Annotated in this window: 105 protein-coding genes and 2 tRNA genes (1 of these 107 cut by a window edge); 57 read left to right on the forward strand and 50 right to left on the reverse strand. The window is 68.4% G+C overall.

What is annotated here, in order from left to right; translation table 11 throughout:
* On the reverse strand, window positions 1–72 hold the start of the coding sequence (gene gatC, locus M9979_RS06475; RefSeq protein ID WP_254288516.1) for an Asp-tRNA(Asn)/Glu-tRNA(Gln) amidotransferase subunit GatC. 231 nt of this gene lie to the left of the window's left edge; only the first 72 of its 303 coding nucleotides appear in the window; it begins with the start codon at window positions 70–72; its stop codon lies off the left edge, out of view.
* A 106-nt stretch (window positions 73–178) separates the two neighbouring features.
* On the opposite strand from gatC, the gene M9979_RS06480 reads away from it, so the two are divergent.
* The 6 genes from M9979_RS06480 (at window position 179) to M9979_RS06505 (ending at window position 5,530) form a co-directional block, all read left to right on the forward strand.
* Window positions 179–1,279, forward strand: coding sequence for a DUF3089 domain-containing protein (locus M9979_RS06480; protein ID WP_254288517.1), 1,101 nt, complete (start codon window positions 179–181; stop codon window positions 1,277–1,279).
* Window positions 1,276–1,737, forward strand: a complete 462-nt coding sequence (gene ruvX / locus M9979_RS06485) for a Holliday junction resolvase RuvX (RefSeq protein ID WP_254288518.1) — start codon at window positions 1,276–1,278, stop codon at window positions 1,735–1,737. Before M9979_RS06480 ends, ruvX begins: the two co-directional genes overlap by 4 nt.
* An 87-nt stretch (window positions 1,738–1,824) precedes the next feature.
* On the forward strand, window positions 1,825–2,766 hold the full coding sequence (locus M9979_RS06490) for a hypothetical protein (RefSeq protein ID WP_254288519.1): 942 nt from the start codon (window positions 1,825–1,827) through the stop codon (window positions 2,764–2,766).
* Window positions 2,763–2,903, forward strand: a complete 141-nt coding sequence (locus M9979_RS06495; RefSeq protein WP_340689052.1) for a hypothetical protein — start codon at window positions 2,763–2,765, stop codon at window positions 2,901–2,903. Before M9979_RS06490 ends, M9979_RS06495 begins: the two co-directional genes overlap by 4 nt.
* Window positions 2,904–3,332: 429 nt before the next feature.
* Window positions 3,333–4,316: an aspartate carbamoyltransferase catalytic subunit gene (locus M9979_RS06500; RefSeq protein ID WP_254288520.1), complete on the forward strand. Its 984-nt coding sequence runs from the start codon at window positions 3,333–3,335 to the stop codon at window positions 4,314–4,316.
* Complete coding sequence (locus M9979_RS06505) at window positions 4,313–5,530, forward strand: amidohydrolase family protein (protein WP_254288521.1); 1,218 nt, start codon at window positions 4,313–4,315, stop codon at window positions 5,528–5,530. The genes M9979_RS06500 and M9979_RS06505 overlap by 4 nt, the downstream gene beginning before the upstream one ends.
* Window positions 5,531–5,718: 188 nt before the next feature.
* Here M9979_RS06505 and M9979_RS06510 read toward each other — a convergent pair whose 3' ends face one another.
* From M9979_RS06510 to M9979_RS06520, 3 genes are read right to left on the reverse strand one after another with little or no spacing between them, the layout of a single operon-like run.
* Entirely contained in the window at window positions 5,719–7,062 is a 1,344-nt protein-coding gene (locus M9979_RS06510; RefSeq protein ID WP_254288522.1) for a tetratricopeptide repeat protein, read from the reverse strand.
* A gap of 16 nt (window positions 7,063–7,078) precedes the next feature.
* Window positions 7,079–7,603, reverse strand: coding sequence for a hypothetical protein (locus M9979_RS06515; protein WP_254288523.1), 525 nt, complete (start codon window positions 7,601–7,603; stop codon window positions 7,079–7,081).
* 3 nt (window positions 7,604–7,606) lie between these two features.
* Window positions 7,607–8,329, reverse strand: coding sequence for a ParA family protein (locus M9979_RS06520; RefSeq protein ID WP_254288524.1), 723 nt, complete (start codon window positions 8,327–8,329; stop codon window positions 7,607–7,609).
* A 157-nt stretch (window positions 8,330–8,486) separates the two neighbouring features.
* Between M9979_RS06520 and M9979_RS06525 the strand changes: the two genes are divergently transcribed.
* A complete protein-coding gene (locus tag M9979_RS06525) occupies window positions 8,487–9,533 on the forward strand; it encodes an SPOR domain-containing protein (RefSeq protein ID WP_254288525.1) in 1,047 nt (348 codons plus the stop codon).
* A 208-nt stretch (window positions 9,534–9,741) separates the two neighbouring features.
* Here M9979_RS06525 and serB read toward each other — a convergent pair whose 3' ends face one another.
* Window positions 9,742–10,620, reverse strand: a complete 879-nt coding sequence (gene serB, locus M9979_RS06530) for a phosphoserine phosphatase SerB (RefSeq protein ID WP_254288526.1) — start codon at window positions 10,618–10,620, stop codon at window positions 9,742–9,744.
* On the opposite strand from serB, the gene miaA reads away from it, so the two are divergent.
* The 5 genes from miaA to M9979_RS06555 all read left to right on the forward strand — a co-directional run bounded on the left by miaA (window position 10,619) and on the right by M9979_RS06555 (window position 15,986).
* A complete protein-coding gene (gene miaA / locus M9979_RS06535; RefSeq protein ID WP_254288622.1) occupies window positions 10,619–11,551 on the forward strand; it encodes a tRNA (adenosine(37)-N6)-dimethylallyltransferase MiaA in 933 nt (310 codons plus the stop codon). The genes serB and miaA overlap by 2 nt on opposite strands.
* A gap of 64 nt (window positions 11,552–11,615) precedes the next feature.
* The gene (gene ilvB, locus M9979_RS06540) at window positions 11,616–13,373 is read left to right on the forward strand and encodes a biosynthetic-type acetolactate synthase large subunit (protein WP_254288527.1); all 1,758 of its coding nucleotides are present in this window, start codon (window positions 11,616–11,618) and stop codon (window positions 13,371–13,373) included.
* A 111-nt stretch (window positions 13,374–13,484) separates the two neighbouring features.
* Window positions 13,485–14,000, forward strand: a complete 516-nt coding sequence (gene ilvN / locus M9979_RS06545) for an acetolactate synthase small subunit (RefSeq protein ID WP_254288528.1) — start codon at window positions 13,485–13,487, stop codon at window positions 13,998–14,000.
* A gap of 114 nt (window positions 14,001–14,114) precedes the next feature.
* Window positions 14,115–15,176, forward strand: coding sequence for a ketol-acid reductoisomerase (gene ilvC / locus M9979_RS06550; protein WP_340689054.1), 1,062 nt, complete (start codon window positions 14,115–14,117; stop codon window positions 15,174–15,176).
* 192 nt (window positions 15,177–15,368) lie between these two features.
* Complete coding sequence (locus M9979_RS06555) at window positions 15,369–15,986, forward strand: YceI family protein (RefSeq protein ID WP_254288530.1); 618 nt, start codon at window positions 15,369–15,371, stop codon at window positions 15,984–15,986.
* A gap of 30 nt (window positions 15,987–16,016) precedes the next feature.
* Here the strand turns inward: M9979_RS06555 and M9979_RS06560 are convergent, their stop codons facing one another.
* Window positions 16,017–16,409, reverse strand: coding sequence for a BLUF domain-containing protein (locus tag M9979_RS06560; RefSeq protein ID WP_254288531.1), 393 nt, complete (start codon window positions 16,407–16,409; stop codon window positions 16,017–16,019).
* Window positions 16,410–16,694: 285 nt separating this feature from the next.
* On the opposite strand from M9979_RS06560, the gene leuA reads away from it, so the two are divergent.
* Window positions 16,695–18,350 (forward strand): 2-isopropylmalate synthase, encoded by a 1,656-nt coding sequence (gene leuA, locus M9979_RS06565; RefSeq protein WP_254288532.1) that lies wholly within the window; start codon window positions 16,695–16,697, stop codon window positions 18,348–18,350.
* A 93-nt stretch (window positions 18,351–18,443) separates the two neighbouring features.
* Window positions 18,444–18,956, forward strand: a complete 513-nt coding sequence (locus M9979_RS06570; protein ID WP_254288533.1) for a hypothetical protein — start codon at window positions 18,444–18,446, stop codon at window positions 18,954–18,956.
* Here M9979_RS06570 and M9979_RS06575 read toward each other — a convergent pair.
* The 3 genes from M9979_RS06575 to folE are packed head-to-tail and all read right to left on the reverse strand — an operon-like array spanning window position 18,934 to window position 20,679.
* Entirely contained in the window at window positions 18,934–19,314 is a 381-nt protein-coding gene (locus M9979_RS06575; protein ID WP_254288534.1) for a dihydroneopterin aldolase, read from the reverse strand. The genes M9979_RS06570 and M9979_RS06575 overlap by 23 nt on opposite strands.
* Window positions 19,307–20,053, reverse strand: coding sequence for an SDR family oxidoreductase (locus tag M9979_RS06580; protein WP_254288535.1), 747 nt, complete (start codon window positions 20,051–20,053; stop codon window positions 19,307–19,309). Before M9979_RS06580 ends, M9979_RS06575 begins: the two co-directional genes overlap by 8 nt.
* Entirely contained in the window at window positions 20,053–20,679 is a 627-nt protein-coding gene (folE, locus tag M9979_RS06585; protein ID WP_254288536.1) for a GTP cyclohydrolase I FolE, read from the reverse strand. Before folE ends, M9979_RS06580 begins: the two co-directional genes overlap by 1 nt.
* A gap of 220 nt (window positions 20,680–20,899) precedes the next feature.
* Here folE and M9979_RS06590 point away from each other — a divergent pair, with 220 nt between their 5' ends.
* The 3 genes from M9979_RS06590 (at window position 20,900) to M9979_RS06600 (ending at window position 24,455) form a co-directional block, all read left to right on the forward strand.
* Window positions 20,900–23,860 carry a TonB-dependent receptor gene (locus tag M9979_RS06590; RefSeq protein WP_254288537.1) on the forward strand — a complete coding sequence of 987 codons (2,961 nt, stop codon included), beginning with the start codon at window positions 20,900–20,902 and terminating at the stop codon, window positions 23,858–23,860.
* Window positions 23,861–23,943: 83 nt separating this feature from the next.
* Window positions 23,944–24,147, forward strand: coding sequence for a hypervirulence associated TUDOR domain-containing protein (locus tag M9979_RS06595; RefSeq protein WP_254288538.1), 204 nt, complete (start codon window positions 23,944–23,946; stop codon window positions 24,145–24,147).
* Between the two features lie 47 nt (window positions 24,148–24,194).
* On the forward strand, window positions 24,195–24,455 hold the full coding sequence (locus M9979_RS06600) for an SWIB/MDM2 domain-containing protein (RefSeq protein ID WP_254288539.1): 261 nt from the start codon (window positions 24,195–24,197) through the stop codon (window positions 24,453–24,455).
* A 661-nt stretch (window positions 24,456–25,116) separates the two neighbouring features.
* On the opposite strand, the gene M9979_RS06605 is transcribed toward M9979_RS06600, so the two are convergent.
* The 5 genes from M9979_RS06605 to M9979_RS06625 form a co-directional block, all read right to left on the reverse strand.
* Window positions 25,117–25,193: transfer RNA gene (locus tag M9979_RS06605), tRNA-Arg, on the reverse strand.
* A gap of 63 nt (window positions 25,194–25,256) precedes the next feature.
* Complete coding sequence (locus M9979_RS06610; protein ID WP_254288540.1) at window positions 25,257–25,688, reverse strand: DUF1178 family protein; 432 nt, start codon at window positions 25,686–25,688, stop codon at window positions 25,257–25,259.
* A complete protein-coding gene (locus tag M9979_RS06615; RefSeq protein WP_254288541.1) occupies window positions 25,685–26,506 on the reverse strand; it encodes a carbon-nitrogen hydrolase family protein in 822 nt (273 codons plus the stop codon). Before M9979_RS06615 ends, M9979_RS06610 begins: the two co-directional genes overlap by 4 nt.
* A 9-nt stretch (window positions 26,507–26,515) precedes the next feature.
* The gene (gene grxC / locus M9979_RS06620) at window positions 26,516–26,773 is read right to left on the reverse strand and encodes a glutaredoxin 3 (RefSeq protein ID WP_254288542.1); all 258 of its coding nucleotides are present in this window, start codon (window positions 26,771–26,773) and stop codon (window positions 26,516–26,518) included.
* Between the two features lie 31 nt (window positions 26,774–26,804).
* Complete coding sequence (locus tag M9979_RS06625) at window positions 26,805–27,560, reverse strand: ComF family protein (RefSeq protein WP_254288543.1); 756 nt, start codon at window positions 27,558–27,560, stop codon at window positions 26,805–26,807.
* Window positions 27,561–27,602: 42 nt separating this feature from the next.
* Between M9979_RS06625 and M9979_RS06630 the strand changes: the two genes are divergently transcribed.
* Window positions 27,603–28,445, forward strand: a complete 843-nt coding sequence (locus tag M9979_RS06630; RefSeq protein ID WP_254288544.1) for a methyltransferase domain-containing protein — start codon at window positions 27,603–27,605, stop codon at window positions 28,443–28,445.
* A gap of 298 nt (window positions 28,446–28,743) precedes the next feature.
* Here the strand turns inward: M9979_RS06630 and M9979_RS06635 are convergent, their stop codons facing one another.
* The 10 genes from M9979_RS06635 to M9979_RS06680 all read right to left on the reverse strand — a co-directional run bounded on the left by M9979_RS06635 (window position 28,744) and on the right by M9979_RS06680 (window position 44,340).
* The gene (locus M9979_RS06635; protein WP_254288545.1) at window positions 28,744–29,133 is read right to left on the reverse strand and encodes a response regulator; all 390 of its coding nucleotides are present in this window, start codon (window positions 29,131–29,133) and stop codon (window positions 28,744–28,746) included.
* Between the two features lie 55 nt (window positions 29,134–29,188).
* On the reverse strand, window positions 29,189–31,621 hold the full coding sequence (locus M9979_RS06640; RefSeq protein WP_254288546.1) for an ATP-binding protein: 2,433 nt from the start codon (window positions 31,619–31,621) through the stop codon (window positions 29,189–29,191).
* A 3-nt stretch (window positions 31,622–31,624) separates the two neighbouring features.
* Complete coding sequence (locus M9979_RS06645) at window positions 31,625–32,938, reverse strand: EAL domain-containing protein (protein WP_254288547.1); 1,314 nt, start codon at window positions 32,936–32,938, stop codon at window positions 31,625–31,627.
* 310 nt (window positions 32,939–33,248) lie between these two features.
* Window positions 33,249–34,724: a flavin-containing monooxygenase gene (locus M9979_RS06650; protein ID WP_254288548.1), complete on the reverse strand. Its 1,476-nt coding sequence runs from the start codon at window positions 34,722–34,724 to the stop codon at window positions 33,249–33,251.
* 58 nt (window positions 34,725–34,782) lie between these two features.
* Complete coding sequence (locus M9979_RS06655) at window positions 34,783–39,021, reverse strand: translocation/assembly module TamB domain-containing protein (RefSeq protein ID WP_254288549.1); 4,239 nt, start codon at window positions 39,019–39,021, stop codon at window positions 34,783–34,785.
* Entirely contained in the window at window positions 39,021–41,201 is a 2,181-nt protein-coding gene (locus tag M9979_RS06660) for an autotransporter assembly complex protein TamA (RefSeq protein WP_254288550.1), read from the reverse strand. The genes M9979_RS06655 and M9979_RS06660 overlap by 1 nt, the downstream gene beginning before the upstream one ends.
* A gap of 299 nt (window positions 41,202–41,500) precedes the next feature.
* Window positions 41,501–42,916 (reverse strand): coniferyl aldehyde dehydrogenase, encoded by a 1,416-nt coding sequence (locus M9979_RS06665; protein WP_254288551.1) that lies wholly within the window; start codon window positions 42,914–42,916, stop codon window positions 41,501–41,503.
* Window positions 42,913–43,326, reverse strand: coding sequence for a hypothetical protein (locus M9979_RS06670; RefSeq protein WP_254288552.1), 414 nt, complete (start codon window positions 43,324–43,326; stop codon window positions 42,913–42,915). The genes M9979_RS06665 and M9979_RS06670 overlap by 4 nt, the downstream gene beginning before the upstream one ends.
* A complete protein-coding gene (locus M9979_RS06675) occupies window positions 43,323–44,078 on the reverse strand; it encodes a prepilin peptidase (RefSeq protein ID WP_254288553.1) in 756 nt (251 codons plus the stop codon). Before M9979_RS06675 ends, M9979_RS06670 begins: the two co-directional genes overlap by 4 nt.
* A 1-nt stretch (window position 44,079) precedes the next feature.
* Window positions 44,080–44,340 carry a hypothetical protein gene (locus tag M9979_RS06680; protein ID WP_254288554.1) on the reverse strand — a complete coding sequence of 87 codons (261 nt, stop codon included), beginning with the start codon at window positions 44,338–44,340 and terminating at the stop codon, window positions 44,080–44,082.
* 135 nt (window positions 44,341–44,475) lie between these two features.
* On the opposite strand from M9979_RS06680, the gene M9979_RS06685 reads away from it, so the two are divergent.
* The gene (locus tag M9979_RS06685; RefSeq protein ID WP_254288555.1) at window positions 44,476–45,663 is read left to right on the forward strand and encodes an acetyl-CoA C-acyltransferase; all 1,188 of its coding nucleotides are present in this window, start codon (window positions 44,476–44,478) and stop codon (window positions 45,661–45,663) included.
* A gap of 303 nt (window positions 45,664–45,966) precedes the next feature.
* On the opposite strand, the gene M9979_RS06690 is transcribed toward M9979_RS06685, so the two are convergent.
* Together M9979_RS06690 and M9979_RS06695 are read right to left on the reverse strand one after the other, a co-directional pair.
* A complete protein-coding gene (locus M9979_RS06690) occupies window positions 45,967–46,422 on the reverse strand; it encodes a hypothetical protein (RefSeq protein ID WP_254288556.1) in 456 nt (151 codons plus the stop codon).
* 56 nt (window positions 46,423–46,478) lie between these two features.
* Window positions 46,479–46,967, reverse strand: coding sequence for an SH3 domain-containing protein (locus M9979_RS06695; RefSeq protein ID WP_254288557.1), 489 nt, complete (start codon window positions 46,965–46,967; stop codon window positions 46,479–46,481).
* A 114-nt stretch (window positions 46,968–47,081) separates the two neighbouring features.
* On the opposite strand from M9979_RS06695, the gene M9979_RS06700 reads away from it, so the two are divergent.
* Window positions 47,082–48,074 carry a 2-hydroxyacid dehydrogenase gene (locus M9979_RS06700; protein ID WP_254288558.1) on the forward strand — a complete coding sequence of 331 codons (993 nt, stop codon included), beginning with the start codon at window positions 47,082–47,084 and terminating at the stop codon, window positions 48,072–48,074.
* Between the two features lie 92 nt (window positions 48,075–48,166).
* Window positions 48,167–48,376 carry a hypothetical protein gene (locus tag M9979_RS06705; protein WP_254288559.1) on the forward strand — a complete coding sequence of 70 codons (210 nt, stop codon included), beginning with the start codon at window positions 48,167–48,169 and terminating at the stop codon, window positions 48,374–48,376.
* Window positions 48,377–48,399: 23 nt separating this feature from the next.
* Here the strand turns inward: M9979_RS06705 and M9979_RS06710 are convergent, their stop codons facing one another.
* A complete protein-coding gene (locus tag M9979_RS06710) occupies window positions 48,400–48,915 on the reverse strand; it encodes a hypothetical protein (protein ID WP_254288560.1) in 516 nt (171 codons plus the stop codon).
* Window positions 48,916–49,106: 191 nt separating this feature from the next.
* Window positions 49,107–50,510 carry an NAD(P)H-dependent flavin oxidoreductase gene (locus tag M9979_RS06715; protein ID WP_254288561.1) on the reverse strand — a complete coding sequence of 468 codons (1,404 nt, stop codon included), beginning with the start codon at window positions 50,508–50,510 and terminating at the stop codon, window positions 49,107–49,109.
* A gap of 244 nt (window positions 50,511–50,754) precedes the next feature.
* Between M9979_RS06715 and M9979_RS06720 the strand changes: the two genes are divergently transcribed.
* Window positions 50,755–51,144 (forward strand): hypothetical protein, encoded by a 390-nt coding sequence (locus M9979_RS06720; RefSeq protein WP_254288562.1) that lies wholly within the window; start codon window positions 50,755–50,757, stop codon window positions 51,142–51,144.
* Between the two features lie 205 nt (window positions 51,145–51,349).
* Here M9979_RS06720 and M9979_RS06725 read toward each other — a convergent pair whose 3' ends face one another.
* The 3 genes from M9979_RS06725 to M9979_RS06735 form a co-directional block, all read right to left on the reverse strand.
* On the reverse strand, window positions 51,350–52,483 hold the full coding sequence (locus M9979_RS06725) for a glycosyltransferase family 4 protein (protein WP_254288563.1): 1,134 nt from the start codon (window positions 52,481–52,483) through the stop codon (window positions 51,350–51,352).
* 202 nt (window positions 52,484–52,685) lie between these two features.
* Window positions 52,686–53,903: a DUF418 domain-containing protein gene (locus tag M9979_RS06730; RefSeq protein WP_254288564.1), complete on the reverse strand. Its 1,218-nt coding sequence runs from the start codon at window positions 53,901–53,903 to the stop codon at window positions 52,686–52,688.
* Window positions 53,900–54,757 carry an alpha/beta fold hydrolase gene (locus tag M9979_RS06735; protein ID WP_254288565.1) on the reverse strand — a complete coding sequence of 286 codons (858 nt, stop codon included), beginning with the start codon at window positions 54,755–54,757 and terminating at the stop codon, window positions 53,900–53,902. Before M9979_RS06735 ends, M9979_RS06730 begins: the two co-directional genes overlap by 4 nt.
* Before the next feature lie 55 nt (window positions 54,758–54,812).
* On the opposite strand from M9979_RS06735, the gene M9979_RS06740 reads away from it, so the two are divergent.
* The 12 genes from M9979_RS06740 (at window position 54,813) to M9979_RS06795 (ending at window position 67,221) form a co-directional block, all read left to right on the forward strand.
* The gene (locus tag M9979_RS06740; protein WP_254288566.1) at window positions 54,813–56,171 is read left to right on the forward strand and encodes a protein adenylyltransferase SelO family protein; all 1,359 of its coding nucleotides are present in this window, start codon (window positions 54,813–54,815) and stop codon (window positions 56,169–56,171) included.
* A gap of 64 nt (window positions 56,172–56,235) precedes the next feature.
* A complete protein-coding gene (gene astD / locus M9979_RS06745; RefSeq protein ID WP_254288567.1) occupies window positions 56,236–57,648 on the forward strand; it encodes a succinylglutamate-semialdehyde dehydrogenase in 1,413 nt (470 codons plus the stop codon).
* 4 nt (window positions 57,649–57,652) lie between these two features.
* Window positions 57,653–58,198: a hypothetical protein gene (locus M9979_RS06750; protein WP_254288568.1), complete on the forward strand. Its 546-nt coding sequence runs from the start codon at window positions 57,653–57,655 to the stop codon at window positions 58,196–58,198.
* A gap of 7 nt (window positions 58,199–58,205) precedes the next feature.
* Entirely contained in the window at window positions 58,206–58,397 is a 192-nt protein-coding gene (locus tag M9979_RS06755) for a hypothetical protein (RefSeq protein WP_254288569.1), read from the forward strand.
* Between the two features lie 91 nt (window positions 58,398–58,488).
* Window positions 58,489–59,319 (forward strand): uroporphyrinogen-III C-methyltransferase, encoded by an 831-nt coding sequence (cobA, locus tag M9979_RS06760; RefSeq protein ID WP_254288570.1) that lies wholly within the window; start codon window positions 58,489–58,491, stop codon window positions 59,317–59,319.
* Complete coding sequence (locus M9979_RS06765; protein WP_254288571.1) at window positions 59,316–59,612, forward strand: DUF2849 domain-containing protein; 297 nt, start codon at window positions 59,316–59,318, stop codon at window positions 59,610–59,612. The genes cobA and M9979_RS06765 overlap by 4 nt, the downstream gene beginning before the upstream one ends.
* Window positions 59,613–60,149: 537 nt before the next feature.
* Window positions 60,150–61,781: a nitrite/sulfite reductase gene (locus M9979_RS06770; RefSeq protein WP_254288572.1), complete on the forward strand. Its 1,632-nt coding sequence runs from the start codon at window positions 60,150–60,152 to the stop codon at window positions 61,779–61,781.
* A complete protein-coding gene (locus M9979_RS06775; RefSeq protein WP_254288573.1) occupies window positions 61,774–62,205 on the forward strand; it encodes a DUF934 domain-containing protein in 432 nt (143 codons plus the stop codon). Before M9979_RS06770 ends, M9979_RS06775 begins: the two co-directional genes overlap by 8 nt.
* A complete protein-coding gene (locus M9979_RS06780; protein ID WP_254288574.1) occupies window positions 62,198–62,956 on the forward strand; it encodes a phosphoadenylyl-sulfate reductase in 759 nt (252 codons plus the stop codon). Before M9979_RS06775 ends, M9979_RS06780 begins: the two co-directional genes overlap by 8 nt.
* A gap of 158 nt (window positions 62,957–63,114) precedes the next feature.
* Window positions 63,115–64,692 carry an alkaline phosphatase D family protein gene (locus M9979_RS06785; protein ID WP_254288575.1) on the forward strand — a complete coding sequence of 526 codons (1,578 nt, stop codon included), beginning with the start codon at window positions 63,115–63,117 and terminating at the stop codon, window positions 64,690–64,692.
* Between the two features lie 106 nt (window positions 64,693–64,798).
* Entirely contained in the window at window positions 64,799–66,130 is a 1,332-nt protein-coding gene (locus M9979_RS06790; protein WP_254288576.1) for a TonB-dependent receptor, read from the forward strand.
* Window positions 66,127–67,221 carry a TonB-dependent receptor gene (locus M9979_RS06795; RefSeq protein WP_277998450.1) on the forward strand — a complete coding sequence of 365 codons (1,095 nt, stop codon included), beginning with the start codon at window positions 66,127–66,129 and terminating at the stop codon, window positions 67,219–67,221. The genes M9979_RS06790 and M9979_RS06795 overlap by 4 nt, the downstream gene beginning before the upstream one ends.
* 135 nt (window positions 67,222–67,356) lie before the next feature.
* Here M9979_RS06795 and M9979_RS06800 read toward each other — a convergent pair whose 3' ends face one another.
* From M9979_RS06800 to M9979_RS06815, 5 genes are all read right to left on the reverse strand, one after another.
* A complete protein-coding gene (locus tag M9979_RS06800; protein ID WP_254288578.1) occupies window positions 67,357–67,557 on the reverse strand; it encodes a hypothetical protein in 201 nt (66 codons plus the stop codon).
* 52 nt (window positions 67,558–67,609) lie between these two features.
* Entirely contained in the window at window positions 67,610–68,809 is a 1,200-nt protein-coding gene (locus M9979_RS06805; RefSeq protein WP_340689055.1) for a M20/M25/M40 family metallo-hydrolase, read from the reverse strand.
* Window positions 68,810–68,992, reverse strand: coding sequence for a hypothetical protein (locus M9979_RS17330; RefSeq protein ID WP_340689053.1), 183 nt, complete (start codon window positions 68,990–68,992; stop codon window positions 68,810–68,812).
* A 72-nt stretch (window positions 68,993–69,064) separates the two neighbouring features.
* Window positions 69,065–69,373: a DUF3253 domain-containing protein gene (locus M9979_RS06810; RefSeq protein WP_254288579.1), complete on the reverse strand. Its 309-nt coding sequence runs from the start codon at window positions 69,371–69,373 to the stop codon at window positions 69,065–69,067.
* A gap of 7 nt (window positions 69,374–69,380) precedes the next feature.
* Window positions 69,381–69,470, reverse strand: a tRNA-Ser gene (locus M9979_RS06815).
* A gap of 128 nt (window positions 69,471–69,598) precedes the next feature.
* Between M9979_RS06815 and hspQ the strand changes: the two genes are divergently transcribed.
* Window positions 69,599–69,979: a heat shock protein HspQ gene (gene hspQ, locus M9979_RS06820; protein WP_254288580.1), complete on the forward strand. Its 381-nt coding sequence runs from the start codon at window positions 69,599–69,601 to the stop codon at window positions 69,977–69,979.
* Window positions 69,980–70,015: 36 nt separating this feature from the next.
* On the opposite strand, the gene M9979_RS06825 is transcribed toward hspQ, so the two are convergent.
* Window positions 70,016–72,796, reverse strand: a complete 2,781-nt coding sequence (locus M9979_RS06825) for a TonB-dependent receptor plug domain-containing protein (RefSeq protein WP_254288581.1) — start codon at window positions 72,794–72,796, stop codon at window positions 70,016–70,018.
* A 268-nt stretch (window positions 72,797–73,064) separates the two neighbouring features.
* Between M9979_RS06825 and rplU the strand changes: the two genes are divergently transcribed.
* The 3 genes from rplU (at window position 73,065) to M9979_RS06840 (ending at window position 74,382) form a co-directional block, all read left to right on the forward strand.
* Complete coding sequence (rplU, locus tag M9979_RS06830; protein ID WP_254288582.1) at window positions 73,065–73,361, forward strand: 50S ribosomal protein L21; 297 nt, start codon at window positions 73,065–73,067, stop codon at window positions 73,359–73,361.
* 28 nt (window positions 73,362–73,389) lie between these two features.
* Complete coding sequence (gene rpmA, locus M9979_RS06835) at window positions 73,390–73,659, forward strand: 50S ribosomal protein L27 (protein WP_037534549.1); 270 nt, start codon at window positions 73,390–73,392, stop codon at window positions 73,657–73,659.
* A 174-nt stretch (window positions 73,660–73,833) separates the two neighbouring features.
* Window positions 73,834–74,382, forward strand: a complete 549-nt coding sequence (locus M9979_RS06840; RefSeq protein WP_254288583.1) for a GNAT family N-acetyltransferase — start codon at window positions 73,834–73,836, stop codon at window positions 74,380–74,382.
* A gap of 10 nt (window positions 74,383–74,392) precedes the next feature.
* Here M9979_RS06840 and M9979_RS06845 read toward each other — a convergent pair whose 3' ends face one another.
* Both M9979_RS06845 and M9979_RS17210 read right to left on the reverse strand, forming a co-directional pair.
* The gene (locus M9979_RS06845; protein WP_254288584.1) at window positions 74,393–75,049 is read right to left on the reverse strand and encodes a YoaK family protein; all 657 of its coding nucleotides are present in this window, start codon (window positions 75,047–75,049) and stop codon (window positions 74,393–74,395) included.
* A 334-nt stretch (window positions 75,050–75,383) separates the two neighbouring features.
* Window positions 75,384–75,512, reverse strand: a complete 129-nt coding sequence (locus M9979_RS17210; protein ID WP_277998429.1) for a hypothetical protein — start codon at window positions 75,510–75,512, stop codon at window positions 75,384–75,386.
* A 326-nt stretch (window positions 75,513–75,838) separates the two neighbouring features.
* Here M9979_RS17210 and M9979_RS06850 point away from each other — a divergent pair, with 326 nt between their 5' ends.
* On the forward strand, window positions 75,839–76,432 hold the full coding sequence (locus tag M9979_RS06850; protein ID WP_254288623.1) for a TetR/AcrR family transcriptional regulator: 594 nt from the start codon (window positions 75,839–75,841) through the stop codon (window positions 76,430–76,432).
* Between the two features lie 208 nt (window positions 76,433–76,640).
* On the opposite strand, the gene M9979_RS06855 is transcribed toward M9979_RS06850, so the two are convergent.
* On the reverse strand, window positions 76,641–77,651 hold the full coding sequence (locus M9979_RS06855; RefSeq protein ID WP_254288585.1) for a helix-turn-helix domain-containing protein: 1,011 nt from the start codon (window positions 77,649–77,651) through the stop codon (window positions 76,641–76,643).
* 116 nt (window positions 77,652–77,767) lie between these two features.
* Between M9979_RS06855 and obgE the strand changes: the two genes are divergently transcribed.
* From obgE to lptG, 9 genes are all read left to right on the forward strand, one after another.
* On the forward strand, window positions 77,768–78,817 hold the full coding sequence (gene obgE, locus M9979_RS06860; protein ID WP_254288586.1) for a GTPase ObgE: 1,050 nt from the start codon (window positions 77,768–77,770) through the stop codon (window positions 78,815–78,817).
* Between the two features lie 32 nt (window positions 78,818–78,849).
* Entirely contained in the window at window positions 78,850–79,407 is a 558-nt protein-coding gene (locus tag M9979_RS06865; RefSeq protein ID WP_254288587.1) for a Uma2 family endonuclease, read from the forward strand.
* Between the two features lie 33 nt (window positions 79,408–79,440).
* On the forward strand, window positions 79,441–80,544 hold the full coding sequence (gene proB, locus M9979_RS06870; protein ID WP_254288588.1) for a glutamate 5-kinase: 1,104 nt from the start codon (window positions 79,441–79,443) through the stop codon (window positions 80,542–80,544).
* A gap of 145 nt (window positions 80,545–80,689) precedes the next feature.
* Window positions 80,690–81,592, forward strand: coding sequence for an NAD-dependent epimerase/dehydratase family protein (locus M9979_RS06875; protein WP_254288589.1), 903 nt, complete (start codon window positions 80,690–80,692; stop codon window positions 81,590–81,592).
* Window positions 81,593–81,635: 43 nt separating this feature from the next.
* Window positions 81,636–81,884, forward strand: a complete 249-nt coding sequence (locus tag M9979_RS06880; RefSeq protein ID WP_254288590.1) for an acyl carrier protein — start codon at window positions 81,636–81,638, stop codon at window positions 81,882–81,884.
* The gene (gene spt, locus M9979_RS06885; protein ID WP_254288591.1) at window positions 81,881–83,143 is read left to right on the forward strand and encodes a serine palmitoyltransferase; all 1,263 of its coding nucleotides are present in this window, start codon (window positions 81,881–81,883) and stop codon (window positions 83,141–83,143) included. The genes M9979_RS06880 and spt overlap by 4 nt, the downstream gene beginning before the upstream one ends.
* Window positions 83,144–83,431: 288 nt before the next feature.
* The gene (locus M9979_RS06890) at window positions 83,432–85,393 is read left to right on the forward strand and encodes an ATP-binding protein (RefSeq protein ID WP_422921691.1); all 1,962 of its coding nucleotides are present in this window, start codon (window positions 83,432–83,434) and stop codon (window positions 85,391–85,393) included.
* A gap of 79 nt (window positions 85,394–85,472) precedes the next feature.
* Window positions 85,473–86,666 (forward strand): LPS export ABC transporter permease LptF, encoded by a 1,194-nt coding sequence (gene lptF / locus M9979_RS06895; protein WP_254288593.1) that lies wholly within the window; start codon window positions 85,473–85,475, stop codon window positions 86,664–86,666.
* Window positions 86,663–87,754 carry an LPS export ABC transporter permease LptG gene (gene lptG / locus M9979_RS06900; RefSeq protein WP_254288594.1) on the forward strand — a complete coding sequence of 364 codons (1,092 nt, stop codon included), beginning with the start codon at window positions 86,663–86,665 and terminating at the stop codon, window positions 87,752–87,754. The genes lptF and lptG overlap by 4 nt, the downstream gene beginning before the upstream one ends.
* Before the next feature lie 294 nt (window positions 87,755–88,048).
* On the opposite strand, the gene M9979_RS06905 is transcribed toward lptG, so the two are convergent.
* The gene (locus tag M9979_RS06905; RefSeq protein ID WP_254288595.1) at window positions 88,049–89,143 is read right to left on the reverse strand and encodes a fatty acid desaturase family protein; all 1,095 of its coding nucleotides are present in this window, start codon (window positions 89,141–89,143) and stop codon (window positions 88,049–88,051) included.
* 304 nt (window positions 89,144–89,447) lie between these two features.
* Here M9979_RS06905 and M9979_RS06910 point away from each other — a divergent pair, with 304 nt between their 5' ends.
* Complete coding sequence (locus M9979_RS06910) at window positions 89,448–90,599, forward strand: N-acetyltransferase (RefSeq protein WP_254288596.1); 1,152 nt, start codon at window positions 89,448–89,450, stop codon at window positions 90,597–90,599.
* A gap of 160 nt (window positions 90,600–90,759) precedes the next feature.
* Here the strand turns inward: M9979_RS06910 and M9979_RS06915 are convergent, their stop codons facing one another.
* The 8 genes from M9979_RS06915 to M9979_RS06950 form a co-directional block, all read right to left on the reverse strand.
* Window positions 90,760–91,113, reverse strand: a complete 354-nt coding sequence (locus tag M9979_RS06915) for a HesB/IscA family protein (RefSeq protein WP_254288597.1) — start codon at window positions 91,111–91,113, stop codon at window positions 90,760–90,762.
* On the reverse strand, window positions 91,113–91,571 hold the full coding sequence (locus M9979_RS06920) for an SUF system Fe-S cluster assembly protein (protein ID WP_254288598.1): 459 nt from the start codon (window positions 91,569–91,571) through the stop codon (window positions 91,113–91,115). Before M9979_RS06920 ends, M9979_RS06915 begins: the two co-directional genes overlap by 1 nt.
* Complete coding sequence (locus M9979_RS06925) at window positions 91,568–92,776, reverse strand: aminotransferase class V-fold PLP-dependent enzyme (RefSeq protein ID WP_254288599.1); 1,209 nt, start codon at window positions 92,774–92,776, stop codon at window positions 91,568–91,570. Before M9979_RS06925 ends, M9979_RS06920 begins: the two co-directional genes overlap by 4 nt.
* Window positions 92,777–92,924: 148 nt before the next feature.
* On the reverse strand, window positions 92,925–93,998 hold the full coding sequence (locus M9979_RS06930; RefSeq protein ID WP_254288600.1) for a SufB/SufD family protein: 1,074 nt from the start codon (window positions 93,996–93,998) through the stop codon (window positions 92,925–92,927).
* A 310-nt stretch (window positions 93,999–94,308) separates the two neighbouring features.
* The gene (gene sufC, locus M9979_RS06935) at window positions 94,309–95,052 is read right to left on the reverse strand and encodes a Fe-S cluster assembly ATPase SufC (RefSeq protein ID WP_254288624.1); all 744 of its coding nucleotides are present in this window, start codon (window positions 95,050–95,052) and stop codon (window positions 94,309–94,311) included.
* A gap of 6 nt (window positions 95,053–95,058) precedes the next feature.
* Window positions 95,059–95,229, reverse strand: coding sequence for a YodC family protein (locus M9979_RS06940; protein WP_254288601.1), 171 nt, complete (start codon window positions 95,227–95,229; stop codon window positions 95,059–95,061).
* 132 nt (window positions 95,230–95,361) lie between these two features.
* Window positions 95,362–96,846: a Fe-S cluster assembly protein SufB gene (gene sufB / locus M9979_RS06945; RefSeq protein WP_254288602.1), complete on the reverse strand. Its 1,485-nt coding sequence runs from the start codon at window positions 96,844–96,846 to the stop codon at window positions 95,362–95,364.
* A 2-nt stretch (window positions 96,847–96,848) separates the two neighbouring features.
* On the reverse strand, window positions 96,849–97,304 hold the full coding sequence (locus M9979_RS06950; protein WP_254288603.1) for an SUF system Fe-S cluster assembly regulator: 456 nt from the start codon (window positions 97,302–97,304) through the stop codon (window positions 96,849–96,851).
* A gap of 290 nt (window positions 97,305–97,594) precedes the next feature.
* Here M9979_RS06950 and M9979_RS06955 point away from each other — a divergent pair, with 290 nt between their 5' ends.
* From M9979_RS06955 to M9979_RS06965, 3 genes are read left to right on the forward strand one after another with little or no spacing between them, the layout of a single operon-like run.
* A complete protein-coding gene (locus M9979_RS06955) occupies window positions 97,595–98,623 on the forward strand; it encodes a quinone-dependent dihydroorotate dehydrogenase (protein ID WP_254288604.1) in 1,029 nt (342 codons plus the stop codon).
* A gap of 39 nt (window positions 98,624–98,662) precedes the next feature.
* Entirely contained in the window at window positions 98,663–100,405 is a 1,743-nt protein-coding gene (gene ggt / locus M9979_RS06960; RefSeq protein WP_422921681.1) for a gamma-glutamyltransferase, read from the forward strand.
* 47 nt (window positions 100,406–100,452) lie between these two features.
* A complete protein-coding gene (locus tag M9979_RS06965; RefSeq protein ID WP_254288605.1) occupies window positions 100,453–102,240 on the forward strand; it encodes an AMP-dependent synthetase/ligase in 1,788 nt (595 codons plus the stop codon).
* Window positions 102,241–102,548: 308 nt separating this feature from the next.
* Here the strand turns inward: M9979_RS06965 and M9979_RS06970 are convergent, their stop codons facing one another.
* On the reverse strand, window positions 102,549–105,464 hold the full coding sequence (locus tag M9979_RS06970) for a M16 family metallopeptidase (protein WP_254288606.1): 2,916 nt from the start codon (window positions 105,462–105,464) through the stop codon (window positions 102,549–102,551).
* 116 nt (window positions 105,465–105,580) lie between these two features.
* Between M9979_RS06970 and M9979_RS06975 the strand changes: the two genes are divergently transcribed.
* From M9979_RS06975 to M9979_RS06995, 5 genes are all read left to right on the forward strand, one after another.
* Complete coding sequence (locus tag M9979_RS06975) at window positions 105,581–106,441, forward strand: aspartyl/asparaginyl beta-hydroxylase domain-containing protein (protein ID WP_254288607.1); 861 nt, start codon at window positions 105,581–105,583, stop codon at window positions 106,439–106,441.
* 322 nt (window positions 106,442–106,763) lie between these two features.
* Window positions 106,764–107,339, forward strand: coding sequence for a NifU family protein (locus tag M9979_RS06980; protein ID WP_254288608.1), 576 nt, complete (start codon window positions 106,764–106,766; stop codon window positions 107,337–107,339).
* Complete coding sequence (locus M9979_RS06985) at window positions 107,339–107,932, forward strand: malonic semialdehyde reductase (protein ID WP_254288609.1); 594 nt, start codon at window positions 107,339–107,341, stop codon at window positions 107,930–107,932. Before M9979_RS06980 ends, M9979_RS06985 begins: the two co-directional genes overlap by 1 nt.
* A 254-nt stretch (window positions 107,933–108,186) precedes the next feature.
* Entirely contained in the window at window positions 108,187–108,828 is a 642-nt protein-coding gene (gene tsaB, locus M9979_RS06990; protein WP_254288610.1) for a tRNA (adenosine(37)-N6)-threonylcarbamoyltransferase complex dimerization subunit type 1 TsaB, read from the forward strand.
* Window positions 108,828–109,295 (forward strand): GNAT family N-acetyltransferase, encoded by a 468-nt coding sequence (locus tag M9979_RS06995; RefSeq protein ID WP_254288611.1) that lies wholly within the window; start codon window positions 108,828–108,830, stop codon window positions 109,293–109,295. Before tsaB ends, M9979_RS06995 begins: the two co-directional genes overlap by 1 nt.
* Window positions 109,296–109,442: the final 147 nt, after the last annotated feature.

Consider the following 109,442-nt stretch of genomic DNA (forward strand, 5'->3'; position numbering starts at 1 on the left):
GGCGTCCTCGTCGGTGATCGCGATGCGCGCGAGCGCGGCGACCTTCTTCACGGTGGCGGTGTCTACGGACATGCTCTTGCGCCTATCAGAGGCGGCTTGCCGAGCGCAACCGCGTGTTGCCAGTTCCGGCGCCCTCGTCCATCAGGCGCCATCCCTGACCTGCCCGGAACCCGATCCCTTGGCCCGCAAATTCCTCTACGTCTTCGCGGTCCTGATCGCGCTCGTCATCGCCGGTGCCTTCGCCTACCGGCTGTACGGCGTCGAGATCCTGCGCATGGCGCTGGTGCCGTCGGAACGCTTCACCGCGCAGGCGGGCGTCGATCCGAAGGTGTACGCCGACCGGCGGCTATGGATCGCGCGACCCGACATTCCGGGCAATCCCGCGCTGTGGAGCCCCGCCGGCTACACGCCGGAGGCCAGCCCCAAGGCGGCGGTCTTCTTCATCCACCCGACCTCGTACATCGGCCGCGACCATTGGAACGCGCGGCTCGACGATGCCGAGACCAACGCCCGCGCCGCGATCTTCCTGCGCGGTCAGGCGAGCGCGTTCAACGCCGCAGGCGACATCTGGTCGCCGCGCTACCGTCAGGCGACGTTCGGCGCGTTCCTGACCAGCGAGGCCGACGCCAACCGCGCGCTGGACCTCGCCTACGGCGACGTCGCCGCGGCGTTCGCCGCCTTCGTCCGCCAGGTCGATCCCAAACGCCCGATCATCCTCGCCGGCCACAGCCAGGGCGCGCTGCACCTGACCCGCCTGCTCCGCGAACAGGTCGCGGGCAAACCGATCGCCAGGCGCATCGTCGCCGCCTACGTCGTCGGCTGGCCGGTGTCGAAGGCGACCGACCTCGCCGCGCTCGGCCTGCCCGAATGCGCCCGCCCCGATCAGGCACGCTGCCTGCTGTCGTGGGAGAGTTTCGCCGAACCCGCCGATCCGTCGCTCATCACCGACCTGTACGACAAGACCATTGGCTTCGACGGCCGCCCGCGCAAGGACACGCCGCTGGTCTGCACCAACCCGCTGACCGGCACTGTCGACGCCGCCGCGCCCGCCACCGCCAATCAGGGCACGCTCTTCCCCTCCGCCGATCTCGCCACCGCGACGATCCAGCCCGGCAAGGTGCCCGCGCGCTGTGGCCCGCGCGGCTTCCTGCTGATCGGCGAGCCGCCCGAGGTCGGAGGCTATGTGCTGCCCGGCAACAATTATCACGTCTACGACTACAGCCTGTTCTGGGCGAACGTGCGCGCCGATGCGCTGCGCCGGCTGGCGGCGTTCAAGTGATAACGGCCGACCGCGCGGACTTTCGCGAGGCGCTGCCGCAGGGAGGGCGGCTGCTCGGCCTCGACCTCGGCAGCAAGACGATCGGCACCGCGCTGTGCGACGCCGGCTGGAGCTTCGCCAGCCCCGCCGAGCTGATCCGCCGCAGCAAGTTCACCAAGGACAAGGCCGCGCTCGTCGCGCTCGCCACCGCGCAGCAGGTGAAGGGGATGGTCCTCGGCCTCCCCCTCAACCTCGACGGGACGGAGAGCCCGCGCAGCCAGTCGACCCGCGCCTTCGCCAGGAACTGCGACGACCTCGGCCTGCCGATCCTCTTGTGGGACGAACGCTGGTCGACCGTCGCGGTCGAACGCACGATGATCGAACAGGACATGAGCCGCGCCAAGCGCGCCGAACGGATCGACAACCTCGCCGCCGCGCACATCCTGCAGGCGGCGATCGACGCGCTGGTGATGGCCTGACGAGAATGGCTGCATCTTGATGAGTCTCGCTGGGCAACCTCAGGTTCGCTATTTCCATTCGGCCCGAGTAATGAAATACGAAGATTCATGACCCTGTTCATTGCCGCCCATCTTATTCTCGCACTTGTTCTTTTCTTTTCTGTCAATTGGATCGGCAAACACGCCGTCGATTTTGGCTATCAAAGTACCACGCTTTTCGAAGAGCCAGATGAGAACGTCGCGCTCAATTTTTTCTTGCGAGCGATGGCACCCACGGTTTTCATCGTGGCTGTATCCGCAGCGCTGGTTGCCACAGGTCATCCTAGCTGGCGAATGGGAATAGCTTGGGTCTCCGTCTATTATTATGGCATTCGCTGCATGGCGATCGTGCTTCTGAATCGGCAGGGACTAATTAGTTGGCCAAGGTTCATCGGCCACGCCACCGCCGGCATTGCGGCCGCATTCATTGCACAGCGCTATCTAATCATCCCGAATAGGTCTCTGCTTCCAAATCTGGATTCGGCCGGAAACGAGCTATGGCTTGCGATCATAGCTTTCTTTTATGCGGTCGCGAACAAGGTGCCGCTTGCTGGAGGCCCTGGCGCGCGCAGGCGGAATCGGTTCGTCGCACGTCACTATCGTATTATTCGGCGCCGCTTTGATGCGCTTATCGCAACGGAAACCAAAGACTCCCAGCTACAACTAATTATATACGCCGTCATGATATACGAGGATTACGCCCGACCGCCGCTGATCCGAAGCATCGAAAGGCTTATGTTCTGGAAGAAGGATAGGACAACCGGGATCATGCAGGTACGAGCCGATCACTCATTGAGCGATCATGAAAGCGTCCAGCGAGGTATCCACCTTCTCGCTGATTCATGGGCTCAAAACGCGCCCAACGAATCAAATTGGGAGCGCACGCGGGATACGGTTTCCACATACAACAGAGACGACGACTACATCTCCAGAGTGTTTGACGTTATGGAAATTCTTGCGAAGAGAGTCGATCCTAGCCTCGAGCCGGTCTACGACTCCCTCTTGAATTGATTGTGACGTTCGGCGAGATCAAGGAAACGCAGGAGATGCTTGACTTCTCCAACGCGCACGGCCTGACCAGCGACATCGAGATGATCCGTATGGACCAGATCGACGAAGCCTACGACCGGATGGCCAAGGGTACGTGAAATACCGATTTGCCATCGACACGGAGACGCTGAAGGCGGCGTGATGCCCATGAGGCACGCGCAGCGAATGTCCCGCCGCATGCCTGACCTACCCCGTCACCCACGACTTGTTCCGGGATCAACTCTGCGGCGATGAAAGTGGGTGGAGGCCGAAAACGGTACGCCTGCGGACCCGTGGACCCCGGAACAAGTCCGGGGTGACGGAGGAGGTTAGGTACGGCATCGTTCGCCACAGCTGTCCTACACACCCTCGCCCTGCTATATCGGCCCCATGCACGCCCTTTCCCACGGCCGGCCCCGCTCTTCCCGGGGAACCAGCCGGAGGCGTTTTCGAACACGACGTACCGTCCACTTCGTCCACTTCCAGCCCACCCGACTCGGCCGCGCCCGCTTGCCCCGACCCCACCGCCGCGCTACCCGGCGCGCTTGATGCAGCCCTCCGATCACCGCCCCGCCGCCCAGATCCCGGGCGGCGCCGTCTTCCCGCACCGGCACCTGACCGGCATCGACGGCCTCCAGCCGCACGAGATCGCCTTCCTGCTCGACGAGGCGGAGACGTGGGTGGATGCGAACCGCAGCCATGCCGCACCCGACAAACGGCTCGACGGGCTTACTCAGATCAACGCCTTCTTCGAGAACAGCACGCGCACGCTGCTGAGCTTCGAGATCGCCGGCAAGCGCCTGGGCGCCGACGTCGTCAACATGCACGCCGCGCAATCGAGCGTGAAGAAGGGCGAGACGCTGATCGACACCGCGCAGACGCTGAACGCGATGCGCGCCGACGTGATCGTCATCCGCCATATGGCGAGCGGAGCGGTGCGGCTGATCGCCGACCGGGTCGACTGCCCGGTGCTCAACGCCGGCGACGGGCGGCACGAACATCCGACGCAGGCGCTGCTCGATGCGCTGACCATCCGCCGCCGCAAGGGGTCGATCGCGGGTCAGCGCGTGGTGATCTGCGGCGACGTGCTGCACAGCCGCGTCGCGCGCTCGAATATCCTCGCGCTCACCGCGCTCGCCGCCGAGGTGCGGGTATGTGCGCCGTCGACGCTGATGCCCGCCGCGATCGAGCGGATGGGGCTGACGCCGTTCACCGACTTCGACGCGGCGCTGGTCGGCGCCGACGTGGTGATGATGCTGCGCGTCCAGAACGAGCGGATGGCGGGTGGTTATATCCCGTCGAGCCGCGAATACCGGCTGCGCTATGGCCTGACGCCGGAGCGGCTGGCGAAATTGCCGGACGCGCTGGTGATGCACCCGGGACCGATGAACCGCGGAGTCGAGATCGATTCGAGCGTCGCCGACGGCCCGCAATCGGCGATCACCGAACAGGTCGAGATGGGGGTGGCGGTACGGATGGCGTGCCTCGACGTGCTGACCCGGCGCGCGCGCGGCGTGGAGGGCTGGGCATGACCACGATCGCCTTCGTCAACGCGCAGATCGCCTGCCCGGTCGCCGGCGTGAAGCCCGGCGGGCTGCTGGTCCGCGACGGCGTCATCGCCGCGGCGGGAACGTTCGAGGTGCCGGGCGACGCCGCCACCATCGACTGCGGCGGCAAAACGCTCGCGCCGGGGATCGTCGATCTCGGCGTGTTCGGGATCGACCGCGCGGCGTTCCGCGCCGGCGGGATCGTCCGCGTCGCGCTGATGCCCGACGGCAATCCGGTGCTCGACGACCCCGGCATCGTCCAGCGCGCCGCGCTGATCGGCAAGCCCGACCTGTGGATCCATCCGATCGCCGCGGCGACGCGCGGGCTCGCCGGCGAGGATATGGCGGAAATGGCGATCTGCGCGTCCGCGGGCGCCAAGGCGGTCGGCACCGGGCGGCACTGGATCGCCGATTCGGGGGTGATGCGCCGCGTGCTCGCCTATGCCCGTGACCTCGACATCGCGGTCGTCGCGCATGCCGAGGACGGCGGGCTGACCGGCGGTGCGGTGGCGACCGACGGCGAGACCGCGACGCGCCTCGGCCTGCCCTCCGCCCCCGCCGCCGCCGAAGCGCTGGCGGTGGCGCGCGACCTGATGCTCGCCGAGGATACCGGCGCGCGGCTGCACATCCGCCAGGCGACGACCGCCGCCGCCTTCGACCTCATCCGCGCCGCCAAGCGCCGCGGCGTGCGCGTGACCTGCGGGATCACGCCGGCGCACCTCCATCTATCCGATATCGCGATGAGCGATTTCCGCACCTACGCCCACCTCTCGCCGCCGCTGCGCAGCGAAAGCGACCGGCAGGCGGCGCGCGGCGCGGTGGCGGACGGGACGATCGACGTGCTGGCGTCCGGCCACGATCCGCACGGGCCGGAGAAGAAGCGCCTGCCCTTCACCGATTCGGCCGCGGGCATGGCGGGGGCGGAAACGCTGCTGCCGCTGGGGCTGATGCTGGTCCGCGACGGCGTGCTGCCGCTCGCACGGCTGCTCGCGATGCTCGCGGCGAACCCCGCTAGGGTGCTGGGGCTGGAGACGGGGACGCTGGAGGCCGGCAAGCCCGCCGACCTGATGCTGTTCGATGCCGACACGCCGTGGCAGATCGACGGCAGCGCGTTCGCCTCGGAGGGCAACACCCCGTTCGATGGCCTGCCGGTACAGGGCCGCGTGCTAAGGGTATGGAAAGCCGGCCGAGAGGTGTGATCGCTTAAAGCCCTTTCCCCTCAGGGGCGCATCGGGCCGATCATGCCCCCGGCATGATCTGAACAGCACGGGGTGCTGTTCACCCGATGCGGGTTGGGAGAGGGGCGGTGTCTCACTGAAACCGCCCCCTCTGCGAGGCCCCTGCCCCTCACCCCGGCCCTCTCCGCGGAGGGGAGAGGGAGTTAGGGTTACCGCGACGCCAGTTGCACGGGGCTGCGCAGCCATTGCGCCATGCGGTCGCCCGCCTCGCGGCGGACGAAGCAGGTGCCGCCCTTGGCGCGGTAGCTGCGGCACATCTGGTCCGCGGACTGGCGCGAGAAGCCGCCGACCGACAGGCGGTAGAGCGAGCCCTGACGCGCGGCGAAATTGGTCCCCGTCGGCTGATGCCCCGACAATGCGGCGAAGCGGCGGGTAGCGCTGGTCCAGCCCGACTTGGCGACCGCGGCGTTGCTGAACGCGCCGAGCTGGACGTACCAGTCGCCGCCGGCAGGCTGCGGACGGACGAACGGCGTCGCCGCCGGCACCGCCTGGACGACGCGCTTCGATCCATTGCCGCGCAGGGCGAGCTTGGCCGGCGCCGCATCGGCGCGGATCAGCATCGTCGGCAATGGCTGCACCACCTCGCGCCGTGCCGCGAAGCTGACCTTGGCGAATGGCGACGCAGCGGCGGGCGATGGCACGGCCGCCGGCGTGGCGGCCACCACCGGCGCTGCGATCACGACCGGGGTTTCGACCGCGGCGGTCTGCACCGGCGTATCCTGCACCGGCGTCACCGGCACCGCGGCGTTGAGCGCCAGCGCGATCGGGCGGCCGGTATCGGCGACCGGCGTCACGCCGAGCAGGCTCGCGACCTGCTGCGACGCATGTGCCGGCTTGGCGAAGGTCGCCCATTGTTCGATCCGCGCATCGACGTCGGCGGCGGACATGTCGGCGGCGGCGGCGACGCGCGCCATGCTCCAGTTGCCCGCCAGCGCATAGCTGAGCGCCAAATTCTGCCGCACCTTCGCATCCGCCCCCGGCGCACGCGCCGCGGCGTTGAGGATCTGCACCGCGCCATCGGGATTGCCGGCGAGCGCGGTGGCGAGGCCGAGGTCGCCGACCGGGATGATCGCGGCATGCGTATCAAGGGTCGTCCGCGCCGCCGACCAGTCGCCGGTGGCGATCTGCGCCAGCGCGAGGTTGAGCGCCGCCTTGCCGTTGTCCGGCGTCAGCTGCAGCACGTCGGCGAAGCTGTCGCGCGCCGAGGCGAACCGTCCCGCCTGCAGATACCCCTGCCCCAGCAGCATGCGATAGCCCGCGTCGCGCGGCGCCAGCGCCACCGCGCTCTCGGCGAGCGGAACGGCGGTCGCGGCATCGCGCCTGGCCAGCGCACGCGCGGCCTTGTCGGCGTCGCGCGCGGCGGTCCTGGCGGCGAGCGCGGCGCTGCGGTCGCTCGCGGAGGCGATGCGGCCGGCGGTGCCGGTGCAGCCGACCATCGTCCCCCCGAGGACGAGGGCGGACATGCCGAGCGACAGGATCAGGCGTGGTGTCATCGGATTACCCCCCAGGTTACCGCGTGGTCTTCGCCCGCGGCAGCTGCGCGACGAGCGCCTCCACCTCGGGAACGGCACCGAGCAGCGCGTCGAGCGCCTCGGTGACGAGGTCCTGTGCGGACCGGTTGGTGATCGCCGACGCGAGGCGCAGCCGCAGGTGACGGTCGGCATCGACGCGCAGCGTGAAGGCGGCCTTGCCGCCATGCTGCGTCTCGCGCCGGATGCGCGTCGCGGTGGCGACGGATACGGACTTCACCGCGCTCGGCGATCCGATCTCGGATGCCAGCAGCTCGCGCTGGACCAACACCGTCGGCACGACGTCGGTCGCGGCCACGACCGGTTCGACCACCGCGGGCACCGGCTCCGGTGCGGACGGCGGCGGCACGTTGGTCCCCATGTCGTTCCAGCCGAGGTCATCGGCGTTATGGCCGACGCCGGCGAAACCGCCGAACCCCTGGCTGCGCATCGCCGGCCGCGCCTGTCCCTTGCGGGCGAGCAGGCCGGACGACAGCGAGGCGATCGGCTTGGTCGATCCGAACATTGCTTACCCCCCCACCACGCGGCGGCCGAAGCCGCTGGCGGCAGGACGCTGGCCGAAGCCGGGCCCGCCGCTCGCGGTCGGCACGCTGAACACGGTGCGGCGGAAATTCTTCTCGAGCCGGTCGGCGACATAGGTCCACAATTGCGCGACCTCGGTAGCGGACTTGCCCTTGGGATCGACCTCCATCACCGTCCGCCCGTCGATCATCGACGCGGCGAAATCGGTGCGCTGGTGGATGGTGATCGGCGCGACCGTGCCGTGCTGCGACAGCGCGACCGCGGCATCGCTGGTGATCCGCGCCTTGGGCGTCGCGGCGTTGACGACGAAGATCAGCGGCTTGCCGGCGCGATCGCACAGGTCGACGGTGGCACCGACCGCGCGCAGGTCGTGCGGGGACGGCCGGGTCGGCACGACGACCAGCTCGGCGACGTTGATGACGCTCTGGATCGCCATGGTGATCGCCGGCGGCGTGTCGATCATGGCGAGCTTGAAGCCCTGCTGGCGCAGCACCTCGAGATCGGCCTGCAGTCGCGCAACGGTGGTCTGCGCGAAGGCGGGATATTCCGCCGTCCGCTCGTTCCACCAGTCGGCGAGGCTCCCCTGCGGATCGATGTCGATCAGCACGACCGGGCCATAGCCCGCCATCTGGGCCTGCACGGCCAGATGCCCGGACAAGGTCGTCTTGCCCGATCCACCCTTTTGCGATGCCATCGCGAGAACGCGCATAGGCCCCCTTCAAGAAAAATTGCCGCTATTCCACGCCGACACCTGCCAGAGCGCGCCTAAGAACCGGTTAATGGTCGCGAGGGCCGTGCGATGACGCTTTGCCTCGGGCGCCAAGCCGGGGCATGATGCGCCGATACGGTTCAAGAGGGTGAACGAGATGCGGAAGACGGGTTGGATCGCAGGCGCCCTGCTGGCGGCAAGCCTTGCAGGCGGCGCACCGGCAGGCGCGCAGAACGTCAAGGCGGGCGTCGATGCCTGGGGCCGCGGCGATTTCGACGGCGCGGTGACGCAGTGGCGCGGGCCGGCGGTGGCGGGCGATGCCGATGCGCAGTTCAACCTGGGCCAGGCGTACAAGCTCGGCCGCGGCGTGCCGCTCGACCCGGCGCTCGCCGAAAGCTGGTTCCGCAAGGCGGCGCTGCAGGGTCACCATCAGGCGGAGGACAATTACGGCCTCGCGCTGTTCCAGGCCGGCCGCAAGGCGGAGGCTGCGCCGTGGCTCGAAAAGTCGGTCGCGCGCGGCGAACCGCGCGGGCAGCTGGTGCTCGGCACGATGCTGTTCAACGGCGACGGCGTACCGCGCGATTACCCGCGCGCCTATGCGCTGATGACGCTGGCGTCGCAGTCGGGCCTCAAGTCCGCGTCGGAGACGCTGGCGCAGATGGACCAATATATCAGCCCCGCCGACCGCGAGCGCGGCACCGCGCTGGCGCAGCGCTACGCCGCGGACGTGCGCAACGCCCCCATCGACGGCGGCCGCGGCGGCAAGATGGCGATCGACGCCACGCCCCCGCGCCGCGGCGGGATCGCGACCGCCGACGTGCCGCCATCGCGCCCGCCCGCCGATCAGCCGCGCCCGCAGAAGCTGCCGCCGCGCGGCGGGCCGGAACGCGTGCCCGCGCCCTCGCCGGATCGCCCGGTCAACGACCGCATCGCCCACCACGACTCGCGCCCGGCTCCGGCCCGTCCGGCACCGGCTCCTGCCGCGACCGGCGGCGGGTGGAAGATCCAGCTCGGCGCGTTCAGCACGCAGGCGAACGCGCAGACGCAATGGTCGCGCGTCCGCGGCAAGCTCGGCGGCGCGCAGCCGGTCTATGCCAAGGCGGGCAACGTCATCCGCCTGCAGGCGAGCGGCTTCGCATCGAAGGCGGCGGCGCAGAAGGCCTGTTCGGCATCGGGCGTGTCGTGCGTGGTGGTGGCGCCGTAATCGGCGGCTGAGCCCCCGTCGCTCGCCCCACTTCCTTCGTCACCCCGGACTTGTTCCGGGGTCCACCGGGCCGCGAGCGTATCGCTCGAACTCAAGCCGTTCGCCTCGCCGCGGAGTGGACCCCGGAACAAGTCCGGGGTGACGGGGGTGGTCAGGCGAAGGTCGGACCAATACTGCGGGCAAGGGCACGCCAGACGACACGCCCGGCCTACGCCTCCACCCATTCCTTCCGCGCGTACCCCTGCGCGTACAGCAGCACCGACAGATCGCCATGATCCACGCGCGCCCCCGCCGCGGCGGCGACGATCGGCTTGGCATGATAGGCCACCCCCAGCCCCGCCCGGCGGATCATCGCCAGATCGTTTGCACCATCGCCGGCCGCGAGGCTCAGCGCCGGATCGATCCCCCGCGCAGCGATCGCGGCGAGCAACGTCTCCTCCTTGGTCGCCGACCCGACGATCGGCTTGGCTACCTTGCCGGTCAGCCGGCCGTCCTCGATCAGCAGTACGTTGGCGATGGCGGACCCGAAACCGATCTCCGCCGCGACCGGCTCGGCGAAGCGGGTGAAGCCGCCCGACACCAGCACCGCCTCCGCCCCGTTCGCGCGCATCGTGCGGACCAGCGCCTTGGCACCCGGCATGATCCGCACCCGCTCGGCGAGACATTGCGCGATCACGCCCTCGTCGAGCCCCGCGAGCAACGCCACCCGCGCATCGAGCGCGCCTTCGAAATCGAGTTCGCCGCGCATCGCCGCCTCGGTCACCGCCGCGACCTCCGCCTTGATCCCGGCATAATCGGCCAGTTCGTCGATGCATTCGACGGTAATCATCGTCGAATCCATGTCGGCGACGATCAGCGCCTTGCGCCGCGACGCGGTCGGCTGGACGACCACGTCGCTGCCTGCGAACGCGCCTTCCAGCGCCTCGCGCGCCGCCGCGAGATCGGCGGCGAAGGCGATATCCGCCGCCCGACCTTCCTCCAGCCATATCGCATCCCCGGGCGCGCAGCCCGCCGCAGCGAGCCGATCCGCCGCCACCGACAGGTCGCCTCGTGCCAGCGCCTCGCCTATAAGCGTCGCCGTGAACATCGCCGTCTCCCCGAAACCAAGGGTCGCGCTCATCGCAGGGCCGACCGCCAGCGGCAAGTCCGCCGCGGCGATCCGCCTCGCCGAGGCCCATGACGGCGTCGTCATCAACGCCGACGCGAGTCAGGTCTACGCCGACCTCAGCATCCTCACCGCCCGCCCGAGCGCCGACGAGGAAGCCCAGGTGCCGCACCGCCTGTTCGGCCATGTCGACGCCGCCGACGCCGGCTATTCCGCCGCGCGCTGGGCGGCGGAGGCGCGCGTCGCGATCGCGGACGTTCATGCGGCGGGCAAGCTGCCGATCCTCGTCGGCGGCACCGGCCTGTACCTGCGCACCCTGGTCGACGGCATCGCCCCCGTCCCCGCCATCGACCCGGCCGTCCGCACCGCGGTGCGTGCGCTGCCCGTCGCCGAGGCGCACCGCCTGCTCGCCGCCGAGGACCCGGCCGCCGCCGCCCGCCTCGCCCCCGCCGACACCACGCGCGTCGCGCGCGCGCTCGAGGTGATACGCGCGACCGGACGACCGCTCGCCGCATGGCAGGCGGAGCGGGTCGGCGGCATCGGCAATGCCATCACCCTCGCCGCCGCGATCCTGCTGCCCGATCGCGATGCGCTGATCGCGCGGATCGACGCACGTTGCGAAACGATGTTCGCGGCGGGCGCGATCGATGAGGTCGCGGCCCTGCTCGCCCGCGACGACGTGCCTGCCGACGCGCCGATCCGCCGCGCGATCGGCGTGTCGCCGCTCGCCGCCTATCTCCACGGGCCGATCGATCGCGCCGCGGCGCTGGCGCAGGTGCAACTCGACACCCGCCGCTACGCCAAGCGACAATATACGTGGTTCCGTAACCAACCGCCCGAGAGATGGGCTCGCACGACAGATTCGAACCAATTGAATGCCGCTATAGCAAGTTTATTGCTTGAAAAGGGTTGACCCTCGCAATTCCGCTCGCTACCCGCACCGCAGCATTTTCCTGTTGTCGAGTTGGAGACGAGCCGTGGGCGAAAAGAGCGGAGCAGACATCCTGGTCGAGGCGCTGTGCGATCTCGGCGTGGAGGTCGTGTTCGGCTACCCCGGTGGGGCGGTCTTGCCGATCTACGACGCGATGTTCCGCGCCAATGCGAACGGCGCGCGGATCAAGCACATCCTCGTCCGCCACGAACAGGCGGCGACGCACGCGGCGGAAGGCTATGCCCGCTCGACCGGCAAGCCCGGCGTCGTCCTCGTCACCTCCGGCCCCGGCGCGACCAATGCGGTCACCGGCATCACCGACGCGCTGCTCGATTCGATCCCGATGGTCGTCATCACCGGTCAGGTGCCCACCACGCTGATCGGCACCGACGCCTTTCAGGAGGCGGATACGGTCGGCATCACCCGCCACTGTACCAAGCACAATTATCTGGTGAAGGACCCGGCGAAGCTGGGCCCGACGATCCACGAGGCGTTCCACATCGCCACGTCGGGCCGCCCCGGCCCGGTTGTCGTCGATATCCCCAAGGACGTCCAGGTCGCCACCGCGCGCTACGCCAAGCCCGGCCCGACCCAGCACAAGACCTATCGCCCGCAGGTGAAGGCGCCGCAGAGCCAGATAGAGCAGGTCGTCGACATGCTCGCCGCGGCCGAACGCCCGATCCTCTACACCGGCGGCGGCATCATCAATTCGGGTCCGGCGGCATCGCAACTGCTCGCCGAGCTGGCGCGAATCACCGGTGCGCCGGTGACCTCGACGCTGATGGGCCTCGGCTGTTTCCCCGCCTCGTCCGACCAGTTCCTCGGCATGCTCGGCATGCACGGGACGTACGAAGCCAACATGGCGATGAACCAGGCGGACCTGATCGTCGCGATCGGCAGCCGCTTCGACGACCGCGTCACCGGGCGATTGGACGCGTTCAGCCCGAACAGCCGTAAGGTCCATATCGACATCGACCGGTCGAGCGTGAACAAGAACGTGCGCGTCGATCTCGCCATCATCGCCGACGCCGGCCACGCGATGGAGGATATGGTGCGCATCTGGAAGGCGCGCCAGCATCCCAAGCCCGACACGCGCGAATGGTGGAGCCGCATCGCGGGCTGGCGCGACCGGCAGAGCCTGAGCTTTCCCGAGACGGGCGAGGCGATCATGCCGCAGCGTGCCGTGCGTGCCCTGTGGGAGGCGACGCACGCCCGCGATCCGATCATCACGACCGAGGTCGGCCAGCACCAGATGTGGGCAGCGCAGCATTTCGGCTTCGAGAAACCCAACAAATGGCTGACCAGCGGTGGCCTCGGCACGATGGGCTACGGCCTGCCCGCCGCGATCGGCGCGCAGCTCGGCAATCCGAAGGCGCTGGTCATCGACATCGCCGGCGAGGCCAGCATTCAGATGAACATCCAGGAGCTCGCGACGGCAACGCAATACCGGCTGCCGGTCAAGATCTTCATCCTCAACAACGAATATATGGGGATGGTCCGCCAGTGGCAGGAGCTGACCTACGAGAGCCGCTATGCCGAAAGCTATTCGGACAGCCTGCCCGATTTCGTGAAGCTGGGCGAAGCCTATGGCTGGAAGGGCATCCGCATCGAGACGCTCGGCGAGCTGGACGACGGCATCGCCGCGATGCTCGACCATGACGGCCCGGTGATCGTCGACTGCCGCGTCGCCAAACTGGCGAACTGCTTCCCGATGATTCCGTCGGGCGCGGCGCATACCGACATGATCCTGCAGGCCAACGAAGTGTCCGGCACGATGGACGACGAGGCCAAGGCGCTGGTGTAACTCCCCTCCCGCTTGCGGGAGGGGCTGGGGGTGGGCCTGTCCACCAGCCGGCCCGCCCGTGGCTTTCCCACCCCCTACCCCTCCCGCAAGCGGGAGGGGGGAAGAGGTTCAATGCACATCAAGACCGAAGCCACCGAACGCCACACGCTGGCGGTCATCGTCGACAACGAACCGGGCATTCTCGCCCGGATCGCCGGCCTGTTCACCGCGCGCGGCTATAATATCGAGAGCCTGACGGTGTCGGAGATCACCGCCGACAAGTCGGTCAGCCGCATCACCATCGTCACCAGCGCCAGCCCGGCGACGATGGAACAGATCATCGCCCAGCTCGACCGGCTGGTGCCCGTCCACAAGGTCACCGACCTCACCGCGCAGGGTGCGCATGTCGAACGCGAGCTGGCACTCATCAAGGTGCGTGGCACCGGCGACCACCGTATCGAGGCGCTCCGCCTCGCCGACGTCTACCGCGCCCGCGTCGTCGATGCGACGACGACCAGCTTCGTGTTCGAGGTGACCGGCGGCATCGACAAGATCGACAAGTTCGTCGAGCTGATGGGTGAAGTCGGCCTGATCGAGGTCGCCCGCACCGGCATCGTCGCCATCGCCCGCGGCAAAGAGGCGGCCTGAAATTTCCCTCTCCCACCGGGAGAGGGAGGGAGCGCCAAAGGCGCGCAAGGGTGAGGGCGACCGGCTCATCACCCTCAACAACTTCGACTAGGCAGCCCGCTGCCAAGTCTCCGTATCCTCTCCCAACGGGAGAGGGAGAGTAGCAAAGGGAATATCATGAAGGTCTATTACGATCGCGACGCCGATCTGAACCTCATCACCGACAAGAAGATCGCCATCGTCGGCTACGGCAGCCAGGGGCACGCCCACGCGCAGAACCTGCGCGACAGCGGGGTCAAGGACGTCGCGATCGCGCTGCGCGAAGGCTCGGCGACCGCGAAGAAGGCGATCGACGCCGGCTTCAAGGTGCTGTCGAACAAGGAAGCGGCCGCCTGGGCCGACATCGTCATGATCCTCGCCCCCGACGAGCATCAGGCGGCGATCTGGGACACCGATCTGAAGGGCAACATGAAGCCCGGCGCGGCGCTCGCCTTCGCGCACGGCCTCAACGTGCATTTCGGCCTGATCGAGCCGCCCGCGGACATCGACGTCATCATGATCGCGCCAAAGGGCCCCGGCCACACCGTGCGTTCGGAATACGTCCGCGGCGGCGGCGTCCCCTGCTTGATCGCGATCCACCAGGACGCGAGCGGCAACGCGCACGACGTCGCGCTCGCTTATGCGAGCGGCGTCGGCGGCGGTCGCTCGGGGATCATCGAGACGAACTTCCGCGAGGAATGCGAGACCGACCTGTTCGGCGAGCAGGCGGTGCTGTGCGGCGGCATCACCCACCTGATCCAGGCCGGGTTCGAGACGCTGACCGAGGCGGGCTATGCGCCCGAGATGGCCTATTTCGAATGCCTCCACGAAACCAAGCTGATCGTCGACCTGCTGTACGAGGGCGGCATCGCCAACATGCGCTATTCGATCAGCAACACCGCCGAATACGGCGACATCGTGACGGGCCCGCGGATCATCACCGACGAGACCAAGGCCGAGATGAAGCGCGTCCTCGCCGACATCCAGTCGGGCCGCTTCGTCAAGAACTTCGTCCTCGACAACCGCGCCGGCCAGCCCGAGCTGAAGGCCAGCCGCAAGCAGGCCGCCGCGCATCCGATCGAGAAGGTCGGCACCGAACTGCGCGCGATGATGCCGTGGATCGGCGCCAACAAGCTGGTCGACAAGGACAAGAACTAAGCGGTTCGCGCTCACCCTCACCCTTCCGGCGCTTCGCGCCTCCTTCCCTCTCCCACCGGGAGAGGGAAGAGACGCCGAAGGCGGCGATAGGGTGAGGGTGACGCTTCCACAAAACCCTCCGTTTCGGAAACCGGCACTTTTCGTGCCGCAGGCGTTATGGTCAAACCCGCTATCATTTCAGGGAGACCATCCATGCGCCTCATCCTCGCCGCCGTGCTCGCCACGGCCGCCGTTCCCGCGATCGCCCAGATCGTGCCCACCGTCCCCGGCCAGCCCGGCCAGCCGACCGCCAAGGTCCCGGCCGGCACCTATCCGGTCGATCCCAACCACACGCAGGTGTCGTGGGAGGTCAACCACATGGGCTTCTCGATGCTGCAGGGGATGTTCGGCGCCTCGACCGGATCGATCACGATCGATCCCGCCAAACCCGCCGCCGCGAAGGTCGACGTGACCTTCCGGATCGCCGATGTCGCCGTCACCGCAGCGCCCTTCGCCAAGCACCTCCAGTCGCCCGATTTCTTCGACGCGGCGAAATATCCGACCGCGCGCTTCGTCTCGACCGCGATCACCCCGCGCGCCGGCAACAAGGCGACGATCACCGGCAATCTGACGATCAAGGACCAGACCAGGCCGGTGACGATCGACGCGACCTTCATCGGTGCCGGCGCCAACCCGATGAGCAAGAAGCTCAACTTCGGCTTCAACGGCACCGCGACGATCCTGCGCAGCGACTTCGGCGTCGGTGCCTATGCCCCGGTCGTGTCGGACACGGTCAAGCTCCACATCCACGCCGCGTTCGCCGCGCAATAGGCCTGTCCGGGCGGCGGGAGCGGCTTGCCGCTACGCCGCCGCCCGCACCTGCGCGAAGCCGGCGAAGGTTCCGCGCACCGCCGGATCGGCTCCCATCGACAGCCGCATCACCTGCTCCAGCGCATCGCCCGCCTCGCCCGGCGTGGCATAGGCCATCGCCCATTCGCCGAACTCGCGCACCGCGATCGTGCGATCCGACAGCACGACCAGCGCATGATGCCGGTCGTCCGCCTGGATTCGCGCAAAGGCCGCATCGACCGCGGCCTCTTCGCCCTCCAGCGCCTGGAGGAAGCGCTTGCCGTCGAAGAACAACAGCCCGGTGATTCGCGCCCGCGCATTGTTGCGCCGCGACTGGCCGAGGATCGCGGCGGGATCGATCGCCGCCTGCCGGCGCATGCTGCTGATATAGACGATCTGGCGCATCGGCCCCCGCTCCCGCTCTTATGGTTTCGGCGAAGGCCTTACGATCCAAGGGGTTATCGATCGGTCAACGCCGCCGCGCCGCAGCGGGCCGGAACGGGTGGACAAGCGCGCATCACTCCGTCATTACCCGACGCAGCATGGACCGCGCCCGCACCCTTCTTCGACTTATCCGCCCTTAGGGCGGCGGTTGCTCGTGCACGCTCCCCTAAGGGCCGGATAACGCTTCAGCGCCACCTTCGCCGCGCGTGACCGATAGGGTCCGCGGCGCCAAGACGGGACCGACACATGCTCCGCGATCCATCGACCAAATACCGCGCCTTCCCGACCATCGACCTGCCCGACCGGCAGTGGCCTTCGCGCGTCATCACGCAGGCACCGCGCTGGCTGTCCACCGACCTGCGCGACGGCAACCAGGCACTCATCGACCCGATGGACGCCGAAAAGAAGACGCGCCTGTTCGACCTGCTCGTCAAGGTCGGCCTCAAGGAAATCGAGGTGGGCTTCCCCTCGGCCGGCGCGACCGAATTCGACTTCATCAGCGGATTGGTGAAGACCGGCCGCATCCCCGACGACGTGTTCGTGCAGGTGCTGACGCAATCGCGCCGCGACCTGATCGAGACGAGCTTCGCGTCGCTGGACGGCGCGAAGCAGGCGATCGTCCACCTCTACAACGCGGTTTCGCCGGCATGGCGCAAGATCGTGTTCGGCATGACCCGCGACGAGGTGAAGCGGATCGCGGTCGAGGGCGCGCAGATCCTCCGCGACGAAGCGGCCAAGCGCCCCAGCACCGACTGGCGCTTCGAATACAGCCCGGAAACCTTCTCGACCGCCGAGCTCGATTTCTCGCTCGAGGTCTGCGCGGCGGTCATGGACGTGCTGCGCCCGACGCCGGACAAGCCGATCATCTTCAACCTGCCCGCGACGGTCGAGTGCGCGACGCCCAACGTCTATGCCGACCAGATCGAATGGTTCGGCCGCAACATCCCCAATCGCGACAGCGTCGTGATCTCGCTGCACACGCACAACGACCGCGGCACCGGCGTCGCCGCGGCGGAGCTGGGGCTGATGGCGGGCGCCGATCGCGTCGAAGGCTGCCTGCTCGGCAATGGCGAACGCACCGGCAATTGCGACCTCGTGACCGTCGCGCTCAACATGTACACGCAGGGGGTGTCGCCCGGGCTCGACCTTTCCGACATCGACGGAATCGTCAACACGATCAACTATTGCACCAACATCCCCGTGCATCCGCGCACGCCCTATGCCGGCGATCTGGTGTTCACCGCCTTCTCGGGCAGCCATCAGGACGCGATCAAGAAGGGCTTCGCGGCGCAAAGCGCGCGCAACGACGAACTGTGGGAAGTCCCCTACCTCCCGATCGATCCCGCCGATCTGGGGCGCAGCTACGAAGCGGTGATCCGCGTCAATTCGCAGTCGGGCAAGGGCGGCGTCGCCTGGGTGATCGAACAGGACAAGGGCCTGAAACTCCCCAAGCGCCTGCAGGCCGATTTCAGCCGCCACGTCCAGGCACTCGCGGACGAGACCAGCCGCGAACTCGGCGCCGCCGACATCTGGGGCCGGTTCGAAGCGACCTACCTCCCCCGCCCGACCGACCGCTTCGCGTTGCGCGATTATGAGGAAAGCGGCAGCGCCGGCGACCGCCTGTTCGTCGGCCGCGTCTCCGTGGACGGCGAGGAACGCTCGATCTCCGGCCGCGGCAACGGCCTGATCTCGGGCGTCATCGCCGCGCTCGGCGAGACCGGCCCCGACCTCGACGTCGTCGACTACAGCGAGCACGCGATCGGCCACGGCGCCGACGCGCAGGCCGCCGCCTATGTCGAATGCCGCACCGCCGATGGACGGACAGTCTTCGGCGTCGGCATGGACACCGACATCGCGACAGCGAGCGTGCGCGCCGTGCTCAGCGCGGCAAACCGGGCATAACCTCCGGAGTTCACGCCCCCGCCCTCACCCTTCGCCGCTTCCGGCGTCTTTCCCTCTCCCGCCGGGAGAGGGAGGGAGCGGCGAAGGGATCCCATGAAAGTGCTACTTTCATGGGGCCCGCAGCCGCGGAAGGGTGAGGGCGAGCGCTTCGCGAACTTGGGTGTCGTCTTCTTACACCCGCTTGTGGATATTCATCGGCTGGTTAAGATAAGTCCCGTGAACGCAAGCAAGACCGTTGGAATCATCGTCGTCGCCGCCGTCTTCTGCGCGTGGACATACATTACACTGACCGGCGAGCCGCGTTTGCAGACTAGCATCGCAAACGGATCATATTCGAACGACTGCTGTGGCACGATCATCCTGAAAAACGGGACCATGACCGTTGCAAATCAACGAGTTAGCTACGTTGTCGAACAGGATAAGGAAGGCCCTTACGTGCTGCCCAAGTCATACGTAGGAGCTTCGGGTCAAGAGTTCGTGACTAGGTCAGATGCCCACGCGTTGAAACTGCGTCTCGACGACCCAACCCGACCGCGCAAAGTCCAATTGCTCGATGATACCGCTGGTGGTCGGGCTTATGTGTTTAGCCGGATGAACGGCGGCTAACGATCAATCGCCGCCCCCGCACCACCTCACACCCCACCGCAGCATCCGGGTACACGTCCAGCTTCATCGACCGCACCCGCACCTCCCGCACCCGCGCGTCCGCCAGACACAGCGCCGCCACCGCCTCGACCAGCGTCTCCTGCAGCGCAAACCCCGGCCCGTCGGCCATCGCGCGGATGCCGTCGCGGAGGAAGTCGTAGTCGAGCACCTCGTCGATCCGGTCGGCGTTCGGCGGCGTCGGGTAATCGACCGTCATCCAGACTGACAGGCGCACGCGTTGCGGCGCGGCTTCGTGGGGATGGATGCCGAGGCGCATCGCGACCTCCAGCCCGTCGAGGATCGTGGTATATTCAGCCATCCGCTCCTCCGAACATCACGTCGCGGTCGCTCCTCACGAAGCGCTGGCCGGCGTCGACGTACAGCGTCTGCCCGGTAACGCTGCGCGCGCCGAGCAGATAGACGACCGCCTCGGCGACGTTCGCCGCGCCGACCGGGCGGCGGAGGAGATTGTCGGAGGCGACGGCCGCGAACTCGGCCTCGCTCTGGCCGCCGCTCGGCAAGGTTATGCCGGGGGCGACGGCGTTGACCCGCACTCGTGGCGACAGCGCCTGCGCCAGCAACTCGGTCGCGCCGGCGAGCGCATATTTCGACAGCGAATAGCTGAAGAAATCGGGGTTGGGATTGGCCAGCTTCTGGTCGAGCAGATTGACCACCGCCCCCTCCTCCACATCCTCCTGCGCGGCGAGCGCCGCGGCGAGTATCGCCGGCGTCACCGCATTGATCGCATGGAGCCGCGCCGCGAGTCCCGCGTCGATCGCCTCCGGCCGGTCGAACTCGAATGCCGAGGCGCTGTTGACCAACGCCGCGATCGGCCCGCCCGCCGCGTCGCGCGCGCGAGCGAACAGCGCCGCCGCACCCGCGCTGTCGGCCAGATCGCCATCGACGCACACCCCGCCCAACTCGGCCGCCAGCGCCCGCGCTTCGGCGGCGGATCGCCCGTAGTGGATCACCACCCGCCAGCCCGCCTGCGCACAGGCACGCGCGATCGCCGCGCCGAGCCGCTTCGCGCCGCCGGTGACGAGCACGGCGCGGCTCATCAGCTGCGCAGGCCCATCAGCGCGAGCACCTCCTTGCGGCTGCGCTCGTCGTCGCGGAACACGCCCATCATCCGGCTGGTCACCATCGATACGCCGGGCGTGCGCACGCCGCGCGCGGTCATGCAGGCGTGGCTCGCCTCGATCACCACCGCGACGCCCTGCGGCTTCAGATTGTCCCAGATGCAGTCGGCGACCTCCGCGGTCAGCCGCTCCTGCACCTGCAGCCGCCGCGCGAAGCCGTGCAGCACGCGGGCCAGCTTGCTGATCCCGACGACATGGTCGCGCGGCAGATAGGCGATGTGCGCCTTGCCGATGATCGGCGCCATGTGGTGCTCGCAATGCGACTGGAACGGAATGTCCTTCAGCAGCACGATCTCGTCATAGCCGCCGACCTCCTCGAACACGCGCTCGAGGTGCCTGGCCGGATCGTCGCCATAGCCGGCGCAATATTCGCGCCACGCCTTGGCGACGCGGCGCGGCGTGTCGACCAGCCCCTCGCGCGTCGGATCGTCGCCCGCCCAGCGGATCAGCGTGGCGATCGCCGCGGTGACCTCCGCCGGGATCGCCATGGCATCGGTCGCTTCGACCAGGTCGCCATCCGTCGGCGAGGCTTGCCGATCCGTCATCCCGTCACCCTTTCATCCGTCGTTACGCTACACATGCACCCAACCTTAGGTTCAATTTTGCAACCGGTCCATGTCGCACCGGCACCCTGCGAGCGGCCTTTTACGCTGACAGAATTCGATTGACGCGGAAATCCGTCGGGGGCAGTTTGACCATACCCGAAACAGGAACGTCCGCATCGCCGGCGCCAGACCGAACGAGCGGCAGGGAGAGGTCGCCATCATGAAGAAGTTCGAACTGCTCGCCGCATCGGCCCTCGTCATGATGCCGGCGATTCCCGCCGCCGCACAGACCGCCGATACCACGTCCGCGCAGAATACGGCACCCGCCAACGGCCCCGGCCAGGAGGCGCGCTCGACGCAGAGCGTCGATCCCAACGCGGCTTCGGCGGAGAACACCATCGGCGACATCGTCATCACCGCCCAGCGCCAGTCGCAGCGGTTGCAGGATGTGCCGATCGCGGTCAGCGCGTTCAGCGCGGACAACATCGAAAAGCAGCAGATCGTCAACCCGATCGCGCTGCAACAGTCGCTGCCCAGCATCACCTTCACCAAGACGGGCTATACGACGTCGAGCTTTACCATCCGCGGCGTCGGCGACCTGTGCGTCGGCGCGACCTGCGACCAGGCGACCGCGATCCACGTCAACGACATGCCGCTGTCGACCACCCGCCTGTTCGAGAGCGAGTTCTTCGATCTCGAACGCGTCGAGGTGCTGCGCGGGCCGCAGGGGACGCTGTTCGGGCGCAACGCGACGTCGGGCGTGGTCAATTTCATCACCGCCAAGCCCGATCTCAGCGGTGTCCACGCCGCGGGCGAATTCGAATACGGCAATTACGATTCGAAGCGCGCGCGCGCGATGTTCAACCTGCCACTCGGCGACACGCTCGGCATCCGCGTCGCGGGCACCTATCTGAAGCGCGACGGCTATACGTTCAACACCTACGACAACAGCCGCATCGACGGGCGCGACCTCTACTCGATCCGCGGTACGCTGTCGTGGGAGCCGTCGAGCGACACGCGCATCGACCTGATCGGCTATTATTTCCGCGAAAAGGACAATCGTAGCCGCATCCAGAAGCAGCTGTGCCACCGCGATCCCAGCGGCGTGCTCGGCTGCCTGCCCGATACCAAGAGCTACGAGACGACCAACGGCCTGTCGACGCTGGCCGCGGTGCTGACCTCGACCGAATTCTTCCGCGTCAACAACGCCGCGCTCGCGCCGTTCGCGTTGCAGAGCCTGTACGGCACCGACCCCTATACCGGCGTCGTCAATCCCGCCGACGTGCGCACCGTGCGCATCGACTACAACCCGACCTATTTCGCCGACGAAGAGCAATATACGGCCAAGATCTTCCACGATTTCGGCCCCGTCAGCTTCAACTTCACCGGTGGCTATACGCGCAATTCGGTCGACAGCACGGTCGACTATAACCTCGCCGTCGAGGGGTCACTCGCGGCCAATCCCGGCCTCGCCGCGCTCAACGCCTTCGGGCGCACCGGTGGCGCGGCGCCGTTCCTCAACGGCGTGCGCCAGACGCTGATCCCCAACGGCCCGGCGGGCGGCGTCTGCCAGTCGGCGGCCGATCCGCGCAACGTCGGCGTCTATGGCGGCAGCAGCGTCGGCTGTTTCCCGCAGAGCCTCGACTTCGACCGGTCGCGGATCAGCAACCGGCAATTCTCCGCGGAAGCGCATATCGACAGCCAGTTCGACGGCGCGTTCAACTTCCTGTTGGGCGGCATCTATCTGGACAGCCTCAGCCGCGACAACGACTATTTCGTCAACGCCTTCGGGCTCGATTACGCCTCGGGCATCCTGGGCGCGGCATCGTCCGCGGCGATCCCCGGCGTGAACGGCAACGCCTTCCTCGGCTCGCCCTTCTATCGCAACGACACCAAGCGCTTCCGCCTGAAATCCTACGGCATCTTCGGCGAGACCTATTTCAAGTTCAGCGATCGCGCCAAGCTGACGCTGGGCCTGCGCTACAACCACGACCAGAAATCGGTGCAGGCGCGCAACCTGACGCTCAACGTGCTGACGCCCTATGGCGCCAGCGGGATCGAGAGCGGGCTGAACTATGCCGCGGTCGACTTCGACCCGACAACCGCCGGCACGCAGGCCTATGCGTTTCGCGACGTCACATTTGGAAAGCTGACCGGGCGCGCCGTGTTCGATTACAAGATCGACGACGACAAGCTGCTCTACGCCTCCTATTCGCGCGGCTACAAATCGGGCGGCATCAACCCGCCGGTCGCCGCGACCTTCTCGGTCCCGACCGTCTTCACGCCCGAACAGGTCGACGCGTTCGAGATCGGGTCGAAGAACACGTTCCTGTCCGGCGCGTTGCGGCTGAACGTCACCGGTTTCTATTACAAATACAAGGGGTTGCAGCTGAGTCGCATCGTCGCGCGCACGGCGGTGAACGACAATGTCGACGCCAATATCTACGGCGTCGAGGCCGAGGCGGTGATCGCGCCGGTGCCGCGCTTCGTCGTCAACATGAACGCCAGTTACCTGCACACCGAGATCACGGGGAACAAGGCGCTCATCAACCCGCGCCTGCCCTCGGGCGGCCGCACCGACACGGTCATCATCAAGGACATCACCAACGCGTCGAACTGCGTCGTCATCCCCAACGCCGGCGGCGCAGCGGTGGCGAACGGCTTCGTCACCGCGGTCAACGCCGGGGTGGGGCTGCGCGCACCGACCGCGATCAGCGGCACGGGCACGACCGGCGCCTTCGGCATCTGTTCGGTGCTGCAGGCGCAGGCGGCGGCGACCAACACGCCGGTGACGGTCACCGACGGCGTCGCGGTCGGGCTGAACGGCAACAAGCTGCCGCAGGCACCGACCTACAAATGGTCGGTGGGCGCGCAATATACCGCCGATTTCGCCGGCGGCTGGAGCGTCGTACCGCGCGTCGACCTCAACTATACCGGCAATTTCTCGGCGAGCGTGTTCAACCTCAACGTCGATCGCGTGCCGGGCTATGAGGTGGTCAATGCGCAGATCCAGCTCAACGCGCCCGACGACCGTTTCTACCTGCGCGCGTTCGTGCAGAACCTGACCGACAACGACGCGATCACCGGACAGGCGGTCGCCGACCAGTCGTCGGGCCTCTACACCAACATCTTCACGATCGAACCGCGTCGCTACGGCGCGGCGGTCGGGTTCAAGTTCTGAGCCAAGGATCGGCGACGTCGCCGTTCTGCAACCGTTTCGCCGCCCGATCGCTTGATAGGGCACACAACGGCAGGAGAGCGACGATGACCGAGCCAAAGGCCGGCGATACCGTGACATGGAAAAGCCATGGCGGCACCGCGCACGGGACGGTGGAAAAGAAGCAGACCAAGGATACCCAGATCAAGGGGCACACCGTCCGCGCCTCCCCCGACGAGCCGCAGTTCATCGTAAAGAGTGACAACGGAGGAAAGGCGGCGCACAAGGCGAGCGCGCTCAAGAAGGCGTAAACTCTCAGCGCCCGGGGATCGACCCCGGCGAAACAGGAAGGAATGCGATGGCTACTGCACCCAAGACCGGCGGCATCCACGCCCCCGTGCAACCCTCCCCCGAGCTCGGGGCGGTCGTCGGCAACGAGAAGCTGCCGCGCAGCCAGGTGATCAGCAAGGTGTGGGAATATATCAAGTCCAACAACCTGCAGAATCCCGAGAACAAGCGCGAGATCCTGGCGGACGAAAAGCTCAAGAAGGTCTTCGGCCGCGACAAGGTGACCATGTTCGAGATGAACAAGTACATCGCGCAGCACGTGAAGGCCTGATCGACACGGAATTCGCAACGGGAGCATCGCGCCTTCAGCGGCCGGCGATGTTCCCGTTCATTCCGAATACCGGCTGACGGCGCCCGGCCAGTCAGCGAATATGGTTGTACTTCGAAAGGTTCAGCCAGCCGCGGTGGCCGAACGGCCGGGCTCAGCGCGAGCGCGCGGGAATGAACGGCAACGCGATCGCCGAAGCGATGATCATGATCGCACCGGCAGCGACATACAGCCAGAAGGTCAGCGGACGCATCGCTCAGCGGCTCCGCGACGACGCGGCCGCGCCATAATGCATCGCAATCCGTGCAGCCCGCGAAGGGCCATCCATAGCGTCCATGTCGATTCTCCCACCCCTGAGGACCGGCGGCCTAGCAGCCAATTGTGTCCACATTTTTGCAAATCGAGACAGGCAGCTGGCGGTCGGCGATATGGCGGTGGGGTGGCACGGCGGGAGCAACGGGGGGAGGCCCGGAACCGCCGTACCATCTCCGATGTGGGGCTGACGCATAGGGAAAGCAAGGGGTTGGCAGCCGGGCGCTTGACGCATTGTGCCGCGGCGGGATCGTGTGACGAGCACGAAATGGGTTCTCCCGCCGCGACGGGCGTATAACGCAGCAACCGCACGTTTCGTCGCTCCCCGAACAGGGCAGCGCAAGAAAACCGGTGGTGACCCCGCCGCGATTCGAACGCGGGACCTACAGATTAGGAATCTGGCGCTCTATCCTGCTGAGCTACGGGGCCACTCGCCGCCTGATACCGGCGGCCGCGCGGCCGGTCCAGCCCCGCCCCGCGGCAGGGCGCCGATCAGTTCGCCTTTTCGGGCGGCACCACCGGCAGTGGCAACGGCGCAACGGGCACGCCCTCCTCGACCAGCGCCTTGGCCTCGGCGACGCTCGCTTGGCCGTGGATCGGGGCGTTGGCCTCGCTGCCGTCGTGCATCGCCCGCGCGCGGGTGGCGAAGTCGCTGCCGACCCATTGCGACCCTTCCAGCGCCTTCGCCTGTCGTGCGGCGAGCCGGCGCAGCGCGTCCTTGATCGCGACCGGCGGCGGGGCGTCGCCGCGGCGGTTGCCCTTGGCGGGAATGCCCGGCGCCATCACCGCCTTGCCGACGCCGGTATCGCCGCAAAGCGGACAGGCGACCTGCCCCGCCGCCGCCTGCGCATCGTAGGCCGCGCTCGACCCGAACCACGCTTCGAACACATGCCCGGTGGTGCAGCGCAGGTCGAAGACGATCACGCCCGCGTCACCGCAGGGATCCTGCGGGCGTGCTCCAGCACGGGAATCCGCCCGCGCACCTCGGCAATCCGCGCAAGGTCGAACTCGGCGAGCCCCAGCCCGCGCGCGTCGCCCATGTCGAGCAGCACGTCGCCCCACGGATCGACGACCAGCGAATGACCATACGTGATGCGTCCATCCTCATGCGCACCGGTCTGCGCCGCCGCCACGACGAAGCACCCCGTCTCGATCGCGCGGGCGCGCAGCAGCGCATGCCAGTGCGCAAGACCGGTCGGGCGGGTGAAGGCGGCTGGGATGCCAAGCACCTGCGCCCCCGCCCCGGCCAGCGCGGCGTACAGAGCTGGAAAACGCAGGTCGTAACAGATCGACAGGCCCAGCGCGCCGGCCGGCGTATCGACGACGACCGCGCTCTCGCCGGGGGCATAAGCGGCGGATTCGCGCCAGCTCTCGCCGGTCGGCAGATCGACGTCGAACAGGTGCAGCTTGTCGTAGCGCGCACGGATCGCCCCGTCGGCGTCGATGACGAAGGCGCGATTGGCGAACCGGCCATCCTCGCCCCGCACCGCCAGCGAGCCGAGATGCACCCAGATGCCCGCCTTCGCCGCCGCCTCGCGGACAATCGTCAGCACCGGGTCGTCGCACTCGGCATGGATCGACGCCGCCGCGCGCGCGCGATCGCGGTCGATCAGCCCGGCCATCTCGGGCGCGAACACCATCCCGGCGCCGTTCGCCGCCGCCGCGGCGATGCCGTGGCGCAGGTCGGCGGCGTTGACGGCGGGATCGATCCCGCTCGTCATCTGCAACAGCGCGATCCGCATCGCGATCGATCAGCTTGCGAGCAGCGGGTCGAGCCCCCCGCGTGCGTCCAGCGCGGCGAGATCGTCCGATCCGCCGATATGGCGGCCGTCGATGAAGACCTGTGGCACGGTGGTCCGGCCTTGCGCACGCTGGATCATCTCCTGCCGCTGCGGCCCGCCCATCGTGATGTCATATTCCTGGGGCGCCACGCCCTTGTCGGCGAGCAGGCGCATCGCGCGCGAACAATAAGGACAGAATGCCTTGGTGTAGATTTCGACCTTTGCCATGCGCTTGAGGTGTGGGCTCGGGCGCCGCTTGTCAATCGCCGCCCTCCCCGTCGGCGATCACGCGCGCCCAGCACAGCACGGTGACCGACGCCGCACCCGCCGCGAGCAGCGCGCGCGTGCACGCCGCCGCGGTCGCACCGCTGGTATAGACGTCGTCGACCAGCCCGATCGCCTTGCCCCGGACCCGCGCCGGATCGGGCACCGCAAACGCGCCGGCCACCGCTTGTCGCCGGCCGCGATGGCCGAGGCCGCGCAGCACCGCGGTCCCCCGCCGCCGCACTAGCGCAAACGGATCGTGCGCCAGGCCCATCCGCCGCTGCAACGCCGCCGCGATCAGCCCCGCCTGGTTGTAGCCGCGCGACCACAGCCGCCAGCGGTGCAGCGGCACCGGCACCAGCAGGTCGAGCCCCGCCGGCATCACCGGTACGATCCGCTCCGCCATCGTGGCGGCGACGCCGATCCGGCCGCCATATTTCAGCTTCAACGCCAGCTGCCGCGCGACCGAGCCATAGGCGACCGCGGCGCGCACCCCGGCATGACGCGGCGGATCGGCGAGGCAGGCGGCGCAGCACGCGCCGGGGCCACGATCGAAAGAGAACGGCAAATTGCATCCCGCACACCACGGCGGCCCGAGCAGGTGCAGCCCGCTCCAGCAGGCGGCGCAGAAGCGATGATCGGCGGCGACCGGCACGCCGCAGCCGGGGCAGCGCGGCGGCAAGGCCAGCGCGACGAGGTGCCCCGCGCCGTGGCGGGCGAGCCGGACGATATGGGCGGCGGTGGCCGTCATGACCGCTTGTCGCCCGCCGCCGCAGCGGGCACAAGCCGGCGCGTGAACGCCCCCGCCGACATCTTCGATCGCCACGCGCGCCGCCATCGCCGGGATCGCGCCGCGGCGGGCGATTATCCGGCGCACGCCTTCCTGCGCGACGTGATGGTCGATGGCCTGCTCGAACGGCTGGACGTGGTGAAACGGACCTTCGCCGACGTGCTCGACATCGGTACCCCTGATGCGGGAATCGCCGTGCCCGGCGCCCACATCGCGCGGGTCGATCCCGGCTTCGGTTTCGCGCGCCGCGTCGGCGGCGTGCAGGCCGACGAGGACCGCCTGCCGTTCGCCGACGCCAGTTTCGACGCGGTGGTCAGCGCGGGCGTGCTCGACCAGGTTGGCGACCTGCCCGGCGCGCTGTCGCTGATCCGCCGGACGCTGCGGCCCGATGGCGTGTTCCTGGGCGCATTCCTAGGCGGCGGCAGCCTGCCGGCGTTGCGCGCGGCGTTGCGCGTCGCGGAGGGCGAACGGCCCGCCGCGCGGCTGCATCCGCAGGTCGACGTGCGCTCGGCGGGCGACCTGCTGGTGCGCGCCGGCTTTACGCTGCCGGTCGCCGATGTCGAGACGCTCGACGTCCGCTACGCCAGCCTCGGCCGCTTGCTCGACGATCTGCGCGGCATGGCGGCGAGCAACATCCTGACCGCGCGCACCGCGATGACGCGCGACACGCTCGCCCGCGCCGCCGCCGCCTTCGCCGACGCGGCGGGGCCCGACGGGCGCACCACCGAACGCTTCGCGATCGTCTTCGTCACCGGCTGGGCGCCCGACGCCTCGCAACCGCAGCCCGCCCGCCGCGGAAGCGCCACCGCCTCGCTCGCCGCCGCGCTACGCACCGGCGGCTCCTGAGGCGGGCGACCTTCGGCATCGCAAAGGATTCCTCTCCCGCCAGGGCAGGGCCATTGCCTATGACGGATCGGCTGACGGCTCCCTTAATCCTTCGTCACCCGGACTTGGTCCGGGGTCCACCGGGCCGCACGCGCCCGAAAAGAGGTTAAAGCGCCACGCTTGCCGTGCCGTGGACCCCGGAACACGTCCGGGGTGACGGAGTATGCTGGGCTTCTGACTGGCCCCTTGGTCATATGCGATTGCCCTGCCCGCCAGGGGGAGGGAATATCTCGTCACCGCACTTCCATGCCGATCGGCCCTAAGCGAGCATTCCGCCGTCGGGATCCTGCGCCAGGATACGCCCCATCGCCTCGAACAGCGCGTCCATCGCCACCGGTTTGAACAGCACTTCGTCCGCCCCCGCCGCGAGGCAGCGTTCGCGCAGGTCGAGCGCGGTGTCGGCGGTGATGACGATGATCGGCACCTGCGCCTTGGCATCGTCGCGGGCTCGGATGTGGCGGATCGCGGTGATGCCGTCCATGCCCGGCATGCGCAGGTCGACGAGCAGCATGTCGAAATCCTGCGCGTCGAGCGCGGCCAGTCCGGCTTCGGCGCTTTCGGCCTCCACCATGGTCGCGCCGGCGACGTCGAGCATGTCACGCACGACCCGGCGGTTCATCCGGTCGTCCTCGATGAACAGGACGTTCATCGCGCGGGCCGGGTTGCAAGGGTTTGGGGCGCCAACATGATCTCGCGTCTACGCTTCATGCCGCCTGCGTTACAAGCGCTGCATCGCATGGCGCGCATACCGCCGCGACGAGCGCCGCGCCGCTGATCGGCTTTACCACGCTCGCGAAGCGCGGATCGGCGGCAAAACACGCGCGTTCCGCGTCGCTGCCCGCCGGCCACAGGATGGTGATAGCCGCGCCCCGTGCCGCCTCGACCAGCCGTCCGACCGCGGCGCGCGAATCGCCGCCGGCGTGGATCACCGCAGCATCGACGACCATCCGGCGAACACCCCCGACCGCCAACGCGGCGAGCGCATCGTCCAGATTGCCGACCGCAGCAACGTCGCCGGCATGCGGCGCCATCAGCGTGCGCAGCATCGCGCGCGTGATCGGATTGCCGTCGACGACGAGCAGATCGGGCGTCGCGGCCGGCGGTACAACCGGCGGCGCATCCGCCAGCACGAGCGGCAGATCGACGATGAACCGCGCGCCCTGCCCGGGCACGCTTGCCACCGCGACGTCGCCGCCCATCGCCCGCGCGAGGTTGCGGCAGATCGCGAGGCCCAGCCCTGTGCCACCAAACTGACGCGTCGTGCTGGTATCCGCCTGCCGGAACGATTCGAAGATCGCCTCGCATTTGTCGGCGGCGATGCCGACGCCGGTATCCGCGATGACGATGCGCAGCCGATCCGCCGCGCTCGCCGCCACCTCCAGCGTCACGCTGCCCTGCGGCGTGAACTTCAGCGCATTGGACATCAGGTTGAACACGATCTGCCGCAGCCGCGCCGCATCGCCGACGACCATCGTCGGGCACGCGGTCAGGTCACGGTGGAAGGCGAGGCCCTTTGCCGTCGCCTGATCCTCCCACAGCCGCGTCGATTCGCGCAGCATCGCGGCGAGGTCGAACGGTGCCGCCTCGATCACCAGATTGCCCGTTTCCATCTTCGCGACGTCGAGGATATCGTCGACCAGCGCGCGCATCGTCACGCCGGCGCCGTGCACCACCGCCAGCCGGTCGCGCGTCGCGCCGGCGATGCGCGGATCGGCGAGCATCACCTGCGTCATGCCGAGGATGCCGTTGAGCGGCGTGCGGATTTCATGGCTGGTCGTCGCGAGGAATTCGGTCTTGGCGGCGAGCGCCTTGCCGAGCGCGGTGTTGGTGACGGCGAGATCGTCGTTGGCGGCGCGCACCTGGTTGCGGCTGCGGCGCAGCGTGACCAGCCCGAAACCGAGCAGCGCCATGACGATCGCCGCCGTCGCCGCCGCGCCGAGGAAGATGTTGCGCTGCGTTCGCGTCCGCGTCTGTTCGTAGGCGACGTTGCGCCGCGCCTCGTCGCGCTGCAGGCTGGCGATCTTCAGTTCCTGGTTGGCGAAATCGAACCGCGCCGCCATCAGCGCCGCATTGGTCGATCGCGCCAGCGTCGTCGCCTCGTCGTCGAGCCGCTTGAGCGCGACGAGATGCTGGAGCGCCCGATCGTGTTCGCCGTTCGCCCGATAGATCGTGTAGGCGGTGCGATGCGCTTCGCGGTCGATCAGCGTCGATCGCGAGAAGTCGCCGTCCGCGAACCGTTCGCCGATCAGCGTTGCGGCGCGGTCCAGATCGCTGCGCTGGAACGCGGCCTGCGCCGCCAGTGCGATCAGGAGCTTGCGATACCCCGCCCCTTCGCCGCGCGTAGACAGGCGCAGTCCCTCGTCGATCGCGCGCTCCGCACCCCGGACGTCATCCATCGACAGGCGGGTTTCGGCGATGTTGCCCAGCACCATGACGCGCAGCAGCGGGCTGTGCATCTGTTGGGTTATTGCCAGCGCCTTGCCGAACTGCGCCTCCGCCTCATCGAAACGGCCCAGCGCTTTCATCGCGCTGCCCCGGTTGTTGTAGAGCGACAGCGCCAGCATCGGATCCGACTGGTAAAGTCCCAGCGCCTGATCGAAATATTTCAGCGCGTTGGTGTAATCGTTGCCGCCGCTGTAGAGCGAGCCGATCGATTGCAGCGCCTTCGACTGGCTGCGCGTGTCGCCCAGCTTGCGAAAGATCGCATAGGCGTTCTGATAATCGTTCAGCGCGTCGGCGACATCGGCTTGCACGGTGTTGATCCAGCCGCTGGCGAGCAGCGCATCACCCTGCAATTTCGATCCCGGCGCAATGCGCGTCGCGATGCGCACCGCCTGCGCGATCAGTGGCTTGGCGCGCGGCACCTCGTTGAGCCGCATCAGCGCCTCGCCGTGCAGCCAGAATGCCGTCGCCTGCATCAACAGGCGGCCGTCCGACGCGCGCTGTCGCCCCGCCAGCCGCTCGGCTTCCTCCGCCTTGTCGACGGTCAGGTGCGGATCGGTGAGCATCGCCGCCTTGGCATCCGCCACGAGCACGTCGAACCTGTCGCGTACGCCCGTTCCCTGCCCCGCGGCGGGCAGCGCAATCGCAGCGATCAGCAATGCAAGACCCCCGATCAGTCCCCCCCGGAACCGCATCGATCAGGCCTGCCGCCGCGCGACCGCGAAGCCGCCGAACGCGGCGAGCGGATCGGGCGCAGGCGCGCGATGCCGCCCCTCGTCGAGATACTGGACCAGCGAATCGAGCACGACCGGGCGGCTGATGAGGAACCCCTGCACCATGTCGCAGCCCATCACCGTCAGCAGCGCGAGCGCGGCATGCGTCTCGACACCTTCCGCGACCACTTCCATCTCGAGCGCATGCGCGAGGTCGATCGTCGAACGGACGATCAGCGGATCGCGGTTGGAACTGGTCAGCTGCGTCACGAACAATTTGTCGATCTTCAGTTCGCGCGCGGGCAATTGCTTCAGATAGGCGAGCGACGACAGGCCCGCACCGTAATCGTCGATCGCGATCGTGATGCCGAAATCGGCGAAGACCTGCAGGTTGGCGATCGCGCTCGCCGGATCGCGGATCACCGACGTCTCGGTGATCTCGAAGCCCAGCTTGGCATCGCTGCCGCCGACCAGCTCGCACGCTTCGCGGACGAAGGCGGTGTCGGCGAGCAATTGCCCGGCGATGTTGATGAACAGCCTCAGGTCGTGCCCGCGCGCCGCCAGATCGCGCTGGTCGGCGATCGCGCGGCGGATCGTCCACAGCGTCATCCGGTCGATCAGCTGGCATTCCTCGGCGATCGCGATGAAGTCGCCCGGCATCACCAGCCCGCGGGTCGGATGGCGCCAGCGGATCAGCGCCTCGGCACTGGTGATCTCCTGCCGGCGGACGTGTACCTTCGGCTGGTAATGGAGGATCAGCTCGTCGCGATCGATCGCCTGATCCAGTTCGCGCGCGACGCGCAGGATATCGTTGGCGGGGCGCGGCGGCACGACGTGCGTCACCGCATGATAGGCGGTGCGCGCCTCCGCCAGCGCCGCTTCGGCCTGTTCGACCATCGCGACCTCGTCGACGTTCCCCGCCGCGGCGCTGGCCGCGCCGAAGGTCAGCGCGATCCGGACCTGCTGGTCGTCGATCGCGAACGGGCGGGCGAACGCCGCCTCGATTCCGGCGATCCGCGTCGTGATCGCATCGGCATGCGCATCGCGGAAGCAGCAGGCGATCTGCGTGCGCCCGGTGGCGGCCACACTGGCATTGGGCAGCACCCGCCCGAATCGGTCGCAGGCGAGGCCTACGAGCAGCTCGGCGCGCTCACATCCCAGCATCCGGCGCAGCTCGGCGAAGTTCGCGATCTCCGCCAGCAGGTGGAAACGAAACGGCTCCGGTGGCGGCGATACCGCCTCCCTTGCCTGGGCCGAAGCCGGCTTTTCCACGGATTCCGGGCGATGCGCGAAGGTCATGACCCGCTCGTGCTATCCGACAGGATTGAAGATTGGATTAAGCCTGCCGCCCGCCACCGGTCACGGCAAAGCCGATTGAGGAATGCTTAATTTCCTGTTAAGGTTAACCCGCATCCTCGAGATGTCATGATAAGGGAGATAAGCATGTTGGAACTGTTCCTCGCTGTCGTCGCCGCCATCACGGTCGACATCAAGCCCTGGTAAACCGCTTACCGGCTCGGAAACCTCCGGCGGCGCCTCGCGGCCTGCATACGGGGATTCCGAGCCAATTTGCCCGGGGGCGTCGGCAAACGACCGTCCCCCAGGCGCGCTAGGCCGCCAGCCGGCCCTGCTTCGGCACCGGGTTGCCGAACACTATATCGTCGTCGACCGACCCCAGCCGTAGCGCCAGCACGTCCAGCGCGTAATTCTGGTTGAGCTTCCACGGCTTGCGCGCGCCCTGTTTGGGCAGCTTGTGTTCGGCGCGCTGGATGTAGCCCGACGTGAAATCGACGAACGGCTCGGTCGCCATGCTCGCATCGCTGTTGTGCGGGGTCACCTGGCGCAGGCCGCGCTTCTTCATCGTGTTGAGCAGGCGACAGACGTACATCGCCACCAGATCCGCCTTCAGCGTCCACGACGCGTTGGTATAGCCGAACGTATAGGCGAGGTTCGGCACGTCCGAGAACATCATCCCCTTGTACTGGAGCGCCTGGCCGAGATCGATGGGTGCGCCATCCTTGCTGAACCGCACGTCGCTCAACAATTGCAGCTCGAGCCCGGTCGCGGTGACGATGATGTCGGCGGGCAGTTCCTCACCCGAATCGAGCGCGATGCCAGTGTCGCTAAACGCGCGGATCGTGCCGGTGACGACCGATGCGTCGCCCTGCTTGATGCTCGCGAACAGATCGGCGTCGGGCACTAGGCACAGCCGCTGGTCCCACGGATTGTAGCGCGGGGTGAAATGGGTATCGACGTCATAGTCCGGCCCCAGATGCTCGCGCACCATGCCGATCAGCCGCGCCTTGAACTTCTCGGGGCGCTTCCTGGCGATGCGGTAGAAGAACATGCTGGTCAGCACATTCTTCCAGCGGGTGATACCATAAGCCGCCTTGTCCGGCAGCCGGGCGCGTAGCCAGTTGGCGACCTTGTCCTCCGCGGGGCGTGAGACGACATAGGTCGGCGAACGCTGCAGCATCGTGACGTGCGCCGCTTTCTTCGCCAGCTCGGGCACCAGCGTCACCGCGGTCGCGCCGCTGCCGATCACGACGACGCGCTTGCCGTCATAGTCGAGGTCTTCGGGCCACATTTGCGGATGGACGATCCGCCCGCCGAACCGTTCGGCCCCGGCGAATTCGGGCGTGTAGCCCTTGGCGTAATTGTAATAGCCCGAGCACATGCACAGGAAATTGCAGGTGAAGACCAACGGTTCGCCGTCAGGCCCCGTCACCTCGACCGTCCAGCGCGCGTCCTCGGTCGACCAGGACGCCGCGGTTACATGGTGGCGAAAGCGGATGTGCCGGTCGATGCCATAAGTCCGCGCCGTCTCCTCGACATAGGCACGGATCGACGGGCCGTCGGCGATCGACCTGGCCTGCGTCCAGGGATGGAACGAGAAGCCCAGCGTGTGCATGTCGCTGTCCGAACGGATACCCGGATAGCGAAACAGGTCCCAGGTACCGCCCAGCGCGGCCCGCCCTTCCAGGATCACATAGCTGCGGTCGGGACAGCGCGTCTGCAGGTGATAGCCCTGCCCCACGCCGGAAATCCCGGCCCCCACCACGACCACGTCGACATGCTCGACCATCGGCCCTCTCCACCATACCCGTTATTCGGTTTCGTGGAGAGGCCTATCCCAGTCAGCCTCAATAGTCTTTCGAATATTTCAGCCGCGCATCCGATCCGCCCGCCGATCCGGTCGAGGTGAGCAGGCTCAACGCCTTGGTCAGCGCGATCTCCAGCTGCGTCGCGGTGAAGCCGCGCGCGTCGGTGACGATCTCGACATAGATATTGTCGGTCAGATACTTGCCCGCCGCCAGGCTGGTGCCGCGACCGGTCGCCTCGTCGGCGCCGAGCACGCGCAACCGGTCGAAGCCGGTCGCCGAGCGCAGCTTGCCGAGCGGATTGAGCCCGCCGCCGCCCGACCCGCGCAGCGAGTTGAGCGCGCTCGCCAGCTGCAACGCCTCGGTCGCCGACAGATTTTCGGGGTTGGTCCCGAACAGCAGGCGGCTGAGCACTTCGTCCTGCGGCAGCGCCGGGGTCGAGGTGAAGGCGATCTGCGGCCGCTGGCCGGTCCCGGTCACCGCGATCACCGCGGTGATGCCGTTGACCGTGGTCGATGCCTGGATGTTGATGTCCGGATCGGTCAGCGCGCCGCCGCGGAAGCGGATCGTGCCGCGCGTCACCTCGAACCGCTTGCCCGCGAAGGAATAGGTGCCGCGCACCAAATCCAGCCCACCGGTGATGACCGGCGCCGCCGACGTGCCGCCGACCTTCAGGTTCATCTCCCACTCGGATTCGAGGCCCATGCCCGACACGAACAGCTGGTTATCCGCACGCACCGTCAGGTCGAGCCGGATCGTGCTGACCGGCGCGGGCTTCGGCCGGTCGGTCGGTCGCGGCGTCACGATCTGGCTCTTGCGGCGCACGCCCGTCAGCTCGGGCACTTCGGCGGCACCCTGGCGGATGATCTGATAGCGCGCCTCCGGCACGGTGAGGTTGCCCTGCAACAGCCCGCCGTCGCGGCCGTAGGTGAAGCGGATCGTCCCCGACGACGTCGCCGCCAGCGCATCGCTCTTGGCGAGCTGCGCATTGTCGAGCGTCGCACGCAGGTCGATCGGGAAGCCGCTGTCCGCGGCGAGCCCGACGGACCCTTGCGCGGTGACGCTGCCCTTGCCGGCACGCGCCGACAGATTGGTCAGGTCGAGCCGGTCGTTGGTGAAGCGCGCCGCGATCTTCATCTGCGACAGGCGGGTGCCATAGGCCTCGTTGTCGTAGGTCAGATTGTCGGCGCGGATCAGCCCGTTGAGCCGCGGCGCGGAGACCCGGCCGGAGAAATCAGCGGCGACCGCGATCGGCCCGCTCAATTGCTGGTTGGGCAGCGCGGCAAGGCTGAACAGCGTGGCCGAGGGACCGTTGTAGCGGATGCCGCCCGACAAGGGCGCCTGCAACAGCCGCGTCGTCCACGATCCCGCCCCCGGCGGCAACGGCCTGAGCGTCGCGAGCATGCGCCCGATCGCGTTCGGTCCGCGCTTGACGAGCGCGCGCGCCTCGCCGCCATCGGGCAGCAATTTGCCGACGAACTGGACGTCGACCGGTTCGGACACCGCGGCGAGCCCGGTGCGCTGGAACCCGGCGATGGTGAGGCGTGCATCCGCCGCCGGAATGGCGCTGCCCTGCTGGCGATAGTCGAGGCTACCGGTGACCGCGCCCGACAGGCCGAGGTCGGGGACGAACGCCGACAGCATCGACAGGTTGAGCCGGTCGAGCCGTGCCTGGCCTGCGGTGACGCCGCCGCCGAACGACCCGGCGACGCGCGCCGAACCCGCGCTCGGCCCCTGCCCGAAGTCGATCCGCGTCGCGGCGAGGCGATAGCCGCCACTCGCCTTGACGATCCGCGCCGGATTGACCGTGCGGAAGGCGATGCCATTCGCCTGCCCCTGCGCGGCGACGGCGTAATTGTCGGGCGACAGCTGCGCATTGACCGCGACGCGCAGCGGGACGCCGCTCGATCCGGTCAGCAACGCTTGCGCCGTGCCGCGCCCGCCGACGTAATTCACCTTCGCGCGCATCGCCTGGATGACGAAGGCATTGTAGCGCGTATCGGCGACCTGCACGTCGGCGATGATCTGCGGCGCCTTGGGGAACATCACCACGCTGGCGTCGACGATCGCGCGGCCGATGGTGAAGTCCGCGTAACCGGGAATCGTGGCGCTATACGCACGCGCGGCGACGTCGGCACGCTGATAGCCGCCCTGGTTGGCGAGGCGGACGTTGCCGGTGATCCCGCGCCCTGCGAATTGCAGCGCGCCCGCGAACGGCCCCGCCGGCGTCGCCGCCACCCGGCCGGTCGCGACGATGCCGGCGAAGACGAGGCGGTTGACGTCGACGGTGAGTCGCGGGCTCGGCCGCACCAGCACGTCGGCGGTGAACGGCCCGTAATCGGTGCCGCCGCTCGCGGTGATCGCATAGGCGCCACCGCGTCCGACGACGCGCGCGTTGAGATTGACCAGACCGACGCCGACCCCCGGCCGCGCCGCACGCAGCACGACGACGGGCGCATCGGCGCTGCCGGTGACGCGCGCCGACAGTGGACCATATTGCGTCGAATAAGCATCGGCATCGATAGCCACGCTGCCGGTCGCCGGATCGAACCGCCCCTGCCCGCGCGTCACGCGGAACTGTGGCGCGTTCATCCGCAGGTTGCGGAAGGTGACGATGCCTTCGGGGCTGTAGCCGATGTCGCTGCGCACCACCGCGTTGCCGCCGAGGAAATCGCGCACGCCGCTGTTGAACAGCTGCTTGGTCTGCGCGACGACGCGACCGGTGATGCCGAAGCCGCCGTTCGTGCCGGGCACCAGCTTCGCATCGGTCGACAGGTCGAGGATACCGATGCTCTCGAGCCGGTAATTGTTGACCCGCCCCTTGAGTGCGCCGGTGTAGCGGCCGGTGGCGGTATTGGCGACGACGATCGCGGTCGCATCGATGGTGTCCGACCGGATGCGCAAATTGTCCGACAGGATGTTCGGCATCGAGATGGCGAAATCGCCCTCGATCCGCACGTTGTTGGTGAGGCCACCCACCGCGGCGTTGAGCCCGGTAACGCGGCGCGCGCGCGCCTTGACGGGCACCAAGATGCGGTCGGCGTTCACCCGCGCCAGCCCCTCGGCATAGACGTTCTCGACCGTCGTGGTGCCGAAGCCGATCGCGGCGGCGTTGATCTTGTAGTCGACGGTCGGCGTCGCGAACGCGCCGTCGAGCACGACGCGCGCCATGACGTCGCGACCGCGCAGATTGGGCGCGATCGCCCCCGGCGTCAGCAGCCGCGCATTGAACGCGAAATTGCCGAAGCGGCTGTTGGCAAGATCGATCAGACCGCCGGCATCGACCGCCAGCGCATCCGATTTCAGCGTCATCCGCGTATCGGCCTTGCGGTCGTTCAGCGTCGTGTCGATCGCCAGATCGAGCCGCGGCGCGGTCAGCCGCTCGACCGGACCCTGCAGATACAGGCCCGGCGTCGCGAAGCCGCGCACCTCGATATGGCCATTGCGCGCGGTGAGACCGACGTTGGCGAGCTGACCACCGCCGAGCGTCGCGACCGCACGCCCCTGCCACGCCTGCCAGCTGCCACGTCCACCGACGGTCGCGGTCAGCGGCGCCTTCAGCGACCCCATCGTCGCGACGACGCCGCCGACCGGGGCGTTCAGCTTCAGGTCGATGTCGAGCTTGTTCTGCTCGGGCACCGCGTCGAGTTTCAGGTGCAGCGTATCGCCGCCGGCGACGCCCGCACCGCGCAACGCGGCGGCATCGGTGATCAGCTGCGCGCGACGATCGGCGATATGCACCGCGCCGTCGATGCGCACGATATGCGTCTCGCCGGTCACCGGCTTCGCCAGCACCAGCCGCCCGACGTGCAGCCGGTTGACGTCGATATCGAGGTCGGGGAGCAGCGGCGCGTTGGGATCGCTCGGCGTCTGCTTGAGTTCGGGCCGGCGCGCGAGCGTGACGAGATCGGTCGACAGGCTGCGCACATCGACATGGTTCTTCGCGAATGCGAACGGCCGCCAGTCGACGGCGAGCTTCGGGCTGGTCAGGAACACGCCCTTGGGATCGGCGACGCGCACGTCGCTGAGCACCATCTGGCCATAGAGCGACCCGTCGATCCGCCCGACCTTGATGTTCAAGCCCGACGCGGTCGTATAGCCGCCGATCCGGTTGGCGACGAAGCGGCGGCCGGGATCGGTGTTGATCCCCAGCACCACCACGCCGACCAGCAGCAGCAGGCCGAGGATCAGCAACAGCACCCATTTCAGGATACGCTGCCACAGCGGGCGTTTCGCCACCGCGACCGGGGCGGTCTCGGCCACGGGCATATCGTCCGCCATCAGAATGCCTGCCCGATCGAGATGTAGAGAGCGACCTTGCCGTCGCCGGGCCGCGGATTGAGCGGCGTCGCGACGTCGATGCGCATCGGCCCGAAATTGGTGTAGAAGCGACCGCCGATACCGGCGCCGAACTTCAGGTCCGATCCCTTGGGCAGGCTCGATTCATAGCTGTTGCCGGCATCGATGAACGGCACGATGCCGAAATTGCCGAAGCGATAGCGCGCCTCGAGCGCGAATTCGTTGAGCGACCGCCCGCCGACCGGATCGCCGTTGGGATCGAACGGCCCCAGACGTTGATAGCCATAGCCGCGCACCGACCCGCCGCCGCCGCCGTAATAGCGCCGCGACGGCGCCAGATCGTCGCGCGCGATCCCCTGGATCGTCCCGGCCTTGGCGCGGCCCGCGATCACCAGGCTGGTCGACACGGGGTAATAGAAGGTCCCCTCGATCATCGCGCGCACGTACGGCCGCACCGCGCCGCTCACCGCGCCCTCGGGGCTGAGGTTCAGCCGCAGGCGATAGCCGCGCGTCGGGTTGAGCAGGCTGTCGGACGTGTCCCATTCGACCTGCCCCGGCAGCGCGACGATGCCATAGGTCCGCCGGACCTTCGCACCCTGCGTAAAGTCGTAGGTGCTCTCGTTCGTCCCGACCAGCTCGCCGCCGTAATAATAAGTGAAGCGCTTCTGCCAGATCGGCGTCGAGACATAGCTCCAGCGCGCCGACAGCGTGCCGGTGAAGGCGTCGAACGCGTCGTAATTGCTGTGGTTGGCCGATGCGATCGCGGTGAAGGTCTTGTCGCGCTTGCCCGCGTTGGAGCGGCGGAAGGTACCCGACGCGCCCTGTTCCTGCGTACCCGCGACGACGGTGCCGATCAGCGCGCCCTCGGGCGGGAACAGGTTGCGGTGGGTCCAGCTGCCCTCCGCCTTGAAGCCCTGTCCCGTCGCATAGCCGGCGCTGCCCGCCAGGCTGCGCGGCGGTCCCTTGGTCTGGCGGACGAGCAGGTCGACCGCCTCGAGGCCATCCGCGTTGGTACGCCCGGTGCGCTGCGGCTCGACCGCGACGCTGGAGAACAGCCCCGTCGCGACCAGCGCATCGCGCAGGTCGTCGGTCTTGCGGCTGTCGTACAGATCGCCGCCGTCGAAGCGCGGGAAGACGTTGAGATGGGTCAGGTCGAACACCGGATCGCCGCTGGTCGTCAGCTGTCCGAAGCTGGAGCGCGGGCCGGTATCGACCGGCAGCGTATAGGCACCGGTCGCCTTGGGCGACTGATCGTCGAGCAGAATGTCGCGCTCGCCGACCTTGACGAAGGGATAGCCCTGCTGCGGCAGGACGAGGCTGACGTTCGCCTCCGCCCCCTGGATGCGCGCCGCCTCGATCGGGTCGCCCACCTTCAACGGCAGGTTGCGGGTGAGGAGGTCGGGCGGCGTCACCGGCTGCGCTTCGATATTCACCGACGACAGCGTGTAGAGCCGTCCCGGCGTCGCGGTCACCGTCGCGCGCAGGCTGCCCGGCTGCGTCGCATCCGCCGCGGGCACCGTCTCGATCAGCGACACCGCGGTACCGTCATAATAGCCGAGCGACTTCATCAGCCGCACCGCCAGCCCCTCGTCCTCGCGCCCGCGTGCCGCGACCTGCGTCGCATTGGCGGCCTTGCCCTTGCCTTCCTGCAGCGCGGACAGCGACTTGAATTCGTCGGCGAGCTTCAGCTCTTCCAGCCCCTTGAGCACCGTCTCGTAGCGGATCTGCGGCGCGTCGACGTCCTTGATGTCGGCGGCGGTCTGCAGCGGCGCCGAATCGAAGCTCGCGAGCGGCTGCAGCGGCTGCGCCAGCTCGGGGTTCTCCGGGGCCGCGGCGGGAAGCGATCCGTCCGCCGCCACCAGCGGCAGTTGCGCCGTGGTGGGCGTCGCCGCGGCCGGCTGCCCCTTCGGCATCGGTTCGAGCGGCGCGTTGATGTCGCCGCTCAGCGGCGGCAGCGCGGCGTCGAATTCGGCTTCGGGGACGATCGGGGCGTTATCGGCGGGGGTCGGCGCGGTGGTCGCCTGCGGTGTCGGTGTCGGCTTGGGCGCATCGGGACCGCGGGCGGGCGCGGTGCCCTGCTGCTGATTGAACTGCCCGACCGCGGGCGATGCGGCGACCAGCGCGAAGGCAAGCCAATAATGTCGTCCGGTCGATACTCGCACGCGTTCCCGTTCCCCTTTGCGAGAGCGTTCGCGTTCGAATCCACCCCCAAGCCGTTCGATAACGTCGCAGTCGCGGCTTGGTTGCACCGCCGCATCGATTTGCGGCGGGGGCCGGCCGGGAAGCCCTTACGATTTCACGCGAAGCGGCGACGAGTTGAGGGCATCCCCCACCCCGTCCGTGCTGAGCCTGTCGAAGCACAGGTGAGACTCACGCCCTTCGACAGGCTCCGGGCGAACGGTGCACCGTCGGGCTGATCCGAAGTTACATATTCCGAGGACAACGTAACCCCCGCCCCGCGTCAGACCTTCATCTGCCGCTTCACCGACGCCGCCAGCGCCTTGCCATAGGGCGGCTTCAACCCGGCGAGCTTGGCGACGTCGAGCCGCGCCTGCCTGAACACCGCCTTGGCATGGCTGAACGTGCGGAAACCGTCGACGCCGTGATAGCTGCCCATCCCCGACGGCCCGACCCCGCCGAACGGCAGGTCCTCCATCGAGACGTGGAAGACGACGTCGTCCAGCGTCACCCCGCCCGAGATCGTCCGGTCGAGCACCCGCCGCCGCTCGCCCGCATCGCGGCCGAAGTGATAGAGGCCCAGCGGCCGCGGCCCGCGATTGATCCGCGCGATCGCCTGGTCGATGCCGTCGTAGCGCACCACCGGCAGCACCGGCCCGAAGATCTCCTCCTGCATCAGGATCATGTCGTCGGTGACGTCGCGGACGATATGCAGCGGCATCTTGCGGCCGTTCGACCCGGCGAAATCCTCGGCGGCCGGATTGACCACCTCGATCCGCGCGCCCTTGCTCCGTGCATCGTCGAGCCAGTCGTTCAGGCGCCGGTGATGCCGGTCGTTGATCACCGCAGTATAATCGGGATTGGCGAGCAGCGTCGGATACATCGCGCTCGCCGCCGCGGTCAGGCCGTCGACCACCGCCTGTTCCTGCGCGGCGGGTACCAGCACGTAGTCGGGCGCGAGGCAGATCTGCCCGGCGTTGAGCATCTTGCCGAGCGCGATCCGCTCCGATGCCTGCGCGATATCCGCGTCCCTGCCGACGATCGCCGGGCTCTTGCCACCCAGTTCCAGCGTCACGGGCGTCAGATTGTCAGCCGCCGCGTGCAGGATATGCCGCCCGATCCCGGTCGCGCCGGTGAACAGCAGATGGTCGAACGGCAGCGCGGCGAACGCCTGCCCGACCTCCGCCCCGCCCGACACGAACGCCAGTTCCTCCGGCGGGAAGTAATCGCCGACCACCGCCTCGAACAGCGCCGCGGTCGCGGGCGTGAACTCGCTGGTCTTCACCATCACGCGATTGCCCGCCGCGAACGCGCCGGCGACCGGCCCCATCACCAGATTGACCGGAAAATTCCACGGCGCGATCACGCCGACCACGCCCTTGGGCTGATACTCGACCCACGCCCGCGCGCCGAGCAGCCCGAGCGGAAACTGCACGCTGCGCTTCTCGCGCTTCGCCCAGCCGTCGAGGTGCTTCAACGCATGCGCGATCGGGCCGATCGATCCGGCGATATCGGTCAGCATCGACTGGTCGCGGCTGCGATGGCCGAAATCCTCGCTCAGCGCGTCGCAGAAACGATCCGCATGATCGCGGATCATCGCCGCCGCGCGCCTCAGCCGGTCCTTACGGACGGCGAGCGACACCGGCAGCTCCGCCATGAACGCCGCCCGCTGGCGGTCGAGCAGCGCGGCGAGGCTCATGCCCGGCACCCGATCAGCCCGGCGACGGGCACGACGACGCCGTCCTGCCCCGGCCGATCGATCTGCAGCGACCCGCTCGGCACGCGCGCGCCCGCGATCAGCTGCTCCTGCTGCACCACCTCCATCGTCAGCCGCGCGGTGATGCCGTCGCCGCGATATTCGGCGCTGTCGGCGAAGCCGAGCTTCGCCGGGCCGCTGCCGGTGGCGAGCGCGAGGTCGACCGTCCTGCCGCCGATCGCGACGCGGATCGTCGCCGGATCGGCCACCGCCATCGCCACCAGCTGACGGTCGGCGGCGTTCCACAGATAGGCGGCACAGCCTTTGGCGGGCAGACGCTGCTGCCCGATCGGGCCGAGCAGCGGGGCGGGAGCGGCAGCCTGCGCTGCGACGGCGAGCAGAAGCGCGATCATGACGCCGATACTATCATGGCGATCCACGCAGGGTAAGCCGCCAGCCCGAGCAGCGCGCCGAACGGCAGCGCGGTGTCGCGCGCCACCCGCCGCCCGGTCGCCCACGCGAACAGCGCGATGCCGAGCCCGATCAGGCTGGCAATCACTAGTACCGCCGGCAGCATCCGCCAGCCGAGCCACAACCCGATCGCCCCCATCAGCTTGGGATCGCCCCCGCCCATCCCCTCGCGCCCGCGCCACGCCTTGTACCCGAACGCGATCGCGGCGAGCGCGCCATAACCAGCGATGCCGCCGATCAGCCGATCCTCGAGCGCCGGCGCGAACCCCGCCGCACCGACGACCCCTCCGGCCACCGCCAGCGCAGCCGTCAACCGGTCGGGCAACCAGAAGGCGACGACGTCGAGCGCCGCCAGCGCCAGCAGCAGCCAGCCGAATACCGCCCCCGTCACCCCCGTCCAGCCCGGCGCGATCAACCCCGCCACCGCGCCGATCGCCACCGCCGCCAGTTCGATCCCGACATGCCATCGATCGATCCGCGCCCCGCACCCGCGGCACCGTCCGCGCTGGAGCAAGAAGCTCACCACCGGCAGCAACTCCGCCGCCCCCAGCGTCCGCCCGCAGGCATCGCACGCCGACCGCCCATGCATCACCGACTGTCCCTGCGGCCAGCGGATCACCAGCGCCGCGATGAAGCTGCCGAAGATCGCCCCAAGTGCCGCCAGCGCCAGCGGCCAGGCGAGCGCCGCGCTCACCTCACGCCTCGGCGGGATCGGGCTCGCGGATCAAATAGCGGTACACCCCGAGCAGATCGATGCCGAGCAGCACGATGTTCTGCGACCCCAAGGCCCAGTCGCGCATCAGAACCGCGCCGGTGATCCACGCGACCGCCGACAGGCAGAACAGCACCATCGCCCAGCCGGTATCGCGCCGCCCCCAGTCGAGCGCCACCACCCCCGCCGCGATCATCCCGCTGATCGAGGCAAACCACCGTACAGGTTCGATAAATTGATCCATAAGGGCGGAGCGCGCGAGCGTGCCGATTGATCCGCCCGGATTCCTTTTGTGCCGACAGGCATGGCGGATGCGCGATCATTGCCCCGACCTGCCCCGCATCCTAGATGCCGCGCAACACAAAACACCGGAGAGCCCATGTCCACCGATCCTGTCGTCATCGTCAGCTATGCCCGCACGCCGATGGGCTCGTTCCAGGGCGCGCTCGCCGGCGCGTCGGCGACCGAGCTCGGCGCCGCCGCGGTTCGGGGCGCGGTGGAGCGCGCCGGCGCCTCCGCCGAGGCGGTCGAGCGCATCTACATGGGCTGCGTCCTCCCCGCCGGGCTCGGCCAGGCGCCGGCCCGGCAGGCGGCGATCGGCGCCGGTCTCGGCACGCATGTCGAGGCGACGACGGTCAACAAGATGTGCGGATCGGGGATGCAGGCCGCGATCCTCGCCGCCGACGCGCTCGCCGCCGGCTCGGTCGACCTGCTGATCGCGGGCGGCATGGAGAGCATGACCAACGCGCCCTACCTCTCGAAGAAGCACCGCGCCGGCGCACGCATCGGCCACGACACGATGTACGACCATATGTACCTCGACGGGCTGGAGGACGCGTACGAACCCGGCAAGCTGATGGGCAATTTCGCCGAAGAGACCGCAGCGGAATACCAGTTCGGCCGCAAAGCGATGGACGATTACGCGATCGAATCGCTGACCCGCGCGCAAAAGGCGCAAGGCGCCGGCGCGTTCGACCGCGAGATCGTCGGCGTCGAGGTGAAGGGCCGCAAGGGCACCACCACGGTCAGCCTCGACGAACAGCCCGCCAAGGGCGACGTCGCCAAGATCCCGACGCTGAAACCCGCCTTCTCGCGCGAGGGCACGATCACCGCCGCCAACGCCTCGTCGATCTCCGACGGCGCCGCCGCGCTGGTGATGACCCGCGCCAGCATCGCCGAGCGGCTTGGCCTTACCCCCCTCGCCCGCGTGGTCGCCCACGCCGGCCACGCGCACGCCCCCGCCAAATTCACCACCGCCCCCGTCTTCGCGATGCGCAAGGCGATGGAGCGCGCCGGCTGGAACCGCGACGACATCGACCTGTTCGAGGTCAACGAGGCGTTCGCGGTCGTCTCGATGATCGCGATCCACGACCTCGGCCTCGACCCCGCCCGTCTCAACATCCACGGCGGCGCCTGCGCGCTCGGCCACCCGATCGGCGCGAGCGGCGCGCGCATCCTCGCGACCCTGCTGTCGGCGCTGCAGACGACGGGCCAGCGCCGCGGCCTCGCCTCGCTGTGCATCGGCGGCGGCGAAGCGACCGCGATGGCGGTGGAACTGATGAACTAGGCCGGATCGACATTCAGCGGCGTAGAGACATGCCGCCCCCTTTGGCGGGCAGGCCTATTGCATAGGAATGATTGGTCGGCGGCTCGACAATTCCTTCGTCACCCCGGACTTGTTCCGGGGTCCACGGTTCGGCGAACTCGTCGTTTCGAGGCTCTTTTTCGACGCTTGCGGCACGGTGGACCCCGGAACAAGTCCGGGGTGACGAAGTATTCGGGCCGCCGATTGTCACGCGGCCATATGCTATAGCCCTGTCGTGGCGGGGGAGGACGTGTCGTCGTTCACCCGTCTGAATGTCGATCGATCCTAGTACGAGCGCGCGTACAGGTGCGTCACATCGGCCTTCCAGCCGTGCAGGCGCACCACCACGCCATCCTCCTCGACCGGCGCCGCGGTCAACCGCAGCCAGCGCGGGCGGCTGCGAATCGGCGTCACTTGGATATCCAGCGTGAAGCCGCGGCGGTGGCGGATGGCGTGCGCGCGCAGCCGCTCCATCGCCGCGCGCGACGGCTCGGCGTAGCGTGCGAGGGTCGCGGCGCGGGTCGGCGCGCCGTCCTGCGGCTTGAACCCGAACAGGCGATAGACCTCCGGCGACCAGTCGAGCCGGTGCTCCACCAGATCATAGGCCCAGGCTCCGCAGGCGGGTGAAGGATGGGCGAGCGTCGATCCGGCGCGATCATGGACACAGCCGAGATCGAAACGCTGCGCCAGGTCCCAGAGCGGCCAGCTGTGATGGAGCGGCAGGGGTTCGGTCGGTATCACGCTGCGGCCTCCCTCGCCGTCCACCGCGATATAGTCGATTCGGACCTAACAAGGCGTTAGGGCAGGCTTTCGACCGGATCGACACCCCACAGGCTGGCCACTTCGACGAACCCCGCCTGTCCCTTGACGTCCAGCCGGCACCAGCCGTTGCCGCATTCGGACAATCGCCCGACGACCCCAGGCGCCGCGCGCCAGGCGAGGCGCGCGCCTGCCGACGGCCGCTCGCGCATGTCGACCGGCTGCGCGGCACGGACGAGGCCGGTGCGCCGCTCGCTCAGCAGCGCGGCGAGCATCCACCCCTGCGTACCGTCGGGATCCTCTACCTTGCGCCATTGCTTGAACGTCGCGATCACCCGCACCGGCAGGTCGGCGCGCTGGTACAGCCAGCTCGCCGGATAGGTCTTGTCCGGCCCGGTGCGCATCCGCGCGCGACTCGCGGTGATCGAGGCGTAATATGGCAGTTTCTTCTTGGCGTCGGCCGCCAGCGCGCCGCCATCGGCGGCGAGAACGGCCAGCCCCGCGACAGCCAAAGCCCAATGGCGCATCGTTCCTGTCCTTATTCCCTGTCCCCCCTCTCTAGCGCAGCGGCGCGCGGGAGCAACGATCCGTTGATGCTGGCCGTTGACGCTGGGCCCGCGCTTCGCCAAGCCGGTGCCGCGATGCCGGATACCCGCAAGACCCCCCGCGTGATCGTCACGCGCGAACTCGCCGACACGGTCATGGACCGGCTGGAGGCCCTGTTCGACACCGTCAACAACCGCGGCGATGTGGCGATGACCCGCGACCAGCTCGCCGCGGCGATGGCGGAATGCGACGTGCTGGTCCCCGCCGTCACCGACGAGATCGACGCGGAGCTCATCGCTGGCGCCGGCGCGCGGTTGCGGCTGATCGCCAATTACGGCGCCGGCGTGAACCATATCGCGCTGAAGGCAGCGCGCGCGCGCGGCATCGTCGTCACCAACACGCCCGGCGTGCTGACCGAAGACACCGCCGACATGGCGATGGCGCTGATCGTCTCGGTCCCGCGCCGGCTGGCGGAGGGCGAGAAGCTGGTCCGCTCGGGCGAATGGCACGGCTGGAGCCCCGGCGGCATGCTCGGCCGACGCATCGGCGGCAAGGCGCTGGGCATCGTCGGCATGGGCCGCATCGGCCAGGCGGTCGCGCGCCGCGCCCGCGCCTTCGGCCTGTCGATCCATTACCACAATCGCCGCCGCCTGCCCGCGGTGGTCGAGGCGGAACTCGGCGCGACCTTCCACGCCGATCTCGACGAACTGCTTAGCGCTGCCGACATCGTCACCATCCATACGCCGTTGAACGCGGAAAGCCGCGACCTGATCGACGCGCGCCGCATCGGGCTGATGCGGCCCCACGTTTATCTCATCAACACCTCGCGCGGCGGCATCGTCGACGAGGGCGCGCTGGTCGACGCGCTGGAGGCGGGCCGCATCGCCGGCGCCGGCCTCGACGTCTGGGAACACGAACCGCGCATCGATCCGCGCCTGCTGGCGCTGCCCAATGTGGTGATGACCCCGCACATGGGCTCGGCGACGCTCGAAGGGCGGCAGGCGTCGGGCGAGCGCGTCATCCAGAATATCCGCATGTGGGCCGACGGCCACCGTCCGCCCGATCAGGTGCTCGAAGGCTGGGCCTGATCCACCGGAATCGGTGACGAAACGTTACCGGCCGGAACTCTTGCTGCGCCGCGACATTATCGCCGCACCTCTACAGCACAGGACGTTTTTTCATGACGATCAAACCGTTGGCCGCCACCGCCCTGCTCTTCGCGAGCGCCGCCAGCCTGTCCGCCTGTTCGACACTGAAGGGTGCCGGCATCGGCGCGGCCGGCGGCGCAGGCGTCGCGGCGGCGACCGGCGGCAGCGTCGAAAAGGGTGCGGCGGTCGGCGGCACCGCCGGCGCCGTCGTCGGCACCGTCGTCGGCACCGTCGCCGATTGACCTCACGGGGCGGGCGTCGAGCCTCAACCCGGCGCCCGCCCCTCCAGCGCTGCCGCGCGCAGCTGGTCCTTCGGCCTTCCGAAGCGCCGCAACAGCGCGATCAACTCACCCCGCTCCGGCACGTACAGTACCGCCTCGCCGATCCGTACCGCCCGCCGCGACTGCGGCCATACCGGCGACCATGTTTCTCCCGAGGCGACCGCAAAGCCGGCCATGATCTCCACCGGCACCGGCGGCGCGCTCCACCGCGCGAACAGCGCCGACCGGAACAGCGGATCGGGCGCCATCGTCAGCGGTGCTATGTTCAGCCGCGCGAACAGCCTGCGCGCATCGTCATGCCCGACGAGCAGATCCACGTCATGGACATGCCCGGCATCGGCGCCATGCAGCGCGACGGCCGCGCTGCCGATGATCCACCACGGCTCGCGCGCCCCACGCATCGCCTCCGCTATAGCGACCAGCGATGCCTCGAGGTCCTCATCCACTGTGCCATCGGCACGACTCGTCGAGGATCGCGGGCCTTCGGAACGCGGCAACATCTCCATCATCCCTCTTTTCCACCCCGGCGAAGGCCGGGGTCCAGTAGGGTGAAGGATCGTATCGGTTACGGCCGTCTACCCGACTGGACCCCGGCCTTCGCCGGGGTGGGATCATAGAGTTCTTGCACGAGGATCGCGAACGTCCCGGGCTGAAGACATCTTAGCGATCGCGCACGATCACCAGCACGGCCTCAATCCCCCGTCAGAATCCGATCGACCAGCTGCTTGACGCTCGGCACGAAACCATTGGAATAAAACGGATCGCGCTTGAAGTTATACGCCGCATGCCCGGCGAACATCAGGTTCTGGTCGACGTCGCCGCCATGCGCGATGTCCTGCAGCGTCTTCTGGATGCAGAAGCTGCGCGGATCGGCCAGCCGTCCGGTCGAATTGGTCTCGGTATCCGCCCAGCTCGAGAACGAGCATTGCGACAGGCAGCCCATGCAGTCCGCCTGATCCTTGCGGATGATGCCCTTTTCGGTCGGCGTCACGAACACCAGCGTATTGTCGGGCGTCTTCAGCGCATCGGTATAGCCCGCGCCGAACCATTCGCGCGCGCGCAGCAGGTCGTTGCGCGTCACCCAGAAATTCTTGCCCTTCACCCCAACGTCGAGCTGGAAGACGTGATCGCCCGCCTCCTGCGTCGAGAAAGCGATCTGGCGATCCGATCGCGCCTCCAGGTTGCGCAGGAACGGATTGCGCACCGCCGACGAATAGAAACCGGTCGGCGAAAAGCGGTGCAGCAGCACCTCGCCTTCCTCGATGTGGGTCAGCCGGTCCTTCCAGTCCTGCGGGATCGGGCTTTCCTGCGTCAGCAGCGGCCGCGTGCCGTACTGGAAGGCGATCGTGCCCAGTTCGGGATTGTCGATCCAGTCGTTCCAGTCGCGCAGATACCAGACGCCGCCCGCCATCACGATCGGCGTGCTGTCGGGGATGCCGCCCTCGCGCATCACCGCGCGCAGCTCGGCGACGCGCGGGAACGGGTCCTGCGGCTTCAGCGGGTCCTCGGCATTGGACAGGCCGTTGTGTCCGCCGGCGAGCCACGGGTCCTCGTAGACCACCGCCGCCAGCCACTCCGCCGCCTTCGAATAGGCGCGCTTCCACAGCGCGCGGAACGCCCGTCCCGATGACACGATCGGCAGGTACGACACGCCGTACGACGCGGTGATCTCGGACAATTTGTACGGCATGCCCGCGCCGCAGGTGACGCCGGCGACCATGCCGCGGGTGCGTTCGAGCACGCCGTGCAGGATGCGCTGGGCGCCGCCCATTTCCCACAACACGTTGATGTTGATCGCGCCCTTGCCGCCGGCGATCTCGAAGGCGCGTTTCACCTGCTGGACGGCGCCCTCGATCGCGTATTCGACCAGCTCCTCGTGGCGTTCGCGGCGGGTCAGCGCGCGATAGATCTGCGGAATGATCTTGCCGTCGGGGTCGTAGCTGTCGGCGTTGACCGCCGACACGGTGCCGATCCCGCCCGCGGCGGCCCAGGCGCCGGCGGAGGCGTGGTTGGTCGCGGCGACGCCCTTGCCCCCTTCGACCAGTGGCCAGACCTCGCGGCCATTATAGACGATCGGCTTCAGGCCCTTGAACACGGAAAACGACACCTCATCCCGGGGGGTAAATACGGTTCGCTATACAAGAAGGACGCAGCGATGCGAAGAAATTGCGCGCGCCCCCGCTGCATCCGTCGCCGTGGCGCATACTTAGGCGTCGGTTAACCCGATCGGGCGCACAGCCGCCCCAAGCCAAATCGTCCGAGGGAAAGAACTGACCATGGGGGTCCTCAACCACCTGATCGCACCCCGGCGCGCTCCGCGCGTCCGGAAAGGCACCGCCGTGCGCGGGTCGCTCGGCCTGCTGCTGACGGCGCAGGTCGAACGGCTGGGGCTCACACCCGGCGCATTGCCGGCGGACGGGCCGACCGGATCAGCCTGGTCGCGCGCCTATGTGCTCGGCGCCGCCTGCGCGTCGCTACAGCAGCAGGCGGCAGCGCCCGTCAGCGACACCGAATGTTTCGAGATCGCGATCGCCGCCTTCGCCCTGACCTATGGCGAGACCGACGCCCGCGCGATCCTGTCCGCGACGATCGCCGCCGCCGAAGCCCACGAACCCGAGGTCGAGGACGGCCTGTTGCAGGGCGCCAGCGACCTCGCGCTGGTCGCGAGCGGGGAGGACGCAGCGGGGCTGCATTTCGCAACGCGGAATGTGGAAGAGCTGGCAGGCTAAGGCAGGTCCACCCTGCTTCGGGCAACCGGCAACCAAACATCCTTCGTCACCCCGGACTTGTTCCGGGGTCCACCGGGCCGCAGGCGTAGGACGAGAGGATCGAGCTTCGCGCCTGCCGCGCCATGGACCCCGGAACAAGTCCGGGGTGACGGCGGGATCGGGGAAACCCCACGCCAGCCAATCACCCCCGACGCTTCGGCAACCCCTACCCCAACACCCCCGGCCGCCGCATCGCCTCCGCATACAGCGCCCGATAACGCCCGATCATCACCGCCTCGTCGAACTCGGCCCGCGCCTTCGCCCGGTTCGCCGCACCGACCCGCGCGCGCAGATCGCCATCCGACACCAGAGCCTGCAACGCATCGCGCAGCAGCACCTCGTCACCGCCGGTGACGAACGGTGCATTCTCGGCCGCCACCATCCGCGCGACGTCGCCGACCGGCGTGCTGACGATCGGCAGCCCCGCCGCCATCCCCTCGACGACGCTGATCGGGAACTGCTCGCTCTTCGACGACAGCGCCATGATGTCGAACGCGCCGACGAAGCGATGCGGCCGGTCGAGGAACCCCGCCAGCACCACGCGGTCGGCGATCCCCATGTTGCGCGCCGCGGCCAGGATCGCCTCGCGCTCCGGCCCCTCGCCGACGATCACCAGTCGGAACCGTCCGGCGATCCCGCCGCACGCCCGCACCAGCAGCGGCAGGTCCTTGACCTCGCGCAGGCCCGCGAGCGCACCGATCACCACCTCCTTCGCATCGCGCACGAAGCCGGGGATCGCCCGCGGATCGGGCTTCTGCGCATAAGCCGCGGTATCGATGCCGTTGGCGATCCGATGCACCCGCGCCCGCGGCTGCTTCCACGTCTTGAGCGCGATCGCCTCGAGCACCTCCGAGGGCACCACCAGCGCCTGCGCCGCGCCCAGCGCGATGCGGCGATAGACGTTGCGTTCGATCTTGAGACCCTTCGCCTCGTCGGCGTTAAAGCCGTCCTCGTGATGCACCAGCGGCGGCGCGCCCTTCGGGAACACCCGCCGCGCCATCACCCCGTCGATCGCGCCCCAATTGTAGGTCAGCACCAGATCGAACCGCCGCATATACTTGGCGAGCGCCTCGTACCGCGCCACCGACGGCCGCCCGGTCAGCGACGGCGGATCCTGCGCGATCTCGTAACGGATCCCCTTCGCGATCGACGCCCGCGCGCCGAGCTGATCGGGCACGCCGCTGACGATCGTATGCCGCGCGGCGTCGCCGAACGCGTTCATCAACCGCACCGCCCGCGCCTCCTTGCCCCCCAGGCTGAAGCTCGAATGGAGGTGGAGGATGTGGATCGGCTGCGGCATGACGCCGGTCTAGCGCCGCCGGGTTACGCAAGGAAGAACGCTTCGGCGGAGAGGGGCCCGACCCCCACCTTCTTCCCTTCGTCACCCCGGACTTGTTCCGGGGTCCACCGGGCCGCAAGCGCAACGGCAAGAGGCGCACACCGTATGCCTCGCCGCAAAGTGGACCCCGGAACAAGTCCGGGGTGACGCAGTCCTCAGACCCTCACCGCCACCGCAACACCCGCCGCTCCACCAAAGACCGCCACGCCCATTCCACCGGCGCCACCCGATACCGCCGCACCCACAGGTTCGCCCCCCACAGCAGCAGCGCATTCACCGCGCAGGCCAGCGCCATCATCGCCGCCCACCCCATCCGCCCGTACAGCCCCAGCCCGAACGGCGAGAACACCAGCCACGACACGATCACCGTCTGCGCGACGTACAGCGTCAACGCCGTCCGCCCCGCCGCCACGAACGGCCGCAACGCCCGCATGCCCGGCGCGGTCGATGCGAGCAGCATCACCGCCGCCAGATGCCCGCACGTCATCGCCAGTCGCGCGCCATCCTCCCACACCCACGCAATGCCGATGGCCCCGTCGAACCGCGTCACCTCCCACGCGCCATACAGCCGCAACGGCACCCCCAGCCCGTAACCGCCCGCCAGCAACCACCCATACCGCCGCCGCGACCAGGCCCCCTGCAACGTCCCCCAGCGAAACAGCGCCGCACCGACCAGCATCGTCGCCGCCGCCTCCCACACGAACGTCGCCTCGTCGTTACCGAGCCGGTCGAGGCTCACGCCCCATTGCCCGCGCACCCATTCAGCCCGCGTGCCGTGACCGAAGCGATCCTCCGCCACCACCGCCGCCGCATCCGCCGCCGCGAACCGCGCCTGCACCGCTTGCACTTCGGCGGCAGGCAACGCCGCCTGATGCGCGATCGTGCTCACCCCCACCGCCAGCGTGAACGCCGCATAGGACAGCCCCAGCACCAGCAGCGCCCGCGTCGAGAGCCCACGCGCGCAACAGGCGAGCAACGCCGCCACCGCATAGGTGTGCAGGATATCCCCCGGCCACAGCAGCAGCACCATATGCGCCATTCCGAACGCCCACAGCACCGCGTTGCGCCAGCCATAGCGCAGCGCCACCGCGAACGGGCTGTCGGACGATGCCGCGATCCGGTCGGTCAGGATCAGCATCCCCGCGCCGAACAGCATCTCGAGCAGCGCCCGCGCCGTCCCCTCGACCAGCAATGTACGCAGCCACCACGCCACCCGATCCGCCCCGCTCCACCCGATATGGCGGATGTCGGACCAGTTGGCGGTCATCGACCCGCCCATCTCGCTGACATTCATGAACAATATCGCGAGGATCGCGATCCCGCGCAGCACGTCGAGCGTCGCGATCCGCGGCGCGCCATCCGGCTCGTCGGCCGGGATCACGCCTTCGCCTGATCCAGCAACCGGTCGATCGGATCGTGCAGCGCGGCCTCCGCCAGCGTCGGCGCATGGCCGACGCCGGGCAGCGTCACCAGCTCGGCGCGATCCAGCGCCGCCCGCATCCGCTCCGCCACCGGCTGGGCGAGCACGTCCGACCGCCCGCCGCGCACGATCAGCACCGGCACGTCGCGCAGGGCGGACAGCGCCGCCCACATATCCGCCCCCGTCTCGTTCCCCGGGGTACGGAACGGCTCGGCGATCTTAAGGTCGTAATCGAGCACGATCCGCCCGCTGCTGTTGAGGCGATAGACGCGCTTCGCCATCGCCAGCCATTCCTCAATTCCCCAGTCGGGATAGACGTCGGCATTGCCCTCCTGCAGCGTCCGCGCCGCATGCATCCACGTCGGGCAGCTGCTCCCTTTGCCCACATAACCCCTGATCCGGGTAACGCCCGCCGGGTCGATCTCCGGCCCGACGTCGTTGAGCAGCGCCGCGGCGATCCCCGCCCCCGCCTGCGCCAGCAGCATCGTCACGATCCCGCCCAGCGACGTGCCGATCGCGACGAACCGGGCTATGTTGCGCTCGGCGAGCAGCGCCTGCACGTCGGCGACATAGGTCGCCGGCACATAGGTCATCGGATCCTTGGCATAATCGCTGCGTCCGCGCCCGCGGAACTCGACCGCGATCACCTGCCGCCGCCCCGCCAGCCGCGCCGCCAGCGCATCGTAATCGCGCGCGTTGCGGGTGAGGCCCGGAAAGCACAGCACCGGCGGCAGGCCCGTATCGCCGGCATACAGCCGGTAATGCAGCTTCAGCCCGTCGGCCGACATCCAGTAGCAGTCTTCATGCGCAGCCATGGCTTTGGTCCTTGCGGGGGTTGCGGCCCGGGGGCGGCGCCCTCCATATCCACACATGCCCACCCACCCGCAAGCGTACCGCCCCGAAGCCGCCCTCACCGCGCTCGGCCCGACCTTCTGGGATCCGGTCGCCGCCGCCGATTTCCCCGCGACGCAGCTGCGCTTCCGCAACGACCGCGCCGCCGCCGAGGTCGGCCTCGACACGCTCACCGATGCCGAATGGACGGAAGGCTTCGGCCGCTTCGTCCCCCTGCCCGGCACGCTCCCGCAACCGCTGGCGCTGCGCTACCACGGCCACCAGTTCCGCACATACAACCCGGAGATCGGCGACGGCCGCGGCTTCACCTTCGCGCAACTCCGCGACGCGCAAGGCCGGCTGATGGACCTCGGCACCAAGGGCTCAGGGCAAACCCCGCACAGCCGCTTCGGCGACGGCCGCCTCACCCTCAAGGGCGGCGTCCGTGAAATCCTCGCCACCGAGATGCTCGAGGCGCTGAACGTCCCCACCAGCCGCACGCTGTCATTGATCGAGACCGGCGAGGAGCTGACCCGCGGCGACGAACCCAGCCCGACGCGCTCGGCCGTCCTCGTCCGCCTCAGCCACGGCCATATCCGCATCGGCACCTTCCAGCGCCTCGCCTACCTTCAGGACGAGGATGGCATGCGCGCCCTCGTCGGCTACGTCCTGCGCAACCTCTACGGCGAGGAGTCGGACGATCCGCTGCGCCTGCTCGACCATGTCGTCACCCGCACCGCGCGCCTCGCCGCACGCTACATGGCGGCGGGGTTCGTCCACGGCGTGCTCAACAGCGACAACATCAACGTCACCGGCGAAAGCTTCGACTACGGCCCCTGGCGCTTCGCCCCAACCTGGGACCCCGCCTTCACCGCCGCCTATTTCGACCATGCCGGCCTCTACGCCTTCGGCCGCCAGCCCGAGGCGATCCACTGGGACGTCATGCAGCTCGCCGCCTCGCTCCGCCTGATCGCCGACAGCGATCCCCTGATCGCGCTGATCGAGCAATTCGGCCCGCTCTACCAGCTGGAGATCACCGCCGCACTTCTCTGGCGCCTCGGCGTCCGCCCCCGCACGCCCGAGCAAGACCGCGCGCTCGTCCAGACCATGGAACGCGCGTTGCGCACCACCGCAACGCCGATGGACCGCTTTTTCTTCGACGTCTTCGGCGGCACGCTGCCGGACGGCTATGGCGACGACTGGCAGCCGCTGCGCGATGCGCTCGCCTCCTATGCCCCGCGCAAGGATCGCAGCCACCCCTATTGGCAGGGGAGCCCATGCGCGATGCTGATCGACGAGGTCGAGGCGATCTGGTCCCCCATCGCCGAACGCGACGACTGGTCCGCGCTCCATGCCAAGGTCGCGCGCGTCCGCACCATGGGCGAAGCGCTCGCCTGACGCGTGTCTTGCCGCCTTGCCGCCATTCCCGTAACTCCGGCGCCAAGAGGGCATAAGGGCAAGCATGGCTGACGAGATCATCTCCCACGAACCCGCCACCGGTGCCGAGCTGTGGCGCGGGCCGATCGGCGATGCCGATGTCGAGGTCGCCGCCGCCCGTTCGGGCTGGGCGGCCTGGGCCGCGCTGCCGCTCACCGTCCGCGTCGAGACGATGCGCCGCTTCGGCAACGTCGTCCGCCAGCGCCACGAAGCCTTCGCCGACACGATCGCCCGCGAAACCGGCAAGCCCCTGTGGGAAGCCCGCACCGAAGTCGACACGGTGATCGCCAAGGTCGACATCTCGGTCACCGCCTATGCCGAACGCACCGCGCAGCGCCGGCTCGACGCACCGATGGGCAGCCGCATGGCGCTGCGTCACAAGCCGCATGGCGTGCTCGCGGTGCTCGGCCCCTACAATTTCCCCGCGCACCTGCCCAACGGCCACATCGTCCCCGCGCTGCTCGCCGGCAACGCCGTCGTCTTCAAGCCGTCGGAAAAGACCCCCGGCACCGGCGCCTTCCTGATCGACTGCTATCGCGCCGCCGGCGTGCCCGAAGCGTGCATCCGCCTGCTGATCGGCGGCCCGGCCGAGGGCAAGGCGCTCGCCGAGCATTCCGACATCGACGGCCTGCTGTTCACCGGCTCGGCGCGCACCGGTCTCGCGCTCAACCGCGCCTTCGCGGGCAAGCCCGAAAAGATCCTCGCGCTCGAGATGGGCGGCAACAATCCGATCCTGGTCTGGGATACGCCCGACCTGCATTCGGCGGCGGTGCTGGTCATCCAGTCCGCCTTCACCACCGCCGGCCAGCGCTGCACCGCCGCGCGCCGGCTGATCGTCGAGGACCGGCTGTACGAACCGCTGATCGACACGATCAACACGATGGTCGGCCGGCTGATCGTCGGCGCGCCGCACGACGATCCGCAGCCGTTCATGGGGCCGGTGATCGACAACCACACCGCCGACATGCTGACCGAAAGCTTCCTCGCGCTGCTGATGCGCGGCGGCCGCCCGATCCGCCACCTCGAACGGCTGCAGGACGACAGGCCCTTCCTCGTCCCCGCGCTCATCGACATGACCAACGCCACCGAGCGCGTCGATATCGAGCTGTTCGGCCCGATCCTCCAGGTCTTCCGCGCGACCGATTTCGACGAGGCGATCGGCATCGCCAACGACACCCGCTACGGCCTGTCCGCCAGCCTCGTCAGCCAGACGCCCTCGCTCTACGACCGCTTCTGGGCGGGCATCCGCGCCGGCATCGTCAACTGGAACCGCCCGACCAACGGCGCGTCGTCGTCGGCCCCGTTCGGCGGCATCGGCTGGAGCGGCAACCACCGCCCCAGCGCCTATTACGCCGCCGATTACTGCGCCTATCCCGTGGTCAGCAACGAGGCGGAAAGCGCACGGGCGAACATCGGCATCGGTTTGCGGGACGCGTGACGGCATGAGCCTGCCGCCGGATTATGCACGGGTGCTCGACCATCTCGGTCGCGCGTTCACGGCGTATAAGGCAGCGACGACGAGCGATCCGGTCTTGGTAGGCGGTGCGGCGACGGCGATCGGAACCGGCGGTCTGTTCATGTCGACCGATTTTGACGTGATTGCTGCTGACGATCAGGCATTTGCCCGGGCGATGACGGATGCGGGCTTCGTTCAGGACGGCGGCATCGGACACCTCGCCAACGCCTATTACCTCGCGGACTGCGCTGATTACGTGGTCGAGCAGGTCAGTGGTGCCTTGTTCGACGGACGATCCGATCGGGAACGCCTCGTCCGCCTGACGGTGAAGAGCGGTGGCGAAATCGTCATGCCATCGATCGAGGATCTGATCGCCGACCGACTGGGTCAGCATGCGGTAGCGAGCCGTTCCGACCAATCCCGTCTGCTTCAGGCCAAGGCGCTGTTCGATACTTCGGAGGCTATCGACCTCTCCTATCTGATCCGACGGATCGCGGAGGAGGGTGGCGATCCGGCCCTGCTCGGGTTATAACCACGCCATGCAGACCGTGACGCTGGAAGCCTTCTTCGCCGCTGCCGAAGAGCGTGCGCGTCGATCGGGTGTGGACGCCATCCCGACCGATGCCCTGCGCAACAAGGGGGGGAACCGCACCCCGAATAAGCGCGCCCTCCTCGCCCGCGCGGCCGCCCGCGCCGGCGATGGGCAACGGTCCATCGTCAGCTACTTCTGACATGCCGTTCCGGATGACGGGCAAGCCTATCTAACCCCCGGCAAAGCAACGCTGGCTTGTCGCATCCGCCACCGCGGCCCATCTGGCGAACATGGCCACGCTTCTCGATCCCAACGCCCGCGGGCGCGTCATCCTGGTCGGTGCGGGTCCGGGCGACCCCGGGCTGCTCACCGTCCGTGCCGTCGCGGCGCTGCGCAGCGCCGACATCGTCGTCCATGACGGCCTGATCGACCCGCGCGTGCTCGACATCGCACCGCCGGCGGCGCAGCGCATCTCGGTCGCCAAGCAACGCGCCCGCCACACGCTGCCGCAGGAGGCGATCAACGCCCTCATCGTCGCGCATGTGAAGACCGGCGCGATCGTCGTCCGGCTGAAGGGCGGCGACCCGTTCATCTTCGGCCGCGGCGGCGAAGAGGTCGAGGCGGTACGCGCCGCCGGCCTGCCGGTCGAGGTCATCCCCGGCGTCTCGGCGGCGCTCGGTTGCGCGGCGGAGGCGATGCTGCCGCTCACCCATCGCGATCATTCGAGCGCGGTCAGCTTCGTCGCCGGCCAGTGCAAGGGGCTCTCCGATCAGGACTGGTCCGGCCTCGCCGGTCAGGGCCGCACGCTCGTCATCTACATGGGCGTCGCCACCGCCAGCGACATCGCCGACAAATTGATCGCCGACGGCGTCGCCCCCGACATGCCGGTCGCCGTGCTCGAACGCGGCACGCTCGAGGGCAGCCGCGCGATCCGCACCCTGCTGGCGGACCTCGGCGCGATGGTGACGCGCGAGGCGGTGCAGAGCCCGGCGATCATCGTCGTCGGCGAGGTCGTCGAACTGTCGGACGCGCAGGACAAGCTCGCCCGCTGGGCGCGTATCGCCGAGGGAACCCACGAAAGTAATACTTTCGTGGGGCCCGCCGAGGAAACCGCGGCATGAGACTCCTCACCGGCAACGATCTCCCCACCGGCGACGTCGTCTGGTGGACCGGCACCGGCTGGTCGCGTCACGTAGAGGACGCGATCGACGTCGGTACCGAAGGCGAAGGCATCCTGCGCACCGAAGAGGGCGCCCGCCGTGTCAACGTCCCCTATCTGATCGACGCCGTCGCCACCGCGGACGGCCCGCGCCCGGCGCATATCAAGGACCGCATCCGCGCGCTGGGCCCCACCGTGCGGCCCGACCTGACGCTCAAGCCGGCCGATCCCGCGGCCGGAAGCTGGGTGATATGATGCGCGCGAAGACGCGAAGCCGCGAAGAAAAGAAGGTTTTGGTTCGCGCGGAGGCGCGGAGGCGCGGAGGGGCTGCGCCTGGTACTACTGGCTCGCTCTTTCATGAGCGGCTGACGGCCGGGCCTTGGCTGGTGCAAACGCTTGCCCTCCCCCCCATCGTCATCCCGACGAAAGTCGGGACCCATGGAAACGATGCGGTCTGCGAGGCACGCGACGCCACCCCCATCCGCGCCGCTTATCACGCGACCACCCCCACCCCGTTCGTGCTGAACCTGTCAAAGCACGATGAGTCTCATGCCCTTCGACGGGCTCAGGGCGAACGGAGCGAGGAGCCCCGCCCCGAAACCGCGCCGCATCCATGGGTCCCGGCGTTCGCCGGGATGACGAAGGAAGGTGGGGCGCGCGCCGCGCGCCACCAACGCATCCCCTCCGCGCCTCCGCGCCTCCGCGCGAACAAAAACCTTAACCCCTTCGCGTCTTCGCGTCTTCGCGCGATCCCACCTTCCTTCCCCCGCCCGGAAGGATCGAAAGCCGATCATGTATAAATACGACCAATACGACCAGGCGATCGTCGATGCCCGCGTCGACGAATTCCGCGATCAGGTCGAACGCCGCCTGTCGGGCCAGCTGACCGAGGACCAGTTCAAGCCGCTCCGGCTGATGAACGGCCTCTATCTCCAGCTGCACGCCTATATGCTGCGCGTCGCCATCCCCTACGGCACGCTCGACGCGCGCCAGATGCGCATGCTCGGCAGTATCGCCCGCGACTACGACCGCGGCTACGGCCATTTCACCACGCGCCAGAACCTTCAATTCAACTGGATCAAGCTCGCCGACACGCCCGACATCCTCGCGAAGCTGGCGACGGTCGAGATGCATGCGATCCAGACCAGCGGCAATTGCATCCGCAACATCAGCGCCGACCAATATGCCGGCGCCGCCGCGGACGAGGTCGCCGACCCGCGCCCCTGGGCCGAGCTGATCCGCCAGTGGAGCACCTTCCACCCCGAATTCAGCTATCTGCCGCGCAAGTTCAAGATCGCGGTGATCGCCGCGGCCGAGGATCGCGCCGCGATGCGCCTCCACGATATCGGCATCCAGCTGCTCGAACGCGACGGCGAACTCGGCGGTGCGATCTACGTCGGCGGCGGCATGGGCCGCACGCCGATGGTCAGCCATTTGATCCGCGATTTCGTCACCGCAAACGACCTGATGAGCTATCTCGAGGCGTGCCTGCGGGTCTACAACCGCTACGGCCGCCGCGACAATATCTACAAGGCACGGATCAAGATCCTGCTCCACGAGATCGGCCCCGACAAATACCGCCGTCAGGTCGAGGAGGAGTTCGTCGCGGTCAAGCAATTGGGCCTCGACCCGCCGCGCGCCGAACTCGACCGCATCACCGCGATGTTCGCCCCCCCCGCCTTCGAAACGGACGCGCCGGCGGACATCGACCGCAGCGACCCCGATTTCGCCGTCTGGCTCGACCAGAACGTGGTCGCGCACAAACAGCCCGGCTATGCGATCGTCAACATCAGCCTGAAGCCCGCCGGCGGCATCCCCGGCGACGCCACCGCCGACCAGATCGACCTCATGGCCGACCTCGGAGAACGTTTTTCTTTCAATGAGCTACGCGTCACACACGCGCAGAACATCGTCCTCCCCCATGTCGCCATGCGCGACCTTCGGAAAGTTTGGACCGCGCTGTCGGAGGCGGGACTCGCCGAACCCAACCTCGACCTCATCACCGACATCATCGCCTGCCCCGGCCTCGATTATTGCAGCCTCGCCAACGCGCGCTCGATTCCCCTGGCGCAGAAGATCGCCGGACGCTTCGCCGACCGCGAGCGCCAGCGCGATCTCGGGGAATTGAAGCTCAAGATCTCGGGCTGCATCAACGCCTGCGGCCACCATCACGCCGGCCACATCGGCATCCTCGGCGTCGACAAGAAAGGCGTGGAGAACTTCCAGCTCTCCCTCGGCGGCTCGGGCGCGGAGGACGTCAGCCTCGCCAAGATCACCGGCCCCGGCTTCTCCGAGGACGGCGTCGTCGATGCGATCGAGCGCGTCACCGATACCTATGTGGACTTGCGCGAACCTGGCGAACGCTTCCTCGACACCTATCGCCGCGTCGGCTTCGAACCGTTCAAGGCCGCGATCTATGGTTGAGTCCGCCCTGCTCCGCTTCCGCGACGACGAGCCGCACGACGAACCGGCGGTGACGCTCGACGCCTTCCTCGGCCAGAGCAACGCCACCGCCGTCCGCCTCGAAGCCGGCGAGGACGCGCGCGCCCTCCTGCCGCAGCTCGGCCAGCTCGCGCTGGTCGAGGTCAGCTTCCCGACCTTCCGCGACGGTCGCGGCTACAGCGCCGCCCGCGTGCTGCGCGAGGCGGGCTATACCGGCGAGCTGCGCGCCGCGGGCGACGTGCTCGTCGACCAGCTGCCGCTGATGCGCCGCTGCGGCTTCGACAGCTTCGCGCCCGAAGCGCCGATCGACGCCGACGTGCTGCAGCGCAGCCTCGACCGCTACGACTATCGCTACCAGCCCGCCGCCGACGCGGTGGTGCCGGTGTGGAAGCTGCGGCATGGGTGAGCCCGCCCGCGCGCTCGACGTGATGGACGTCGCCCCGCCCTTCACCACGCATGACGCCGCCGCGATGCAGATCCGCTTCGCCGGCGTCGCCGCACCAGACATGCTGCGCGAACTGCTGACCGGCGAACTCGCCGGCCGCATCGCCTCGGTCTCGTCCTACGGCGCGGAGTCGGCGGTGCTGCTCCATATGGTCGCGAGCATCGACAAGGACGTGCCGGTGATCTTCACCAACACGCAGAAGATGTTCGGCGAAACCCTCGCCTATCGCGACGAACTGTCCGAACGGCTCGGCCTCACCGACCTGCGCGTCTTCCGCCCCGATCCGCGCGTGCTCGGGCTGAAGGATGCGACCGGCATGCGCTGGTCCTACGATCCCGACGGCTGCTGCGAGATCCGCAAGGTCGAGCCGCTGCGCCGCGCGCTCGCCCCCTTTGACGCCTGGATTTCGGGCCGCAAGGGCTTCCAGGCCGGCACCCGTACTGCGCTCCCCCGCTTCGAAGAGGACGAGGGCCGGCTCAAGATCAACCCGCTCGCCGACTGGTCGAAGGACCAGCTCGACGCCTATTTCGCGGAGCACGACCTGCCCCGCCACCCGCTCGAGGCGCAAGGCTATCTGTCGATCGGCTGCGCGCCCTGCACCAGCAAGGTCAAGCCGGGCGAGGACCCACGTGCGGGCCGCTGGCGCGGCTGGGACAAGGTCGAATGCGGCATCCACGTTTCGGCCCTGCCCGGCGACGATCCGGTGTTCTGACGCAGATTCGATCACCCTCACCCTTCCGGCGCTTCGCGCCTCCCTCCCTCTCCCATTGGGAGAGGGAAGGAGCCCGCCCGGCGCAGCCGGGTGGGAAGGGTGAGGGTGACGATATGGCGGTCACAAACCCGTCATCATCCGGGCGCATCTCGGGCATCATGGCCACCGACCCGAACCCGACGCCCTCCCTCACCCGCCGTGCCATGCTCGGCGGATCGGCCGCGATCCTGTCGATCGGCGCGCGGGGAGCCGAACGCCTGCCCGCCGGCCTGTTCTCGCTCAGCGTCGCCTCGGGCGATCCGCTGCCCGATTCGGTGATCCTGTGGACCCGCCTCGCCCCGCAGCCGCTCGACGCCACGGGCGGCATGCCGCCGGTCGCCGTGCCCGTCCGCTGGCAGGTCGCCGAGGACGCACGCTTCACCCGCATCGTCCGCGAAGGCACCGTGCAGGCCGAACCGCGCTGGGGCCATAGCGTCCACGTCGACTTCCGCGGCCTGAAGCCGGCGCGCCGCTACCATTACCGCTTCCTCGCCGGCGGCGAGACCAGCCCCACCGGCCGCACCCGCACCACCCCCGCCGCCGGCGCGCCGGTCGATCGCCTGCGCCTGTGCTACGGATCATGCCAGAAATACGAAGCGGGCCATTACGCCGCCTATCGCCACATGGTCGCCGAGGACCCCGACCTGATCCTGTTCCTGGGCGATTACATCTACGAAGGCGCGCCGAGTGCAAAGGACGCCGTCCGCCTCCACCAGAACCCCGAGCCCAGGGACCTCGCCGGTTATCGCATCCGCTACGCGACCTACAAGTGCGATCCCCTGCTCCAGGCGGCGCATCATGCCGCGCCCTGGGTGCTGACCTGGGACGATCACGAGGTCGCCAATGATTACGCAGGCGCGCTCGACCAGAACAACACCGACCCCGCAGCCTTTCTGCTCCGCCGCGCCGCCGCCTATCAGGCATGGTACGAACATCAGCCGACCCGCGCCGCGCCGCCACTGGGGGCGGACATGCGCATCTATCACACGCTCGACTGGGGGCGGCTGGCGCAGTTCCAGATCGTCGACGACCGTCAGTATCGCGGTCCCCGCGCCTGCCAGCCGCCGGGCCTGGTCGAGGCGCACCAGCGCTACCGCAACCTTATCGGGCCGTGCGCCGATCTCGACGCGCAGAACCGTACGATGCTCGGCGATGCGCAGGAACGCTGGCTGATGCAGGCGCTTGGCCAGACCCGCGCTCAGTGGAATGTGCTCGCCCAGCAGACGCTGATGCATCAGCAGGGCCGCATCGACGCCGAGCATCCCGAACGCGGCGTGCAATATTCGGCGGACAATTGGTCGGGCTATCCCGCGGCCCGGGATCGCGTCTTCCGCCGCTGGGTCGAGGCGAAGACGCCGAACCCGATCGCGCTCGGCGGCGATATCCACGCCTTCGCCGCTGCCGACGTCCACGATCCGGGCCGCCCCGGCGGCCCGCCGATCGCCGCCGAGTTCGTCGGCGGATCGATCACCTCGCTGTTCCACGACGCCAGCTTCAAGGCGCAGGCCGCCGCCAACGGCCTCGTCTACGCCGAGAACGAGGTGCGCGGCTACGGCCGCGTCGATCTGACGCCGGCGGGCGGCACCGTCACCTTCCGCAGCCTTGCCGACGCGCGCGATCCGGCGTCTCGCGCGCGCGACCTCGTCAGGTTCGCGCTCGACCCGCATCAACCGGGCATCCGTCAGCAATCTGCATGATGGCTGGATTGTAACTGGCGTGTAACGAACCGTGTCTAGCGCCGCCCTCACAAGGAGCCGGCGCGCGTGAGGACCGCGCCCCGCCGGCGATATTGGGGGCAAATCGATGAAGTGCATCAAGCGGGCGCAGGTCCGGCCTCTGGTCGCGGCCGCGTTGTTGACGACGACCAGCGTCATCGGCGCACCGGCGTTCGCGCAGACCGCCGCGCCGGAAAACCCCGGCACCGCCGCCGACGACACGGACGGCAAGGCCGGGATCACCGTCGTCGCGCGCAAGACCGCCGAGAATGCGCAGACGGTGCCGATCCCGATCACCGTCATCGGCGCGGCGACGCTGACCCGGCAGAACCTGACCAACTTCACCAATTTCCAGACCAAGCTGCCGGCGTTCTCGGTCTATTTGACCAACCCCAAACAGCTCAATCTCGGAATCCGCGGCATCGGCAACAACGGCTTTAATACGGATGGCATCGACGGTTCGGTCGGCGTGTTCGTCGATGGCGTCTACACCGGGCGTCAGGGGATGGTGTCCAATGATTTCAACGATCTCGCCGATATCGAAGTGCTGCGCGGGCCGCAGGGAACGCTGTTCGGCAAGAACACCACCGCCGGCGCGGTGTTCATCAACACGCTCAAGCCCAGCTTCACCCCCGGCGCCACCGCCGAGGCGAGCACCGGCAATTTCGGCTTCGCCGAGATCAAGGGCAGCGTCACCGGCCCGCTGATCGCCGACAAGCTCGCGCTGCGCCTGTCGGCTTTCTATTCGAACCGCGACGGCACCTATCCCAACCTCTACGACAACCGCGACCAGAACGCGCGTCAGGGATCGGGCGTGCGCGGGCAGTTGCTGGCGACGCCGACCGACAATCTCGCGATCCGCCTGATCGGCACGCACGCACGCCAGTTCTTCCCGACCATCTCGCCGGTCATCCTGTCGGTCTATAATCCGGCAGCGCTGCAGGCGCGGATGGCGGCGGCGGGCTATACGCTGCTGACCAGCAACGCGCGCGACCGCTTCGTCAACATCGACGGGCGGCTCGATGCGCGCACCAGTCTCGACAGCGGCAGCGGCCAGATCGACTGGAGCGTCGCCGGCCTCGGCACCTTCACCTCGATCACCGGCTACCAGCGCTGGAGCTGCTTCACCAACAACGACAACGACTTCACCCAGCTCGACGCGATCACCAATTACGGCTCGTGCAACGTCGAACGGCAATTCTCGCAGGAATTGCGCTGGGAAACCCCGCGCGGCCAGCCGATCGAGGCGACCGGCGGCGCCTTCCTCAGCCGCCAGCGGTTGCAGGTCGATTCGCGCATCCGCTTCGGCACGCAATACAATATCTGGGCGGCCAATCCGTCGGCCACCGCCTTCCCGACCGTGGCGGGCGGACCTGGGCGCAGGGTGCCTATACGGCGCGCGTCGCCGGCTTCGGCCTGACCAGCCAGGCGGTGTTCCACACCGACACCGACGCGCTGTTCGGCAATCTGACGTGGCATCCCGACGAAGCCCGCCGCCTCGCGATCGACATCGGCCTGCGCCAGACGTGGGAGCGCCGGTCGCAGGTCTACAACGGCGTCGTCGCCTCCAACCCCGGCAACCTCACCACCGCGCAGATCCGCGCGCTGTCGCCCGCCGGCGCCAACGCCCAGCTCGGCCAGGTCGACACCGCGCTGCGCGACAGCGCGCTATCGGGCGAGGCCGGCGTCAGCTACAAGGCGACGCCCGACGTCTTCCTGTACGGCAAGTACGCGCGCGGCAACAAATCGGCGGGGTTCAACCTGCTGCCCTACAATGCCACCAACCCCGACAACGGCGTCGCCTCGGCGATCGCATTGGGCGCTGCGCAGACGGTGAAGGGCGAGACGGCGGACAATTTCGAGGCAGGCATGAAGTCGACCTTCCTCGACCACCGCGTCCTGCTCAACATCACCGCCTTCCATACCAAGGTGCGCAACTATCAGGCGAACCAGGCGGTTGGCGTCGGCAATACCGCGCTGCGCTTCCTCGCCAACGTCGGCTCGCTGACCTCGCGCGGGGTCGAGGCGGAGATGGAGACGTGGCTGCTGCCGGGCCTCCACACCAAGGGCTTCATCGCGTTCAACAAGGCGACCTATTCGTCCTTCCCCAGCTCGGTCTGCCCGGGGCAGTTCACCGCGCTGACCTGCGATCTCACCGGCCGTCAGGTCGCCTGGGCGCCGAAGGTCACCAGCGATTTCACCGTCGATTACACGCAGCGCCTCGATGCCACGGCGAAGGCCTATGGGCTGTTCGACGTCAACTGGCGCTCGAAGCAGAACACGACGATCACGCTCGATCCGTCGGCCGAGATTCAGGCTTATGCACTTGCCAGTGCGCGGGTCGGCCTGTTGCTCGACAACGACCGGCTCGACATGCAGCTGTGGGTCGAGAACCTGTTCGACAAGGCCTATTACATCAACCTGCTCGGCTACACGAAATCGACCGGGCTGATCCAGGGCTACCCCGGCAACCCGCGCACCTATGGCGGCACCGTGCGGGTGCGCTTCTAAAGCGTGATGATGTCAGGCTGATCCAGCTTTCCGCCGCTCGCCCTGAGCCTGTCGGAGCCTGTCCTGAGCGACGCCGCAGGCGGCGTCGAAGGGGGCCTGATTCTCACCCATGGCAGGCTCGGGGCAAAGGGTGGATCAGCTCGGATGGGCCGCGCTGTCCAAGGCGGCGTCGCTATCGTCGGTCGGTGATATTGCAGCATCGGGAGCGACGTCGCCCTCGGACAGCTTCATCTGTTCGTAGGCGACCTCGAGGTCCTGCACGCCCGACCCCGTCGGCTGGATCGGCAGATCGGCGAAGCTGTGCGGCTCGTCGCCCGTGTCGCGTTCGTCAGGCATGTCGTTCTCCTCGTTACAGGCCTCCAACGCATCAGGTACGATTTCCGCCCCGTCATCCCAGCGCCTTCAGCAGCCCTTCCCACCACGCGATGCCGGGATCGAACGTCGCCACGGGCACGCGTTCGTTGAGCCCGTGCGCGAAGATCTCGCCCGGCTTCATGAACACGCCGCCGACGCCGAAGCTGGGGATGCCGCGCGCGCGGAAATGCATCGAATCGGTCGCGCCCGCTTCCTGCAGCGGCAGCACCGGCACGCCCGGCGCGCGGCTGGCGGTGACCGCCTTCACCGCCGCCATGACCTTGGGGTCGAGCGGTGACGCGCCCGCTTCGATCGTGCCGTTGTCGAACAGGGCGACGGTGATCGTCGGGTCCGCGACCAGTTCGACCAGCTTCTTCTCGATCGTCGCGCGCGGCGTGCCGGGGAAGATGCGGCAATTGACGTTCGCCATCGCGCGTTGCGGTAGCGCGTTGGGCGCATGGCCGCCGTTGAACATCGTCGGCACACAGGTGGTGCGGACCTGCCCGACATAGCGCGGATCGGCCGAGATCACGTCTGCGGCGGCGGTGTCGTTGGGGTTGGCCGCGAACGCCTTCATCGCCGCGCCCAGCGGTCCCGGCGTGCCCACGGCGGTGCCGGCGAGCGAGGCGCGGGTGATCTCGTTCTGCTCCGGCGGGAAGCGATAGGCAGCGACCCGCACGATGGCGGCGGCAAGGCTGGCGATCGCATTCCGGGGCCCCGGCCGGCTGGAATGGCCGCCCGGATCGGTGATGGTCAGATGCCAGTCGCCATAGACCTTTTCCGCCGCCTGCAGCCCATAAGCGATCGGCTTGCCGTCGTCGGCCAGCGCGCCGCCGCCAGCATCGGCGTTCAGCACCAGCGCCGCATTCTTGAACGCCTCGGCCGCGGCCCGGGTCGTCGCCATGCGCGTTTCCTCGTCGCCGGTCAGCACCAGCACGACATCGTGCCGCGGCACCCATTTCTCGCGCTTCAGCTTCATCAGCGTCGCGACGACCATCGATACGCCCGCCTTGTTGTCCAGGCTGCCGCGTCCGAAGACATAGCCGCCCTCGACCACCGGGGTGAACGGATCGCGCGTCCAGTCCTTGGGATCCGCCTGCACCACGTCCATGTGCCCGAGCACGACCATGGGTTTGGCGTTGCGCTCGCGGCCCGGATAGCGCGCGGTCAGATACCCCGTCTCGCCCATCGGCACGAAGGCGACGTCGGCCTCGGCAAACCCGGCGGAGACCAGTTATTGCTTCAGATAGGCGGCATAGGCGGGCACCTGTCCCTGCCCCTCCACCGTCCTGAACGCGATGCCCTTGGTCAGCAGCACAAGTGCTTCCCTACCCGCGGGGGTCGTTGGTGCATTCTGTGCCGACGCGGCAGCCGGGATCAGCGCGGACGCGGCGAGAAGGGCGAACAGATAGCGCATGCATGTCTCCGGCAGATGTCGCCCCGAGTGTGCGCCGGCCATGGATCGCGCACAAGACCATGAGCCCTGCCGTCACGCGTTCGGAGTCAGCTGGATCCGATAGGGGCCGGCACGGACGGCGAGCGGCTTACCCTTCCAGCTGAGACGCACCAGCCGCTCGCCCACCATGTCGTCGATCGCCGCGTGCACGATCGGCATCATGCGTCGCCAATCGCCGGTCGAGGACGGCGCGACCAACGCCCGCGCGACCTCGCTCGGGCAGATCGTCGCCCCCGCCGAACGCACAGCGAGCAACGCCAGCGCGGTATCGCGCACCGTGGAATGACTTGGATGCTCCGGCAAGGAAACCGATGCCGCGTCGCCTGTCGACGGATCGTTCATGATGAAATGGCGGAGAGGGAGGGATTCGAACCCTCGGTGCCCGCAAAGGCACGCCGCATTTCGAGTGCGGTACAATCGACCACTCTGCCACCTCTCCGCAGAAGACGTTTCCAAGGCCGATAAAGCCGGGGTCGGTCGGTCGAGGGCGCGCCTCTAACCGGTTCGTTTTGCGGTGGCAAGCACCCTTGCGCTTGTGCGGGCGAGAAAGGGCCTTAAATTGGCGCCATGCCCCGCCACGATCCCATCGGTACGCTGCCCTTCGTCGATATCGACGCGCCTGCGATCGCGCATGCGCGCTTTTCGATCGGCGACGTGGTGCGCCACCGGGTCTTCGACTTCCGCGGCGTGATCTTCGACGTCGATCCCGTCTTCGCCAACACCGACGAATGGTATGAGGCGATTCCGGAAAGCGTGCGGCCGCGCAAGGACCAGCCCTTCTACCACCTGCTCGCCGAGAATATGGAGTCGAGCTACGTCGCCTATGTCAGCCAGCAGAATCTGGTGGTGGACGACAGCGACGAGCCGATCGACCATCCGGCAATTCCCGGCCTGTTCGGCGACTTCGCCGACGGCCGCTACGCGCTGCGCCGCGAACACCGGCACTAGGGCAAGAAGGGGCGCCGCGGCGCCCCTTCCCCGTCATCAGAAGTTAATGCCCGCTCGGGCATAGACGAACCGGCCGTTGAAGCCGAACGGCGAGAAGTTGCTGTACGGCAGGAACTGATAGGTCGCCGGATAGCTGCCACCGACGTTCGCCGGGCGCAGGCCGAACGGCCGACGATCAGGATAGACGTCGAAGGCATTGTCGACGCCCAGCGTCAGCTGCACGCCCTGCAATTCGTAGCTCAGCGAGAAATCGGTGATCCACTTCGGGCGGAGCACTTGGTCGTCCGGCCCCAGCGCGGTCAGGCTCGTCGCATCGGCACCCAATGGCGCGGTCGTCTCGGGCGAGATGACCGAGCCGTAGCGGGTGGTCCGCGCCGACACGCCGACGCCGGCGATCTTGCCGTCGGTCGCCAGCACCACCTTGGTGCGCGGCTGACCGCGTTCGAAGCGGATGCCCTCGACGCGCCCGAACAGCACGAGTCCGGGGATCTGCGCCAGCGAGCCGAGGTTGTTGAGCCGCGTATCGATGTGGTTCTTGGTGTAGTTGTACGCCGCCGAGAAGTTCCACGCGCCGAGCCCGCCCAGATTGGCGCGATAGGTCGCGACCGCGTCGACGCCCTGCGTCGTCGTGTCGAGGCCGTTGATGAAGAATCGCGCCGCCCCTACGTTGCTGAAGCCGTTTGCCGCCAAAATCGCCTGAACCGCGGTGTTCTGCGCCGCCGTGCCGACGCCCGCCGCACCCAGATTCTCCGACAGCACGACGCGGTCGCGGATCTTGATGTGGAAGTAATCGACCGTCAGGTTGAAGCCGCGGAACGGGTTGAGCGTCGCGCCGCCCGACAGGTTGAGCGACTTTTCGGGTTTGAGCGGCTGCGAACCCAGCGCCCGCGCGACGGCACTGTTCACCGGCACCGTCGAGACGTCGACCGGCACGCCCGACAGGAAGTTGGTCGAGGTGGTCGTGAAATACTGCTGGTGCAGCGAGGGGGCGCGGAAGCCGTTCGACACCGAACCGCGGATCGCGAAGCCCCGCACGAATTCGTAGCGCAACGCGAGCTTGCCGTTCACCGTCTCGCCGAAGTCGCTGTAATGTTCGTAGCGCCCCGCCGCGGTCGCGGTCAGGCCGGTGAACAGATCGGCGTCGAACTCGACGTAGCCCGCATAGCTGTCGCGATCGACGTTGGTGCGCGCCGAGGCGGGCAGACCGCCGAAGCCCTGTGCGCCCGCCGCCGCGGCACGGCCCGGGAACGAGCAGATGCCGGTCGCCGCCGTGTAGACGCCGCCGAGCACGGTGCAGTTCGCCGCGGTCGTCGCCCGCGCGGCGGTGAAGAGCGGCCCGGTCTGGTAGGATTGGGGATCGCCGGGGCGGATCTGGTAGATTTCATGCCGGAATTCGCCACCGAACGCGAACGACAGCGGGCCCGCGAGGCCGGCGTCGAACTGGCGCGACAGATCGGCGTTGGCGAGGATCTGCGAGAAGGCGAGGCCGCCGGCATCGAACGACCGCTGGCTGTTCGGGCCGAACGAGACGTTGACGCTGTCCTCCGTCCGGTAGTTCAGCTCGTTGCGGCCGAAGCCGAGCGAGAAGTCGCCCTTGAAACCCGCCAGATCGGCGCGGACGCCGCTGGTCACCGAGACGTCGTCGATGTTCGACTGGATCTTGGGCAAATAGCCGTCCGCCGTCAGACCGACGAAATTGGCGTTGGTCGGCGTCGTGCCCGGCGCGATCGTCGAGAAATCGCGGTTGGTCGCCGCCGATTGCTGGCGGAAGTTCGCCGCCGACAGGCCGTCGCGATGGCCGTAGGTCGCGAACGCGTAGAAATCGGCGGTGCCGAGCGGCACTTCGGTGTTGACGAGGAAGTTGAAATCCTCGGTCTTGGCATCGCCGTAGCGGAAGTCGAGGCGGTTGAACGTCGCCTCCCGCGGATCGAAGGTCGTCGTGGTCGGGCGGATATAGTTCGGCCGCAGGTCGTAGCCCTGGCGGTTGGTGAAATTGCGGTCTCGATATTCGCCGGTGAAGTTGAAGAAGCCGCCGTCGCCGACCGGCAGGCCGACGTTGACCCCGAACGTCGTATAGGCGCCGTCGCGTGCCTTGCGCTCGCCCGAGCTGTTCGCCTGCAGGTAGCGCGAATCGGTCGCGTCGAGCGCGGGCTGGCCGCCGACGAGGCCGTCGAAGTTCGACACGCCTTCCAGCGTCGTGACGTACTTGCCGTAGCTCACCTGCGCACGGCCGCCCTCGCTGGCGGTCTTGAGCTGGACGTTGATGACGCCCGCGATCGCGTCGGAACCATATTGCGACGAGGCACCGTCGCGCAGCACCTCGATCTGCTTGATCGCCAGTGCGGGGATCATGTTCATGTCGACCGCCGCCGCGCCGCGCCCGACCGTGCCGTTGATGTTGAGCAGCGCCGAGACGTGGCGGCGCTTGCCGTTGACCAGCACCAGCGTCTGGTCGGGGTTGAGGCCGCGCAGCGTCGCGGGGCGAGTCACGTCGGAGCCGTCGGCGATCGACGGTTGCGGGAAGTTGAACGAGGGGACGAGCTGGTTGAGCACCTTGTTGAGCTCGCCCGATCCCGAGGCCTGCAACGCGCTCGACGAGATGACGTCGATCGGCACCGTGCTGTCGGCGACGGTGCGGTTGGGCGCGCGGCTGCCGATGACGACGATCTGGTCCGCGGCGTTATCCGACGCCTCCTGCGTGTCCGCGGTCGCTTCCTGGCTGGGCGCGGACTGGACGGTCTGCGCCGCCGCCGGTGCGGCCAGCGCAAGCAGCGATACGGACAGCGACAGCCCGGCGAGCAAGTTTTCGTGCCTCATGAATTCCCCCGATTTCGAGCAGCTTCGTTACCGTCCCGACCGACGACACTTTATGTCGCAAACGATAACCATCAAGCTGGCCATTGCGCGTTGTCACACGTTTGACACGATGCTGTTGCCGCACTGCAACAGGCGGCGGCATGGCGAGAAACGCCGCAGGGTTGCCCGTGACCGGTTGACATCGGGCGACCCGTCGCTTAGCTGCCGCCGCTCATCCTGCCGGGTCAGTCCTGTGCGGGTATATGTTTTTTGGGAAGTGACTAAAGCCATGTTCGCAGTCGTGCGCACGGGCGGCAAGCAGTATCGCGTCGCCGCCGGAGACAAGATCGTCGTCGAGAAGCTGGACGGCGAAGCCGGCGCCTCGATCACGCTGGGTGATGTCCTGCTCGCGGGCGAAGGCTCGGAGCTGAAGGACGTCGCCGGCCTGACCGTCGCCGCCGAGATCGTCGCGCAGGCGAAGGGCGAGAAGGTCATCGTCTTCAAGAAGCGCCGCCGTCACAATTATCGCCGCAAGAACGGCCATCGCCAGAACCACACGATCCTCAAGATCGTTTCGGTCGGCTGAGCCCAAGCGCGAACAGGAGTAGAGCAGCATGGCACATAAGAAAGCAGGCGGTTCGTCGCGCAACGGTCGTGATTCGGCCGGCCGTCGTCTCGGCGTGAAGAAGTTCGGCGGTCAGGAAGCGATCGCGGGCAACATCCTCGTGCGTCAGCGCGGCACGAAATTCTATCCGGGTGCGAACGTGGGGATCGGCAAGGATCACACGCTGTTCGCGCTCGTCGACGGCCGCGTGGCGTTCCACGAGGGCAAGCTCGGCCGTAAATTCTGCTCGGTGCAGATTATGGCGGAAGCCGCCGAATAACATCGGGTAACCAGCCGGGTTGCCCACCAGGGTGACCCGGTCGCACCGCGCAGGCGGTGCCAGCCAAACAAGGGAGACGGGTCGCCCCGGCTCCCTTTTTTCTTGCTCCCCAACCTTTTGTCCCTGCCGCGTCACACGCGCGTGGCAGGGGCGCGGCCAAGGAGAGAGCGAGACATGTTCGCCCGGACCAAGAGATTGACGCTACGGCCGGCGTGGCCGGAGGATGCGGGTGCACTGGCGCAGGCGATCGGCCACGAAGCCGTTGCACGGATGCTGGTGCGCGTCCCCTACCCCTATGCGGCGAGCGACGCGCACGCCTTTGCCGCGCTGCCGCGGGGAGCCCACGAGCCGCGCTTCCTGATCCTGTCGCACGAGGCGGCCGAGCCGGTGCTGGTCGGCGGGATCGCGCTGACCGATTTCGGCGGCGAGACCGGTGTCGAGCTCGGCTATTGGCTGACACCGGCGGCCTGGGGTCGCGGCTATGCGACCGAGGCAGGACGCGCGGTGATCGACATGGCGCGCCATGCGCTGCCGATCGCGCGCCTGGGGGCATGGCATTTCGCCGACAACCCGGCGTCGGGGGCGGTGCTGCGCAAGCTCGGCTTCCGCCCGACCGGGCGCGTCGTCCAGAAGCGCTCCTGCGCCCGCGCCGAGCCCGCGGCCTCGGTCTGCTACGACCTGCCGCTGGAGGACGAACGACCGGCGATGCCGATCGCGGCCTGATCGCGGGCGATCAACCGTCCGCGGCGTAAGGATCGACCGGGCCGAGCAGCGCCGCATAGACCGTCAGCAACGCTGCCGCGCCCGCCGCGGCGGCGATGCCGGCGGTCCCGATCCGCGGGTAGAGCGTCGCGCCGATGCCCGCGCCCGCGACGAGGCCGCCCCACAAAGCGAGGTACGGCAGCCACGCCCAGCGCGAGCCGCCCCGTATGGCAGCCGCCAACCGCTGACCGAGCTTGACGAGCGTGCCGGTCATGTAGGTGACGCCGACGCTGACCTCGCCGCCGCGCTGGAAGGTCGTGTTGGCCGCGCCCATCGCCGCGGCGAGCAGCGCGGTGGTGGCCGATTCGGGCCAGCGGCCATCGACCCCGGCAGCGATGGCGAGCAGGACGGCGACGCAGGCGAGCGCGGCGGGCTTGCGGCGGGTACGGGCCGCGGTCGTCACCAGCGTGCCCCCGACCACACCGCCGACGAAGGCTGCGACCAGTCCCGCAGCGGCGACCGCGACCGCCGGGTCGCGCGCGATGCCGACGCCGAGACGGGTCGAATTGCCGCTCATGAACGAGACGAACAGCCCGCCGAGCTTGAGGAAGCCGATCGCATCGACATAGCCGGCGAGCGCCGACACGCCGGCGGCGAGGGTCCAGAAGCGCTTGGGATGGCGGATCATGGGTGGGTTTTAGGACGGCCGGGCGCTGGCGTCGAAGGGGGAAATGCCGGCGCGACGTGCCTTACGCCCTCTTCGTCATCCCCGCGAAGGCGGGGATCCATACTGGGTGGCGTTCGTGGAACCCACGCCGTTCGGCGACTATGGATTCCCGCCTTCGCGGGAATGACGAGGTACGTAGGAGAGCGACAGCCACCCCCCAGCCCGTCATCCCGGCGAACGCCGGGACCCATGGATGCGAGCGGCCGGCGGGGTTCCGCGCCCTCGCCATGTCATCCCCTCCATGGGTCCCGGCGTTCGCCGGGATGACGAAAAGAGCGGGAAAGCCACCTCTGCCCTACGCCGCCTCCGCCTTTGGCAGCACCACGGCTTCGTAGTCGCTTTCCGCCAGTCCGATCAGCGCGGGGGCGTCGTGAATCCAGGGATGGAAGCCGGGCAGGAAACGGGCGGCCCGGACGCCCGCCACCTTGCGCGCCGAGCCGGGGTGCCGAACACATGCCAGAACAGCCGCGCCCAGACGCGCGGGACGGTCAGCCTGTCCTGCCGCAGCAGTTCGAGCATGCCGCGCGTGCGACCGGTGAAGAAGCGCCACGTCGTGACGAGCATCCCAGCGACTTGAGTCACCAGCGCCCCGTGCGGGTGCCGCGACCGAAGCGGCGGTCGCGTGGGGTAACGACCAGATCGTCCGGGGTGGTTGCTTTCGCCATGATTTCCTCCGAACAAGGAATGATCGATCACTACTTACACCATTGTGAATAGGCTGCTCTCCTGTCCGCTGCAACCCTTCCCCCCATTCCGCTCCGCAAACGCCTGTCCCCCGCCGAGAGTCGTGACGCGGCGCTGACGGCGGCGCAGCAGCTGCTGGTCGAGAGCGGACCGCAGGCGGTGACGCTGAAGGCGGTCGGCGCGCGGATCGGGCGGACGCATGCCAATCTGCTCCATCATTTCGGCTCGGCCGAGGGGCTGCAACAGGCGCTGATCGCGCGGATGGCGACCTGTATCACCTCGACGATCCGCGATGCCGTGCTCAACAACCGCGCCGCGGCGGCGCAAGAGGGCGAACCCGACCCGCGCGGCATCGTCGATCTGGTGTTCGACGCGTTCGACACCGGTGGTGCGGGTGCGCTGGCGAGCTGGATGATCCTGTCGGGCAATCGCGACGCGCTCGATCCGATCCTGTCGGCGGTGCACGATCTGGTCGACGAGCTGGCCGACGAGGTGCAGCCGGCCGAACGGCCGATCCAGGAGGAAACGCTGCATCTGGTGCTGATGGCGCTGGGCGACGCGCTGCTCGGTGCGGCGATGGCGCGAGCGCTCGACCTGCCGCGCAGCAAGGCGCGCGAGCTGGCGACGGCGATGCTGGTGGGTGGCCGGGCGCCGGCCTGAACCATCGGCCCTGAACCATCGACCCTGAACCACCGGCAATGGCTCGCTGACACAGCGGCAATGGCCCCGCCCCTGCGCGTTCCCGCCGCGCTGCGATATGCGAGGTGTATCGCGCAAGCGGGTTCGGCTCCGGCGGGTGCTCCTGCGTCCGGTATCGAACCGGCCGTCGATCGGTGCAGCGATGGGGGTCGCGGGCGCCGATCGACGGTTATCGCGCTGGCGGCGCGTCCCCGGATGCATGCAGGCCGCGGTAATCGCCTGGCGTCACGCCATAGACTTCGCGAAAGGCGCGACCGAGATAGGCGGCGTCGCAAAAGCCCCAGCGTTCGGCGAGCGCGGCGATCGTCCGGCGATCGCCCGGCGCGCGCAGCGTCTCGGCGATGCGGTCGAGGCGGCGCGTGCGGATATAGGCCTGCACCCCGCCCTCGTCGCGCAGCAGGCGGTAGAGCGTCGAGCGCGAGACGCCGAGCGTCCGCGCCAGCCGCGCGGTGTTGAGCGAGGGCGAACCGAGGTTGCGCTCGATCTCGGCGCGCAATTGCACACCGAGACCGCGGTCATGCTGGTCGGCATCGACGGGGACCGTGCCGAGGCTCGCCGCGACGGAGACGGCGAGCAGGTCGAGGACCGTCTGCGCGACCATCGGGCCGCAATGCGCCGGCAGCTGCGCCGCCTGTCGCTCCAGCATGGCGAGGTGCGAGACGAGCAATGCCGCCTGATCGGGCGCGACGACATGGCCGTGGAGGCCGCGCACCGACGGGAGGAAGCGTTCCGCCACCGCGCGCGGCAGGGAGAAGCCGGTGCTGACCGACGCTTCGGAAAAATGATGCTGCGGCCGCGCCATGTCGGAGAGCAAGATCGATCCCGCGGGCGCAACCGCCTGTCGCCCGTCCATGTCGCCATAGGCTGCGCCGACATGGCGGACGTTGACGACAAGATCGTCGCTGTGGTCACGCGCCGCGTGCAGGCGGCTACGGGTCCAGTCCTGCGCGGTGATCCGCGCCTGCCCCAGCCCCAGCGTGCCGAGGTCGAGCCACTTCATCTCCACCGCGAACGGTTCGCGCGGCGCCGTATCGTACCGGGTCGACAGGTTGGCGACGTTGGTGCCGCGCCAGGCGTCGTAGCGCTCGCGCTCGGATAGATCGTCCGACGCGAACACGCTCGCCCAGCCGAGCGAGACCGGCGCGGCGCCGGTGGCGTGGGGTTGCGGCACCGATGTCATCGCCTCTGTCTAGCGCCACTCATAATGGTGGTTCAATGGTGTCGTTGCCGGCCCCGGTTGCAGGACGATGCCATGCCGGGGGTGGCCGTTCGCCGCCATGCCGCTAAAGAGGCGGGATGCATTTCCTCGACCAGGCCAAGATCTTCGTCCGCTCCGGCGCGGGCGGCCCCGGCGCCGTCAGCTTCCGGCGTGAAAAGTTCATCGAATACGGCGGCCCCGACGGCGGCAACGGCGGCAAGGGCGGCGACATCATCTTCGAGGCGGTCGCCGGCCTCAACACGCTGATCGATTTTCGCTATACGCAGCATTTCCGCGCGCCTCGCGGGCACGGCGGATCGGGCAGCAACCGCACCGGCGGCGGCGGCGACGACCTGCTCATCAAGGTCCCCGTCGGCACGCAGATCCTGTCCGAGGACAAGGACGAGGTGCTGCTCGACTTCACCAAGGTGGGCCAGCGCGAGGTGTTCCTGCGCGGCGGCGACGGCGGGCGCGGCAACGCCAGCTACAAGACCTCGACCAACCGCACGCCGCGCCAGCACGGCACCGGCTGGCCGTATGAGGAGGCCTGGGTGTGGCTGCGGCTCAAGCTGCTCGCCGACGCCGGCCTCGTCGGGCTGCCCAATGCGGGCAAGTCGACCTTCATCAATGCGGTCACCAACGCGCAGGCGAAGGTCGGCGCCTATGCCTTCACCACCACCCGCCCGCAGCTGGGCGTGGTGCGCCACAGGCAGCGCGAATTCGTCGTCGCCGACATCCCCGGCCTGATCGAGGGCGCGGCGGACGGCGCCGGCATAGGCGACCGGTTCCTGGGGCATATCGAGCGGTGCCGGGTGCTGCTGCACCTGGTCGATGCCAACGACGACGATGTGGCGGAAAGCTATCGCATCGTCCGCGAGGAGCTGGCGGCCTACGGTGGCGGGCTGGTCGACAAGCCGCACGTCATCGCGCTGAACAAGATCGACACGCTCGACGACGAACTGGTCGAGGCGCTGTCCGCCGAACTGGCGGAGGAAAGCGGCGCGGACGTCATCCCGCTGTCGGGTGCGGCGGGGACCGGCGTCGACTGGGTGCTCGACCGGCTGCTCGAGGCGATCGGGCCGGGCCCCGAGACGGTGCCCGAGGGCGACGAGGGCGAGGACGAGATCAGCTGGTCGCCACTGGGGTAGGAGGCGCGGGGCGGATGGGTTATGATAGCAGTATGGCGACTCAACCCGTCTATCCGCCGCTGACGGCCGACGAATTCCTCGACATCGATTTCGGGGAAAAGAAGGCCGAGCTGGACAATGGCGTCATCCGCATGATGGCGGGCGGCACGGCCCGCCATGCCAAGGTACAGGGCAACATCTTTCTTGCGCTGGGCACTCGCCTTCGTGGCACAGGCTGCGCGCCGTATAATTCCGACATGGCGACAAAGACGCACGATCTGTCGATCCGCTACCCGGACGTCAGCGTGTTCTGCAATCGTGACACCCCGGCCAACGACGATGCCAAGGCGTTCGACGATCCGCACATCCTGTTCGAGGTGCTGTCGGCCGGGACCGCGCGCACCGACCTGCGGGTGAAGCTCGACGAATATAAAGCGCTCGCCAGCGTCGATACGATCGTCTTCGTCGATATCGCGACCGAGCGGCTGCGGATCGTGCAGCGGACGGGCGCGCATGCGTGGCAGGACGAGAGCCATGAGGCGCCCGTCGACCTGCCCCTGCCCTTGCTCGGGCTGGTCGTCGCGCACGACGAAATCTTCGCGCGCGATTGATCCCGGCGGCGGCTACGGGCTAACGCGCGTGGCGTGACGCTCTTTCCCCCCGCCCTGTGCCCGCGCCTGATCGTCAAGGTGGGATCCGCGCTGCTCGTCGCGCCCGACGGCGCGGTGCGGCGCGACTGGCTGACGACGCTCGTCACGGATATCGCCGCGCGGATCGCGGGGGGGCAGCAGGTCGCGGTGGTGTCGTCAGGGGCGATCGCGCTCGGTGCGCGGCGGCTCGGGCTGGCCAAGGGCGGGCGCGCCAGCCTCGAGGATGCGCAGGCCGCCGCGGCGACCGGGCAGATCGCGCTCAGCCAGACGTGGGCGGAGCTGCTTGGGAACCACGGGCTGACCGCGGCGCAGATGCTGGTAACGCTGGACGATCTGGAGGATCGGCGGCGCTATCTCAATGCCGCCGCGACGCTGGGAAGGCTGCTCGGACTGGGCGTGGTGCCGATCATCAACGAGAACGACAGCGTCGCGACCGAAGAGATTCGCTTCGGCGACAACGACCGGCTCGCCGCACGCGTCGCGCAGGCGGCGGGGGCGCAGGGCGTGGTGCTGCTGTCCGACGTCGACGGGCTGTACGATGCCAACCCGCATACCAACCCGCAGGCGCAACATATCGCTCGGGTCGAGCGGATCGATGCGGTCGCCGGCATGGCGGATGCGGGATCGGCGTCGGGGATGGGATCGGGCGGCATGGTGTCGAAGGTCGCCGCGGCGCGGATCGCGACCGGCGCGGGCGCGCATCTCGCCATCGCCAGTGGGCGGATGGACCATCCGCTCGGCGGCGATCCGCGGCATACGTTGTTCGTCGCGGAGCGGAGCGCATCGGCGCGCAAGGCGTGGCTGGCGGGGGGGCTGACCGCGCGCGGGCGGATCCATGTCGATGCGGGCGCGGCGCAGGCGTTGCGCGCGGGCGGCAGTTTGCTGGCGGCGGGCGCGACGCGGGTCGAGGGGGGGTTCGCGCGCGGCGATCTGGTGAGCGTCGAGGGGCCGGCGGGCACGATCGCGCGCGGGTTGTGCGAATATGATTCCGCCGAAGCCGGGAAGCTGCTCGGTACGCGGTCGGACGAGCAGGCGGCGATCCTCGGCTATGCGCCGCGGGCGGCGTTGGTGCATCGCAGTCATCTGGCGCTGGTGTGATGCCTCTGCCCCACCCCCTCCGTCACCCCGGACGTGTTCCGGGGTCCACCCTGCGGCGAGGCGGACGGCCCGAGGTTCCAGCCCTGCGCTTGCGGATGCGTGGACCCCGGAACACGTCCGGGGGGACGGAGGAGGTTTGGCGAGCATGACCACCCTCGCGATCACCGGCGCCGCTGGCTTCGTCGGCAAGGCGCTGGTCGCACAGGCGCTCGTTGCCGGGCACATCGTCCACGCGCTCACCCGCCGACCGCAGCCGCCGCGCGAGGGGATCGTCTGGCTCGATGGTGCGCTCGATCGGCCGGACAGCCTCGCCGCGCTCGCCGATGGCGCCGATGCGATCGTGCACGTCGCCGGTGTGGTGAACGCGGCGAACCGCGCCGGGTTCGTCGCGGGCAATATCGACGGCACGCGCGCGATGCTCGATGCCGCACGGGCCGCGGGGGTGCGCCGTTTCGTCCACGTCTCGTCGCTGTCGGCGCGCGAGCCGCGGCTGTCGAATTACGGCTGGTCGAAGGCGGAGGCCGAGACGCTGGTCGCGGCGAGCGGGCTCGACTGGAGCATCGTGCGGCCGAGCGGCGTCTATGGCCCGGGCGACATGGAGATGCGCGACCTGTTCCGCGCCGCGCGGTTCGGGATCGCGCTGTTGCCACCGCGCGGTGCGGTGTCGCTGGTCGCGGTCGAGGACCTCGCCCGGTTGCTGCTGACGCTCGCGACGCAGGCGGTGCCGCCCGCGATCTACGAAGTCGATGACGGCCACATCCTCACCCATGACGCGATGGCGCAGGCGATCGGCCGGGCGGTGGGCCGCCGCCGCGTGCTGGCGCTGCATTTGCCCCGGGCAGCGCTGATGCTCGGCGCACGGCTCGACAAGACGCTGCGGGGACGCGGCGCCAAGCTCACCGCCGATCGCGTCGGCTATCTTTCGCATCCCGACTGGACCGCGCGACCCGCGTTGCGTCCGCCCGCCGCGTTATGGACACCGGCGATCGCACCCGACGAGGGCCTTGCCGCCACCGCGCGATGGTATCGCGACAACGGGCTGCTATAGCGCCGTAACCCTGCCGTATTTGGCCGCCATTCGGATGACCATCATGACCGACCGCACCGCAATCCTCGAAACGATCCATGCGCAGATCGAACCGTTCAACAAGAAGGGCGTGGCGCTGACCGACGCCACCACCTTCCAGGGCGACCTGGAGTGGGACAGCCTTACGGTCATGGACTTCGTCGCGGCGATCGAGGACGAATTCGACATCATCATCACGATGAACATGCAGGCGGAGATCGAGAACGTCGGCCAGCTCGCCGACGCCGTCGCCAAGCTGAAGGGGGACGCATGACGGAGACCGGCCTGCAGCCCGAAACGCTCGACTTCGATCCGGCGCCAGTCGCGCCTGAACGTGATCTCATGTCGAAATTCGACGGCCTGATCGCGGAGCGGCAAGCGCTGATCGACACCGGCGTCACCGATCCGTTCGCGATCGTGATGGACCAGGTGAAGTCGCCGACGCAGGCGGTGATCGCCGGTCGCGACACGATCCTGCTCGGCACGTACAATTACATGGGGATGACGTTCGATCCCGACGTCATCGCCGCCGGCCACGCCGCGCTCGACCGGTTCGGATCGGGCACCAACGGCAGCCGGATGCTCAACGGCACCTTCCGCGACCATATGGAGGCGGAAGCCGCGCTGCGCGACTTCTACGGCACCTCTGGCGCGATCGTCTTCTCGACCGGCTATATGGCCAATCTCGGCATGATCTCGACGCTCGTCGGCAAGGGCGAATACGTCATCCTCGACGCCGACAGCCACGCCTCGATCTACGACGGCTGCAAGCAGGGCGTCGCCGAGATCGTACGCTTCCGCCACAACAGCGTCGAGGACCTCGACAAGCGCCTCGGCCGCCTGCCCAAGGACGCCGGCAAGCTCGTCGTGCTGGAGGGCGTCTATTCGATGCTCGGCGACATCGCGCCGCTGAAGGAGATGGTCGCGGTCGCCAAGAAGCATGGCGCGATGGTGCTGTCGGACGAGGCGCATTCGATGGGCTTCTACGGCCCCAACGGCCGCGGCGTGTACGAGGATCAGGGGCTGGAGGGCGAGGTCGACTTCGTCGTCGGCACCTTCTCCAAGTCGGTCGGCACGGTCGGCGGCTTTTGCGTGTCGAACCATCCGAAGTTCGAGGCGATCCGCATCGCCTGCCGTGCGTATATCTTCACCGCCAGCCTGCCGCCGTCGGTGGTGGCAACCGCGGCGGCGTCGATCCGCAAGCTGATGACCGCACACGACAAACGCGCGCAGCTGTGGGCCAATGCGCGCCAGCTCCATGGCGGCCTCAAGGCGATGGGGTTCAGGCTCGGCACCGAAGCGCCCGACAGCGCGATCGTTGCGGTGATCCTGGATGACCAGGAGCAGGCGGTGGCGATGTGGCAGGGGCTGCTGCACGCCGGCGTCTACGTCAACATGGCGCGGCCGCCGGCGACGCCGGCCGGGACGTTCCTGCTGCGCTGTTCGCTGTGTGCCGAGCATAGCGAGGCGCAGCTCGACGCGGTGCTCGCCATGTTCCGTGCCGCGGGCGAGGCGGTCGGCGCGATCGGCTGACCGGGGGCGTCCCCAAGCGTTCGTCGCAAGGCCCGACGGACGCCTTAACAGCCCCCGTCACCCCGGACTTGTTCCGGGGTCCACCGGGCCGCAGGCCTGCGCTCTCCCGTCAGGCCGTACGCCTCGCCGCGGAGTGGACCCCGGAACAAGTCCGGGGTGACGAAGGGGATGTGGGAACGGCGGGGCTTATACGAGCGCCGCTATGCGATAGCTCTACCGTCGCTCCCCCGCCCCCATCACGCCATCGGCTTTTCTTGACGGCCGAAACGGGTTAGCGTCGCTGCCGTGATGCGGGGTGATGCCGAAACGATCCCGGGGGGGTCCCAGGGAGGCGACGCGGCCTGGCGGACGATCATGCTGGTCGTGATGGGTCTGCTCGGCGCGGCGGTGCTCGTCGCGCTGATCGTGACGCTGGGCGAAGCGAACCGCCAGCGCGACCGCGCGCTGCAGGCGCAGGCGCACAGTTACGACGTGATGATCCTCGCGCGCACCGTGTCGGGCACGATCGCGCGATCGGAGGCGTCGCTGGGCCGCTACGTCATCAGCGGCAAGGCCGAACAGGAACTGGGCCAGCTCTATTACGACCAATGGCGGCTGGCGGGCACGCAGCTGAGCAAGCTGGAGGGGCTGACCCATGCCACCGGCGAACAGAGCGCGCGTGTCGCGCAGCTGCGCGCCGCCTACCAGCAGCGCGGCGAGGAATTGTCGCTGACCGCGCTCAGCACGACCTATGGCAAGAACAGCCAGGCGCTCGCGCGCTATTACAAGGCGCGCCAGTCGCCGACGCTGACGGCGATCGACCGGACGCTCGACGAGATCATCACCCGCGAACGCGCGCTGCTCGATTCGCGTACCACCGACGCGATGCGCACGGTCAGTCGCGCGAGCCGCATTGCCGGGGTGCTCGCGATCTTCGGCGTGCTGATCGTGCTCGGCGCGCTCATACTCGGCTGGTTCACGCTGCAGGCGGTCGGCGAGCGCGCGATCGCGCAGGCGGAGGCGGATGCCGAGCGCGAACGCGCCGAGGAACTCGCCGCCGCGGTGACGCAGGCGACCGACGAGTTGCGCGTGCAGGAGGCGAAGCTGCGCCAGGTGCAGAAGATGGACGCGGTCGGCCAGCTGACCGGCGGCATCGCGCACGATTTCAACAATATGCTCGCGGTCGTGCTGGGCGGACTGGAACTCGCGCGGCGGTCGGTCGCGCACGATCCATCCACCGCGACGCGGCATATCGACAATGCCACCGATGGCGCCAACCGCGCCGCGGCGCTGACCCGGCGGTTGCTGGCGTTCAGCCGCGAGGATTCGCTGAAACCCGAACCGATCCCGGCGGCGCAGCTGGTGTCGGGCATGTCCGAGCTGATCGACCGCACGCTGGGCGATGCGATCACCGTCGTCACCCACGACACCTCGAGCGGGTGGCGGGTGCGTGCCGACCGGGTGCAGCTGGAAAATGCCGTCCTCAACCTCGCGGTCAACGCGCGTGACGCGATGAACGGCCGCGGCCGGCTGGTCATCGCGACCGGCGCGGCGACGCTGGACGAGCATCAGGTCGATCATTGCAGCGCCGGCGATTACGTCACGATCGCGGTCACCGACACCGGCACCGGCATGACGCCCGAGGTGGTCGAGCGCGTCTACGAACCCTTCTTCACCACCAAGGAAGCGGGCAAGGGCACCGGCCTCGGCCTCAGCCAGATCTTCGCCCTGGTCCGCCAGCTGCACGGCGCGATCGCGATCGACACCGCGCCGGGGCGCGGCACGACGGTGACGCTGTACCTGCCGCGCGACGACCTCGCCGCGCAGGCCGATCCGGCGGTTGCGACCGCCCCGGCCCCCGCCCCCCCCGCGGCGGAGGCGTTGCGCGTGCTCGTCGTCGAGGATGATCCGCGCGTGCTCGCGGCGACGATGGGGGCGCTGGACGAGCTCGGCCATCATGGCCTCGCCTGCGATGCGCCGGGCAAGGCGGCGGGGATGCTCGCCGATCACGACGACGTCGACCTCATCATCTCCGACGTGCTGATGCCCGGGCAGACGGGGCCGGAGATGATCGCGGCGATCGGCCCGCACTTCCCGCACATCGCCGTGCTGTTCGTTACCGGCTATGCGGGCGAGGCCAACGCCAGCGAGTTCGGCGACCATCCGGTGCTGCGCAAGCCGTTCACGCTTGCCGGGCTGGAGCGCGCGATCGGCACCGTGATGGCGCAGGGCGACCGCCCCGTCCGGCAGCACCAGATCGCGGCGGAATGACGCGCCAATTTAAGCTGACGCCGCGCGCCCGCACGCCTATACCCCGCGCTTTCCGTCCCGGCGCGAGCGTTCGACCTGCATGACCTCCCTCGACCGCTACATGGCCCGGCTGATCGCGCTGCCGCTGTTCTCGACGCTCATCATCGCCGCCATGCTGCTGGTGCTCGATCGCATCCGCCGGCTGTTCGACTTCGTCGCGACCGAGGGCGGGCCGATCAGCGTGGTGTGGCGGATGCTGGCCAATCTGCTGCCGGAATATCTCGGGCTCGGCATCCCGATCGGGCTGCTGCTCGGCATCCTGCTCGCCTTCCGCCGGCTCGCCGCCAATTCGGAGCTGGACGTGCTGCGCGCGGTCGGGGTCAGCTATACCCGCATGTTGCGCGTGCCGTTCATGTACGCGATCATCCTCGCCGCGCTCAACATCGCGATCGTCGGCTTCGTCCAGCCCAAGGCGCGCTATTATTACGAACAGCTCCGCTTCGAGCTGCGCACCGGCGCATTGGGCGCGTCGATCAAGGTCGGCGAGTTCACCCATTTCGGCGACCGCATGACGCTGCGCATCGAGCAGAGCCATGACGGCGGCCGCAAGCTCGACGGCATCTTCGTCTATTACAACGACAAGGGCACGAGCTATTCGGTGACCGCGCAGTCGGGGCAGTTCCTGGCGACCGACGATCCCAACACGATCATCTTCCGCCTGACCCGCGGCACCTTGGTCCACAAGGCGCCCAATTTCACCGTGCCGCGCGTGCTGAGCTTCACCTCGCACGATCTGCCGATCCCCCTGCCCCGCTACGAGAATTTCCGCTCGCGCGGCGGGCGCAACCTGGAGTTCACCTTGCCCGAGCTCGCCAGGCTCGGCCATGCCTCGCCGAGCGAGGAACAGCGCGACAGCAGCCGGTCGGAATTCCATTTCCGGCTGGTCGAGGTGGCGACGATGTTCCTGCTGCCGCTGCTCGCGATCGCGCTGGGGGTGCCGCCGAAACGCTCCAATTCGGGGTTCGGCGTGTTCCTGGCGATCGTGATGATCGTCGCCTATCACAAGGTCAACGAATACGCGGCATCGATCGGCGAACTGGGTCGGATCGACCCGCTGATCGCGCTGTGGGTGCCGTTCACGATCTTCGCCGGGATCATCCTGTGGATGTACTATCAGATCGCCTATGTCCCCGGCGGCCAGCCGATCGGCGCGCTGGAGCGCGGCTTCTCTAAGATCGCCAAGCTGCTCACGCGTTACCTGCCCGGCCGCGGCCGCAAGAAGGGGGCGGCATGACCAGTTTCTTCCCGTCGCGCACCGTCGCCATCTATATGGGCCGGCTGTTTCTGGTGCGCACCTTCGGCCTGCTCGCCGCGCTGCTGCTGATCCTGCAGACGCTCGACCTGCTCAGCGAATCGGGGTCGATCCTGGCGCATCCCGGCAATACGCAGGCGCAGGTGTGGACGTACGTCGGGCTGCGCGCGCCGCAGATCGTCGCCTTCCTGCTGCCGTTCTCGGTGCTGCTCGGCACGATCCTGACGCTCATCACGATGAACCAGAACAGCGAGGTCATCGCGCTGAAGGCCGCCGGCCTGTCGGCGCATCAGGTGCTCGCGCCGCTGCTCGTCGCCAGCCTGTTCGTCGCAGGGGTCAGCTTCGTGTTCAACGAGCGGATCGTGACGCGCGCGACCGCGACGCTCGACCAGTGGAAGGACGTCGATTACGGCGCGCTCCCCATCGATCGGGGCGAGCGGACCAACGTCTGGGTGCGCGACGGCGACGACCTGATCTCGGTCCAGCAGGTGCGCGGACGCGGCGAGGCGACGCGGCTGGGCACGGTCACCGTCTACGACCGCACGAACGGCAGCCTCGTCGCGATCATCCGCGCCCCGCACGGGCGGCACGCCGGCAACGGCTGGGCGATCGCGCCGGCGACGCGCTTCGACGTGGCGACGGGCAAGCTGAGCACGCTCGGCACCGTCACCGTCGCGCCGGGCGTGCGACCCGAGCAGTTCACGCTGGGCAGCGTCAATCCCGACGGCCTGTCGTTCACCGCGCTCTATGCGGCGATCGGCGACCTGCGCGATGCGGGGCGGCCGACCAAGTCGCTGGAGGGGACGCTGTGGCACAAATTCTCCGGGCCGCTGTCGGCGGTGCTGATGCCTTTGCTCGGCGCGGTCGCGGCGTTCGGCATCGCCCGATCGGGACAGCTGTTCGTCCGCGCGGTGATCGGCATGGCGCTGGGCTTCGCCTATTTCGTCGCCGACAATTTCGCGCTGGCGATGGGCAATCTGGGTGCGTATCCGCCCTTCCTCGCTGCCTGGGCGCCGTTCCTGCTGTTCCTGCTGATCGGTGAGGCCGTGCTGATCCGTACGGAGGAGTGAGGAGCCCGAAAGGTCACAAAAGTCACGCCCGTAAGCGGGTATCCAGGGTCCTGTGGGGGGCGAGAAAAAGCGGTGACTGACTCGCGGCCGATGCTGCGCTCTCACACTATCTTCAAATAGGACAGGCCTGATCTGGACTGCTCCGTCTGCCATGACCGATCCGTCACCCCGGACTTTGTTCCGGGGTCCACCGGGCAGCAAGCGTGCGCTACCCCTTCAAGCCGAACGCCCCGCCGCAGAGTGGACCCCGGAACAAGTCCGGGGTGACGTAGGGGCTGAGGAGCGTGCCGGGCTTTACCGCGGCTGGAAGGTGCTTCGGACGATCTTGTGGACGAGACCCGGCAGGCCGGCGTAGCTCGCCTTGTGGTAGGGCGAGCCATGGTCCAGCGCGGCGGTGATGCGGCGGTGGGCTTCGCCGAGCGCGTGATAGGGCAGGCTCGGCAGCAGGTGGTGGAGCGCGTGGTAGCGCAGGCCGACCGGCGCCCACAGCGCAGGGAGCAGCGACGGCGGCGGCACGTTGACCGAATCGAGATATTGCGCGGTGACCGACATCGGCTCGCCGTCGTTTTCCCAGAGGTGCGCGACCAATGTGCGGACCTGGTTGACCACCGCGACGGTCGAGCCGATCGCGAAGGCGATCAGCACGCCGCGCAGCGGGAAGACGCCGGTCGCGGTCAGCACGACGACGGCGATCGCCCACGCGCTCGCGGCAGTCTCAACGCGATTCCACATCGTCCGCGCCTCTCCCTCGGGCGCGCGGCGGCGGAACGACGGGTTGATCGCGAGCGCCGAATAGCGCTCCATCACGGTTCTGCGCAGCTTGGGCGAGAGCAGCGACAGCGGCGACAGGATCGCATAGCGGACCAGCAGGCCGACCGGCGCCAGCGCCGAGATGACCACGAACGCGGGCAGCGTCCACGGCTTCATCAACGCGAGCGGCAGATATTCGGGGTCCTCCGACGTGCCGTAGCGTGTCTTGGCGTGGTGGAGGTTGTGGACGCCTTCGTACATGAAGCTCGGCGTCAGCATCGGTACGCCGACCAGCACGTTCCAGCCGCCGCGGAAGCGCGGCAGCGCGCTGTGCTTCATATGGCTGACTTCGTGGATGAAGCTGAGCGCGCGGTACAGCGCCAGCGCCGAGACGATGGCGGCGAGGACGACCCAGCCGGTGCCCGACACGGTGACCGCCACCGCCAGCGCGCCATAGCCGACGACGACCGAGGCGATCAGGTCGGCCCAATAGACCCCGGGCCGCGGCGCGATCAGGTCGCGCGTCAGTTCGGCGGCGGTGCGCAGCATCGCCTTGTCGTCGGCGATCCGCTGGCGCGCCGGACGGGCGGCGGCCGGCGCCTCCGAGGGCGCGCGCGAAAGGGTCAGCGAGCTATCCATGGCGTGTTCCATTGGTCCAAGATAGTGGCGACAGCGTGGCATTTACAGGCGTCGACTGCCTCGCTGCGGCCCGACGTTCCGATCACAGATGACGGAAACGTCACTCGCATCGGCTATCCGCCGTGCTAGATCGCGAGCGAGTTTGTTCGAGACAGCGCGGAAGAACGCGTTCTCGAAGGCGGTGCCGGCCCGCTCCCCCTCCCGGCCACCCATCAGGATACCGTGTGGGTGGCCGGGAGGGGGAGCGGGCCGGCACCGCGAAACGCGCCTCGGCGCGTTTCCTAACGATAAAGGAGGCACCACGTTGAGCGACCTGACGATCACCGCCGTCACTACCAAGGCCGAGCGCAAGGCGTTCGTCGACCTGCCGTTCCGGCTGTACGAGGACGATCCCGCCTGGGTGCCGCCACTGAAGGGCGAAGCGCTGGGCCTCATCACGCCTGAGAAGAACGGCTGGTACAGCCATGCGAAAGCACAGCTTTTTCTGGCACGCGAGGGCGGGCGCGTCGTCGGGCGCATCTCCGCACATATCGACACGCTGGCGCTGACCATGCCCGCCGAACAGGGCTTCGGCCCGGGCGTCGGGCAATGGGGGTTGATGGAGGCGGAGCGCGAGGAGGTGTTCGTCGCGCTGCTCGCCGAGGCGGAGGAATGGCTGCGGTCGCAGGGGATGACCAAGGCGCTGGGGCCGATCTCGCAGTCGATCTGGGAGGAGCCGGGGCTGCTGGTGCAGGGCCACGACCATGCGCCGACGATCATGATGGGCCACGCCAAGCCCGAATATCAGGGCTGGATCGAGCGTGCCGGCTATGCCGTGGTCAAGCAGCTGTTCACCTACGAACTCGACATCACCCAGGAATTCCCGCCGATCGTCAAGCGGATCATCAAGTCGGGCGAGAACAACCCGCGGATCGTCGTGCGCGAGGTCGACAAGCGCAAGTTCGAGGAGGAGGCGGCGATCATCCTGTCGATCCTGAACGACGCGTGGAGCGACAATTGGGGCTTCGTGCCGCTCACCCCGCCGGAGATCAAGGACGTCGGCGTCAAGCTGAAGCCGATCGTGTTCAACGACCTGATCCGCATCGCCGAGCTGGACGGCAGGCCGGTGGCGTTCATGATTACGCTGCCCGACCTCAACGAGCCGTTGAAGCCACTCAACGGATCGCTGCTGCCGTTCGGCTGGGCGAAGCTGCTGCTATGGCTGCGCGCGCCCAAGGTGCGGACGATGCGCGTGCCGCTGATGGGCGTCGTTAAGGAGCTGCAGGCGTCGCGGATGGCGAGCCAGCTCGCCTTCATGATGATCGAATATATCCGCCGTGCGTCGGTGGAGCGCTATGGCGCGACGCGCGGCGAGATCGGCTGGATCCTGGAGGACAACCAGGGGATGCGATCGATCGCCGAGACGATCGATAGCCGGGTGAACAAGGTGTACAATGTCTATGAGAGGGGGCTGTAGGCGCTAGACGATCCTCTCGGGATGGGGAGGATTGCCATAACGCAGACCCACTCCCGTTCGCCCTGAGCCTGTCGAAGGGCTGGCTTCCACAGGCGTCCGGCTTGCGGAGAGCAGGGCTTCGACAGGCTCAGCCCGAACGGGTCGGGGTGCTGTCAGCCCGTCAGACCGTGAAGCTCTCGCCGCAGCCGCAGGCGCCCTTGGCGTTGGGGTTGTTGAACACGAAGCCGGCGGTGAAATCGTCCTCGACCCAGTCCATCGTCGAGCCGACGAGATAGAGGATCGACCCGCCGTCGACGAACAGCGTGCCGCCGGGCGTCTCGATCCGCTCGTCGAAGGACTTGGCCTCGGTGACATAGTCGACCGAATAGGCGAGGCCCGAACAGCCGCGCTTGGGCGTCGAGAGCTTGACGCCGATCGCCCCCTCCGGCGCACGCGCCATCAGGTCGGCGATGCGCGCGTCGGCGGAAGGCGTGAGGATCAGCGGTGCGGGGCGCTGGCGAAGGGTTGTGGCCATCAGAGCATTCCCAGTTCTAATTTGGCGTCGTCCGACATCTTCTGCGGGTCCCAGGGCGGGTCCCAGACGAGGTTGACGTCGGCGAAGGCGATGCCGGGCACCGCGGCGACGCGCATCTCGACCTCGGCGGGCATCGATTCGGCGACCGGGCAATGCGGCGTGGTGAGCGTCATCGTCACCACCGCCTGTCCCGTGTCCGCGACCTCGACGCCGTAGATCAGGCCGAGGTCGTAGATATTGACCGGGATTTCGGGATCGTAGATTTCCTTCAGCGCGTCGATCACCGCCTCGTACAGCGCGCCGCCGGGCTCGCCGGGGGCGTCGCCCTGCGGCTGTTGCTGGAGGAAGCCGGTCAGATAGTCGCGCTCGCGCGGGGCGGCATTGGCCGCGTCCTCGACGCGCGCCCGCGGTGGTGGCGTCACGGCGTCCACTTCCTCAGACCGGATCGTATCGCTCATCCGAAAATCCTCGTTACTCTCTCGACGCCCTTGACCAGCGCCTCGATATCCTGCGGACCGTTGTAGACCGCGAAGCTCGCGCGTGCGGTCGCGTCGACGCCCAGCGCCTCCATCAGCGGCTGCGCGCAATGATGGCCGGCGCGGATCGCCACGCGGCCTTCGTCCAAGATGGTGCCGACGTCGTGCGGATGCACCCCCCGGACCTCGAAACTGACGATGCCGGCGCTATCCTCCGGGCCGAACAGGCGCACCGAGTTGAGCGACGACAGCGCCGCGCGCGCGTCGCGGACCAGCGCGGTCTCGTGCGCGTGGATGCGGTCGAGGCCGATTCCTTCGACGTAATCGATCGCCGCGGCAAGGCCGAGCGCGCCGACGATGTGCGGGGTCCCCGCCTCGAACCGGCCCGGCGGGGGGGCGTAGGTGGTGCGCGCGAACGTCACCCGGTCGATCATCGATCCGCCGCCCTGATAGGGAGGCATCTGCGACAGCAGGTCGCCACGGCCCCAGAGCACGCCGATGCCGGTAGGCCCGTAGAGCTTGTGGCCGGAGAAGACGTAGAAGTCGCAGCCGATCTTGGTCACGTCCACGGCGATGCGGGGGACCGCCTGGCAGCCGTCGAGCAGGATCTTCGCACCGACATTGTGGGCGAGATCGGTGGCGCGCTTCGCGTCGAGCACCGAGCCGAGCACGTTGGAGACGTGGGCAAGCGCGACGAGCTTATGCTGCGGGGTTAGCATCCGCTCCATCGCGTCGAGATCGATGCGGTGGTCGGGGGTGAGCGGCAGGACGTCGATCGCGGCGCCGACGCGCTCCGCTGCCATCTGCCACGGCACGATATTGCTGTGATGCTCGAGCATCGACAGCAGGATACGGTCGCCGGCCTTGAGCTGCGTCGCCGCCCAGCATTGCGCGACGAGGTTGATCCCCTCCGTCGCGCCGCGGACGAAGACGATCTCGTCGGGGGTGCCTGCGCCGATGAAGCGGGCGACCTTGGCGCGGGCGGCTTCGTACGCGACCGTCATGTCGGCGGAGCGCTGGTAGACGCCGCGGTGGACGGTGGCGTAGGTCTCGCCATAGGCGCGGGTGATCGCGTCGATCACGACTTGCGGCTTCTGCGCGGTCGCGGCGGTGTCGAGATACGCCCAGCCGTCCGGGATCGCCGGGAAGTCGGCGACGCGGTCGAGGGGGGATTCGAGGACGGTCATACCCGCTCCTCCCCGGTACGGGGAGGGGGACCGCGACGCGCAGCGGCGTGGTGGAGGGGGGCTTCCCCAAACGATACCGCCTGTGGAGCCCCCCCTCCGTCAGCCTGCGGCTGCCACCTCCCCGTGCCGGGGAGGATTTGGGTTGGGATCACAGCGTGTGCTCCAGCCATGCGTCCGCATCGGCGGCGAACGTGTCGCGGATCGTCTCGTCGGCGATACGGTCGAGCGCGTCCGCGACGAACGCACGCGTCAGCAGCGCCTTGGCACGCGCTGCGGGGATGCCGCGGCTCTGCATGTAGAAGAGCGCGCGGGCGTCGAGTTCGCCGACCGTCGCGCCATGCGCGCATTTGACGTCGTCGGCGAAGATCTCGAGCTCGGGCTTGAGGTTCACCGTCGCGGTGCGCTGGAGCAGCAGGCCGCGCAGCGACTGTTCGCCGTCGGTCTTCTGCGCGTCGCGCGCGACCTCGACCGCGGCGGCGAGGCTGACCGTCGAGCGATCCGCGGCGACCGCGCGCCAGAGCTGGTGCGACTGGCCGTTGGGCCGTGCGTGGCGGACACGGACGGCGCATTCCTGGCGCTGGTCGTCGCGGGTGAGCAGCGCGCCGCCGAGCTCGGCATAGGCGCCGTCGCCATTCAACGTCAGCGCCGCGTCGAGCCGGGTGCCCGCCGTGGTGGCGCCGAGCGCGACCGACACGAAGCTGGCGGCTTCGGATATTGCCACCTCGTCGCGGGTCGAGACGAAGCCGGCGTCCTGCACGATGCGGACGGCGCGCATGACGCGGGCACCCTGCCCCAGTTCGAAGCGGGTCAGCGTGTTGGTCCAGCCGGCGCCGGTGAAGCTCTCGACCAGCGTCAACACGGCGTCCTTGCCGAGCGTGATGACGAGCGGCGTGTGGCTGTCCTCGCCGGCGTTAACGCGGGCGATCTCGATCGTCGTGACGCTGCGCGGGGCGAGCGCGATCACGTGCCCCTGCCCTGCGGCGTAGCGGGCGAGCGCGTGGTCGCTGGTTACCGTCGTGGGGGTGATGGTGAGGTCGGCGGGGCGGCTGAAGTCCGGATCGAGATAGCCGTCGACGAACACCAGTCTCGCCGCGTCGGGCAGGATCGCGTCGGGTACTGCCGCCGATCGGGGCGTCAGCGTGCGGGCGGCTTGCAGCGCGGGCATGTCGGCCCAGCGGAAGGCTTCCTCGCGGGTGGTCGGCAATTCGAGGACGGCGGTCATGCGGCGGCTCGTTGATTGGATTCACGCGAAGGCGCGAAGACGCAAAGAGAAGAAGGGTTTTGTTCGCGCGGAGGCGCGGAGGCGCGGAGAAGAAGAGGAGAAGGTGTGATGGCGCCTGCGGCGCGGGTTTTCTTTGCGCGCGTCAGCGCTTTCTCTCGACGATCGGCGATGATGGACGGGAGCATGCCTCCCGCCACGCACTCTCCGCGCCTCCGCGCCTCCGCGTGAACAAAAACCTTCTCGATCATGCCCCGCGGCACACCAAGCGACCAACCCTCTTCGCGCCTTCGCGCCTTCGCGTGAAAACCGATCACGCCGTCACCCCCGCATAGCCCTCGCGCTCCAGTTCGTGCGCGAGGTCCGCCCCGCCCGAACGGACGATACGCCCATCGGCAAGGACGTGGACGACGTCGGGCTGCACGTAGTCGAGCAGGCGCTGGTAGTGCGTGATGAGCAGCACCGCCTTGTCGGGCGCGCGCATGATGCGGTTGATGCCGTCGCCGACGATGCGCAGCGCGTCGATGTCGAGGCCGCTGTCGGTTTCGTCGAGGATCGCGAACTTCGGGTTGACGACGCCCATCTGGACCATCTCGTTGCGCTTCTTCTCCCCGCCCGAGAAGCCGACGTTGACCGGACGCTTGAGCATCTCGGCATCCATGTCGAGCTTGCGCGCCTCCTCGCGAGCGATTTTCAGGAATTCGGCGCCGGACAGCGGCTTCTCGCCACGCGTGCCGCGCTGGGCGTTCAAGGCCTCGCGCAGGAACTGGACGTTGCTGACGCCGGGGATTTCGACCGGATACTGAAAGCCGAGGAACACGCCCGCCGCGGCACGCTCGTTCGGCGCCAACTCGAGCAGGTCCTGCCCGTCGAAGGTGATCGAGCCTTCGGTCACCTCGTAACCGGGCCGCCCGCCGAGGACGTAGCCGAGCGTCGACTTGCCCGCGCCGTTGGGGCCCATGATCGCGTGGATCTCGCCGGCGTTGACGGTGAGGGTGAGCCCCTTGAGGATCGGCTTGCCGTCGATTTCGGCGTGGAGGTTTTCAATCTTGAGCAACACAGATCACCCGAAAGAGACGGAGTATTTTTCCAAGACGACAGGATTGAAGCCCTGACTCTCAATCTTTTTTCCATTGGCCCAAACGCACCAAACACCATTCTCGTCCACAGTCTCCACCGTCATCGGATCACTGCCAGACTTAAGAACGACCACATCTCCAGGTGAAAATTCCATGATATTATCCTTTGATCGCAACAAAGCCCCCGTCACCCCGGGCTTGTTCCGGGGTCCACTCCTCCGCTCGCGAAGGCTGCCGTTGTTGCACGGTGGATGCCGGAACAAGTCCGGCATGACGGGGGAAGTGGGTCATCCGACGGAACCCTCCAGCGAAATCCCCAACAGCTTCTGCGCCTCGACCGCAAATTCCATCGGCAGCTGTTGCAGCACTTCACGGGCGAAGCCGTTGACGATCAACGCCACCGCCGCTTCCTGATCGAGCCCACGCGACATCGCGTAAAACAGCTGGTCCTCGCTGATTTTAGACGTCGTCGCCTCATGCTCGATCTGCGCCGAGGGGTTCTTCACCTCGATATACGGCACGGTATGCGCGCCGCACTGGTCGCCGAGCAGCAGCGAGTCGCACTGGGTGAAGTTGCGGACGTTCTCCGCGGTCGGGCCGACGCGGACGAGGCCGCGGTAGGTGTTGTCGGAGCGGCCGGCGCTGATCCCCTTCGACACGATCGTCGAGCGCGATCCCTTGCCGAGGTGGATCATCTTGGTGCCGGTGTCGGCCTGCTGGCGGTTGTTGGTCACCGCGACCGAATAGAATTCGCCGACGCTGTTCTCACCCGCGAGCACGCACGACGGGTATTTCCAGGTGATCGCGCTGCCGGTTTCGACCTGCGTCCACGACACCTTGCTGTTCCTGCCCTGACACAAAGCGCGCTTCGTGACGAAATTGTAGATGCCGCCGACGCCGTTCTCGTCGCCGGGATACCAGTTCTGCACGGTCGAATATTTGATCTCGGCATCGTCCATCGCGACCAGTTCGACCACCGCGGCGTGAAGCTGGTTCTCGTCGCGCATCGGCGCGGTGCAGCCTTCGAGATAGGAGACGTAGCTCCCCTTGTCGGCGACGATCAGCGTGCGTTCGAACTGGCCGGTGTTTTCGGCGTTGATGCGGAAATAGGTCGACAGCTCCATCGGGCAGCGCACGCCCTCCGGGATGTAGACGAACGTACCGTCGCTGAAGACCGCGCTGTTGAGCGTCGCGAAATAATTGTCGCGCTGCGGCACGACCTTGCCGAGCCATTTGCGGACGAGGTCGGGATATTCGCGGATCGCCTCGCTGATCGAGCGGAAGATGACGCCCGCGGCCTCCAGCTCCTTACGGAAGGTGGTGGCGACCGAGACGCTGTCGAACACCGCATCCACCGCGACGCGGCGCTTGGGCGTGCCATCCTCGTTCGTCTCCTCGACCCCGGCGAGCATCTTTTGCTCGGCGATCGGGATGCCGAGTTTCTCGTAGACGCGCAGGATCTCGGGATCGACCTCGTCGAGGCTGCCGAGCTTGGGCTTCGCCTTGGGCTCGGCGTAATAATAGGCGTCCTGATAGTCGATCGGTGGGACGTTGAGCTTGGCCCAGTCGGGTGCTTCCATCGTCTGCCACAGACGGAACGCCTTGAGGCGCCAGTCGAGCATCCATTCGGGCTCGTTTTTCTTGGCGCTGATGTAGCGGACGGTGTCCTCGCTCAGCCCCTTGGGCGCGAAGTCCTGTTCGATATCGGACGAAAAGCCCCATTCGTAGGTCTTGGAGACGGCCGCATAGGCCTCTGCGTTCTTGGTCGCCATGGTTACACCTGTTCGCCCAAAGGAGCGGGAATGGGATCGTGAGTCGGGATGGGCGCTCGCGACAAACGGGCGAGCGAGACGCCAGCGAGCGCACCGCGCACCGCCTCGTTGACGACGCCCCAGTGCGGGCGAACCTGGCAATTGCCCTCGATGGCGCAATCGTGGCGGCTGCCCTCGACGCAGGAGGTCATCTGGATCGGGCCTTCGACCGCCTCGATGATGTCGGCGAGGCTGATCGCCGCGGCGGGGCGGGCAAGACGGAAGCCGCCGCCGGTGCCGCGCGCGCTCTCGATCAGGCCGGCCGACGAGAGGCGGCTGACCAGCTTCTGCGCGGTGGGCAGCGGCACGCCAGTCTCCTCGGCGAGCAGCGTCGCATTGAGCCGCGCAGCACCGCCGCAATGGCGCGCGGCGGCGGACATCATGACGACCGCATAATCGGCTAGGCTGCTGAGGCGCATCGGCTCCGACATGGTTGTTGCGAGCAATTCGCAAATCGGATCAAATCGATCCGATTGCCAGATAGGGTTTTGTGCGCTGCGGTCAAGCGGGGATGGGTGATGTGTGCCCCCCTCCCGTCATCCCGGCGAACGCCGGGACCCATGGATACGATCGGCAAGCGAAGGCACCTATCAGCAGCCGCGTGCGTCCATGGGTCCCGGCGTTCGCCGGGATGACGGTTGCATGGGATGACGGTTGTCGGTGTGCCGCGCTTTGACCTCTGCCCCTCGCAATGCGATGGGCACCACCCATGTCCTACGCCCTGCGCCCGCTGCTCTTCGCTCTCGATGCCGAACGTGCGCATGCGCTGACGCTCAAGGCGCTGGCGATGCGGGCGAAGCTGCCCTCGCCCGCCGCGACGACCAATCCGCGGCTGGCCACGCGGATCGGCGGGCTGAACTTCGCCAATCCGCTGGGCGTGGCGGCAGGGCTCGACAAGGATGGGACCGCGATCGAGGGGTTGTTCGGGCTGGGCTTCGGGGCGGTGGAGATCGGGACGCTTACCCCCCTGCCCCAGGCGGGCAATCCGAAGCCGCGGCTGTTCCGGCTGGTCGCCGATCGCGCGGTGGTCAACCGGATGGGGTTCAACAACGGCGGGCTGGAGGCGGGGCTCGCCCGTGCGCGCGTCGCCCAGCGCGGCAACGGGCGACTGGGAATCAACGTCGGGGCCAACAAGGATGCGGCCGACCGCGTCGCCGATTATGTCGCGGGGGTCTCCGCCGCGGCACCGATCGCGGATTATGTGACGATCAACATCTCCTCGCCCAATACGCCGGGCCTGCGCGACCTGCAGCATGGCGCGGCATTGGACGAGTTGCTGGCGGCCTGCACCGCAGCGCGGGGGAGCACGCCGCTGTTCCTCAAGATCGCGCCCGATCTCGATACTGCTGCGATCGACGGGATCGTGCGCGCGGCGATCGATCATCGGCTCGACGCGCTTATCATGGGCAATACGACCGTCTCGCGGCCGCCGCTGCGCTCGCCGCAGGGGAGCGAGACCGGCGGGCTGTCGGGGGCGCCGCTCGCGCCGCTCGCGCGGCAGCGGCTCGCCGATGTGCGTAGTGCCTCGGGCGGCGGCATCGCGCTGGTCGCCGCGGGGGGGATCGACAGCGGTGCGGAGGCCTATGCGCGCATCCGGGCGGGGGCGAGCCTCGTCCAGCTCTATTCGGCTTTGGTGTTCGAGGGGCCGGGGCTGGCGCGGCGCATCCTCGCCGATCTCGACGCGGCGCTGACGCGCGATGGCTTCGCCAACGTCACGGAAGCCGTAGCGGCGGGATAAATCTTGCCCTCGGCGGACCAGCCGTTAGGCTCGCCGGCGATGAACAGACTGATGATCGCGCTCGGCATCGCCGCTTTGCCCCTCGCCGCCTGTGCCGCGGAAACGCCCCGCGTTATTTCCACCACGCCGGCGAAGGCGCCCGGCATGGTCAGCGCCGCCGATCCGCGCGCGTCGGCCGCGGGGGTCGAGATCCTGAAGGCGGGCGGCAGCGCCACCGACGCGGCGATCGCGACGATGCTGGCATTGAACGTCGTCGAGCCGCAGAGTTCGGGGATCGGCGGCGGCAGCTTCTGGGTCAGCCATGCCGCGAAGACCGGCAAGGTCACCACGATCGACGCGCGCGAGACTGCGCCCGCCGCCGCGACGCCGCGCTGGTTCTACGACGCCGCCGGCCAGCCGCTGAGCCACCCGGATGCGGTGCCGGGCGGGCGCAGCGTCGGCGTGCCGGGGGCGTTGCGCGGCATGGCGCTGGCGCATCGCCAGTCGGGCAAGCTGCCCTGGGCGAAGCTGTTCGAACCGGCGATCCGGCTGGCACGCGACGGCTTCCGCGTCAGCCCGCGCTTCCGCAATTCGGGCGAATCCTATGGCGGCCATCTGTCGCCCGAGGCGAATGCGCTGTTCACCGTCCCCGCCGACGGCGTGTTCCGCAACCCGGCGCAGGCGGCGCTGCTCCAGCGGATCGCGACGCAGGGCCCCGACAGCTTCTACGTCGGGCCGCAGGCGGCGAAGCTGGTCGCCACGGTCAACGGCGCGGCGCGCAACCCGTCGCAGATGACGACCGGCGACCTCGCCAGCTACGACGCCAAGCCGCGCCCGCCGGTGTGCGTGCCGTACCGGACGTACCGGATCTGCGGCATGGGGCCGCCCTCGTCGGGCGGGATCACCGTGCTGATGATCCTCAAGCAGCTCGAACGCTTCGATATGGGCAAGCTCGGCAAGGACAGCGCGATCGCCTGGCATCTGTTCGCCGAAAGCTCGCGATTGGCCTATGCCGATCGCAACATGTACGTGGGCGATCCCGATTACGTGCGCGTGCCCGTCAAGGGGCTGCTCGATCCCGCCTATCTCGCGTCGCGCTCGGCGCTGATCGCGACCGACACGACGATGGCGAGCGTCGCCGCGGGGACGCCGCCGGGGGCGCCCGCGCGCACGCCAGCGCCGGTCAGCGAGGTCGCCGGCACTACCGACCTCGCGGTCGCCGATCGCGACGGCAACGTCGTCGAGGTGACGACGACGGTCGAGGGGCCGTTCGGGTCGGGGCTGGTGGTCGACGGCACCGTGCTCAACAACGAACTGACCGATTTCGACATCGTGCCGGTGGATGCCGGCTATCTCGTCGCCAACCGGGTCGAGGGCGGCAAGCGGCCGCGCAGTTCGATGGCGCCGACGATCGTCTACGATGCGAACGGCAAGGTACGGCTGGCGCTGGGTGCGGCGGGCGGATCGACGATCATCGCGCAGATCGCCAAGGCGCTGGTCGGCGTGCTCGACTGGAAGCTGTCGGCACAGGAGGCGATCGGGCTCGGCCTCGTCTACGCGCCCGGCCCGGTCGCGACGCTGGAGACGGGCACCCCCGCCGCGGCGCTGCAGCCGGCCCTGGCGGCGCTGGGCGAGCGGACGCAGGTCGCACCGCTCGGGCTGAAAGCGAATGCGATCGAGTGGAAGCAGGGCCGCTGGGTAGGCGCCGCCGATCCGCGCAGCGAGGGCGTCGCGATCGGCGAGGAAGGCAGCGTCAGCGATCCCACCCGCATGGCACCGGTCGCCAACCGCCCTTCGGAATGAAGTGACGACGGCGGGCCGACGAGCGCCGCCGCGCCAGGAGAGACAGCATGCGTACCCTCGAACATTTCCCCAACCTCGTCACGATGTTCTTCACGCGGGCGAGGGAGAAGGGCGACGCGCCCTTCCTGTGGAGCAAGACCGGCGGGCAATGGAGGGCGATCAGCTGGGCCGAGGCGGCGCGCCAAGTCGCCAGCCTCTCAACCGCGCTGAAGGCGCTGGGCATGAAGCGTGGCGACCGGGTGATGCTGGTCGCCGAGAACCGGCCGGAATGGGCGATCTCCGACCTCGCGATCATGGCGGCGGGGTGCGTGACCGTGCCGACCTACATCACCAACACCGAACGCGACCACACGCACATCATCGAGAATTCGGGCGCGTGCGCGATCATCGTGTCGACCGACAAGCTGGCGAAGACGCTGCTGCCCGCGGTGCTGCGATCGAACCAGACGCGCACGGTGATCGGCATCGAGCCGATGCGCGCGCCGTCGACGAGCATCGACTTCCACGACTGGCACGGACTGATCGCCGACCATCCGACCGATCCGGAGAGCGTTGCGGCGGAGGCGACGTTCGAACGCGGCGACCTCGCCTGCATCATCTACACCAGCGGCACCGGCGGCGCGCCGCGTGGGGTGATGCAGCATCACGGCGCGATCCTGCACAACGCCAAGGGCTGCGCGACCGTCATCTCCGAGGATTTCGGCTGGGACGACGAGGTGTTCCTGTCGTTCCTCCCCCTCTCCCACGCCTACGAGCATACCGGCGGCCAGCATTTCCCGATCGCGCTCGGCGGGCAGATCTATTACGCGGAAGGGCTCGACAAGCTCGCCGCCAATATCGAGGAGGTGCGCCCGACGATCATGTTCGTCGTGCCGCGCCTGTTCGAGGTGCTGCGCACGCGGATCAGCAAGGCGATCGAAAAGCAGGGCGGCATGTCGTCCTACCTGCTCGCCAAGGCGCTCGAGGTCGGCGCGCGCGAGAACGACCGCAACGTCCGGCTGGTCGACCGGCCCGCGCAATTGCTGGTGCGCACGCTGTTCAAGCCCAAGATCGCCAAGAAGTTCGGCGGGCGGATGAAGGCGATGGTGTCGGGCGGCGCGCCACTGACGCCCGAGGTCGGGCTGTTCTTCCAGAGCCTCGGCCTTACCTTCCTGCAGGGCTATGGCCAGACCGAGGCGGGGCCGGTAATCTCGTGCAACCGGCCCAAGGCTGGCATCCGCATGGATTCGGTCGGCCCGCCGCTGATCGATACCGAGGTGCGGATCGCCGCGGACGGCGAGATCCTGGTGCGCGGCGAGCTGGTGATGCCGGGGTACTGGCGCAACGACGCGGAGACCGAGCGCGTCCTGAAGGACGGCTGGCTGCACACCGGCGACATCGGCGAGATCGACGCGGCGGGCCGGATCACGATCACCGACCGCAAGAAGGACCTCATCATCAACGACAAGGGCGAGAACGTCGCGCCGCAGAAGGTCGAGGGCATGCTGACGCTGCAGCCCGAGATCGTGCAGGCGATGATCGCCGGCGACCGCCGCCCGTATATGGTCGCGCTGATCGTTCCCGACCCCGAATGGACGCAGGAATGGTGCGCGGCGAACGGCACGTCGTGCAAGTTCGAGAAGCTGGCGGAGAACAGCGAGTACCGCACCGCGATCGGCAATGCGATCGAGCGAGTGAACAAGGACCTGTCGGTGACCGAGCGCATCCGCCGCTTCGTGCTGGCCGATGCGCCGTTCGCGATCGAAAACGAGCAGCTGACGCCGAGTTTGAAGATTCGCCGGCATGTGATCCGCGGGGTGTATGGCGACCGGCTGGATGCGTTGTACAAGGGGTGAGGTTGGTAGCCTGACGGTCGAGTGATCGGGCGAGACTCTCGCCACAATCCTCCGTCACCCCGGACTTGTTCCGGGGTCCACCGGGCCGCGGGCGTGCGCTCTCCCCTCTGGCCCTGCGCCTCGCCGCGGAGTGGACCCCGGAACAAGTCCGGGGTGACGGAGGAGGGAGGAAGGCGTGATGCCTCCCTCCTAGCTTCGAGGCTCTCCCCGTTCGTGCTGAGCCTTTCGAAGCACCTTGAGGCTCAATGCCCTTCGACAGGCTCAGGGCGAACGGGATGGGTGCGGAACCCGCTTCAACAACCGACCGCTTACTTCCCCTTCCGCGGCAGCACCGCCAGTGTCCAGTCCTTCGCGGGCACGAGATACTTCGCCGCGGTCGCCTGCAGCACCTCGGGCGTCACGTCGCCGAAGTCGCGGCCCAGCCGTCGCGTCGCCTCCAGCCGGCGGTCGTCGTACGCGCCGCCCGACAGTTCGCGCAGCCAGAACAGGCTGCTCGTCGCAGCGCGGGCGTAAACCTGTTGCAGCGGGCCCTTGACGCGCGCGAGTTCGTCGGCGCCGATCGGGTTCCCGGCCAAGTCGGCCGCGATCTCGCGCGACAGGCGGAAGAAGAGGTCGACGTTCGCCGGCGCGACCTGGCTGACCGCCATCAGGCGGCCGCCGCCGGGCAGGCCCTTGGGCCAGTTGCTGGCGACGCCGGGGCTGTAGCTGGCGCCCGCCGCCTGGCGCATCCGTTCGAACAGGCGGTCGCTGAAGACCTGCGCCAGCACGTCGAGGCGGCGCGCCTCGGCGATGTCGGCGACGCCGGCGCCCGTCGGCCAGGCGATCACCGCGCTCGCCTGATTGTCGGGGCCGTTGTGATAGCGCCGCACCGGGGTCGCGACATGCGTGGGGAAGCGCACCGGCGGCGGCGCGCCCGTCGTGGCGACCCGAGCGGGAATCGCACCGAAGCTTTTGGCCACCGCGGCGATCGCCTCGTCGGGCTTGACCTCGCCGAACACGTCGACCTCGATAGGGCCGCTCGTCAGCAGCGGCGCCCAGAACGCCTTGAACCGCTCCGGCGTCAGCGCCGCCACGGCCTTGGCATCGGGAGTCGCCCAGCGCGGATCGCCGGCGTGGAGCAACCCTTCGAGGTCGCGCGACAGCACGCCGTCGGCCGAGCTGTCATAGCCGGGGATCGCGGTCAGCGCCGCCGACTTGGCGCGCGCCACCGGTGCCGCGTCCCAGCGTGGATACGCGAGCTTGGCGGCGATCAGCGTCAGTTCGTCGGCATAATCCTTGGGGCTGCTCAGCGCGGCGATCGAAAAGGCATCGTCGTCGATACCGAAATCGAGGCCGAGCTGACGGCCGGCGGTCAGCTGGTCGAGGTCGTCCTGCCCCAGCGTACCGATACCGCTTTCCATCAGCGCGAGGTCGCCCGCCCAGGCGGGGTTCGGCCGGTCGGCGGGCAGCGCGTTATAGCCGTTGCCGAAGCGGACGCGGACGAAGACGCGGCCGGTATCGTCGGGATTGGCGAACAGCAGCATCCGCACGCCATTGGCGAACACCACCTTTTCCACCGGCAGTCCGTCGATCGGCGTGCGCGACGCGACCGTGCCAGGCGCGCCGAGCGCGGGCAGCTTGCTGAAATCGACCGCGGCCTGGTTGGCGCGCTTGATGGTCAGCGCCGAGACGTCCGCTTTCAGCGCGGCGGCGAGCTTTTCCGCCGTCCCCTTCTCCGCGGTGCGCGTGTTGACCAGCGCGCGGGTGGCGTCGCCCTGGAACAGTTTTTTCGACGAGGCGAGGACGGCGGCAGGGTTGAACATGCCCTTCGCCTTCGCCTCGGTCAGGATCGCATAGCTGTTCTCAGGCGCGGTCACCGTCTCGCGGATGTCGAGCGCGCCGGCCATGTCGTCGGCCTGCTTGGCGCTCGCCTCGACCCGCGCGGTCTCGACGCCGTTGCGGATCGCGACCTCGTAATCGGCATATTCGCGGTCGATCTCGGCCTGCGTCGGCGGCGTATTCTGCGCGTCGGCGATCACCGCGCGCACGTCCTTCAGCGCCTGTTCCCATTGTTCGCCGACCGGCAGGATCAGCACCGTCGTCATGTTCGCCGAGCGCGACCGGTCGTCGAGGTCGACGCCGGCCTGCACGAAGCTGGCGCCGGCGCGCGCGCGGCGTTCGAGGCGGCGGCTGATGACCTTGGCGGCGATCGTGTCGACCATCCGCTTCTGGTTGAAGATCTTGGTGTCGTCATTGTACTGCCAGGGGCGCATCACCCCCATCATGACGAGCGGCGGCAGACCGGGTTCGACCAGCGTCGCCGAGGTGGGCTGCTTCGGGTCGGGCTTGCCGAAATCGGGCGCGGGACTCGCCGCGCCATTGCCCTTCCAATCGGCGAAGTGGCGCGCGACCATCTGGCCCAGCTGCGCCGCGTCCATGTCGCCCGAGATGATGACGACCGCGTTCTCGGGGCGATACCAGCGGTCGTGGAACGCCTTGATGCTCGCCCCCGTCGCCGCGTCGAGCGTCTCGACGGTGCCGATCGGCGAGCGTTCGGCGAGCGGCTGGCCGGCGAAGAACAGCCGGTTCATCGCGTCCTGCAGCTTGACCTGCGGGCCGGGCTGTTCGCGGCGTTCGGCGAGCACGATCGGCCGCTCGGCCGACACCGCGGCGTCGGTCAGCGTCGGCGCCGCCATCATCCCCGACAGGATCTTGAGGCTCTCGTCCACCGTCTGGTCGGTCGCGGAGGGCAGATCGAGCTTGTAGAGCGTCTGCGTCGGCGTGGTGGACGCGTTGCTGTCCGACCCGAAGGTCGCGCCGAACCGCTGCCACACCCGCTTCGCCTCGCCGTCGGGGACGTATTCCGAGCCGCGGAACGACAGATGCTCGATGAAATGCGCATAGCCGCGCTCGCTGTCCTTCTCGTTCAGCGAGCCCGCGTCGATGCGCACGCGGATCGACACCTGCCCCGGCGGCACGCCGTTCTTGCGCACCGCATAGCGCAGGCCGTTGGGCAGCGTGCCGAACGCCCAGGCGGGATCGTGCGGCAGGTCGCTGCCCTTGTAGAGCCAGGCAGCGGGATCGACCTTGACCGCCGGTGCGGCGGGCGCGGTCACCGGCGGCTTGACCTGGGCGGTGACCGTCGAAGCGAGAGCGAGGACGAGAACGGGCGCGAACGCGCGGGGGAAGAACGCCATGGCCTGCCTGTAGCGGCTGCCGCCCACCGCCGCCAGCGACGTCCGCATCCTCCTTGTTCCGGTCATGATTTCGCCCCGGTCGGGGTCTAGCCCAAGTCCCAAGAGCATAGGGGACGAGCGGACGGCGCGAACGGTGCGGCCCGACTCGCATGATGGTACAGGATATGACGACCGCAACCCGGGATGCCGCCCCCGCAACATGGCGGAATTCGGGCAGCATCGATGAGGCCACGCCGCGGCGCGCGCCCGAACTCGCGCTGGTTCCCGACGCGCCCGCGCCTGCCGCGCCGTTGCAGGCGGAACCGGGGCGCCCGCTCGTCATCCGCATCGGCAAGCGCCTGCGCGGGGTGTTCGACCGGATGATCGCGTCGTCGTCGCTGGTCGCCAACGATCCCGTGCTCGACATGCGCGATTTCGCCTGGACCGCGGCGTTGCGCGGCGAGTGGCAGGCAATCCGCGACGAGGCGATCCGCGTCGCGCAGGGTCATGCCGCGCCCAGCCTTGCCACCATCTCGCCCGACCATCGCGCGATCGCCGCGGTCGGCCAGTGGCGCTCGTTCTTCCTGTGGGGCTATGGCTATCCGATCGAAGACAACCTCGCATCCTGTCCGGCGACGCGGGCACTGGTCGAGCGGATCCCGGGTCTCAACAGCGCCTTCTTCTCGATCCTCGCGCCCGGCGCGCACATCCCGGCGCATCGCGGGGTGACCAAGGGGCTCATCACCTGCCACCTCGGGCTGGTCGTGCCGCGCGACGGCGACGTGCGGATGCGCGTCGGCGACCGCGTCGTCCGCTGGGCAGAAGGGGAGACGTTGGTGTTCGACGACACCTACGACCACGAGGTGTGGAACGAGACTGCGGGCACGCGCGTGGTGTTGCTGATCCAGTTCGAACGGCCGTTGCGCAATCCCGGCAGGTGGATCGCCGATCTGTTCCTGGGGATCGTGCGGCGATCGGCGTTCGTGCAGGAGGCGCGGGCGAACATCGGTGAGTGGAACGCCGCGGTGAAGGCGCTGGAGGTGTGAGTGTTTGCGGGCGCCGTTGGGTCGCCCGTGCCTTGCCCTAAGTCCCCCGTCACCCCGGACTCGTTCCGGGGTCCACCGAGCCGCATCGGCAGGACTTGAACCTCTATCCATATGCCTCGCCGCGGAGTGGACCCCGGAACAAGTCCGGGGTGACGAAGGATTTTGGGACAGGTCTTGCCTCCACATGCGACACCGCCTGTGCCCGCCCTCTCCACCGGCTGCGCTGGTCCCCCTACCCGTGCCGGAGAGGATTGCGCGTGGGAAACAATCCCTTTCCCCGTGCCGCCTTGATCGCCCCGCCCCTACGGTCCACATGGGCGCCATGCTGATCGAGACCGAGACCACGCCCAACCCGGCGACGCTGAAATTCCTGCCCGGCCGCATCGTCATGGATGCCGGCACGCGCGACTTCGCGACGCCCGAGGAGGCGGACGCCAGCCCGCTCGCCGAGATGCTGTTCGCGCTGGGCGACGTCACCGGCGTGTTCTTCGGGCGCGACTTCGTGTCGGTGACCGCGGCGCCGGGGGTCGAATGGCACAGCCTGAAGCCCGACGTGCTCGCCATCCTGCTCGACCATTTCGCCGCGAACATGCCGCTGTTCCGCCAGGGCAGCGCGAGCTTCGGCGTGCCTGCGGGCGAGGACGAGATCGCCACCGACGATCCCGCCGATGCCGAGATCGTCGCGCAGATCCGCGAGCTGATCGACACGCGCGTCCGGCCCGCGGTGGCGAACGACGGCGGCGACATCGTCTATCGCGGCTTCGACAAGGGCAAGGTGTACCTGCGCATGCAGGGCGCCTGCGCCGGCTGTCCGTCGTCGAGCGCGACGCTGAAGCAGGGCATCGAGCAATTGCTCAAATATTACGTTCCCGAAGTCACCGAAGTGAGGGCGGTCTGATGTCCGAACCTTTGTCCGACAGCGCACTCGACACGATCTTCCGCACCGCGCGCAGCTATAACGGCTACACCGATCGTGCGGTGGGCGAGGATCAGCTCCATGCGATCTGGGAGCTGATGAAATGGGGCCCGACCAGCGCCAACCAGCTGCCCGCGCGGCTGGTCTGGTGCACCGGCGACGACGCCAAGGCGAAGCTTGCTGCTTGCGTGTCGGAGACCAACCGGCCGAAGATCCTGAGCGCACCGGTCAGCGTCGTCATCGCGATGGACGTCGAATTCCACGAGCATCTGCCCGAGCTGTTCCCGCACACCAACGCCAAGGCCTGGTTCGACGGCAATACCGAGCTGCGCGCCGCGTCGGCGTTCCGCAATTCGACGCTGCAGGGGGCGTATTTCATCATCGCCGCACGCGCGCTCGGGCTGGATACCGGGCCGATGTCGGGGTTCGACCAGGGTGCGGTGGACAAGGCGTTTTTCGCCGACCAGCCCGGCGTGCGGTCGAACTTCATTGCGACCTTGGGTTATGGCGATCCGGCGAGCGTGTACGACCGCCTGCCGCGGCCGGGGTTCGATCGGTTCAACACGATCGCTTGAGGGGGGCCGCCCCTCACCGTCGTCATCCCCGCGCCGGGTTCCCATCAAAGTATTACTTTGATGGGGCCCAAGGCGGGGATCCATAATCACGCCGGCTCGGGAAAGAACCGCCCAGTTAGCCAGTATGGATTCCCGCCTTCGCGGGAATGACGAAGGACGATGGGCGGGTGCAGCTCTCTCAGCCCCCCCCGCAAACCCCATCCGACCATCACCCGCTTGCCCCACGCGCCGACGTGTCGCAAAGCGACGGAAACATGACGCACGCCCCTGCCCGCACCCTCGTCATCGACACCGCGACCGCCGCCTGTTCGATCGCGCTGATCGAGGATGGCGCGGTGATCGCCGCGGAGCATCGCGAGGTCGGCCGCGGCCATGCCGAGCAATTGCTGCCGATGATCGCCGGCCTGCCCGATGGCGGCCGCGCCGCGCATATCCTGGTCGACGTCGGTCCCGGCAGCTTCACCGGCCTGCGCGTCGGCATCGCCGCGGCGCGCGGCCTCGCGCTCGGCTGGGACGCGGAGGTGCGGGGCTATTCCAGCCTGTCGCTGATCGCCGCCGCGGTCTTCGCCGCCGGCCGCACCGGGGATATCGCGGTGATGCTGGAGGGCGGACATGGCGAGGTCTTCGTGCAGGGCTTCGCACCCGGCCCGGCGCCGCTCGACGCGCTCGCCTCGCTGAAGCCGGAGGCGGCGCTGGCCGCGCTGGGGGATCGTTATCCGGTCGGCAACGGCGTGCGCTGGCTGCAACAGATCGCGCCCGACCTCGACGCGCAGCCGGCATTGCCCGACGCCGCGAACGCGCTGCTGCTGCCCGCGGCGCTGGCGACGCTGCCCCCGCGTCCGCTCTACGGCCGTGCGCCCGACGCCAAGCTGCCGGGCGGGAAGGTGCCGGCCTGATGGCGACGCGCCAGGTCCTGTTGCGCACCGGCGATGCGCGCGACGTCGCGACGGTCGATGCGCTGATGGGTGCCGCCTTCGACCCCCGCTACGGCGAGGCGTGGACGCGCAACCAGTGCCTCGGCGTGCTGGCGATGCCGGGGGTGCGGCTGACGCTGGCGCTGGTCGACGACGAGCCCGCGGGCTTCGCGATGGTGCGCAGCGTCGCCGACGAGGCGGAACTGCTGCTGCTCGGCGTCGGTCCCCGCTTCCGCCGGCGCGGCATCGCCACCGCGCTGCTGCGCGCGGTGATCGCCGAGGCGCAGGTCACCGGCATCGCCGACCTGCATCTGGAGGTGCGCGCCGGCAACGCCGCGGTGCAGCTCTACACCGCGCAGGGGTTCGCCAAGGTCGGCGAGCGCCGCGCCTATTATCGCGGCAAGACCGGCGAGAGCTTCGACGCGCATACGTATCGGCGCGCGGTGTAGCGCTCCCCAGCCATTCCCTTCTTCCCGTTCGCCCTCGTCTTAGTGGAATGACGTAGAGTTGGTTTGCCGCGTAGGATGCGGAGCCGGGGTGGGGGTGGCCACCCCCACCCCGGCGGCCGGCTGTCGGATCGGGTTCGTCCGGTTCCC

This window comes from Sphingomonas liriopis, assembly GCF_024211255.1.
Lineage (GTDB): Bacteria > Pseudomonadota > Alphaproteobacteria > Sphingomonadales > Sphingomonadaceae > Sphingomonas > Sphingomonas liriopis.

What these genes read in the sequence shown, in the direction of transcription:
- M9979_RS06500 (WP_254288520.1), top strand. Translation starts at nt 3,333, where the DNA reads ATGCAGCCCTCCGATCACCGCCCCGCCGCCCAGATCCCGGGCGGCGCC.
- M9979_RS06685 (WP_254288555.1), top strand. Translation starts at nt 44,476, where the DNA reads ATGTCCACCGATCCTGTCGTCATCGTCAGCTATGCCCGCACGCCGATG.
- M9979_RS06970 (WP_254288606.1), bottom strand. Translation starts at nt 105,464, where the DNA reads ATGCGGACGTCGCTGGCGGCGGTGGGCGGCAGCCGCTACAGGCAGGCC.
- M9979_RS06785 (WP_254288575.1), top strand. Translation starts at nt 63,115, where the DNA reads ATGGCCACCGACCCGAACCCGACGCCCTCCCTCACCCGCCGTGCCATG.
- M9979_RS17330 (WP_340689053.1), bottom strand. Translation starts at nt 68,992, where the DNA reads ATGCGCTATCTGTTCGCCCTTCTCGCCGCGTCCGCGCTGATCCCGGCT.
- M9979_RS06570 (WP_254288533.1), top strand. Translation starts at nt 18,444, where the DNA reads ATGAAAGTGCTACTTTCATGGGGCCCGCAGCCGCGGAAGGGTGAGGGC.
- ilvN (WP_254288528.1), top strand. Translation starts at nt 13,485, where the DNA reads ATGCACATCAAGACCGAAGCCACCGAACGCCACACGCTGGCGGTCATC.
- M9979_RS06875 (WP_254288589.1), top strand. Translation starts at nt 80,690, where the DNA reads ATGACCACCCTCGCGATCACCGGCGCCGCTGGCTTCGTCGGCAAGGCG.
- M9979_RS06845 (WP_254288584.1), bottom strand. Translation starts at nt 75,049, where the DNA reads ATGATCCGCCATCCCAAGCGCTTCTGGACCCTCGCCGCCGGCGTGTCG.
- M9979_RS06525 (WP_254288525.1), top strand. Translation starts at nt 8,487, where the DNA reads ATGCGGAAGACGGGTTGGATCGCAGGCGCCCTGCTGGCGGCAAGCCTT.
- M9979_RS06695 (WP_254288557.1), bottom strand. Translation starts at nt 46,967, where the DNA reads ATGCGCCATTGGGCTTTGGCTGTCGCGGGGCTGGCCGTTCTCGCCGCC.
- ggt (WP_422921681.1), top strand. Translation starts at nt 98,663, where the DNA reads ATGAACAGACTGATGATCGCGCTCGGCATCGCCGCTTTGCCCCTCGCC.
- M9979_RS06950 (WP_254288603.1), bottom strand. Translation starts at nt 97,304, where the DNA reads ATGCGCCTCAGCAGCCTAGCCGATTATGCGGTCGTCATGATGTCCGCC.
- tsaB (WP_254288610.1), top strand. Translation starts at nt 108,187, where the DNA reads ATGACGCACGCCCCTGCCCGCACCCTCGTCATCGACACCGCGACCGCC.
- M9979_RS06940 (WP_254288601.1), bottom strand. Translation starts at nt 95,229, where the DNA reads ATGGAATTTTCACCTGGAGATGTGGTCGTTCTTAAGTCTGGCAGTGAT.
- cobA (WP_254288570.1), top strand. Translation starts at nt 58,489, where the DNA reads ATGGCCACGCTTCTCGATCCCAACGCCCGCGGGCGCGTCATCCTGGTC.
- M9979_RS06575 (WP_254288534.1), bottom strand. Translation starts at nt 19,314, where the DNA reads ATGGCTGAATATACCACGATCCTCGACGGGCTGGAGGTCGCGATGCGC.
- M9979_RS06905 (WP_254288595.1), bottom strand. Translation starts at nt 89,143, where the DNA reads ATGGATAGCTCGCTGACCCTTTCGCGCGCGCCCTCGGAGGCGCCGGCC.
- folE (WP_254288536.1), bottom strand. Translation starts at nt 20,679, where the DNA reads ATGACGGATCGGCAAGCCTCGCCGACGGATGGCGACCTGGTCGAAGCG.
- M9979_RS06595 (WP_254288538.1), top strand. Translation starts at nt 23,944, where the DNA reads ATGACCGAGCCAAAGGCCGGCGATACCGTGACATGGAAAAGCCATGGC.
- M9979_RS06625 (WP_254288543.1), bottom strand. Translation starts at nt 27,560, where the DNA reads ATGACGGCCACCGCCGCCCATATCGTCCGGCTCGCCCGCCACGGCGCG.
- M9979_RS06705 (WP_254288559.1), top strand. Translation starts at nt 48,167, where the DNA reads ATGACGATCAAACCGTTGGCCGCCACCGCCCTGCTCTTCGCGAGCGCC.
- M9979_RS06505 (WP_254288521.1), top strand. Translation starts at nt 4,313, where the DNA reads ATGACCACGATCGCCTTCGTCAACGCGCAGATCGCCTGCCCGGTCGCC.
- M9979_RS06700 (WP_254288558.1), top strand. Translation starts at nt 47,082, where the DNA reads ATGCCGGATACCCGCAAGACCCCCCGCGTGATCGTCACGCGCGAACTC.
- sufB (WP_254288602.1), bottom strand. Translation starts at nt 96,846, where the DNA reads ATGGCGACCAAGAACGCAGAGGCCTATGCGGCCGTCTCCAAGACCTAC.
- M9979_RS06665 (WP_254288551.1), bottom strand. Translation starts at nt 42,916, where the DNA reads ATGAGCCTCGCCGCGCTGCTCGACCGCCAGCGGGCGGCGTTCATGGCG.
- astD (WP_254288567.1), top strand. Translation starts at nt 56,236, where the DNA reads ATGGCTGACGAGATCATCTCCCACGAACCCGCCACCGGTGCCGAGCTG.
- M9979_RS06590 (WP_254288537.1), top strand. Translation starts at nt 20,900, where the DNA reads ATGAAGAAGTTCGAACTGCTCGCCGCATCGGCCCTCGTCATGATGCCG.
- M9979_RS06670 (WP_254288552.1), bottom strand. Translation starts at nt 43,326, where the DNA reads ATGATCGCGCTTCTGCTCGCCGTCGCAGCGCAGGCTGCCGCTCCCGCC.
- M9979_RS06915 (WP_254288597.1), bottom strand. Translation starts at nt 91,113, where the DNA reads ATGGCCACAACCCTTCGCCAGCGCCCCGCACCGCTGATCCTCACGCCT.
- M9979_RS06740 (WP_254288566.1), top strand. Translation starts at nt 54,813, where the DNA reads ATGCCCACCCACCCGCAAGCGTACCGCCCCGAAGCCGCCCTCACCGCG.
- M9979_RS06765 (WP_254288571.1), top strand. Translation starts at nt 59,316, where the DNA reads ATGAGACTCCTCACCGGCAACGATCTCCCCACCGGCGACGTCGTCTGG.
- M9979_RS06510 (WP_254288522.1), bottom strand. Translation starts at nt 7,062, where the DNA reads ATGACACCACGCCTGATCCTGTCGCTCGGCATGTCCGCCCTCGTCCTC.
- serB (WP_254288526.1), bottom strand. Translation starts at nt 10,620, where the DNA reads ATGTTCACGGCGACGCTTATAGGCGAGGCGCTGGCACGAGGCGACCTG.
- M9979_RS06825 (WP_254288581.1), bottom strand. Translation starts at nt 72,796, where the DNA reads ATGAGGCACGAAAACTTGCTCGCCGGGCTGTCGCTGTCCGTATCGCTG.
- obgE (WP_254288586.1), top strand. Translation starts at nt 77,768, where the DNA reads ATGCATTTCCTCGACCAGGCCAAGATCTTCGTCCGCTCCGGCGCGGGC.
- M9979_RS06755 (WP_254288569.1), top strand. Translation starts at nt 58,206, where the DNA reads ATGCAGACCGTGACGCTGGAAGCCTTCTTCGCCGCTGCCGAAGAGCGT.
- hspQ (WP_254288580.1), top strand. Translation starts at nt 69,599, where the DNA reads ATGCCCCGCCACGATCCCATCGGTACGCTGCCCTTCGTCGATATCGAC.
- M9979_RS06735 (WP_254288565.1), bottom strand. Translation starts at nt 54,757, where the DNA reads ATGGCTGCGCATGAAGACTGCTACTGGATGTCGGCCGACGGGCTGAAG.
- M9979_RS06880 (WP_254288590.1), top strand. Translation starts at nt 81,636, where the DNA reads ATGACCGACCGCACCGCAATCCTCGAAACGATCCATGCGCAGATCGAA.
- M9979_RS06925 (WP_254288599.1), bottom strand. Translation starts at nt 92,776, where the DNA reads ATGACCGTCCTCGAATCCCCCCTCGACCGCGTCGCCGACTTCCCGGCG.
- M9979_RS06515 (WP_254288523.1), bottom strand. Translation starts at nt 7,603, where the DNA reads ATGTTCGGATCGACCAAGCCGATCGCCTCGCTGTCGTCCGGCCTGCTC.
- M9979_RS06985 (WP_254288609.1), top strand. Translation starts at nt 107,339, where the DNA reads ATGTCCGAACCTTTGTCCGACAGCGCACTCGACACGATCTTCCGCACC.
- M9979_RS06930 (WP_254288600.1), bottom strand. Translation starts at nt 93,998, where the DNA reads ATGACCGCCGTCCTCGAATTGCCGACCACCCGCGAGGAAGCCTTCCGC.
- lptF (WP_254288593.1), top strand. Translation starts at nt 85,473, where the DNA reads ATGACCTCCCTCGACCGCTACATGGCCCGGCTGATCGCGCTGCCGCTG.
- spt (WP_254288591.1), top strand. Translation starts at nt 81,881, where the DNA reads ATGACGGAGACCGGCCTGCAGCCCGAAACGCTCGACTTCGATCCGGCG.
- M9979_RS06750 (WP_254288568.1), top strand. Translation starts at nt 57,653, where the DNA reads ATGAGCCTGCCGCCGGATTATGCACGGGTGCTCGACCATCTCGGTCGC.
- M9979_RS06775 (WP_254288573.1), top strand. Translation starts at nt 61,774, where the DNA reads ATGGTTGAGTCCGCCCTGCTCCGCTTCCGCGACGACGAGCCGCACGAC.
- M9979_RS06615 (WP_254288541.1), bottom strand. Translation starts at nt 26,506, where the DNA reads ATGCGGATCGCGCTGTTGCAGATGACGAGCGGGATCGATCCCGCCGTC.
- M9979_RS06635 (WP_254288545.1), bottom strand. Translation starts at nt 29,133, where the DNA reads ATGAACGTCCTGTTCATCGAGGACGACCGGATGAACCGCCGGGTCGTG.
- M9979_RS06560 (WP_254288531.1), bottom strand. Translation starts at nt 16,409, where the DNA reads ATGCGCCAGATCGTCTATATCAGCAGCATGCGCCGGCAGGCGGCGATC.
- rplU (WP_254288582.1), top strand. Translation starts at nt 73,065, where the DNA reads ATGTTCGCAGTCGTGCGCACGGGCGGCAAGCAGTATCGCGTCGCCGCC.
- M9979_RS06580 (WP_254288535.1), bottom strand. Translation starts at nt 20,053, where the DNA reads ATGAGCCGCGCCGTGCTCGTCACCGGCGGCGCGAAGCGGCTCGGCGCG.
- M9979_RS06800 (WP_254288578.1), bottom strand. Translation starts at nt 67,557, where the DNA reads ATGCCTGACGAACGCGACACGGGCGACGAGCCGCACAGCTTCGCCGAT.
- lptG (WP_254288594.1), top strand. Translation starts at nt 86,663, where the DNA reads ATGACCAGTTTCTTCCCGTCGCGCACCGTCGCCATCTATATGGGCCGG.
- M9979_RS06975 (WP_254288607.1), top strand. Translation starts at nt 105,581, where the DNA reads ATGACGACCGCAACCCGGGATGCCGCCCCCGCAACATGGCGGAATTCG.
- M9979_RS06555 (WP_254288530.1), top strand. Translation starts at nt 15,369, where the DNA reads ATGCGCCTCATCCTCGCCGCCGTGCTCGCCACGGCCGCCGTTCCCGCG.
- M9979_RS06710 (WP_254288560.1), bottom strand. Translation starts at nt 48,915, where the DNA reads ATGTTGCCGCGTTCCGAAGGCCCGCGATCCTCGACGAGTCGTGCCGAT.
- M9979_RS06965 (WP_254288605.1), top strand. Translation starts at nt 100,453, where the DNA reads ATGCGTACCCTCGAACATTTCCCCAACCTCGTCACGATGTTCTTCACG.
- M9979_RS06645 (WP_254288547.1), bottom strand. Translation starts at nt 32,938, where the DNA reads ATGACCTTCGCGCATCGCCCGGAATCCGTGGAAAAGCCGGCTTCGGCC.
- M9979_RS06955 (WP_254288604.1), top strand. Translation starts at nt 97,595, where the DNA reads ATGTCCTACGCCCTGCGCCCGCTGCTCTTCGCTCTCGATGCCGAACGT.
- M9979_RS06640 (WP_254288546.1), bottom strand. Translation starts at nt 31,621, where the DNA reads ATGCGGTTCCGGGGGGGACTGATCGGGGGTCTTGCATTGCTGATCGCT.
- M9979_RS06520 (WP_254288524.1), bottom strand. Translation starts at nt 8,329, where the DNA reads ATGCGCGTTCTCGCGATGGCATCGCAAAAGGGTGGATCGGGCAAGACG.
- grxC (WP_254288542.1), bottom strand. Translation starts at nt 26,773, where the DNA reads ATGGCAAAGGTCGAAATCTACACCAAGGCATTCTGTCCTTATTGTTCG.
- M9979_RS06865 (WP_254288587.1), top strand. Translation starts at nt 78,850, where the DNA reads ATGGCGACTCAACCCGTCTATCCGCCGCTGACGGCCGACGAATTCCTC.
- M9979_RS06920 (WP_254288598.1), bottom strand. Translation starts at nt 91,571, where the DNA reads ATGAGCGATACGATCCGGTCTGAGGAAGTGGACGCCGTGACGCCACCA.
- M9979_RS06840 (WP_254288583.1), top strand. Translation starts at nt 73,834, where the DNA reads ATGTTCGCCCGGACCAAGAGATTGACGCTACGGCCGGCGTGGCCGGAG.
- M9979_RS06790 (WP_254288576.1), top strand. Translation starts at nt 64,799, where the DNA reads ATGAAGTGCATCAAGCGGGCGCAGGTCCGGCCTCTGGTCGCGGCCGCG.
- M9979_RS06655 (WP_254288549.1), bottom strand. Translation starts at nt 39,021, where the DNA reads ATGGCGGACGATATGCCCGTGGCCGAGACCGCCCCGGTCGCGGTGGCG.
- M9979_RS06770 (WP_254288572.1), top strand. Translation starts at nt 60,150, where the DNA reads ATGTATAAATACGACCAATACGACCAGGCGATCGTCGATGCCCGCGTC.
- M9979_RS06890 (WP_422921691.1), top strand. Translation starts at nt 83,432, where the DNA reads ATGCGGGGTGATGCCGAAACGATCCCGGGGGGGTCCCAGGGAGGCGAC.
- leuA (WP_254288532.1), top strand. Translation starts at nt 16,695, where the DNA reads ATGCTCCGCGATCCATCGACCAAATACCGCGCCTTCCCGACCATCGAC.
- M9979_RS06995 (WP_254288611.1), top strand. Translation starts at nt 108,828, where the DNA reads ATGGCGACGCGCCAGGTCCTGTTGCGCACCGGCGATGCGCGCGACGTC.
- M9979_RS06490 (WP_254288519.1), top strand. Translation starts at nt 1,825, where the DNA reads ATGACCCTGTTCATTGCCGCCCATCTTATTCTCGCACTTGTTCTTTTC.
- M9979_RS06680 (WP_254288554.1), bottom strand. Translation starts at nt 44,340, where the DNA reads ATGGATCAATTTATCGAACCTGTACGGTGGTTTGCCTCGATCAGCGGG.
- M9979_RS06725 (WP_254288563.1), bottom strand. Translation starts at nt 52,483, where the DNA reads ATGCCGCAGCCGATCCACATCCTCCACCTCCATTCGAGCTTCAGCCTG.
- M9979_RS06810 (WP_254288579.1), bottom strand. Translation starts at nt 69,373, where the DNA reads ATGAACGATCCGTCGACAGGCGACGCGGCATCGGTTTCCTTGCCGGAG.
- M9979_RS06600 (WP_254288539.1), top strand. Translation starts at nt 24,195, where the DNA reads ATGGCTACTGCACCCAAGACCGGCGGCATCCACGCCCCCGTGCAACCC.
- M9979_RS06980 (WP_254288608.1), top strand. Translation starts at nt 106,764, where the DNA reads ATGCTGATCGAGACCGAGACCACGCCCAACCCGGCGACGCTGAAATTC.
- M9979_RS06780 (WP_254288574.1), top strand. Translation starts at nt 62,198, where the DNA reads ATGGGTGAGCCCGCCCGCGCGCTCGACGTGATGGACGTCGCCCCGCCC.
- M9979_RS06650 (WP_254288548.1), bottom strand. Translation starts at nt 34,724, where the DNA reads ATGGTCGAGCATGTCGACGTGGTCGTGGTGGGGGCCGGGATTTCCGGC.
- M9979_RS06855 (WP_254288585.1), bottom strand. Translation starts at nt 77,651, where the DNA reads ATGACATCGGTGCCGCAACCCCACGCCACCGGCGCCGCGCCGGTCTCG.
- rpmA (WP_037534549.1), top strand. Translation starts at nt 73,390, where the DNA reads ATGGCACATAAGAAAGCAGGCGGTTCGTCGCGCAACGGTCGTGATTCG.